Origin of the sequence: Cronobacter sp. JZ38 (genome assembly GCF_008932145.1) — a bacterium.
GTDB lineage: Bacteria > Pseudomonadota > Gammaproteobacteria > Enterobacterales > Enterobacteriaceae > Cronobacter > Cronobacter muytjensii.
In genome coordinates this window covers 4,123,886-4,239,228 of record NZ_CP017662.1, presented here as the reverse complement: position 1 = coordinate 4,239,228, position 115,343 = coordinate 4,123,886, and the positions used below count along the sequence as shown (strand labels likewise).

Sequence of the window (115,343 nt, the reverse complement as noted above, 5' to 3'; positions counted from 1 at the left end):
GAGTGTGGAGTTGATGTTAATGAAATGCAAATTACTGTTTAAATATTTGCAAACACGATCACGGATGGTGGAAAACGCTCGGGTGACAGACCGGTGTGCTAAGATGCCTGGGTTGAGAGCTCAAACTTTAAAGGTAAAGTATGGATTCGCTGACCACCCTCTATAAAAATCATCTCGATACGCTCCAGGAGCGTACCCGCAACGTTCTCGCCCGTTTTAATCTGGACGCGCTGCTTATCCACTCCGGGGAGTTGTTTAATGTCTTTCTGGACGATCACGCTTATCCGTTTAAGGTGAACCCGCAGTTTAAGGCGTGGGTGCCGGTGACTCAGGTGCCGAACTGCTGGCTGCTGGTGGACGGCGTTAATAAGCCGAAGCTGTGGTTTTATCTGCCGGTGGATTACTGGCATAACGTGGAGCCGCTGCCGAACGCGTTCTGGACAGAAGAGATTGATATTATCGCGCTGCCGAAAGCCGATGAGATTGGCGGTCAGCTGCCAGCCGCACGCGGTAATATCGCCTATATCGGTCCGGTGCCGGAGCGTGCGCTGAAGCTCGATATCCCGGCAGATAAAGTGAACCCGAAAGGCGTTATCGACTACCTGCATTTCTGGCGTGCGTATAAGACGGACTATGAACTGGCCTGCATGCGTGAAGCGCAGAAAACGGCAGTTAACGGTCATCGCGCCGCGCATGAAGCGTTTCTTTCGGGGATGAGCGAGTTTGATATCAATCTGGCGTACCTGACCGCGACCGGCCATCGTGATACCGACGTGCCTTACAGTAATATCGTGGCGCTGAATGAACACGCCGCCGTGCTGCATTACACCCGTCTCGATCACCGCGCGCCGTCTGAAATGCGCAGCTTCCTGCTGGATGCGGGCGCGGAATATAACGGCTACGCGGCAGATTTAACCCGCACCTGGGCTGCTGACAGCGACAACGATTTCGCTGCCCTCATTAAAGACGTGAATGAAGAGCAACTGGCGCTGATTGGCACCATGAAAGCGGGCGTCAGCTACATTGATTACCATATCCAGTTCCATCAGCGCATCGCGAAGCTGCTGCGCCGCCATCAGATTGTTACCGACATCAGCGAAGAGGCGATGGTGGAGGCAGACATTACGGGGCCGTTTATGCCACACGGCATCGGGCATCCGCTGGGCTTACAGGTGCATGACGTCGCGGGCTTTATGCAGGACGATACCGGCACGCATCTGGCGGCGCCGGGGAAATATCCGTATCTGCGATGCACGCGCGTGTTGCAGCCGCGTATGGTGCTGACGATTGAGCCGGGGATTTACTTTATCGAATCGCTGCTGGCGCCGTGGCGCGAAGGCGAGTTCAGCAAACACTTCAACTGGCAGAAAATTGAAGCGCTGAAACCGTTTGGCGGCATTCGCATCGAAGACAATGTGATTATCCACGAGCATGGCGTGGAAAACATGACCCGGGACCTGAAGCTGGCCTGATGGAGAGCTGGCTGGTTCCGGCCGCGCCGGTGATCTTTACAGAAGAGATCAAAAAGAGCCGCTTTATCACGCTGCTCGGGCATACCGAGGGCGTGGAGGCGGCAAAGGCGTTTGTCGCGCAGGCGCGCGTCGACTATCCGGACGCCCGGCATTATTGTCAGGCCTGGGTTGCGGGCGCGCCCGATGATTCTCAGCAACTGGGGTTCTCGGACGACGGCGAACCGGCGGGTACCGCCGGGAAACCGATGCTGGCGCAGCTGATGGGTGGCGGCGTCGGGGAAGTGACCGCCGTGGTGGTGCGCTATTTCGGCGGCGTTAAGCTTGGCACCGGCGGGCTGGTAAAAGCCTATGGCGGCGGTGTACAACAGGCGCTGTCGCAGCTTACGACCACGCTCAAAGTGCCGATGAGGGAATATACTTTGCTGTGTGATTACGCGCAGCTCGCGGGCGTGGAAACGCTGCTCGCTCAGTTTAATGGCCGGATCGTGCAGAGTGATTTCCAGGCGAACGTGGCGCTCAGGGTGGCGCTGGCGCCGTCGCAGGTGACGGCTTTTTCAGCAAAGCTCGCCGACTTTAGCCGTGGCGCATTGCATTTGTTGTCGGTTGAATAATAATCCTCCCCTTCATTTTTGATTCCAAAGGAAACGGCAGATGCATTTTCGCGCCATTACCCGAATCGTTGGTCTGTTGGTTATCCTGTTTTCCGGGACGATGATTATTCCCGGCCTGGTGGCCCTGTTATACCGCGACGGTGCGGGACGCGCTTTTACGCAAACTTTTTTTGTCGCTCTGGCGATTGGCGCGGCGCTCTGGTGGCCGAATCGTCATCAGAAGCGCGAGCTGAAATCGCGCGAAGGCTTTCTTATCGTGGTGCTGTTCTGGACGGTGCTGGGCAGCGTCGGGGCATTACCGTTTATTTTCTCCGAACGGCCTAATCTCACCATTACCGACGCCTTTTTCGAATCCTTCTCCGGGCTGACGACGACCGGTGCTACGACGCTGGTGGGCCTTGATTCGCTGCCGCATGCCATTCTGTTCTATCGTCAGATGCTACAGTGGTTCGGCGGTATGGGGATCATCGTGCTGGCAGTGGCGATTCTGCCGATTCTGGGTGTGGGCGGGATGCAGCTCTATCGCGCTGAAATGCCCGGCCCGCTGAAAGACAATAAGATGCGCCCGCGTATCGCCGAAACGGCCAAGACGCTGTGGCTGATTTATGTGTTGCTGACGGTCGCGTGCGCGCTGGCGCTGTGGTTTGCCGGTATGCCCGCGTTTGACGCCATCGGCCATAGCTTCGCCACCATCGCCATCGGCGGGTTTTCCACCCATGACGCGAGCGTGGGGTATTTCAACAGCCCCACCATCAACACCATTATTGCTATCTTTCTGCTTATCTCCGGCTGTAACTACGGGCTGCACTTTTCTCTGCTTAGCGGGCGTAGCCTTAAGGTTTATTCACGCGACCCGGAGTTTCGCATGTTTATCGGCGTACAACTGACGCTGGTATTTATCTGTACGCTGGTCCTCTGGTTTCATGATACGTACGACTCGGCGGTGACGACGCTCAACCAGGCATTTTTTCAGGTGGTATCGATGGCGACGACGGCGGGCTTTACCACCGACAGCATCGCGAAGTGGCCGCTGTTCCTGCCTGTGCTGCTGCTCTGTTCGGCATTCATTGGCGGGTGTGCCGGCTCTACCGGCGGCGGGCTAAAGGTCATTCGCATTCTGTTGCTCTTTAAGCAGGGCAACCGCGAGCTGAAAAGGCTGGTACACCCGAACGCTGTCTACAGCATTAAGCTTGGCAACCGCGCGCTGCCGGAGCGTATCCTCGAAGCGGTGTGGGGATTCTTCTCGGCCTATGCGCTGGTGTTTCTGGTCAGTATGCTGGCGATTATCGCCACCGGTGTGGATGACTTCTCCGCTTTCGCCTCTGTCGTGGCGACGCTTAATAACCTTGGCCCAGGGCTTGGTGTGGTGGCAGATAACTTCGCCAGTATGAATCCGGTCGCTAAATGGATACTTATCGCCAATATGCTTTTCGGGCGCCTGGAAGTGTTCACGCTTCTGGTGCTGTTTACCCCGACCTTCTGGCGCGAATAACAGGGAGATGCTTGTGAAAACCTTAATTCTGTTTTCCACCCGCGACGGACAAACGCGCGAAATCGCTTTTTATATCGCATCACAATTACAGGAGCTGGGCGAGGCGACGGATGTCGTGAACCTGCACCGCGCCGAAGAGATAGACTGGGCGCAATATAAGAAGGTGGTGATTGGCGCTTCGATCCGCTACGGGCATTTTCATCCGACGCTGGACGCGTTTGTGAAAAAGCATCAGCAGGCGCTTAACGCGGTGCCGGGCGCATTCTTCTCGGTCAACCTCGTTGCGCGTAAACCGGAAAAGCGTACCCCCCAGACCAACAACTACACCCGCAAGTTTCTGCTGAGCTCGCCGTGGCACCCCGACCAGTGCGCCGTGTTCGCGGGCGCGCTGCGCTACCCTCGTTACCGCTGGTTTGACCGCTTTATGATTCGCCTGATTATGAAAATGACCGGCGGCGAAACGGATACGTCAAAAGAAGTGGTTTACACGGACTGGCCGCAGGTGGCCCTTTTTGCGCAAGAAATCGCCCGCCTGACCCGCGAGTAGTATCATTTTCAGGCGCGTTGCCTGGAAATTAAGCGAACGAAAAGTTTTTTGAATTTAGGGGTTGTCAGGGGAAAAGAACTCCCTATAATGCGCCTCCACTGACACGGCACAACGGCAAGCGAGCCGGCCCGTCAGGCAGACGAAAGCGAAAATAAACGCTTGACTCTGAAAGAGGAAAGCGTAATATACGCCACCTCGCGACAGCAGGCTGAAAGCCGCGTCGCACCGCTCTTTAACAATTTATCAGACAATCTGTGTGGGCACTCGGGGCACTGATATCTTAACGTCTTCGGACGATAAACGAATATCAAGTCTCAAGTGAACAACAGTTAATTCATTACGAACTAACAGTTTAATTCTTTGAGCATCAAACTTTAATTGAAGAGTTTGATCATGGCTCAGATTGAACGCTGGCGGCAGGCCTAACACATGCAAGTCGAACGGTAACAGAAAGCAGCTTGCTGCTTTGCTGACGAGTGGCGGACGGGTGAGTAATGTCTGGGAAACTGCCTGATGGAGGGGGATAACTACTGGAAACGGTAGCTAATACCGCATAACGTCGCAAGACCAAAGTGGGGGACCTTCGGGCCTCATGCCATCAGATGTGCCCAGATGGGATTAGCTAGTAGGTGGGGTAACGGCTCACCTAGGCGACGATCCCTAGCTGGTCTGAGAGGATGACCAGCCACACTGGAACTGAGACACGGTCCAGACTCCTACGGGAGGCAGCAGTGGGGAATATTGCACAATGGGCGCAAGCCTGATGCAGCCATGCCGCGTGTATGAAGAAGGCCTTCGGGTTGTAAAGTACTTTCAGCGAGGAGGAAGGGGTTAAGGTTAATAACCTTAATCATTGACGTTACTCGCAGAAGAAGCACCGGCTAACTCCGTGCCAGCAGCCGCGGTAATACGGAGGGTGCAAGCGTTAATCGGAATTACTGGGCGTAAAGCGCACGCAGGCGGTCTGTCAAGTCGGATGTGAAATCCCCGGGCTCAACCTGGGAACTGCATCCGAAACTGGCAGGCTTGAGTCTCGTAGAGGGGGGTAGAATTCCAGGTGTAGCGGTGAAATGCGTAGAGATCTGGAGGAATACCGGTGGCGAAGGCGGCCCCCTGGACGAAGACTGACGCTCAGGTGCGAAAGCGTGGGGAGCAAACAGGATTAGATACCCTGGTAGTCCACGCCGTAAACGATGTCGACTTGGAGGTTGTGCCCTTGAGGCGTGGCTTCCGGAGCTAACGCGTTAAGTCGACCGCCTGGGGAGTACGGCCGCAAGGTTAAAACTCAAATGAATTGACGGGGGCCCGCACAAGCGGTGGAGCATGTGGTTTAATTCGATGCAACGCGAAGAACCTTACCTGGTCTTGACATCCAGAGAATCCTGCAGAGATGCGGGAGTGCCTTCGGGAACTCTGAGACAGGTGCTGCATGGCTGTCGTCAGCTCGTGTTGTGAAATGTTGGGTTAAGTCCCGCAACGAGCGCAACCCTTATCCTTTGTTGCCAGCACGTGATGGTGGGAACTCAAAGGAGACTGCCGGTGATAAACCGGAGGAAGGTGGGGATGACGTCAAGTCATCATGGCCCTTACGACCAGGGCTACACACGTGCTACAATGGCGCATACAAAGAGAAGCGACCTCGCGAGAGCAAGCGGACCTCATAAAGTGCGTCGTAGTCCGGATTGGAGTCTGCAACTCGACTCCATGAAGTCGGAATCGCTAGTAATCGTGGATCAGAATGCCACGGTGAATACGTTCCCGGGCCTTGTACACACCGCCCGTCACACCATGGGAGTGGGTTGCAAAAGAAGTAGGTAGCTTAACCTTCGGGAGGGCGCTTACCACTTTGTGATTCATGACTGGGGTGAAGTCGTAACAAGGTAACCGTAGGGGAACCTGCGGTTGGATCACCTCCTTACCTGCAAGATACAACCTCGCGTGCTCACACAGATTGTCTGATAGAAAGTAAAGAAGCAAGACGGCTGCGAAGTCGTGACACGCTGTGTCCCCTTCGTCTAGCGGTTAGGACTCCGCCCTTTCACGGCGGCAACAGGGGTTCGAATCCCCTAGGGGACGCCACTTGCTGGGTGTGGGTGAAAGACACAACCAACCGATATCTCAAAACTGACTGTTAAGTCACGTTTGAGATATTTGCTCTTTAACAATCCGGAACAAGCTGAAAATTGAAACAGACATGCTGCTGCATTCTTCCGTAAACAGGGAATGCGCGGTGTGTCAGAGTCTCTCAAACTCGCAGCACGAAGACTTCTTCGGGTTGTGAGGTTAAGCGAACAAGCGTACACGGTGGATGCCCTGGCAGTCAGAGGCGATGAAGGACGTGCTAATCTGCGAAAAGCGCCGGTAAGGTGATATGAACCGTTATAACCGGCGATGTCCGAATGGGGAAACCCAGTGCAATTCGTTGCACTATCTCAGCATGAATACATAGTGCTGTGAGGCGAACCGGGGGAACTGAAACATCTAAGTACCCCGAGGAAAAGAAATCAACCGAGATTCCCCCAGTAGCGGCGAGCGAACGGGGAACAGCCCAGAGCCTGAATCAGCTTGTGTGTCAGTGGAACGGTCTGGAAAGGCCGGCGATACAGGGTGACAGCCCCGTACACGAAGGCACACAGGCTGTGAGCTCGATGAGTAGGGCGGGACACGTGATATCCTGTCTGAAGATGGGGGGACCATCCTCCAAGGCTAAATACTCCTGACTGACCGATAGTGAACCAGTACCGTGAGGGAAAGGCGAAAAGAACCCCGGCGAGGGGAGTGAAACAGAACCTGAAACCGTGTACGTACAAGCAGTGGGAGCCTTCGTAAGAGGGTGACTGCGTACCTTTTGTATAATGGGTCAGCGACTTATATTCTGTAGCAAGGTTAACCGCATAGGGGAGCCGAAGGGAAACCGAGTCTTAATTGGGCGTTAAGTTGCAGGGTATAGACCCGAAACCCGGTGATCTAGCCATGGGCAGGTTGAAGGTTGGGTAACACTAACTGGAGGACCGAACCGACTAATGTTGAAAAATTAGCGGATGACCTGTGGCTGGGGGTGAAAGGCCAATCAAACCGGGAGATAGCTGGTTCTCCCCGAAAGCTATTTAGGTAGCGCCTCGTGAACTCATCTTCGGGGGTAGAGCACTGTTTCGGCTAGGGGGCCATCCCGGCTTACCAACCCGATGCAAACTGCGAATACCGAAGAATGTTATCACGGGAGACACACGGCGGGTGCTAACGTCCGTCGTGAAGAGGGAAACAACCCAGACCGCCAGCTAAGGTCCCAAAGTCATGGTTAAGTGGGAAACGATGTGGGAAGGCCCAGACAGCCAGGATGTTGGCTTAGAAGCAGCCATCATTTAAAGAAAGCGTAATAGCTCACTGGTCGAGTCGGCCTGCGCGGAAGATGTAACGGGGCTAAACCATGCACCGAAGCTGCGGCAGCGACACTATGTGTTGTTGGGTAGGGGAGCGTTCTGTAAGCCTGCGAAGGTGTGCTGTGAGGCATGCTGGAGGTATCAGAAGTGCGAATGCTGACATAAGTAACGATAAAGCGGGTGAAAAGCCCGCTCGCCGGAAGACCAAGGGTTCCTGTCCAACGTTAATCGGGGCAGGGTGAGTCGACCCCTAAGGCGAGGCCGAAAGGCGTAGTCGATGGGAAACAGGTTAATATTCCTGTACTTGGTGTTACTGCGAAGGGGGGACGGAGAAGGCTATGTTGGCCGGGCGACGGTTGTCCCGGTTTAAGCGTGTAGGTGTGATGACCAGGCAAATCCGGTTATCTTTAACACTGAGGCGTGATGACGAGGCACTACGGTGCTGAAGCAATAAATGCCCTGCTTCCAGGAAAAGCCTCTAAGCATCAGGTAACACGAAATCGTACCCCAAACCGACACAGGTGGTCAGGTAGAGAATACCAAGGCGCTTGAGAGAACTCGGGTGAAGGAACTAGGCAAAATGGTGCCGTAACTTCGGGAGAAGGCACGCTGACATGTAGGTGAAGCCCCTGCGGGTGGAGCTGAAGTCAGTCGAAGATACCAGCTGGCTGCAACTGTTTATTAAAAACACAGCACTGTGCAAACACGAAAGTGGACGTATACGGTGTGACGCCTGCCCGGTGCCGGAAGGTTAATTGATGGGGTTATCGCAAGAGAAGCTCCTGATCGAAGCCCCGGTAAACGGCGGCCGTAACTATAACGGTCCTAAGGTAGCGAAATTCCTTGTCGGGTAAGTTCCGACCTGCACGAATGGCGTAATGATGGCCAGGCTGTCTCCACCCGAGACTCAGTGAAATTGAACTCGCTGTGAAGATGCAGTGTACCCGCGGCAAGACGGAAAGACCCCGTGAACCTTTACTACAGCTTGACACTGAACATTGAGCCTTGATGTGTAGGATAGGTGGGAGGCTTTGAAGCGTGGACGCCAGTCTGCGTGGAGCCAACCTTGAAATACCACCCTTTAATGTTTGATGTTCTAACCTGGCGCCATAATCTGGCGTGGGGACAGTGTCTGGTGGGTAGTTTGACTGGGGCGGTCTCCTCCCAAAGTGTAACGGAGGAGCACGAAGGTCAGCTAATCCTGGTCGGACATCAGGAGGTTAGTGCAATGGCATAAGCTGGCTTGACTGCGAGAGTGACGGCTCGAGCAGGTGCGAAAGCAGGTCATAGTGATCCGGTGGTTCTGTATGGAAGGGCCATCGCTCAACGGATAAAAGGTACTCCGGGGATAACAGGCTGATACCGCCCAAGAGTTCATATCGACGGCGGTGTTTGGCACCTCGATGTCGGCTCATCACATCCTGGGGCTGAAGTAGGTCCCAAGGGTATGGCTGTTCGCCATTTAAAGTGGTACGCGAGCTGGGTTTAGAACGTCGTGAGACAGTTCGGTCCCTATCTGCCGTGGGCGCTGGAGAATTGAGGGGGGCTGCTCCCAGTACGAGAGGACCGGAGTGGACGCATCACTGGTGTTCGGGTTGTCATGCCAATGGCACTGCCCGGTAGCTAAATGCGGAAGAGATAAGTGCTGAAAGCATCTAAGCACGAAACTTGCCCCGAGATGAGTTCTCCCTGAGACTTTAAGTCTCCTGAAGGAACGTTGAAGACGACGACGTTGATAGGCCGGGTGTGTAAGCGCAGCGATGCGTTGAGCTAACCGGTACTAATGAACCGTGAGGCTTAACCTTACAACGCCAAAGAAGTCTGGCGTGTTGAGAGATGATATTCAGCTTGTGACGGATAAACGTTCATGGCGGTACGCGGTGAACGACAGAATTTGCCTGGCGGCTGTAGCGCGGTGGTCCCACCTGACCCCATGCCGAACTCAGAAGTGAAACGCCGTAGCGCCGATGGTAGTGTGGGGCCTCCCCATGCGAGAGTAGGGAACTGCCAGGCATCAAATAAAGAACCCCTCAGCCGTGCTGAGGGTTTTTGCTTTTTGTAGCCCGGATTTTATTATCCGGCGCTTTTGCTTTCATACGCATCACCGCTCTTATCAATGACCTACCACTTCGCTTCTCTTTTGTCTGTCTGCTTATGCGGCAGACAAGCTATCACCTGACTAATCGGTTAAACTGTCCCTGTTTTGATATCAGGATTACTGGCATGAATAACTCCCTTAAACCCTACAATACCTTCGGGATTGATAAACGCGCGCAGAATATCGTCACGGCGCACTCTGACAAAGAGCTGGCTGAAGCATGGCAGCAGGCTCAAGCCGCTTCTTTGCCTGTATTGATTCTGGGCGAAGGGAGTAACGTACTGTTTCTGGATAATTTCAATGGTACCGTTATTCTGAATCGTATTATGGGCATCCAGGTTGAAGAACAACACGATGCCTGGTTAGTGCATGCGGGCGCGGGTGAGAACTGGCACCATCTCGTAGAATTTACCCTTGATCATAATATGGCTGGGCTGGAGAATCTGGCGCTGATTCCCGGCTGTGCAGGATCATCGCCCATTCAGAATATCGGTGCGTATGGCGTAGAGTTCAAACAATTTTGTCTGTATGTCGATTGTATCGATCTGGTCTCTGGTGAACATGTCCGGCTCGGAAACGCCGATTGCCGGTTTGGTTATCGCGACAGCGTATTCAAACATGATTACCAGCATCAATATGCGATTACAGGTATTGGTCTTCGCCTTCCGAAGCAGTGGACGCCCGTCCTTACTTATGGTGATTTGACTCGTCTGTCATCTGAAACCGTTACGCCCCGTCAGGTGTTTGAGACGGTGTGCAATATGCGCCGCACGAAGCTTCCTGATCCAAAAGAATATGGTAATGCCGGCAGTTTCTTTAAAAACCCGGTCATATCGGCAGAAGAAGCCAGCGCGCTCTTTGTTCATTATCCCGATGCGCCGCGCTACCCGCAAAATGACGGTCAGGTAAAACTGGCGGCAGGCTGGCTTATCGATCGCTGCGAAATGAAAGGCCATCGTATCGGCGGCGCAGCCGTTCATCGTCAACAGGCTTTGGTGCTGATTAATGAACAGAGCGCGACCAGTCAGGACGTGGTGAAACTTGCGCATGAAGTCCGCCAGCGCGTTGGTGAAAAATTTAATGTCTGGCTTGAGCCGGAAGTTCGTTTTATTGGCGCTATGGGTGAAGTGGATGCCGTGGAGACAATCGCTTGAAAGACAATACTATTCCTTTAACGTTGATTTCCCTTCTTGCCGATGGCGACTTCCACTCCGGCGAACAGCTGGGTGAAAAGCTGGGTATGAGCCGGGCGGCTATTAATAAGCATATTCAGACGGTGCGCGACTGGGGCATTGACGTATTTACAGTGCCGGGTAAGGGTTACAGCTTACCTGGGCCAATACAGTTGCTTGATGAGTCTTTTATTCATTCCCACATTAAATCCGGCTCGGTAACGGTATTGCCAGTTATCGACTCGACAAACCAGTATTTACTGGATCGACTATCAGAGCTTGAGTCTGGCGATGCATGTATTGCGGAGTATCAGCAGGCAGGTCGCGGGCGTCGCGGGCGTAAATGGTTCTCGCCATTTGGCGCGAACCTTTATTTGTCAATGTACTGGCGGCTTGAACAAGGGCCTGCAGCGGCGATTGGCCTGAGTCTGGTTATCGGTATTGTAATGGCGGAAGTGCTCCATGAGCTGGGTGCCGGGCAGGTTCGGGTAAAATGGCCGAACGATCTCTATCTGAACGACCGTAAGCTGGCGGGCATTCTCGTCGAGCTGACGGGCAAAACAGGCGACGCGGCGCAAATCGTGATTGGCGCCGGTATTAACCTGGCGATGCGGCAGGTTGAGAGCGAGATCGTCAATCAGGGCTGGATCAATCTGCAGGAAGCGGGCATTAAGGTCGACCGAAATGAACTTGCAGTAAGGTTGATCGAAAAGTTACGTTCTTCACTGCGTGAATTTGAGCAGGAAGGTCTGACTCCGTTCCTCGCCCGTTGGGAAAAACTGGATAATTTTATTCACCGTCAGGTTAAGCTTATTATCGGTGAGCGTGAAATATACGGTATTTCTCGTGGTATCGATAATCAAGGCGCTTTATTGCTGGAGCAAAATGGCATAATTAAGCCCTGGGTTGGCGGTGAAATCTCATTACGAGGCGCAGAATAAAAAAGGGAGCTTGGCTCCCTTTTTTATATCTCAATCATTTTCGCAACCGTACACACTCGACAGCATGATTAGCACTCTTTGTCATAATCAGACTGGCGCGTTCACGTGTGGGCAATATATTCTCTTTTAGATTCAACCAGTTAATCTCTTTCCATAGTTGCGTAGCTATGTTGACCGCTTCGTCTTCGGAAAGCTGCGCATAATGATGGAAATAAGAGTCCGGATCGGTAAACGCGCCTTCACGAAATTTCAGGAAGCGATTAATATACCAGCGCTGAAGTAAGTCTTCAGGCGCATCCACATAAATCGAGAAATCCACAAAGTCAGAAACAAATACATGATGTGGGTCATGCGGATAATCCATACCGCTTTGCAGGACATTTAACCCTTCGAGAATAAGGATATCGGGTTGGTGGACGACCTTATCTCCATCGGGTATCACATCATAAATTAAATGCGAGTAGACCGGCGCGGTGACGTCCGGTACACCTGATTTAATATCAGAAACAAACTTAACCAGCCGATGCATATCATATGACTGCGGAAAGCCTTTTTTCTTCATCAGATTACGTTCTTTCAGCACCGCATTGGGATGAAGAAATCCATCAGTGGTTATCAGTTCAACGCGACGGTGCTCAGGCCATCGGCTTAACAGTGCCTGTAATACACGCGCCGTGGTGCTTTTACCCACCGCCACGCTGCCGGCAATACTGATGATATAAGGGATACGCTGGCCATTCGTTCCCAGGAACTGCTCAAGTACTGCCTGGCGACGTAAGTTAGAACTGATATAAAAATTGAGCAAGCGCGACAGCGGCAGATAAATTTCGGCCACTTCTTCCAGAGAAAGGTCTTCGTTAATACCCTTTAAACGCGCTATTTCGCCTTCGGTAAGCGTCATTGGCACAGAGTCGCGCAGGGCTGCCCACTGGCTCCGGTTAAACTGGAGATAAGGGGACGTTAATGTTTGATCTTTATTACTCATAAGCATGCTTCTGCCTGTCATTCAGGACAAAATGAAAACCCTTTGCTCAGCGCTGTGATGCTTTCATCTTAGACCGCTTAATGGCACGCCGGGTAAGCGAGAATTTCACAATGGGCAGGAGGGTAACATCAGATTAAAAGGAATAATAAGAAAAAATCTTCCGTACATTCCTTTCTCCGGAAAGCGTCACGGTTCTTTCTCATGATTGTATAAACCTTATCCGCATCTTAACGTTCTCTCTCAAAATCGCGGGTAGAGGAAAGAGGTGAAGCGTATCGCGGGTGAATTTTAACCGCATCCCCCGCATCCTTTTTCTTCAATGGCGATAAATCGCAACGCCAAACTGTGGAATATTTCAGCATGAGTGGCTGAAAAGGCATCAGAAATGCGCAGTGGTGCGCAAAATGTGAGCGATAAAGCGGAATAAGCAATTTTTTTGTTGCATGCGCGCCCCGCTATTCCTAGAATGCGCGCTACTTGATGCCGGCTTAGCTCAGTAGGTAGAGCAACTGACTTGTAATCAGTAGGTCACCAGTTCGATTCCGGTAGCCGGCACCATCAAGTTCAGGTGGGGTTCCCGAGCGGCCAAAGGGAGCAGACTGTAAATCTGCCGTCACAGACTTCGAAGGTTCGAATCCTTCCCCCACCACCACTTTCGGCTTCGCGATTGCGTTGCCAGAGTTGGTCGGTAAGCCTGCCAGCTCAAGCAAAAAAGGTTTTCTTTTTTGTACAGAAAGAACTGGGTAGCCGAGTTTCAGGATGCGGGCATCGTATAATGGCTATTACCTCAGCCTTCCAAGCTGATGATGCGGGTTCGATTCCCGCTGCCCGCTCCAGGATGTGCTGATATAGCTCAGTTGGTAGAGCGCACCCTTGGTAAGGGTGAGGTCGGCAGTTCGAATCTGCCTATCAGCACCACTTCTCAATCTCCTCCCTGTTTCTCTTCTGTAGATCTATTCAACAAATTCAGGCTGTTGCCTGGTTGATGTGGTGATACCACCGATTTATCCGTGTCTTAGAGGGACAATCGATGTCTAAAGAAAAGTTTGAACGTACAAAACCGCACGTTAACGTCGGTACTATCGGCCACGTTGACCATGGTAAAACAACGCTGACCGCTGCCATCACTACCGTTCTGGCTAAAACCTACGGTGGTTCTGCTCGTGCATTCGATCAGATCGATAACGCGCCGGAAGAAAAAGCTCGTGGTATCACCATCAACACCTCTCACGTTGAATATGACACCCCGACTCGCCACTACGCGCACGTTGACTGCCCGGGCCACGCCGACTACGTGAAAAACATGATCACCGGTGCTGCTCAGATGGACGGCGCTATCCTGGTTGTTGCTGCGACTGACGGCCCGATGCCGCAGACCCGTGAGCACATCCTGCTGGGCCGTCAGGTAGGTGTTCCGTACATCATCGTGTTCCTGAACAAATGCGACATGGTTGATGACGAAGAGCTGCTGGAACTGGTTGAGATGGAAGTGCGTGAGCTGCTGTCTCAGTACGACTTCCCGGGCGATGACACCCCGATCGTTCGCGGTTCCGCGCTGAAAGCGCTGGAAGGCGAAGCTGAGTGGGAAGAGAAAATCATCGAGCTGGCAGGTCACCTGGATTCTTACATCCCGGAACCGGAGCGCGCGATTGACAAGCCGTTCCTGCTGCCGATCGAAGACGTATTCTCCATCTCCGGTCGTGGTACCGTTGTTACCGGTCGTGTAGAGCGCGGTATCATCAAAGTTGGTGAAGAAGTGGAAATCGTTGGTATCAAAGACACCGCGAAATCTACCTGTACCGGCGTTGAAATGTTCCGCAAACTGCTGGACGAAGGCCGCGCGGGCGAGAACGTAGGTGTTCTGCTGCGTGGTATCAAACGTGAAGAAATCGAACGTGGTCAGGTACTGGCTAAGCCGGGCTCCATCAAGCCGCACACCAAGTTCGAATCTGAAGTGTACATTCTGTCCAAAGACGAAGGCGGCCGTCACACTCCGTTCTTCAAAGGCTACCGTCCGCAGTTCTACTTCCGTACCACTGACGTGACCGGTACCATCGAACTGCCGGAAGGCGTTGAGATGGTAATGCCGGGCGACAACATCAAAATGGTTGTCACCCTGATCCACCCGATCGCAATGGACGACGGTCTGCGTTTCGCAATCCGCGAAGGCGGCCGTACCGTAGGCGCGGGCGTGGTTGCTAAAGTTCTCGGCTAATCGCTGATAACATTTGACGCAATGCGCAATAAAAGGGCATCATTTGATGCCCTTTTTGCACGCTCTCGAACCAGAACCTGGCTCATCAGTGATTTATTCCACATAATCATTGCTGAGACAGGCTCTGCAGATAGCGTAACTCCGAAGCGCAATGTAAAAAGAGCAATTCGGTCTGGCTTGCCTCGCACGTGCGGGGCAAAAATGTTTGTCTGATTTACTATGACAGGTTGGTTTATGAGTGCGAATACCGAAGCTCAAGGAAGCGGGCGCGGCCTGGAAGTGATGAAGTGGCTGGTTGTCGCTGCGCTGCTGATTGTAGCTATCGTAGGCAACTTTCTTTACCGTGAGATTACCCTGCCGCTGCGTGCTCTTGCGGTAGTTATTCTGATTGCTGCAGCGGGTGGTGTCGCGCTGTTAACGACAAAAGGTAAAGCTACCGTCGCCTTTGCCCGTGAAGCGAGAACCGAAGTCCGTAAGGTTATTTGGCCGACTCGCCAGGAAACGTTGCACACCACATTAATCGTGGCTGCAGTGACTGCTGTAATGTCACTGATCCTGTGGGGGCTGGATGGTATTCTGGTCCGCCTGGTATCCTTTATCACTGGCCTGAGGTTCTGAGATGTCTGAAGCACCTAAAAAGCGCTGGTACGTCGTTCAGGCGTTTTCCGGTTTTGAAGGCCGCGTAGCGACGTCGCTGCGTGAGCATATCAAATTACACAACATGGAAGAGTTGTTTGGCGAAGTCATGGTTCCTACCGAAGAGGTTGTGGAGATCCGTGGCGGCCAGCGTCGCAAGAGCGAGCGCAAATTCTTCCCCGGTTATGTGTTAGTTCAGATGGTCATGAACGATGCAAGCTGGCACCTGGTACGTAGCGTGCCGCGTGTGATGGGCTTTATCGGCGGTACTTCTGACCGTCCGGCACCGATCAGCGACAAAGAAGTCGATGCGATTATGAACCGCCTGCAGCAGGTGGGTGACAAACCGCGTCCGAAAACGCTGTTTGAACCGGGTGAAATGGTTCGCGTTAACGATGGTCCGTTTGCTGACTTCAACGGCGTGGTTGAAGAAGTTGACTACGAGAAGAGCCGCCTGAAAGTATCTGTATCTATTTTTGGTCGTGCTACGCCGGTTGAGCTTGATTTCAGTCAGGTCGAAAAGGCGTAAGTCGAGCTCGAAAAAGCAGCGGTTAACCGTTGCACAAGGCGCGAGATTGGAATACAATTTCGCGCCTTTTGTTTTTATGGGCCCAGCCCATAAAACGTTTTAATCACGGGGAGCCTCTCTGAGGCGCTAGACCCAACTGAGGAAATTTTCATGGCCAAGAAAGTACAAGCCTACGTTAAGCTGCAGGTTGCAGCTGGTATGGCTAACCCGAGCCCGCCGGTCGGTCCGGCTCTGGGTCAGCAGGGTGTTAACATCATGGAATTCTGTAAAGCGTTCAACGCCAAAACGGATTCCATGGAAAAAGGTCTGCCGATTCCGGTTGTTATCACCGTTTACGCTGACCGCTCTTTCACCTTCGTTACCAAAACCCCGCCGGCAGCTGTACTGCTGAAAAAAGCGGCTGGTATCAAGTCTGGTTCCGGTAAGCCGAACAAAGACAAAGTGGGTACCATTACCCGCGCTCAGCTGCAAGAAATCGCACAGACCAAAGCTGCTGACATGACTGGCGCCGACATTGAAGCGATGACTCGCTCCATCGAAGGTACCGCACGTTCCATGGGCCTGGTAGTGGAGGACTAAGAAATGGCTAAACTGACCAAGCGCATGCGTGTGATCCGTGACAAGGTTGATGCTACCAAACAGTACGACATCAACGAAGCCATCACTCTGCTGAAAGAACTGGCTACCGCTAAGTTCGTAGAAAGCGTTGACGTTGCTGTGAATCTCGGCATCGACGCTCGTAAATCTGACCAGAACGTACGTGGTGCAACTGTACTGCCGCACGGTACTGGCCGTTCTGTTCGCGTAGCCGTATTTACCCAGGGTCCGAACGCTGAAGCTGCTAAAGCAGCTGGCGCAGAGCTGGTAGGTATGGAAGATCTGGCTGAGCAGATCAAAAAAGGCGAAATGAACTTTGACGTTGTTATTGCTTCTCCGGATGCAATGCGCGTTGTTGGCCAGCTGGGCCAGGTTCTGGGCCCGCGTGGCCTGATGCCAAACCCGAAAGTTGGTACTGTAACGCCGAACGTTGCTGAAGCGGTTAAAAACGCTAAAGCCGGTCAGGTTCGTTATCGTAACGACAAAAACGGCATCATCCACACCACCATCGGTAAAGTGGATTTCGACGCTGACAAACTGAAAGAAAACCTGGAAGCGCTGCTGGTTGCTCTGAAAAAAGCAAAACCGTCTTCTGCTAAAGGCGTGTACATCAAGAAAGTTAGCCTCTCCACCACCATGGGTGCAGGTGTTGCGGTAGACCAGTCTGGTCTGAGCGCAGCGGCGAACTAATTCGCCTCTTTACGTGGGCGTCGGATTTGTCTACAATCTTACGCCCATTGTTCTGCTAAGCAGAGCATAAAAGATTTTCGGTTGGAGCCTGGCCTTATCCAGGCCTCCGTCCAAGACCGCAGGTGTTTCGAAAGAGGCTTAATTCCCTGCGTAGACGGTGACAGAACCTGAAGAATATTTTTTAAGTAGTCTTTGGCTTGTTTCTGCTCACCGTATTTCGACGCTCTTTCGTATGATTGAGTGAAGTGAGTTCCGGGACTTGTCCCGGCTAAAATCCAGGAGCAAAAGCTAATGGCTTTAAATCTTCAAGACAAACAAGCGATTGTTGCTGAAGTCAGCGAAGTAGCCAAAGGCGCGCTGTCTGCGGTTGTTGCGGATTCCCGTGGCGTTACCGTAGATAAAATGACCGAACTGCGTAAAGCAGGTCGCGAAGCTGGCGTATACATGCGTGTTGTTCGTAACACCCTGCTGCGCCGTGCTGTTGAAGGTACTGCTTTTGAGTGCCTGAAAGACGCGTTTGTTGGTCCGACCCTGATTGCATACTCTATGGAACACCCGGGCGCTGCTGCTCGTCTGTTCAAAGAGTTCGCGAAAGCGAATGCAAAATTTGAGGTCAAAGCCGCTGCCTTTGAAGGTGAGCTGATCCCGGCGTCCCAGATCGATCGCCTGGCAACTCTGCCGACTTACGAAGAAGCAATTGCACGCCTGATGGCAACCATGAAAGAAGCCTCTGCAGGCAAACTGGTTCGCACTCTGGCCGCTGTTCGCGACGCAAAAGAAGCTGCTTAATAGCGCTTACTCTCGCAACGCATTTGCTTACGTATAAAACTTATTCTGATATTCAGGAACAATTAAATGTCTATCACTAAAGATCAAATCATTGAAGCAGTATCCGCTATGTCCGTAATGGACGTTGTTGAGCTGATCTCTGCAATGGAAGAAAAATTCGGTGTTTCCGCTGCTGCTGCTGTAGCTGTTGCTGCTGGCCCGGCTGCTGAAGCTGCTGAAGAGAAAACTGAATTCGACGTTATTCTGAAAGCCGCTGGCGCTAACAAAGTTGCTGTTATCAAAGCAGTACGTGGCGCAACTGGCCTGGGTCTGAAAGAAGCTAAAGACCTGGTAGAATCTGCTCCGGCCGCTCTGAAAGAAGGCGTGAGCAAAGATGACGCTGAAGCTCTGAAAAAATCTCTGGAAGAAGCTGGCGCTGAAGTTGAAGTTAAATAAGCCAACCCTTCTGGTGGCAGCCTGAGAAGTCAGGCTGATGGCTGGTGACTTTTTGGTCACCAGCCTTTTTGCGCTAGGGGACCAGTAGCGTTTCACACTGTTTTACTGCTGGTTACCCGTCAATGCTTGTTTCTATCGACGACTTAATATACTGCGACAGCGTTTCGGCACTGTGTAAATCGCAATGAAATGGTTTAAGCGTGATAGCAACAGGTATTGCGAAAAGTGTTCCACTTTTCGGTCAACAAAATGGTGTTGCATAAACTGTCCCTTCGATGGACAGAGTGGGTCGACTTGTCAGCGAGCTGAGGAACCCTATGGTTTACTCCTATACCGAGAAAAAACGTATTCGTAAGGATTTTGGTAAACGTCCACAAGTTCTGGATGTTCCCTATCTCCTTTCTATCCAGCTTGACTCGTTCCAGAAATTTATCGAGCAAGATCCTGAGGGTCAGTACGGTCTGGAAGCAGCTTTCCGCTCCGTATTCCCGATTCAGAGCTACAGCGGCAATTCGGAACTGCAATACGTCAGCTACCGTCTTGGCGAACCGGTGTTTGATGTTAAAGAATGCCAAATCCGTGGCGTGACCTATTCGGCACCGCTGCGCGTTAAGCTGCGTCTGGTGATCTACGAGCGCGAAGCGCCGGAAGGCACCGTTAAAGACATCAAAGAGCAAGAAGTTTACATGGGCGAAATCCCGCTCATGACCGATAACGGTACCTTTGTCATCAACGGTACTGAGCGTGTTATCGTTTCTCAGCTGCACCGCAGTCCGGGCGTCTTCTTTGACAGCGACAAGGGTAAAACCCACTCCTCTGGTAAGGTGTTGTATAACGCACGCATCATTCCTTACCGTGGTTCATGGCTGGACTTCGAATTCGATCCGAAAGACAACCTGTTTGTCCGTATCGACCGTCGTCGTAAACTGCCGGCAACCATTATCCTGCGCGCGCTGGATTACACCACTGAGCAGATCCTTGACCTGTTCTTCGAAAAAGTGGTCTTTGAAATCCGCGACAACAAGCTGCAGATGGAGTTGATTCCGGAGCGTCTGCGTGGCGAAACCGCATCCTTTGATATCGAAGCAAACGGCAAAATCTACGTAGAAAAAGGCCGTCGTATCACTGCGCGTCACATTCGCCAGCTCGAAAAAGACGAAATCAAACACATCGAAGTTCCGGTTGAATACATCGCCGGTAAAGTTGCAGCGAAAGATTATGTCGACGCTTCCACTGGCGAGCTGATTTGCCCGGCCAACATGGAGCTGTCCCTGGATCTGCTGGCAAAACTGAGCCAGTCCGGTCACAAACGTATCGAGACGCTGTTTACTAACGACCTCGACCACGGCCCGTACATGTCTGAGACAGTACGCGTCGACCCAACTACCGATCGCCTGAGCGCACTGGTTGAAATCTACCGCATGATGCGTCCTGGCGAGCCGCCGACGCGTGAAGCGGCGGAAAGCCTGTTTGAGAACCTGTTCTTCTCCGAAGATCGTTACGATCTTTCTGCGGTCGGCCGCATGAAGTTCAACCGTTCTCTGCTGCGTGACGAGATCGAAGGTTCCGGTATCCTGAGCAAAGCTGACATCATCGACGTGATGAAGAAGCTCATCGATATTCGTAATGGTAAAGGCGAAGTGGACGATATCGACCACCTCGGCAACCGTCGTATCCGTTCCGTGGGCGAAATGGCGGAAAACCAGTTCCGCGTTGGCCTGGTGCGTGTAGAGCGTGCAGTGAAGGAGCGTCTGTCTCTGGGCGATCTCGATACCCTGATGCCTCAGGATATGATCAACGCCAAGCCGATTTCTGCCGCGGTTAAAGAGTTCTTTGGTTCCAGCCAGCTGTCTCAGTTTATGGACCAGAACAACCCGCTGTCCGAGATCACGCACAAGCGTCGTATCTCAGCACTCGGCCCGGGCGGTCTGACCCGTGAACGCGCAGGCTTCGAAGTTCGAGACGTACATCCGACCCACTACGGTCGCGTATGCCCTATCGAAACGCCTGAAGGTCCGAACATCGGTCTGATCAACTCCCTGTCCGTGTATGCGCAGACCAACGAATATGGCTTCCTTGAGACCCCGTACCGTAAAGTCACCGACGGTGTTGTGACCGATGAAATTCATTACCTCTCCGCTATCGAAGAAGGTAACTACGTCATCGCTCAGGCGAACACCAACCTGACCGAAGAAGGCCGCTTCGCCGACGATCTGGTCACCTGCCGCAGCAAAGGCGAATCCAGCCTCTTCAGCGCAGACCAGGTTGACTATATGGACGTTTCCACCCAGCAGGTGGTTTCCGTCGGTGCGTCCCTGATCCCGTTCCTGGAACACGATGACGCCAACCGCGCATTGATGGGTGCGAACATGCAACGTCAGGCGGTTCCGACCCTGCGCGCTGATAAGCCGCTGGTAGGTACCGGTATGGAACGTGCTGTTGCCGTTGACTCCGGCGTAACAGCCGTTGCCAAACGTGGCGGTACTGTTCAATACGTGGATGCGTCCCGTATCGTTATTAAAGTTAACGAAGACGAGATGTACCCGGGCGAAGCAGGTATCGACATCTATAACCTGACTAAATACACCCGTTCTAACCAGAACACCTGTATTAATCAGATGCCGTGCGTGTCTCTGAATGAGCCGGTTGAACGCGGCGACGTGCTGGCAGACGGCCCTTCCACCGACCTTGGTGAACTGGCGCTCGGTCAGAACATGCGCGTAGCGTTCATGCCGTGGAACGGTTACAACTTCGAAGACTCCATTCTCGTTTCCGAGCGTGTGGTTCAGGAAGATCGTTTCACCACAATTCACATTCAGGAACTGGCGTGCGTATCTCGTGATACCAAGCTGGGGCCGGAAGAGATCACTGCCGACATCCCGAACGTGGGTGAAGCTGCGCTCTCCAAACTGGATGAATCCGGTATCGTTTATATCGGTGCGGAAGTCACCGGTGGCGATATCCTGGTAGGTAAAGTAACGCCGAAAGGTGAAACCCAGCTGACGCCGGAAGAGAAACTGCTGCGCGCCATCTTCGGTGAGAAAGCGTCTGACGTTAAAGACTCTTCTCTGCGTGTGCCGAACGGCGTTTCCGGTACGGTTATCGACGTTCAGGTCTTTACCCGCGATGGCGTGGAAAAAGACAAACGTGCGCTGGAAATCGAAGAAATGCAGCTCAAGCAGGCCAAAAAAGACCTGTCTGAAGAACTGCAGATCCTCGAAGCGGGCCTGTTCAGCCGTATTCGTGCTGTACTGATCGCAGGCGGCGTTGAAGCTGAGAAGCTCGACAAACTGCCGCGCGACCGCTGGCTGGAACTCGGCCTGACCGATGAAGAGAAACAGAACCAGCTGGAACAGCTGGCTGAACAGTACGACGAGCTGAAGCACGAGTTTGAGAAGAAACTCGAAGCGAAACGCCGCAAGATCACCCAGGGCGACGATCTGGCGCCGGGCGTACTGAAAATCGTTAAGGTCTATCTGGCCGTTAAACGTCAGATCCAGCCGGGCGATAAGATGGCAGGCCGCCACGGTAACAAAGGTGTTATCTCCAAGATCAACCCGATCGAAGATATGCCTTACGATGAAAACGGCACGCCGGTAGACATCGTACTGAACCCGCTGGGCGTACCGTCTCGTATGAACATCGGTCAGATCCTGGAAACCCACCTGGGTATGGCGGCGAAAGGTATCGGCGATAAGATCAACGCCATGCTGAAGCGTCAGGAAGAAGTCGCGAAACTGCGCGAATTCATCCAGAAAGCCTACGACCTCGGCCAGGACGTGCGTCAGAAAGTCGACCTGAACACCTTCAGCGATGATGAAGTTCTGCGTCTGGCTGAAAACCTGCGTAAAGGTATGCCGCTCGCCACGCCGGTATTCGACGGCGCGAAAGAAGCTGAAATTAAAGAGCTGCTGCAGCTGGGCGACCTGCCGACATCCGGTCAGATCACCCTGTTCGATGGCCGTACTGGTGAACAGTTCGAGCGTCCGGTAACCGTAGGTTACATGTACATGCTGAAACTGAACCACCTGGTTGACGACAAGATGCACGCTCGTTCCACCGGTTCTTACAGCCTGGTTACTCAGCAGCCGCTGGGTGGTAAGGCGCAGTTCGGTGGCCAGCGCTTCGGTGAGATGGAAGTGTGGGCGCTTGAAGCATACGGCGCCGCCTATACCCTGCAGGAAATGCTGACCGTTAAGTCTGATGACGTAAACGGCCGTACCAAGATGTATAAGAACATCGTGGATGGCAACCATCAGATGGAACCGGGCATGCCGGAATCCTTCAACGTACTGTTGAAAGAGATTCGCTCGCTGGGCATCAACATCGAACTGGAAGACGAGTAATTCTCGCTCAAACAGGTCACTGGCGTCGGGGTAACACCCGGCGCCGGAATGTGCTAACTCCGACGGGAGCCAATCCGTGAAAGACTTATTAAAGTTTCTGAAAGCGCAAACTAAAACCGAAGAGTTTGATGCGATCAAAATTGCTCTGGCGTCGCCAGACATGATCCGTTCCTGGTCTTTCGGTGAAGTTAAGAAGCCGGAAACCATTAACTACCGTACCTTTAAGCCGGAGCGCGACGGTCTGTTCTGCGCGCGTATCTTTGGGCCGGTAAAAGACTACGAGTGCCTGTGCGGTAAGTACAAGCGCCTGAAACACCGCGGTGTGATTTGTGAGAAGTGCGGCGTTGAAGTGACCCAGACTAAAGTGCGTCGTGAGCGCATGGGCCACATTGAACTGGCTTCCCCGACCGCGCACATCTGGTTCCTGAAATCTCTGCCGTCCCGTATCGGTCTGCTGCTGGATATGCCGCTGCGCGATATCGAACGTGTTCTGTATTTCGAATCTTATGTTGTTATCGAGGGCGGTATGACCAACCTCGAGCGCAGCCAGATCCTGACTGAAGAGCAGTACCTGGACGCGCTGGAAGAGTTCGGTGATGAATTCGACGCGAAAATGGGCGCCGAAGCTATTCAGGCCCTGCTGAAGAGCATGGATCTGGAAGCGGAGTGCGAGCAGTTGCGCGAAGAGCTGAACGAAACCAACTCCGAAACCAAGCGTAAGAAGCTGACCAAGCGTATCAAGCTGCTGGAAGCGTTCGTACAGTCTGGCAACAAGCCAGAGTGGATGATCCTGACCGTGCTGCCGGTACTGCCGCCGGATCTGCGTCCGCTGGTTCCGCTGGATGGCGGTCGTTTCGCTACCTCGGATCTGAACGATCTGTATCGTCGCGTGATCAACCGTAACAACCGTCTGAAACGTCTGCTGGATCTGGCGGCGCCGGACATCATCGTACGCAACGAAAAACGTATGCTGCAGGAAGCGGTAGACGCCCTGCTGGATAACGGCCGTCGCGGTCGTGCGATCACCGGTTCTAACAAGCGTCCGCTGAAATCTTTGGCCGATATGATCAAAGGTAAGCAGGGTCGTTTCCGTCAGAACCTGCTCGGTAAACGCGTGGACTACTCCGGTCGTTCCGTAATTACCGTAGGCCCGTACCTGCGTTTGCACCAGTGCGGCCTGCCGAAGAAAATGGCGCTGGAACTGTTTAAACCGTTCATCTACGGCAAGCTGGAACTGCGTGGCCTCGCGACCACCATCAAAGCCGCCAAGAAAATGGTTGAGCGTGAAGAAGCGGTCGTTTGGGATATCCTGGACGAAGTTATCCGTGAGCACCCGGTACTGCTGAACCGTGCGCCGACCCTGCACCGTCTGGGTATTCAGGCGTTCGAACCGGTACTGATCGAAGGTAAAGCTATTCAGCTGCACCCGCTGGTATGTGCGGCATACAACGCCGACTTCGATGGTGACCAGATGGCTGTTCACGTACCGCTGACGCTGGAAGCCCAGCTCGAAGCGCGTGCGCTGATGATGTCTACCAACAACATCCTGTCTCCGGCGAACGGCGAGCCAATCATCGTTCCGTCTCAGGACGTTGTACTGGGTCTGTACTACATGACCCGCGACAAGATTAACGCCAAAGGCGAAGGCATGGTGCTGACTGGCCCGAAAGAAGCGGAACGTCTGTACCGCTCTGGCCAGGCTGAACTGCATGCTCGCGTAAAAGTTCGTATCACTGAATACGAAAAAGACGCGAACGGCGAGTTCGTTTCCAAAACCAGCCTGATCGACACCACGGTTGGCCGTGCCATCCTGTGGATGATCGTACCGAAAGGTCTGCCGTTCTCTATCGTGAACCAGCCGCTCGGTAAGAAAGCGATCTCCAAAATGCTGAACACCTGTTACCGCATTCTGGGTCTGAAACCGACCGTTATCTTCGCTGACCAGACCATGTATACCGGTTTTGCGTATGCAGCGCGTTCTGGTGCGTCCGTTGGTATCGACGATATGGTTATCCCGGCGAAAAAAGCCGAAATCATCGCCGAAGCCGAAGCGGAAGTGGCTGAAATCCAGGAGCAGTTCCAGTCTGGTCTGGTTACCGCTGGTGAACGTTATAACAAAGTCATCGATATCTGGGCCGCGGCGAACGATCGCGTATCCAAAGCGATGATGGACAACCTGCAGACCGAAACCGTTATCAACCGTAACGGCGAAGAAGAGCAGCAGGTTTCCTTTAACAGCATCTACATGATGGCCGACTCCGGTGCGCGTGGTTCTGCGGCACAGATTCGTCAGCTGGCAGGTATGCGTGGTCTGATGGCGAAGCCGGATGGCTCCATCATCGAAACCCCGATCACCGCGAACTTCCGTGAAGGTCTGAACGTACTCCAGTACTTCATCTCAACCCACGGTGCTCGTAAAGGTCTGGCGGATACCGCACTGAAAACGGCGAACTCCGGTTACCTGACCCGTCGTCTGGTTGACGTGGCGCAGGATCTGGTTGTCACCGAAGATGATTGTGGCACGCTGGAAGGCATCACCATGACGCCGGTTATCGAGGGTGGCGATGTTAAAGAGCCGCTGCGCGATCGCGTTCTGGGCCGTGTAACGGCGGAAGATGTGCTGAAGCCTGGCACCGCGGACATCCTGGTGGCGCGCAACACGCTCCTCAACGAGCAGTGGTGTGACATCCTGGAAGCCAACTCGGTTGACAGCGTTAAAGTTCGCTCCGTAGTAACCTGTGACACTGACTTCGGCGTTTGTGCGCACTGCTATGGCCGAGATCTCGCACGTGGTCACATCATCAACAAAGGTGAGGCCATCGGCGTTATCGCAGCACAGTCCATCGGTGAGCCGGGTACTCAGCTGACGATGCGTACGTTCCACATCGGTGGTGCGGCATCTCGTGCGGCTGCTGAATCCAGCATCCAGGTGAAAAACAAAGGTAGCATCCGTCTGAGCAACGCCAAGTCGGTTGTGAACTCCAGCGGTAAGCTGGTTGTTACTTCGCGTAACACTGAGCTGAAACTGATCGACGAATTCGGCCGAACCAAAGAAAGCTATAAAGTGCCTTACGGTGCTGTTATGGCGAAAGGTGACGGCGAACAGGTCGCAGGCGGCGAAACCGTCGCGAACTGGGATCCGCATACCATGCCGGTTATCACCGAAGTGGCGGGTTACATTCGTTTCACCGACATGATCGACGGCCAGACCATTACTCGTCAGACTGACGAGCTGACCGGTCTGTCTTCGCTGGTGGTTCTGGATTCTTCAGAACGTACCGCGGGCGGTAAAGATCTGCGTCCGGCGCTGAAAATCGTTGATGCTAACGGCAACGACGTTCTGATCCCGGGCACCGACATGCCGGCTCAGTACTTCCTGCCGGGTAAAGCGATTGTTCAGCTGGAAGATGGCGTTCAGATCAGCTCTGGTGACACCCTGGCGCGTATTCCGCAGGAATCTGGCGGTACCAAGGATATCACCGGTGGTCTGCCGCGCGTTGCAGACCTGTTCGAAGCACGTCGTCCGAAAGAGCCGGCAATCCTTGCTGAAGTGGCGGGTATCGTCTCCTTCGGTAAAGAGACCAAAGGCAAGCGTCGTCTGGTAATCACCCCGGTTGATGGCGGTGATGCATACGAAGAGATGATCCCGAAATGGCGTCAGCTTAACGTGTTCGAAGGCGAACGTGTGGAGCGTGGTGACGTTATCTCCGATGGCCCGGAAGCGCCGCATGACATTCTGCGTCTGCGTGGCGTTCAGGCAGTGACCCGTTACATCGTTAACGAAGTGCAGGACGTTTACCGTCTGCAGGGCGTTAAGATTAACGATAAGCACATCGAAGTTATCGTTCGTCAGATGCTGCGTAAAGCCACCATCATGAACGCGGGCAGCTCCGAGTTCCTCGAAGGTGAGCAGGTTGAATACTCTCGCGTCAAGATTGCTAACCGCGATCTGGAAGCGAACGGCAAAGTCAGCGCGACTTACATGCGCGACCTGCTGGGTATCACCAAAGCGTCTCTGGCGACCGAGTCCTTCATCTCCGCGGCATCGTTCCAGGAGACCACTCGCGTGCTTACCGAAGCAGCCGTTGCGGGTAAACGCGACGAACTGCGCGGTCTGAAAGAGAACGTTATCGTCGGTCGACTGATCCCGGCCGGTACCGGTTACGCGTACCACCAGGATCGTATGCGCCGTCGCGCTGCGGGTGAACTCCCGGCAGCCCCGCAGGTGACTGCGGAAGATGCGTCTGCAAGCCTGGCAGAACTGCTGAACGCAGGTCTGGGTGGCAACGACAACGAGTAATCGTTCTTCGCCTGATTAAAAACCCGCTTCGGCGGGTTTTTTTATGTCTGAAAGAGACCAAAACGACCTCGATCGCGTTTCAGGACGCCCATTCTCCGCCCCGATGTTACAAATCCGCCACTGTAAACGGAGGGCATTCCCATGTATCGACTCATCACCTTTATCACTTTTGCATTGTTAAGCGCTGCCGCATCGGCGGGGATCGGTTTTCATCAGTTCACACTCAATGAACCAGCCACTCGTTCGCTGGACGTTGCGGTCTGGTATCCGACGTTTGATAACCGCGCTCTGGAGACGGTGGGCGAGAACGTTGTCTTTTCGGGGGTTAAGGTCCAGCGTGATGCGGCACCCGCGCCGGGCGCGCACCCGCTGCTATTGCTCTCGCATGGCTTTGGCGGCAACTGGCGCAACCTGGACTGGCTCGCGCAACATATGGCGGAGCAGGGGTATATTGTTGCGGCAATGGATCACCCGGGCACCACGACCCGTAATAAACAGCCCGCGCAGGCGCAGGCGCTTGGGGAGCGTCCGCACGACGTGACGCGCGTGCTGGAGGCGCTTATCGGCAACCCGAAAACAGCCGGAAAAATAGATGAACAGCGCATCGCCGCCGCAGGGCATTCCTTAGGCGGGTGGACGGTCATGGCGCTGGCAGGTGCGCGATTTTCTGCGCCGCGTTTTGTGGCCGACTGTGAAAATCACCCGCAGCTTGGCGGCTGTAAGGTGGCACGTACGCTTGGCATCGGCTTACCCGGAACGGAAAACCAGCTGGTAAAAAGCGTGCGTGATACACGAATAAAAGCCGTGGTGTCGCTGGATTTGGGCCTGGCGCGCGGCTTTACGGCGGAAAGCCTGTCGCAGGTTGCCATCCCGGTGCTGGTGATGAGTGCGGGCGTTGACAGTGATGACGTACCCGCTGCGCTGGAGTCGGGCTATCTGGCCCACGGGCTGCCTGCCTCGCTCACTCGTACGGTGAGCGTACCGGGTGCAACCCATTTCAGTTTTATGCAGCGGTGCAAACCAGGCGCGGCAGCCATTATCGAAGCGGAAGAGCCGGGCGAAGGGATCGTGTGCCGCGATGGTGCAGGCTTCAGTCGGGCGGCGATCCACCAGCAACTGGCGGCACAGATAAGCGAGTTTCTGAGTCAGGCGCTGCATTATTCGCCGCCGCGCGGCGATACGCCACAGGGCTCATCCCCACAAGTCGCGCAAACTCACGATTGAAATTTGATTTGGTATTAAAGCCTGACTCAAGCATCACGGTGGTAACGGGCAGGTCAGTCTCGCGTAACAGCTGTTGCGCGTGAGCAATGCGAAAGCTGTTAATCCACTGTGAGACATTACAGCCGCGCGTTGCGTTGACCGCCCGGGAAATATGGCGCGCGGGCGTGCCGGTTTTTCTCGCCAGCAGATCCAGCGTGAGGTCAGGGTTGAGGTGCAGCGCCTGTATTCGTAAGGTTTTTTCCAGTTGCACGCAGCGTTCTGTCTCTTCTTCAGCTTCACTTTCGTGATGGTTCACGGGCGGCACCGGCACGGCGACAGGCACAGGCACCGCCGGTTTTTTAGCGGGCAGCAGAATAGCGAGCCCCAGGAACGGTAATAATATCGCCTGCGAGGCGGCCACCAGCAGCGGTGCCTGGCGCCCGTGAAAAAAGCCAAAATCAACGGCGATGGCGATATCGGTCATCCCGCAAAAACAGAGAAACGCACCGGCGATAAACGCGAGTTTCACCGCTGTCGGCGCATCGCTCAGACGACTCAGTAAAAAGGCATCCGAACCCTGACGGGCGGTACGCAGCAGGGCAGCGCCATAGCCGAGGTAGAGCGCTACCAGCGTCACATCTGTGGCGACGGGCAACGTAAGATTAATCATCAGCGCGGCAAGCGGCGGCGCAAGCATAAACGCGTTGCGACGAGATGGCTGAGATGACGTCAATTCGCTAAAGCAACGCCAGGCCAGCGGCGGCAGCGCGATGGCCATCAGGGATTGCAACTGACGCAGCAAAGGCAGATCGAACGACCAGCGCAACGCGGAAAGAAATACCAGCAGCGCGCAGCCTGCGAGAAAACCAATCACCCGACGATAGCGGCTGGCGTCAACCAGAGAAACTTTCGCCAGTAGCATCACCAGCACAGCAAGCGTAAAAAACGGAACGGGAACGGAAGGCATGCGTAACCTGCATCATCGGTAAGGCGCATTAAGGGCGCTTAAGAATACCGTTGTGCCATAAAGTGAGCGCAAAAGACACCGCCTGCTTTAGCGGCTTGCAAACCGGGCTGGGCTGTAGAGATAAAAATGCCCGGCGAAACCGGGCAAGGGCGATGGGGTGACTGCACGTTATTTTATCAGCGGCAGGCGGCGATAAAGTTCAATCAGATCGCCTGCCAGATCCTGAATCACCATCGCGTTCATCAGATGATCCTGGGAATGAACGGTAATCAGGTTTACCGGCAGCTTACCGCTGCCTTCGTCAAGCCCGATAAGCTGCGTCTGGATTTTATGCGCATGCTTAACAAACTCATGGGATTCTTCCATCGCTTTTTCGGCGGCCTCGAAGTCGCCTTTGCGGGCCAGTTGAAGAGCCGTCAGCGCCTGGCTGCGCGCGCTACCGGCATTCACCAGCAGCTCCATGATAATTGACTCTAAATCTTCCATTTATTGCTCCAGCATTTTCAGGGCTTTATCCAGCACCACATCGCCTTTCATCATGCCGTAATCCATCATGTCGATAACGGCGACTTTTTTACCCAGCGGATCGGCGATTTCCTGGAACTTCGGCTGCTCGTATTTGACCTGCGGGCCAAGCAGAACGATGTCGGCGGTGCCGATAATATCTTTAAACTCCGCGACCGGAACGGCCTTGATCTCCACCTCGACGCCTTTTTTCTGGGCGGCGTCTTTCATCCGTTGAACCAGCATGCTGGTGGACATACCTGCGGCACAGCATAAAACGATATTTTTCATAATCCGCTCTCTGTGACTGTTGTTTAGTTGATATTTATCCCCCGCCTCCTGTCCCAACAACCGCTTTGATGTGATTGTGTGTTACCCATCACAAAGAAAGGCGCAAAAACGGAAACCGGTTACCAAAGCCGTTTCCTTTTGCCATTTGGTACAGGGAAAGAGGCGGGGCGGCAGAGAGAGAGCATCAGGAGCCGCCCCGGCCGGTCATCCCCGGCCGGCGGACGCAGAGTAAAACGGCGGCAGTTTTCACTCAAACGGCAAACGCGCACTTTGCGTGACATGCCGAAAGATATCGCGCAGTTTGCGTTTGGTTTCAGGGATTTTGCGCATGTCTTCCCAGAAAACCGTCCCAGTCTTTCCAGACGGGCTGCAGACCGCGCTGCGTCAAACTCGTCGCCACCTCTTCCGGGCGTCGCCCGTCATGTGGCGTGAACTGTTCAAGCTCGGCGTGGCCGTCAGCATAGCCGCCAGGCTGCGTGCGCGAGAACGCGCTCACGGTGTTTATGGCAATCGGGATGACGTTATCGCGAAAATGTGGCGATTCACGGGTGGAAAGCGACAGTTCCGCCTCCGGCGCCAGCAGCCGAAACGCGCAAATAAGCTGCACCAGCTGCCGTTCGTTCATAAGCGACGCAGGCTGAATGCCGCCCGCGCAGGGCCGCAGGCGCGGAAACGATACCGAGTAGCGGCTCTGCCAGTAGCGCTGTTGCAGCCAGAGTAGGTGTTCCGCCACCATATAGTTATCGGTGCGCCAGCAGTCGGAGAGCCCCGTCAGCGCGCCAAGACCAATGCGATCGATACCGGCGCGCCCGAGCCGGTCCGGCGTCTCCAGTCGCCAGAAGAAATCCTGTTTATTGCCACGCAGATGATGCCTTGCATAGACCGCCTCGTGGTATGTCTCCTGGTAGACCAGCACGCCGTCAAGCCCGAGTGATTTCAGCTCGACATACTCCGCCTCTGACAGCGGCTGCACTTCCATTTGCAGCGAGGCAAACTGGCGGCGAATGGCCGGAAAGTGGCGGCGAAAATAGTCCATTCCCACTTTCGTTTGGTGTTCTCCTGTGACCAGCAACAGATGTTCAAATCCCATCGCTTTAATAGCCGCGCACTCGCGCGCGATCTCTTCTTCATCGAGCGTCTTGCGCTTAATGCGGTTGCTCATAGAAAAGCCGCAATAAGTGCACTCATTGGCGCAGAGATTAGAGAGATAGAGCGGGAGATAAAAGCTCACGGTGTTGCCAAAGCGCTGGCGGGTGAGCTGTTGCGCGCGCTGTGCCAGCGGTTCGAGATATTCCAGCGCGGCAGGGGAGAGCAACGCCATCATATCGTCCCTGTCGGGGCGCGTGGCAGCGAGGGCGCGCTCCACATCGCGCCCGGTTTTGCTGTGAATGCGCAGCCGGATGTCATCCCAGTGGAGCGTGCGCCAGCGTTCGGTAAATGTCTTCATGCCTGCGCCTCCAGAAAGCCGGTCAACGGGCTGGTGGCCTGCGCCTGCGTGGTGCGCGCGCCGAGCCCGGCTTCATATCCTGTACGTCCCGCCCCGACCGCCTGACGGAACGCCCGCGCCATGGCTACCGGATCGCGCGCCACCGCGATCGCCGTGTTAACCAGCACCGCGTCGGCGCCCATCTCCAGCGCCTCGGCGGCGTGGCTTGGCGCGCCGATGCCCGCATCCACCACGACCGGCACCGTCGCCTGCGCGATGATGATTTCGAGCAGCGCTCGCGTCTGGAGACCCTGATTGGAGCCGATTGGCGCGCCCAGCGGCATTACCGCCGCGCAGCCCGCCTCCTCAAGCCGCTTGCAGAGCACCGGATCGGCGCCGCAGTAGGGCAGTACGACAAATCCCTGCGCCACCAGCTTCTCCGCCGCCCGCAGCGTCTCTATCGGGTCCGGCAGTAGCCAGCGGGCGTCAGGATGGATCTCCAGTTTGACCCAGCGTGTGCCCAGCGCTTCGCGGGCGAGCTGCGCGGCGAAAATCGCTTCTTCGGCGGTTTTGGCGCCGGAGGTATTGGGCAGCAGCGTCACGCCCGCTGCCTGTAACGGCGCCAGCAGGGCATCATCACGACGCGTCAGATCCACGCGCTTCATGGCGAGCGTCGCCAGTTCGCTGCCGCTTTCGCGCAGCGCCGCCAGCATGAGCGCGGGCGAGGCGAATTTACCGGTGCCGGTAAACAGGCGCGATTGAAAGGTTTTATCCGCAATACGTAACATCTCAGCCTCCTGCGATAACCTGAAACAATGTCAGGCTGTCGCCTTCCTGCAATGCATAATCGGGCCACTGACTGCGCGGCAGAATGGTCTGGTTGATGGCGAGCGCCGTACCGGGCCTGTCGAGTTTTAGCTGTTCCAGCAGTTGCGCCGCGCTAAGCCCCTCGACGCACTGCATCGCCTCATCGTTCAGTTCAATGCGCATGCTTGCCTCCGCACACCGGACAGTCTGCGGCGCGCTGTAGCGTCAGGGTGCGCCAGTGGCTGGCGCGCGCGTCGAAGAGGCGCAACTCGCCGCGGTCTGGCGTCACGTCGCACAGCAGCTTGATGGCTTCCAGCGCCTGCAGCGTGCCCATCAGCCCGACCACCGGCCCGAGCACGCCCGCGGTGCGGCAGTTACGCTCCGGTTCGCTGTCATCAGGCCACAGGCATCGGTAGCAACCGTATTCGAAAGGCGGCGCGAATGTGGCGATTTGCCCGCCCATACCGACCGCACTGGCGGTGATAAGCGGCGTACCGTGCGCCACACAGGCCGCGTTAATGGCCTGCCGCGTCGACATGTTGTCGCTGCAGTCGAGCACCAGATCGGCGTCGGAAACCGCCGCATGCAGCGCGTCGCCCTCAAGTCGCTGGTTCAGCGCCACGGTCTCGATTGCCGGGTTAAGCGCCTTCAGGCGTCGTAGCGCGGCAAGTGATTTCGGCTGTTCGATATCCCCGACGCCAAACAGGATCTGGCGCTGAAGATTGCTAAGGTGCACCGCGTCGTCATCCGCGAGCCACAGCGTGCCGACGCCTGCGGCTGCGAGATAAAGCGCGGCGGGAGAGCCCAGCCCGCCGAGGCCGACGATCAGCACGCGGCTTTCCAGCAGCTTTTGCTGGCCGTCAATCGCGATATCTTCGAGCAGCAGCTGGCGGCTGTAGCGCATAAAATCCGCGTCATTCATCGCCCACCCCCGCGAGTTCGAGCAACTGTTGCGTCGCGGCGCGCCAGTCCGCCGCCTGCGTAATGGCGCTTACCACCGCGATGCTGCCGACGCCGGTTTCCAGTACCCCAAGGGCGCGCGCAAGACTGATGCCGCCGATGGCCACGGTCGGGTAGTCGCCGAGCCGTTTCACATGCGCGGCCAGCTGCGCCAGCCCCTGCGGGGCAGAAGGCATCTGTTTGGTCTGCGTGGGAAAAACGTGGCCGAGCGCGATATAAGACGGGCGCGCCGCCAGCGCCACGTCGATTTCCATATCGTCGTGAGTAGAAACGCCAAGCCGCAGTCCGGCGGCGCGGATGGCGTTGAGATCGGCGGTTTCCAGATCTTCCTGGCCAAGATGGACGCCATAGGCCTGATGTTTTATCGCCAGCCGCCAGTAGTCATTAATAAACAGCCGGGCGTGATAGCGTTCCCCCAGCGCAATGGCGGCGCGGACATCCGCTTCGACGTCGGCATCGGTTTTATCCTTGATACGCAGCTGTAGCGTGCGCACGCCCGCCTCCAGCAGACGCGCTATCCACTCAACGCTGTCTACCACCGGGTAAAGCCCCAGGCGGCGCGGTACGGGGGCGAAAAGCGGCGCCATCATTCCACCTCCTCCTGACGCAGATAGATGTCGCCGCCGCGGGCGCGAAAGCTGCTGGACATATCCGCCATACCGGCGTCGATGGCCTGTTTCGCGGCGTAATCGCGCACCTCCTGGGTGATTTTCATCGAACAGAATTTCGGACCGCACATGGAGCAGAAGTGCGCCACTTTGCCGGATTCCTGCGGCAGTGTTTCGTCGTGGTAGGCGCGGGCGGTGAACGGATCGAGCGCCAGATTGAACTGATCTTCCCAGCGGAATTCGAAGCGCGCTTTCGACATCGCGTTATCACGGATCTGCGCGCCCGGATGCCCTTTGGCAAGATCGGCGGCGTGGGCGGCGATTTTGTAGGTGATAAGCCCCTGCTTCACATCCTCTTTATTGGGCAGACCAAGATGCTCTTTGGGCGTCACATAACAGAGCATGGCGCAGCCGAACCAGCCAATCATCGCCGCGCCAATGCCAGACGTGAAGTGATCGTAGCCCGGCGCGATGTCGGTGGTGAGCGGCCCGAGCGTGTAAAAGGGCGCTTCATGGCAGTGCTCCAGCTCTTCGGTCATGTTGCGGCGGATCATCTGCATCGGTACGTGGCCTGGGCCTTCAATCATCACCTGCACATCATATTCCCAGGCGATTTTCGTCAGCTCGCCAAGCGTGCGCAGTTCCGCGAACTGCGCCTCGTCGTTGGCGTCCTGGATGGAGCCTGGGCGCAAACCGTCGCCGAGCGAGAGCGAGACATCATATGCGGCGCAGATTTCGCAGATTTCACGGAAATGTTCATAGAGGAAGTTCTCTTTATGATGCGAAAGGCACCATTTAGCCATGATAGAGCCGCCGCGCGAGACGATGCCCGTCAGGCGTTTTGCGGTCATCGGCACGTAGCGCAGCAGCACGCCTGCGTGGATGGTGAAGTAATCCACGCCCTGTTCGGCCTGCTCCAGCAGCGTGTCGCGAAACATCTCCCAGCTGAGATCTTCGGCGATCCCATTGGCCTTCTCCAGCGCCTGGTAGATCGGCACCGTGCCGATCGGCACCGGGCTGTTGCGCAGGATCCATTCGCGGGTTTCGTGAATATAGCGTCCGGTAGAGAGATCCATGACCGTATCGGCGCCCCAGCGGGTGGCCCAGACCAGCTTTTCCACTTCTTCTTCAATCGATGACGTCACCGCCGAGTTGCCGATATTGGCGTTCACCTTCACCAGAAAGTTGCGCCCAATGATCATCGGCTCCGATTCGGGGTGGTTGATATTGGCGGGGATAATGGCGCGCCCGGCGGCCACTTCATCACGCACAAATTCCGGCGTGATGTTGTCTGGCAGACGCGCGCCGAAGCCTTCGCCCGGATGCTGCTGACGTAGCACCGCGCCGCGAATGCGCTCGCGCCCCATGTTTTCGCGAATGGCGATGAACTCCATTTCCGGCGTCACGATGCCCTGACGGGCGTAGTGCAGCTGCGTCACGCGCTTCCCGGCCTGCGCGCGCTTCGGTGTCAGCAGGCCGCGAAAGCGCAGGTCGTCGAGCCCGTCGTCGGCGAGACGCTCGCGGGTGTAGGCGGAGCTGCGCGCGTTCAGGGTTTCCGTGTCGTTACGTGCGTCTATCCAGCGGCTGCGCAGCTTTTCCAGCCCTTCGCGCACGTCGATGCGCACGGCCGGATCGCCATACGGGCCGGAGGTGTCATAAACCGGCACCGGCTCGTTGGGTTCAACGCGCGGGTTTTCTTTCGTACCGCCCGCAAGCGTCGGGCTCAGGCGGATTTCGCGCATCGGCACGCGAATATCGTCGCGTGAGCCAGTGAGGTAGATACGGTGGGAATTGGGAAAGGCGGTGCCTTCCAGCGTGTCGATAAAGTGTTGTGCGGCGGCGCGCTGTTCGCGGCGGCCAGGTTTGTTTGATACAGACATAGCGCATTCCAGTTAACGGTCAGGAAGTGGCTTGTCAGAACAACGGAGGAGTAATGGCGATGCGCCCGCGCCGCGTTTACCGATCTTCAGGAGCGGCAGACGGCTCCCTGAGCGGGGCATAATGGAATTACTCTTGTTCCCTTCGCAGGTATTAACCTGATCAGGTTCCGCGGATCCCGAATTAACGGTCTCAGCCCGTGCTTGCGCACTGGGCACTCCGACAAGATAAACCCCGCAACAGGTGCGGGGACGTGATTAAACTACTCGCGAATCATTGCAAACTCAAGCCGGACGGGCAAAACCGGCTTCATCATTGGCGCTTTCGCTCAGGTTGTTGTCAAAGGCCAGCAGGATGAGCTGGTCTTCCAGCGCGAAGCGGGCGGCGAGCGCCTCGCCGATGCCGGAAAGCGCCTCCTGGAACTCCAGGCAATTATCGTGATCGATAGCGCTTTCCAGATGGGTGTCGTAGAAATCCATGAGGTGCTGGGTGTTGGCCTCCAGCTGCGGGTAGATCTGCGTGGCGGCGACCAGCGGGCTGGTGCCTTCCATTTCGCTGATGACACGTTCGTAGATATTGAAGTGACCGGCGGAGAGATAATCCACCAGACAGTGACAAAAATCGTCCAGCGCCTTTTCATCCAGCGCGGTGAGCGGCTCCTTGCCGGGCTTGATGCCGACCATTTTGTAATAGGTGACTAACAGATGGTTGCGGGCGCCAAGCCAACGATCAACTAACTCATTACTCCCACCAACGCGTTCCGTCAGACTTTTTAGCTGGTTTAGCATGATCGACTCCATGAGATATAAGATGTAAAAACGCAAATGACCCAAAATATGTAAAAACAATGTTAATAACGTGCCAGTGAAGCAGAGGTAGCGCAATCAATTATGGAACGTACATTAGAAAATTTAGACCATGGCTGGTGGATAGTCAGCCATGAACAGAAATTATGGCTGCCAAAAGCAGAATTACCTTACGGTCGGGCCACGGATTTTGGTCTTACGGGCGAAAAGGCGCTGCAAATCGGCACCTGGGAAGACGCGCCGGTATGGCTGGTGCTTCAGAAGCGCGATGACGAGATGGCCTCGGTGCGCCAGCTTATCGATCAGGACGCCGGGCTGTTTCAACTGGCGGGGCGCGGTGTGCAACTCGCCGAGTTTTACCGCTCGCATAAATATTGCGGCTACTGCGGTCATGAGATGCACCCGAGTAAAACCGAATGGGCGATGCTTTGCGGACACTGCCGCGAGCGCTACTACCCCCAGATCGCGCCGTGCATCATTGTGGCGATTCGGCGTGAAGATAAGATTCTGCTGGCGCAGCACACCCGTCACCGCAATGGCGTCTATACCGTGCTGGCCGGGTTTGTCGAAGTGGGCGAAACGCTTGAGCAGGCGGTGGCGCGCGAGGTGATGGAAGAGAGCAGTATCCGTGTAAAAAACCTGCGCTACGTGACGTCCCAGCCCTGGCCGTTCCCGCAATCGCTGATGACCGCCTTTACTGCGGACTACGACAGCGGCGAAATCAAAATCGATCCTAAAGAACTCATCGACGCAGGCTGGTATCGCTACGACCAGTTGCCGTTGTTGCCAGCGCCGGGCACCGTCGCGCGCCGCCTGATAGAAGATACCGTGGCGCGCTGCCGGGCAGACTACGAATGACGTGGTACAATGGCGCCCTGTCGCTTGAGGAATAAGAAAAATGACCGAACTGAAAAACGATCGTTACCTGCGCGCCCTGCAACGCCAGCCTGTCGACGTCACCCCGGTGTGGATGATGCGTCAGGCGGGACGTTATCTGCCGGAATATAAGGCCACCCGCGCGCAGGCGGGCGATTTTATGTCGCTTTGCAAAAACGCCGAGCTGGCGTGCGAAGTGACGCTACAGCCGCTGCGCCGCTATCCGCTTGATGCGGCGATCCTCTTTTCGGACATTCTGACGATCCCGGATGCGATGGGGCTGGGGCTCTATTTTGAAGCGGGCGAAGGCCCACGCTTTGCCTCGCCGATCACAGGCAAAGCGGATGTCGAGAAGCTGCCGGTGCCGGACCCGGAACAGGAGCTCGGCTATGTGATGAATGCGGTACGCACCATTCGCCGCGAACTGAAAGGCGAAGTGCCGCTGATTGGCTTCTCCGGCAGCCCCTGGACGCTCGCTACCTACATGGTGGAAGGCGGTAGCAGCAAAGCGTTTACCGTTATCAAGAAGATGATGTACGCCGAGCCGCAAACCCTGCATTTGCTGCTCGATAAGCTCGCGAAAAGCGTCACGCTCTACCTGAACGCCCAAATCCGCGCGGGCGCGCAGTCGGTGATGATTTTCGATACCTGGGGCGGTGTACTGACCGGGCGCGACTATCAGCAGTTCTCACTTTATTACATGCATAAAATCGTCGACGGGCTGCTGCGGGAAAACGAAGGCCGCCGCGTGCCGGTGACGCTGTTTACCAAAGGCGGCGGTCAGTGGCTGGAGGCGATTGCAGACACCGGCTGCGACGCGCTGGGGCTGGACTGGACGACCGATATCGCTGATGCGCGCCGTCGCGTCGGGCATAAGGTCGCGCTGCAGGGCAACATGGATCCTTCCATGCTTTACGCGGCGCCCGCCCGCATCGAAGAGGAAGTGGCGTCTATACTTGCTGGTTTCGGCAAGGGTGAAGGTCATGTGTTCAACCTGGGACATGGCATTCATCAGGATGTGCCTCCGGAACATGCGGGGGCCTTCGTCGAAGCGGTTCACCGCTTATCGGCGCCTTATCACCTGTAAGGAGAAACTATGGATCTCGCGACGCTTCGCGCACAACAAATCGAACTGGCATCCAATGTGGTCCGTGAGGACCGGTTAAATGTCGATCCGCCGACGTTTATCGGCGGGGCGGATGTCGGGTTTGAGCAGGGCGGCGAAGTGACGCGGGCGGCGATGGTGCTGCTGAAATACCCCTCGCTGGAGCTGGTGGAGTATCAGGTGGCGCGTATCCCAACCACGATGCCTTATATTCCCGGCTTTCTGTCGTTTCGCGAATACCCGGCGCTGCTTGCCGCCTGGGAGATGCTCTCCAGAAAGCCGGATTTATTGTTTGTCGATGGCCACGGGATTTCGCATCCGCGCCGTCTCGGCGTCGCCAGCCACTTCGGCATGCTGGTGGATGTGCCGACGATAGGCGTTGCGAAAAAGCGGCTCTGCGGCAAATTTGAACCGCTCTCCGACGAGCCGGGCGCGGTCGCGCCGCTGATGGACAAAGGCGAGCAGCTGGCGTGGGTGTGGCGCAGCAAAGCGCGCTGCAATCCGCTGTTTGTCTCGACGGGGCATCGCGTCAGCATCGATACGGCGCTTGGCTGGGTGCAGCGCTGCACCAAAGGCTACCGGCTGCCGGAGCCGACGCGCTGGGCAGACGCCGTCGCATCGGGCCGCCCCGCCTTTCTACGATGGCAGGAAATTCAGGGGTGATTCAGGTACACTGCCGCTAATTTTCGGTTTGTGAGACGCCACTATGTTACAAAACCCTATTCACCTGCGGCTGGAAAAGCTCGAAGCCTGGCAGCACGAGACCTTTATGGCCTCGCTGTGCGAGCGGATGTACCCGAATTACGCCATGTTCTGCCAGCAGACCGGCTTCGGCGATGCGCAGCTCTACCGCCGTATTCTCGATCTGGTCTGGGAAACGCTGACGGTTAAAGACGCTAAAGTCAATTTCGACAACCAGCTCGAAAAGCTTGAAGAGGCGATTCCGGCGGCAGAGGATTATGACCTGTACGGCGTCTATCCGGCCATTGACGCCTGCGTGGCATTGAGCGAACTGATCCACTCGCGCCTGAGTGGCGAGACGCTGGAGCACGCGATTGAAGTCAGCGAGACATCTGTCACGACCGTGGCCATGCTGGAGATGACGCAGGCGGGCCGCGAAATGACTGATGAAGAGCTGAAAGCGAACCCGGCCGTCGAGCAGGAATGGGACATCCAGTGGGAAATTTTCCGTTTGCTGGCCGCCTGCGAAGAACGCGATATTGAGCTGATAAAAGGCTTACGCGCAGACCTGCGCGAGGATGGAACCAGTAATATCGGTATAAATTTGCAGCAATGAGACAATAAAACGTGATTTACAGCCTGTTTTGTCTCACCTGAAGGCTTCCAATTAGCCCCCCGTCTGGTCTACATTTGGGAGGCGAAAAAAAGTGGCTATCGGTGCGTGTATGCAGGAGAGTGCTTTCAAGGCATTTCCGTCGCACTCGATGCTTAGCAAGCGATAAACACATTGTAAGGATAACTTATGAACAAGACTCAACTGATTGATGTAATTGCAGACAAGGCTGACCTGTCTAAAGCGCAAGCGAAAGCTGCTCTGGAATCCACTCTGGCTGCGATTACTGAGTCTCTGAAAGAAGGCGATGCTGTACAGCTGGTTGGTTTCGGTACCTTCAAAGTGAACCACCGCGCTGAGCGTACTGGCCGCAACCCGCAGACCGGTAAAGAAATCAAAATCGCTGCAGCTAACGTGCCGGCATTCGTTTCTGGCAAAGCACTGAAAGACGCTGTTAAGTAAACCGCGTGGCAGTGAAAGGTTTTAACGAAGGGGCGACATCGCCCCTTTTGTTTAGCTGGCGTTTGCTGGCGCTTGCAGGCGCGCTGTTCCTTTCGGCCTGTCGTTCCACTCCGGAAATTCCCTCCTTTACCGCCAGCGGCTATCTCGCCGATGACGGCGTCGTGCGCCTGTGGCGTAAAGACAATAACGACGGTTCCGTGCACCTGCTGGCGGCGTTCAGCCCCTGGTCGGGCGATAACACCTCGATCAGCGATTATCGCTGGCAAAACGACACGCTCGCTTCGGTGGATTACCGCCTGCAAGGCAAACAGCCGGAACAGGTAAAAGTGCGCTTTGACGATCGCGGCGGCTTAAGCTTTATGCAGCGCGAAGTGAACGGGCAGAAGCAGCAGCTCTCAAGCGATCAGATTGCCTTGTGGCAGTACCGCGCCACCCGAATGCGCAATACCAGCGACGCGCTGCGCGCAGGCCGCGTGGTGCTGCGCCAGGGACGCTGGAACCCTGACGGCACGATGACGACCTGCGAAGGGCAAACCGTGCTCCCTGAACTGGACAGAAGGGCGCAGGCGCGGCTTGCCGAACGTCAGCGTCACGCTACCGCGCGCGTTAGCGCCGCCTGGCTGGAGGCACCGGAAGGCACCCAGTTGTTGCTGGTGGCGAACGAAGACTTTTGCGCATGGCAACCGAAGCCTGACGGCTTCTGAGGCAATAAAAAAGCGACGGGTTGAGCCGTCGCTTTTGCGGGAGCCTGTCAACGGCGTGGCGGGTTATTGCGCCTGTTCACGCGCGATAGCGCGATAGCCGATATCTTTACGACAGAAGCAGTCATCCCAGTGAATATCTTCCGCTAAGCGATACGCCCGCGCCTGCGCATCGGCAACAGTATCGCCGAGTGCCGTCACGCACAGTACACGACCGCCGCTGGTTACAACGCGCTCATCGTCACGCAATGTGGTACCGGCGTGGAAGACTTTGCCGTCGCCACTGGCAATCTCTTCAATCGGCAGGCCGTGGATCACATCGCCGGTGCGATAATCGCCCGGATAGCCGCCGGCGGCCATCACCACACCAAGCGACGGGCGCGAGTCCCACTGCGATTTTACGGTGTCGAGTTTGCCGTCGCAGGCAGCGAGACAGAGCGCCACCAGATCGGACTGCAGGCGCATCATAATCGGCTGGGTTTCCGGGTCGCCGAAGCGGCAGTTAAACTCAATGACTTTCGGGTTGCCCTGTTTGTCGATCATCAGGCCCGCATAAAGAAAACCGGTATAGGTGTTGCCTTCCGCCGCCATGCCGCGCACGGTAGGCCATATGATGCGCTCCATGGTGCGCTGGAAGACTTCATCGGTCACGACCGGCGCCGGAGAGTAAGCGCCCATCCCGCCCGTATTCAGACCGGTATCGCCGTCGCCGACGCGCTTGTGATCCTGGCTGGTGGCCATCGGTTCAACATGCTTGCCATCCACCATCACGATAAAACTGGCTTCTTCGCCATCAAGAAACTCTTCAACCACGATGCGGTGACCGGCATCGCCAAACGCGTTGCCCGCCAGCATATCGTGAACGGCCGCTTCGGCTTCATCCAGCGTCATCGCGACGATAACGCCTTTGCCCGCCGCCAGACCGTCAGCTTTGATAACAATTGGCGCGCCTTTTTCTCGGATATACGCGAGCGCAGGTTCCGTCTCGGTAAAGTTCTGGTATTCCGCCGTCGGAATACGATGGCGCGCCAGGAAATCTTTGGTAAACGCTTTGGAGCCTTCCAACTGTGCGGCGCCTTTGGTCGGCCCGAATATTTTCAGACCGGCGGCGCGGAATGCATCCACCACGCCGATAACCAGCGGCGCTTCCGGCCCGACGATGGTCAGATCGATATTTTCACGCTGCGCAAAACGGAGCAGCGCTGGAATATCCGTCGGGTTGATAGCGACGTTTTGCAGTGCAGGCTCCAGCGCGGTGCCTGCGTTACCTGGCGCGACATAGACGGTTTCAACCAGCGGCGACTGGACGGCTTTCCAGGCCAGCGCATGTTCGCGCCCGCCGTTGCCAATAACTAATACTTTCATCGTTGCTCCGTTATTAATGGCGGAAGTGGCGCATGTCGGTGAAGATCATAGCGATGCCGTGCTCATCGGCGGCGGCGATAACTTCATCGTCACGAATCGAACCCCCCGGCTGGATCACGCAGGTGATACCCACGGCGGCTGCGGCGTCGATACCGTCACGGAAGGGGAAGAACGCGTCGGAGGCCATCGCCGAGCCTTTGACTTCCAGGCCTTCGTCGCCAGCTTTAATGCCTGCGATTTTAGCGGAATAGACGCGGCTCATCTGGCCGGCGCCAATACCGATGGTCATGTTATTGCGGGCGTAAACAATCGCATTCGATTTTACAAACTTCGCCACTTTCCAGCAGAAGAGCGCGTCGCGCAGTTCCTGTTCGGTCGGCTGGCGTTTAGTCACAACGCGCAGATCGCTTTCCGTCACCATGCCAAGATCGCGGTCCTGAACCAGCAGGCCGCCGTTGACGCGTTTGAAATCCAGGCCCGCTGCGCGAGCCTGCCATTCACCGCAAACCAGCACGCGCACGTTTTGCTTCGCTGCGGTTATCTTCAGCGCTTCTTCGCTGGCGGAGGGCGCAATGATGACTTCAACGAACTGGCGAGAGATGATCGTCTGCGCGGTTTCGGCGTCCAGCTCGCGGTTAAACGCGATAATGCCGCCAAAGGCGGAGGTTGGATCCGTTTTATACGCGCGATTGTAAGCTTCAAGAATCGAGTCACTAACGGCAACGCCGCACGGGTTAGCGTGCTTGACAATAACGCAGGCCGGTTCACTGAAGGCTTTTACGCACTCCAGCGCCGCGTCGGTGTCGGCGATGTTGTTATAAGAGAGCGCTTTGCCCTGAACCTGCTGTGCGGTCGCGACGGAGGCTTCCTTAATTTCTTCTTCTATATAGAAGGCAGCGTGCTGATGGCTGTTTTCGCCGTAGCGCATATCCTGCTTTTTAATGAAGTTCAGATTAAGCGTACGCGGGAAGCGGCCGGAAGGCGCTGATGTTTCACCGTGATAAGCCGGAACCAGGCTGCCGAAGTAGTTGGCTATCATGCTGTCATAGGCGGCGGTGTGTTCGAAAGCTTTGATGGCGAGATCGAAGCGGGTATCGAAGGTCAGCGAGCCGTTATTGGCGTCCAGCTCTTCAATGATGGCGCTGTAGTCGCTGCTCTTCACTACGATAGCCACATCTTTATGGTTCTTGGCGGCGGAGCGGACCATGGTCGGGCCGCCGATGTCGATATTCTCAACCGCATCTTCCAGCGTGCAGCCGTCACGCGCGACGGTCTGTGCGAACGGGTAAAGGTTGACTACGACCATATCAATCGGGGAGATAGCGTGCTGCGCCATGATATCGTCATCCTGGCCGCGGCGTCCCAGAATACCGCCATGCACTTTCGGGTGCAGCGTTTTGACGCGACCGTCCATCATCTCCGGAAAACCGGTGTAGTCGGAGACTTCCGTCACCGGCAGGCCAGCCTGCGCCAGGAGGCCTGCCGTACCGCCAGTAGAGAGGAGTTCAACGCCGCGGTCAGAGAGCGCGCGGGCGAAGTCGACGATACCGGCTTTGTCAGAAACGCTGAGCAGAGCGCGGCGTACAGGACGAGGTTGTTGCATGTATAAATCCCCTGGATTTGATCATTACAGAAGAGCGTTAGCTGAATCTCAGCTTTTTTACTGAAATTCAGCTGACGCTCCTTAAAAAAATAGCGCTTCAGTAGCAGGGCTGCATTGTAGCGAAAACGTTTGCGTGGCGCTCGCAAAATTTAGGTAGTGGAGTGCTTTGTGGATAACTCTGTGTGCAAATGCGTATAAACCGGGGTTTTGCTGGGGAATGCAGCAGTCAGTCATTTTTATGTCATTTTCCTGTTGCGGCGAAAAGAGAACTCCCTATAATGCGCCTCCATCGACACGGCGCTGATGAAGAACATCACACAGCGACGGTGAGTCAGAAAGAGAAAAATCCTGAAATTAAGGGTTGACTCTGAAAGAGGAAAGCGTAATATACGCCACCTCGCGACAGCAGGCTGAAAGCCGCGTCGCACCGCTCTTTAACAATTTATCAGACAATCTGTGTGGGCACTCGGGGCGCTGATATCTTAACGTCTTCGGACGATAAACGAATATCAAGTCTCAAGTGAACAACAGTTAATTCATTACGAACTAACAGTTTAATTCTTTGAGCATCAAACTTTAATTGAAGAGTTTGATCATGGCTCAGATTGAACGCTGGCGGCAGGCCTAACACATGCAAGTCGAACGGTAACAGAAAGCAGCTTGCTGCTTTGCTGACGAGTGGCGGACGGGTGAGTAATGTCTGGGAAACTGCCTGATGGAGGGGGATAACTACTGGAAACGGTAGCTAATACCGCATAACGTCGCAAGACCAAAGTGGGGGACCTTCGGGCCTCATGCCATCAGATGTGCCCAGATGGGATTAGCTAGTAGGTGGGGTAACGGCTCACCTAGGCGACGATCCCTAGCTGGTCTGAGAGGATGACCAGCCACACTGGAACTGAGACACGGTCCAGACTCCTACGGGAGGCAGCAGTGGGGAATATTGCACAATGGGCGCAAGCCTGATGCAGCCATGCCGCGTGTATGAAGAAGGCCTTCGGGTTGTAAAGTACTTTCAGCGAGGAGGAAGGGGTTAAGGTTAATAACCTTGGCCATTGACGTTACTCGCAGAAGAAGCACCGGCTAACTCCGTGCCAGCAGCCGCGGTAATACGGAGGGTGCAAGCGTTAATCGGAATTACTGGGCGTAAAGCGCACGCAGGCGGTCTGTCAAGTCGGATGTGAAATCCCCGGGCTCAACCTGGGAACTGCATCCGAAACTGGCAGGCTTGAGTCTCGTAGAGGGGGGTAGAATTCCAGGTGTAGCGGTGAAATGCGTAGAGATCTGGAGGAATACCGGTGGCGAAGGCGGCCCCCTGGACGAAGACTGACGCTCAGGTGCGAAAGCGTGGGGAGCAAACAGGATTAGATACCCTGGTAGTCCACGCCGTAAACGATGTCGACTTGGAGGTTGTGCCCTTGAGGCGTGGCTTCCGGAGCTAACGCGTTAAGTCGACCGCCTGGGGAGTACGGCCGCAAGGTTAAAACTCAAATGAATTGACGGGGGCCCGCACAAGCGGTGGAGCATGTGGTTTAATTCGATGCAACGCGAAGAACCTTACCTGGTCTTGACATCCAGAGAATCCTGCAGAGATGCGGGAGTGCCTTCGGGAGCTCTGAGACAGGTGCTGCATGGCTGTCGTCAGCTCGTGTTGTGAAATGTTGGGTTAAGTCCCGCAACGAGCGCAACCCTTATCCTTTGTTGCCAGCACGTGATGGTGGGAACTCAAAGGAGACTGCCGGTGATAAACCGGAGGAAGGTGGGGATGACGTCAAGTCATCATGGCCCTTACGACCAGGGCTACACACGTGCTACAATGGCGCATACAAAGAGAAGCGACCTCGCGAGAGCAAGCGGACCTCATAAAGTGCGTCGTAGTCCGGATTGGAGTCTGCAACTCGACTCCATGAAGTCGGAATCGCTAGTAATCGTGGATCAGAATGCCACGGTGAATACGTTCCCGGGCCTTGTACACACCGCCCGTCACACCATGGGAGTGGGTTGCAAAAGAAGTAGGTAGCTTAACCTTCGGGAGGGCGCTTACCACTTTGTGATTCATGACTGGGGTGAAGTCGTAACAAGGTAACCGTAGGGGAACCTGCGGTTGGATCACCTCCTTACCTGCAAGATACAACCTCGCGTGCTCACACAGATTGTCTGATAGAAAGTAAAGAAGCAAAACCTCTACAGGCTTGTAGCTCAGGTGGTTAGAGCGCACCCCTGATAAGGGTGAGGTCGGTGGTTCAAGTCCACTCAGGCCTACCAACTCCTCAGGAGTTGAAGAGGTTTAACTACGATGGGGCTATAGCTCAGCTGGGAGAGCGCCTGCTTTGCACGCAGGAGGTCTGCGGTTCGATCCCGCATAGCTCCACCATCACTTCAGAGTGTACTCACTGAGTATACTGCGAAGTATTTGCTCTTTAACAATCCGGAACAAGCTGAAAATTGAAACAGACATGCTGCTGCATTCTTCCGTAAACAGGGAATGCGCGGTGTGTCAGAGTCTCTCAAACTCGCAGCACGAAGACTTCTTCGGGTTGTGAGGTTAAGCGAACAAGCGTACACGGTGGATGCCCTGGCAGTCAGAGGCGATGAAGGACGTGCTAATCTGCGAAAAGCGCCGGTAAGGTGATATGAACCGTTATAACCGGCGATGTCCGAATGGGGAAACCCAGTGCAATTCGTTGCACTATCTCAGCATGAATACATAGTGCTGTGAGGCGAACCGGGGGAACTGAAACATCTAAGTACCCCGAGGAAAAGAAATCAACCGAGATTCCCCCAGTAGCGGCGAGCGAACGGGGAACAGCCCAGAGCCTGAATCAGCTTGTGTGTCAGTGGAACGGTCTGGAAAGGCCGGCGATACAGGGTGACAGCCCCGTACACGAAGGCACACAGGCTGTGAGCTCGATGAGTAGGGCGGGACACGTGATATCCTGTCTGAATATGGGGGGACCATCCTCCAAGGCTAAATACTCCTGACTGACCGATAGTGAACCAGTACCGTGAGGGAAAGGCGAAAAGAACCCCGGCGAGGGGAGTGAAACAGAACCTGAAACCGTGTACGTACAAGCAGTGGGAGCCTTCGTAAGAGGGTGACTGCGTACCTTTTGTATAATGGGTCAGCGACTTATATTCTGTAGCAAGGTTAACCGTATAGGGGAGCCGAAGGGAAACCGAGTCTTAATTGGGCGTTAAGTTGCAGGGTATAGACCCGAAACCCGGTGATCTAGCCATGGGCAGGTTGAAGGTTGGGTAACACTAACTGGAGGACCGAACCGACTAATGTTGAAAAATTAGCGGATGACCTGTGGCTGGGGGTGAAAGGCCAATCAAACCGGGAGATAGCTGGTTCTCCCCGAAAGCTATTTAGGTAGCGCCTCGTGAATTCATCTTCGGGGGTAGAGCACTGTTTCGGCTAGGGGGCCATCCCGGCTTACCAACCCGATGCAAACTGCGAATACCGAAGAATGTTATCACGGGAGACACACGGCGGGTGCTAACGTCCGTCGTGAAGAGGGAAACAACCCAGACCGCCAGCTAAGGTCCCAAAGTCATGGTTAAGTGGGAAACGATGTGGGAAGGCCCAGACAGCCAGGATGTTGGCTTAGAAGCAGCCATCATTTAAAGAAAGCGTAATAGCTCACTGGTCGAGTCGGCCTGCGCGGAAGATGTAACGGGGCTAAACCATGCACCGAAGCTGCGGCAGCGACACTGTGTGTTGTTGGGTAGGGGAGCGTTCTGTAAGCCTGCGAAGGTGTGCTGTGAGGCATGCTGGAGGTATCAGAAGTGCGAATGCTGACATAAGTAACGATAAAGCGGGTGAAAAGCCCGCTCGCCGGAAGACCAAGGGTTCCTGTCCAACGTTAATCGGGGCAGGGTGAGTCGACCCCTAAGGCGAGGCCGAAAGGCGTAGTCGATGGGAAACAGGTTAATATTCCTGTACTTGGTGTTACTGCGAAGGGGGGACGGAGAAGGCTATGTTGGCCGGGCGACGGTTGTCCCGGTTTAAGCGTGTAGGTGTGATGACCAGGCAAATCCGGTTGTCTTTAACACTGAGGCGTGATGACGAGGCACTACGGTGCTGAAGCAATAAATGCCCTGCTTCCAGGAAAAGCCTCTAAGCATCAGGTAACACGAAATCGTACCCCAAACCGACACAGGTGGTCAGGTAGAGAATACCAAGGCGCTTGAGAGAACTCGGGTGAAGGAACTAGGCAAAATGGTGCCGTAACTTCGGGAGAAGGCACGCTGACATGTAGGTGAAGCCCCTGCGGGTGGAGCTGAAGTCAGTCGAAGATACCAGCTGGCTGCAACTGTTTATTAAAAACACAGCACTGTGCAAACACGAAAGTGGACGTATACGGTGTGACGCCTGCCCGGTGCCGGAAGGTTAATTGATGGGGTTATCGCAAGAGAAGCTCCTGATCGAAGCCCCGGTAAACGGCGGCCGTAACTATAACGGTCCTAAGGTAGCGAAATTCCTTGTCGGGTAAGTTCCGACCTGCACGAATGGCGTAATGATGGCCAGGCTGTCTCCACCCGAGACTCAGTGAAATTGAACTCGCTGTGAAGATGCAGTGTACCCGCGGCAAGACGGAAAGACCCCGTGAACCTTTACTACAGCTTGACACTGAACATTGAGCCTTGATGTGTAGGATAGGTGGGAGGCTTTGAAGCGTGGACGCCAGTCTGCGTGGAGCCAACCTTGAAATACCACCCTTTAATGTTTGATGTTCTAACCTGGCGCCATAATCTGGCGTGGGGACAGTGTCTGGTGGGTAGTTTGACTGGGGCGGTCTCCTCCCAAAGTGTAACGGAGGAGCACGAAGGTCAGCTAATCCTGGTCGGACATCAGGAGGTTAGTGCAATGGCATAAGCTGGCTTGACTGCGAGAGTGACGGCTCGAGCAGGTGCGAAAGCAGGTCATAGTGATCCGGTGGTTCTGTATGGAAGGGCCATCGCTCAACGGATAAAAGGTACTCCGGGGATAACAGGCTGATACCGCCCAAGAGTTCATATCGACGGCGGTGTTTGGCACCTCGATGTCGGCTCATCACATCCTGGGGCTGAAGTAGGTCCCAAGGGTATGGCTGTTCGCCATTTAAAGTGGTACGCGAGCTGGGTTTAGAACGTCGTGAGACAGTTCGGTCCCTATCTGCCGTGGGCGCTGGAGAATTGAGGGGGGCTGCTCCCAGTACGAGAGGACCGGAGTGGACGCATCACTGGTGTTCGGGTTGTCATGCCAATGGCACTGCCCGGTAGCTAAATGCGGAAGAGATAAGTGCTGAAAGCATCTAAGCACGAAACTTGCCCCGAGATGAGTTCTCCCTGAGACTTTAAGTCTCCTGAAGGAACGTTGAAGACGACGACGTTGATAGGCCGGGTGTGTAAGCGCAGCGATGCGTTGAGCTAACCGGTACTAATGAACCGTGAGGCTTAACCTTACAACGCCAAAGAAGTCTGGCGTGTTGAGAGATGATATTCAGCTTGTGACGGATAAACGTTCATGGCGGTACGCGGTGGACGGACAGAATTTGCCTGGCGGCTGTAGCGCGGTGGTCCCACCTGACCCCATGCCGAACTCAGAAGTGAAACGCCGTAGCGCCGATGGTAGTGTGGGGCCTCCCCATGCGAGAGTAGGGAACTGCCAGGCATCAAATTTAGTGTGCTGATATGGCTCAGTTGGTAGAGCGCACCCTTGGTAAGGGTGAGGTCCCCAGTTCGACTCTGGGTATCAGCACCAGTTTTTCGGTTAAAGTTCGGCATTTAAAAAGAATTTGCCTGGCGGCTGTAGCGCGGTGGTCCCACCTGACCCCATGCCGAACTCAGAAGTGAAACGCCGTAGCGCCGATGGTAGTGTGGGGCCTCCCCATGCGAGAGTAGGGAACTGCCAGGCATTAAACAAACGGAAAAGCCTCATGCGAAAGCATGGGGCTTTTTTGTTTTTTCCCGCCAGCCCTCCGCACCACTTCCCTCACCGGCGCTTTCTTTCATGCTGCCGCGCCCTGCTTTTCGTACGTAGCTGATTATTAAAAAACCCCGCTCAGACGAGCGGGGTGAATCAGTGAAAGGGTTATCTCAGTGAATAACCTGAGAGAGAAACGCACGGGTACGTTCTGAACGCGGGCTGGAAAAGAACTCCTGCGGCGGCGCCTCTTCCACAATCTCACCGCGATCCATAAAGATAACCCGGTCGGCAACCGTTCGCGCAAACCCCATTTCGTGCGTCACGCACAGCATAGTCATGCCGGATTCTGCCAGGCTAATCATCGTATCCAGCACTTCTTTTACCATCTCAGGATCAAGTGCTGAAGTCGGCTCATCAAACAGCATGATTTTAGGCTTCATACACAGAGAGCGGGCTATGGCTACGCGCTGCTGCTGCCCCCCCGAGATCTGCCCCGGAAATTTATGCGCATGTTCCGCAATGCGCACCCTTTCCAGATAATGCATCGCCAGCGCTTCGGCCTCTTTTTTAGGCAGCTTACGTACCCAGATTGGTGCCAGCGTACAGTTCTGCAACACAGTCAAATGCGGGAACAAATTGAAATGTTGAAATACCATGCCCACTTCAGTACGTACTTTCTCAATATTGCGCAGATCGTCATTAAGCTCAATGCCATCCACGATGATGCGGCCCTGCTGATGCTCTTCCAGATGATTAATACAGCGGATCGTCGTTGATTTCCCGGAGCCCGATGGTCCGCAAAGTACAATGCGCTCCCCCTGTTTTACCTTCAGATTGATATCTTTCAGCACATGAAACTGGCCGTACCATTTATTGACGTTTTCCAGCGTAATCATCGCGTCGGCAGGCTGCAGTGTTATTTGACTCATGGTTATCCTCAGTGCGGTGTACGCCCGGTGTGAAAGCGCTTTTCCAGATGCTGGCTGTAGCGCGACATGCTAAAGCAGAAGATCCAGTAGATCAGCGCGGCGAAAACGTAGCCTTCCGTCGACATCCCGAGCCAGGCGGGATCGACCGTTGCCTGCTGCACGCTGCTGAACAGATCGAAAAGGCCGATAATAATGACCAGACTGGTGTCCTTAAAAAGGGCAATGATCGTATTCACGAGGCCCGGGATCACCAGTTTTAACGCCTGTGGCAGAATAACCAGCCCCTGCGTTTTCCAGTAACCCAGCGCCAGCGATTCCGCCGCTTCGTATTGCCCTTTAGGCAGCGCCTGTAACCCGCCGCGTACCACTTCCGCCACATAGGCGGACTGGAACAAAATCACCCCGACCAGGGCGCGGATGAGTTTGTCGATGCTGGTTCCTTCCGCCATAAACAGCGGCAGCATTACCGATGACATAAACAGCACCGTGATAAGCGGCACGCCGCGCCAGAACTCAATAAAGATAACCGACAGCACCCGCACGACCGGCATCCGGGAACGCCGCCCCAGCGCCAGCAAAATGCCGAGCGGCAGCGCACCGGCGATCCCCACAGAGGCGATAATCAGCGTCAGCGTCAGGCCGCCCCACTGGCGGGTTTCCACACGCTCAAGCCCAAGAAAACCGCCATACATCAACCACCACACCACTATGGGATACGCCACCGCCCAGCAGGCGATATAGCGACCGCGTCGCGGCAGCGCATTCCAGAACATCGGCACGATGGAAAGCAAACCGATAACCAGCGCGAGATTAATGCGCCAGCGCTCGTCATGCGGATACAGCCCATACATAAACTGGCCGAAGCGGGCGTGGATGAACACCCAACAGGCACCGTCTTTCGTGCAGTCCGCGCGCGTGCTTCCCACCCAGTTAGCCTGCAAAAGCGCCCAGTTAAGCAGCGGCGGAATCAGCTCCCACATCAGCCAGAGACAGAACAGCGTCAGCAGGCTGTTTCCCCAACTGGAGAACAGGTTTTTACGCATCCATCCCAGCGCGCCGCGATTGACCGGGCGCGCTATTGCTGGCGATATCGCTTTTGTCGTCATGGTTTAGCGCTCCACCAGGGCTATACGCCGGTTATACAGGTTCATCAGCAGCGAGATCGTCAGACTGATAATGAGGTAAACGGACATGGTGATCGCGATCGTTTCAATAGCCTGGCCGGTCTGGTTCAGTACGGTGCCCGCAAACAGCGACACCATATCCGGGTAACCTATGGCGGCGGCAAGCGACGAGTTTTTCACGATATTCAGGTACTGGCTGGTCAGCGGTGGAATGATGACGCGCATCGCCTGCGGAATAATCACCTGGCGCAGCGTCACCGGGTTCGGCAGGCCCAGGGAACGTGCCGCCTCATGCTGTCCATGTGGGACCGATAAAATCCCGGCGCGAATAATCTCGGCGATAAAGGCCGAGGTGTAAACGGAAAGCGCCAGCGTCAGGGCTGCCAGCTCCGGGATAAGCGCCAGCCCGCCGCGGAAGTTAAATCCGCGCAGCGCAGGCACATCCCAGTGCAGCGCCGGGCCAAATGCCAGATGCGCCAGCAACGGCAGCACGACGATAAGCAACAGCAGTGTCGGCCAGGTACGCCGTAGCTGTCCGGTCTTCATCTGGTGCTTTTTATTAAAGCGATAAAGCCCGGTGGAAAGCGCCAGCGCGATGATCACTGCGCCGACAAAGGCCAGCGCACCTTCACCCGCCTGCGGCGAGGGTAGATAGAGCCCGCGGTTGCTCAGAAACGCCAGTTCGAATGCGCTGACGGCCTGCCGTGGGCCTGGCAAATTGCGCAGCACCGCGAAATACCAGAAGAAGATCTGCAACAGTGGCGGAATATTGCGGAACGTTTCGATATAAATCGTGGAAAGCTTACGCAGTAGCCAGTTGTCGGACAGGCGTGCGAGCCCGACAAAAAAGCCGAGGAACGAGGCGAAAACGATACAGAGCGCGGAAACCAGCAGCGTATTCATCAGGCCGACCAGGAAAACGCGGCCATAGGTGTCGCCTTCCTGATAATCGATCAGATGCTGAACGATACCAAACCCGGCGCTGCGCTCGAGAAACGCAAACCCCGATGTGATACCCCGGTTATTCAGATTGGTAATGGTGTTGTGAATTAAATAGGCGGCGATACTAAGAACGACCACAATCGCCACAATCTGGTACAGCCATGCACGAACCGCAGGGCTGGAAAGGGAGAGAGGTCCTTTCACGCCAGGGCGTCGATGGAACATAAGTAAACCTCAGGCAACCATAACTCTGGGCTGGGCGCCGCCGAAGCGACGCCCGTAACGGCATAATGCTTAACGCACCGGCGGCGCGTACTGGATCCCGCCTTTATTCCAGAGATTGTTCTGGCCGCGTTTGATCTTCAACGGGCTCTCCTGGCCGACGTTACGCTCGAAGATCTCGGCATAGTTGCCAACCTGCTTGATGATGTTATAAGCCCATTTGTTGTCGAGCTTCAGATCCTTGCCGTAGTCGCCTTCTTTACCTAACAGGTGCGCCATATCCGGTGTAGAGGGGTTAGCGGCTTTGGCATCCACATTTTTGGAATCGACGCCCATCTCTTCGGCGTTCAGCATGGCGAACAGCGTCCAGCGCACGATGGAGAACCATTCGTCATCGCCGCGGCGAACGACCGGGCCGAGCGGCTCTTTGGAAATCACTTCAGGCAGGACAATCCACTCTGCCGGATTGCTGAGCTTAATGCGCAGCGCGTAAAGCTGGGACTGGTCGGAAGCGAGGGTATCGCAGCGGCCCGATTCCAGGGCTTTTGCCGATTCATCAGAGCGGTCAAAGGTCACTGGCGTATATTTCATGTTGTTAGCTTTGAAGTAATCCGCCACGTTCAGCTCGGTATCTGTGCCCGCCTGGATGCACACCGTCGCGCCGTCCAGTTCTTTAGCGCTTTTCAGGCCCGCTTTGTTATGGGTCAGGAAACCGATACCGTCGTAATAGGTTACGCCGGTGAAAGACATGCCCATGCCCGCATCGCGTGATGAGGTCCAGGTGGTATTACGGGAAAGAACATCCACCTCCCCGGATTGAAGCGCGGTGAAACGTTCTTTCGCAGTCAGCGGGGTATATTTCACTTTAGACGCATCGCCAAAAACGGCGGCGGCTACGCCGCGACAGACATCAACGTCAATACCGGTAAATTTGCCGCTGGCGTCCGCATAGGAAAAGCCCGGCAAACCGTCACTGATGCCGCACTGTACAAAACCCTTCTTTTTCACACTGTCCAGCGTGGCGCCGGCATGGGCCTGATTAGCAACGGCGAACAGCGCGCCAGCGGCGGCCAGAGTGGCGATCATCATCTTCTTCATAATGCATCCTGTGTGGCGAGAATTATCGTTATAGATATAAGGCGACCGGGAGGCGCCAGTTTGCTGTCTGTGGCATAAGCCATAGTGGGTAAAGCAAAGGGAGTGCCAGGTTTACAACAGGCGCAAAACGCAGTGCGCGGATGTATTAAGCGAAGTGTATACATAAAAGAAAAAAATAAGCGCACTGAAAAAGTGCAAAAAGACAATGCGCGCCACATTTTGGAGCAAAATAAGCCGGGTTTTATTCACAAAGCAGGCGAGTGATTTCCTGCGTTAATATTGCAGCGACAAGCAACGGTAAGCCCTGTGAGATAACTCACAAGGAGAAATAAAACAGAATGGCGCAGGCGTTATAGAAAGGGAGGCGGCCCAGATGACTTTTTTATTATGCGCTAAAGCAATGCCAAAATTTTACCTTATGATGAAAAGCTGCACTATTTTAATGCAGCTTTAGTTTAATGCAGAGTAGTGCAGCGAGGCGGGCGCAGACACGGCCCGCCAGGCAATGCATTATTTGCTCAGCGCGATAATCCCCATCGTCAACCCGGCAAGCGCAGCGGCCCCTCCGGCGACGGCACCTGCGGTTTCCCAGTTATCCTGCGTCGTACCTTTCATACAGGTATTGGTATGCACCAGGCGGCCCTGATCGTCATACACCGGAACGCAGGGAGAATCATGCGCGCAACCAGCCAGTAAGGTACACAACAGCGCGGCGGGAATTAATTTTTTCATCGTTCACCTCTACAGAATAAATCACCTTCCCGAAACGATATGAACTGTTATATAAGTTATCGGGCGCGGACAATAAAAGAAGGTTATCACGTGTAAAGGCAGGCGTTGACTGGGCAATAATTGCAATTCATGTGGAATGTAAAAATGATGGAAGCGCACGCTGTAATTCAGGGGTAATGTGAAGGAATTATGGAGAATGAAGATTATCTACATCATGACAGGATCAAACGATGCGGAATAAGAATCTAATGTCCGTAATGGGTTACGTGAATTGTTATGATTACGACGCATGGCGAATGAGATAAATGCTGTAAAATAAAGGCGCCATAAAGGCGCCTTTTTTATCAGGATTTACGCATTGCCGTCTGGCTTTATAAAGCGTCGCCGGATCACCACGAAAAAGACCGGCACGAAGAAAATGGCGAGCAGCGTGGCACTCAGCATTCCTCCCATAACGCCGGTGCCAACCGCGTTCTGCGCGCCGCTACCCGCGCCGTTATTCAGCACCAGTGGCAGCACGCCGAGAATAAACGCCAGCGACGTCATCAGGATAGGGCGCAGGCGTAAGCGCACCGCCTCAAGCGTCGCTTCCGTCAGGCCCCGTCCTTCTTTTTCCATCAGGTCCTTCGCAAACTCCACAATCAAAATGGCGTTTTTCGCCGACAGGCCAATCGTCGTCAGCAGACCTACCTGGAAATAGACGTCATTGTTCAGTCCGCGCAGCGACGCCGCCAGCAGCGCGCCGATAATCCCCAGCGGCACCACCAGCATGACTGAAAATGGAATTGACCAGCTTTCATAAAGCGCCGCGAGGCACAGGAACACCACAATCAGCGAAATGGCATACAAGGCGGGCGCCTGGTTTCCGGAAAGCCGCTCCTGATAAGAGAGCCCCGTCCAGTCGTAGCCGATGCCCGCAGGCAGCTTACTGGCCAGGCTCTCCATCAGCGCCATCGCTTCACCGGTGCTTCGGCCTGGCGCCGCCTCGCCCAGGATCTCCATTGATGGCATCCCGTTATAGCGCTCCAGACGCGGCGAGCCGTAAATCCAGTGCGATGTCGTGAACGTAGAAAGCGGCACCATATCGCCGCCGCTGCCGCGCACATACAGAGTATTAATATCCGACGGCAGCATACGGAATGGCGCGTCGGCCTGAACGTAGACCTTCTTCACGCGGCCCCGGTCGATAAAATCGTTCACGTACGTGCCGCCCAGCGCCGTCATGATCGTCTGGTTAATATCGGGGATAGCGACGCCTAATGCCTGCGCTTTCTCCTGATCGACATCGAGTTTGAACTGCGGCGTATCCTCAAGGCCATTCGGGCGCACGCGCGTCAGCAGTTCCGGATGCTCGCGGACCATGCCCAGCAGCTGATTACGCGCCTGCGTCAGCGCGTTGTGCCCGAGGTTCGCCTGATCTTTAAGCTCAAAGTCAAAACCCGTCGCGGTGCCCAGCTCAAGAATGGCGGGCAGGTTAAACGGGAACACCAGCCCGTCCTGAATCTTACTGAACGCCTTACCGGAGCGGGCGACAATCGCGCCGACGCTGTTTTCGTGTCCGGGACGGGCCTCCCACGGTTTCAGGCTGATAAACGCAATCCCGGCGTTCTGACCCTGGCCGCTGAAGCTAAAGCCGCTGACGGTAAATACCGAGTCGACATTCGCTTTCTCGTCATTGAGATAATAATGACTTACCTGGTCAAGCACCTGCTGCGTGCGCGCCTGCGTCGCGCCGGACGGCAACTGCACCATCGTCATAAACACGCCCTGGTCTTCTTCCGGCAGGAACGAGGTCGGCAGGCGGACAAACAGCACCGTCATTCCGGCAACAATCAGCAGATACAGCAGAAGATAGCGCCCGGTTTTGTGCAGAATGCCGCCCACGCTCTGTGTGTAGTGGTTAACGCTCAGATCGAAACGCGCATTAAACCAGACAAAAAATTTCGCTTTTTGGGCATGGTGATCGTCGCTTACCGGCTTCAGTAGCGTAGCGCACAGGGCAGGGGTGAGGATCAGCGCCACCAGCACGGACAGCGCCATTGAGGAGACGATAGTCACGGAAAACTGCCGGTAGATAGCGCCTGTCGAGCCGCCAAAGAATGCCATCGACACGAAGACCGCGGAAAGTACCATCGCAATCCCCACCAGCGCGCCCTGGATCTGCGACATGGAGAGCTGCGTTGCCTCTTTGGGCGGCAGCTTCTCTTCCACCATGACGCGCTCGACGTTTTCCACCACCACGATCGCGTCGTCCACCAGCAGCCCTATCGCCAGCACCATCCCGAACATCGTCAGGGTATTGATGGAATAGCCGAACGCCGCCAGAACCGCGAAGGTGCCTAACAGCACTACCGGCACGGCGATGGTCGGAATCAGCGTCGCACGCAGGTTCTGAAGGAACAGGTACATCACCAGGAAAACCAGAATGATGGCCTCAAACAGGGTTTTTACCACCTCGTGAATGGAAATTTTCACAAACGGTGTGGTGTCGTAGGGGTAAACCACCTTCATGCCCTGCGGGAAATAGCGCTGCAAATCGGCGAGCGTGGTTTTGATAGCATTGGCGGTATCCAGCGCATTCGCGCCAGTGGCGAGCTTGATCCCAAGCCCCGTGGCGGGCTGACCGTTGATTTTGGTCAGCATATTGTAGTTTTCACCGCCAAGCTCAATGCGCGCCACATCGCGCAGGCGCACCTGCGAGCCGTCCGGATTCACCTTCAGCATCACACGGCCAAACTCCTGAGGATCTTTAAGGCGCGTCTGGGCAATGATCGAGGCGTTCAACTGCTGTCCAGGCAGGGCGGGCGTGCCGCCAAGCTGGCCCGCGGCTATCTGGTTATTCTGCGCTTTTAGCTGATTGATAACGTCCAGCGGCGTGAGCTGGTAGTTATTCATCGCGTGCGAATCGAGCCAGATACGCATAGCGTATTGCGCGCCAAACAGCTGCACGTCGCCCACGCCGTTGGTGCGGCTGATGGTATCTTTCACATCAGAAGAGACGTAGTCGGCGATATCCTCCTGCGTCAGCAGTGGATTATCGCTGATAAAACCGGCGACCAGCAGGAAACTGCTACTGGCTTTCTCAACGCTCACACCCTGTTGCTGTACCTCCTGCGGCAGCAGCGGCATCGCCAGCTGCAGTTTATTCTGCACTTGCACCTGTGCGATATCTGGATCGGTACCGGAGGTAAACGTCAGCGTGACGGTCACGCCGCCCGCTGAATCGCTGGTGGAGGACATATACATCAGGTTATCGATGCCGTTCATATTCTGCTCGATAACCTGCGTCACGGTGTCCTGCACCGTCTGAGCGTCAGCGCCTGGATAGGTCGCCGAGACCGCGATAGCGGGCGGCGCGATAGTCGGATACTGCGCGATGGGAAGCTGCAGGATCGCCAGCGCGCCCGCCATCATCATGATTATCGCCAGAACCCAGGCGAAAATAGGACGTTGAATAAAAAAGTTAGCCATGGCGTCACCTTATTTCGCAGGCGCGGTAACGGGCGTGACGACGGCGCCCGGATGCGCTTTCTGCAATCCGCTGACGATAACTTTCTCGCCGGTTTTCAGCCCCTGAGTGACCAGCCAGTTCGTTTTGATGGCCTGGCTGGTAGTGACGCTGCGGTTTTCCACCTGGTTTTTCTCATTCACCACCATCACCATCGCCTCGCCGCGCGGCGTGCGCGTGACGCCCTGCTGCGGCACGAGGATCGCGTCAGGCTGCATACCCTCATGAATGCGGGCGCGAACAAACATTCCTGGCAGCAGGAAATGTTGCGGATTAGGGAAAATCGCGCGCAGCGTGATTGAGCCGGTGCTCTCATCCACGGTGACATCGGAGAATTGCAGTTTGCCTTTCAGCGGATAGGTGTCGCCGTTCTCCATCACCAGTTCGACGTTGCCGGCGCCGCTCTCTTTTTCAACCTGCCCTTGCGCCATCGCGTGTTTCAGATGCAGAAAATCGGTGCTGGACTGGGTAACATCCACATAGATAGGATCGAGCTGCTGCACTGTCGCCAGTTCATTCGTCTGGCTGCTGGTGACCAGCGCGCCTTCGGTAACGCTGGATTTTCCGATGCGTCCGCTAATCGGCGAAGTGACTTTCGTCCATGCGAGGTTAATGCGGGCGCTCTCCAGTGCGGCCTTTGCCGCCGCGACGCTCGCGTCGGCCTGATGGGCATTCGCTACCGCTTCGTCATATTCTTGCTTACTGATGTACTGCGTTCCTGTAAGCGCCGCGTAGCGACGCACCGTCAGCCGCGCCATCTCGGCTGCGGCCTGCGCTTTGGCGAGGCTGCCCTGGGCGTTCTGCCACGCAGCCTGGTACATCGCCGGATCTATCTGGTAGAGCGACTCGCCAGCCTGCACGTCTGCGCCCTCGGTGAAGTTTCGCTTAAGGATGATGCCGCTGACTTGCGGGCGCACCTGGGCGATGCGAAAAGCGCGGGTGCGGCCCGGCAGTTCGGTGACCACCTCAACAGACGTAGGCTGCACGACATGTACCGTCACCTGCGGCGCTGAGGCAGCAGGGACATTAGCGGTTTGATTATCACAACCTGTCATCCCTGACGCACAGAGGTACAGGCCAAGGGGCATAAGCAGAAGCCTGGCATAATTGGTCATTGCTGTTCCTTTATTAGCAGTAATACGATATCCACCGTCAGGCCGGTAGCAGGAATAAGGATGAGATGAAAATAACAGAGCGCTATCGTACAAATAATTGAGCGCCTGTGTCAGCAAACCTTATTTATTCGGACATTGTAAAAGCACCAGAAAGCAAAGGAAGGCCTTCTTTTGTTTTTAAATTTATGATTTCTGGAATTAAATTGTTTCTGGTTGCGTAAAAACTTTTCGTTAAGGAAATACATTTCCCGAATGTATTTTATTTATTAAATCATTCCTTGAATCTATATATAAAAATCACAGGCCAACAAAAATAAGCTGTGATAAAAACGCCGGAGAATAATATTAATTGAATCCCGCCAGGAAAAGGCAAGGTGAATTATGGCCCGGAAAACCAAACAGGAGGCGCTGAAAACGCGCCAGCAGTTAATCGACGCCGCTATCTATACATTTGCCGAGCGTGGCGTGGCGCATACCACGCTCTCTGATATCGCGCGCGCCGCGCAAGTGACTCGTGGCGCTGTCTACTGGCATTTCGCCAGTAAAGCGGAGCTGTTTAATGAAATCTGGCAGCAGCAATTGCCGGTGAGAGATATCATTCGCCCGCAGCTGCCGGCGCAGGCGTGGAGCGACCCGTTACTTTTATTACGGGAAACGTTTATCGCCGTGCTGCAATATATCGCCAGCACGCCGCGCCAGCGGGCGCTATTACAGATTCTGTATCGTAAATGCGAATTTGATGAGGAGATGATGTCAGAGGCTGAGATTCGTGAGCGAATTGGATTTAGCCGGCATTATGTGGGGGATTTACTGCGACAGGGCATCGCGGAAAATGCGATTTCGGGATCGCTTGATGTCGATATTATGTTAACGATTTTACACGGCTGCCTGAGTGGTATTCTTAAAAACTGGTTATTTCAGCCAGAGGCATGCGATCTTTTCAGATTAGCGCCTGTACTGGTGGACAATATGCTTCGGATGCTGCCACGCCCGGATAATAAAAACGAGTCGGTATTACTGGCGCAATAAACGTGAGTGTCGCCAGCGGCGTGGGAGCGCTGCTGGCGTAACGGTCAGACCGGCTCGCGTTTTTCCGCTACGGGCGTCGTCTGCGGGTGTTCCAGATTATTGCCTTCGCGGGTGATAACGTCCGGTGCCAGCGGTCTGCCAAGCAGATAACCCTGTAGCGTATTGCAGCCCAGTTCGGTCAGGAACTGCTGCTGTTCTACCGTTTCCACGCCTTCGGCGACGACGCGCAGATTAAGGGTTTTCGCCAGCGCGACGATAGCTGATACGATGGTCGCGTCTTCGCCCTCGGCACGTAGTTCATTCACAAACGCGCGGTCGATTTTCAGCTCGCTGGCGGGCAACCGCTTCAGATAAAGCAGGCTCGAATAACCGGTGCCGAAATCATCAATCGAGGCCTTCACTCCCAGCTCAGTGAGGCGGGTAAGCAGGCGCACGCTCTCATCCGGGTTGCTCATGGCCGTGGTTTCAGTCACTTCCAGAATCAGCTTATCAGGCGCTATCTGGTGGCGTTCGAGACATCCCATCACCATTTCCACCAGATCCGGCTGTTCGAATTGCATGGTGGAAAGATTCACCGCGACCGACCAGTGGCGATGGCCCGCCTGGTGCCATTCGTTTAACTGGCGGCAGGCTTCGTCCAGCACCCATTCGCCGATGCTGATAATCATCCCGGTTTTTTCCGCGAGCGGCAGGAAGGCGTCAGGGGAAAGCAGCCCGTACTGCGGGTGCTGCCAGCGCAGTAGCGCCTCGAAACCGACCACCGGCCCGGAAGGCGCCTGGAATTTTGGCTGATACATCAGGCGGAGTTCTTTGCGCTCGCGCGCCATCCATAGATCGTTCATCAGCTGAAGCTGGGTCTGCGCCTGGGTATTCATCGACGGCTGGAAAAAGCTGTAGCCGTTACGGCCAATATGCTTGGTGTGGTACATCGCGGCATCAGCATTGAACATCAGCTCGCGACCGTTTTTGCCGTCGTGGGGATAGAAGGCGATCCCGACGCTGAGCGTCACCACCAGTTCATAAGGCTCAATAGCAAACGGGCTGTCGATCGCGCGCACCAGCGCGTTAGCAAGCGCCGCCGCGTCGTTAGGCTGGTCGGTTTCTGCCAGCAGCACGAACTCATCCCCACCGATGCGCGCCAGCGTAAACTGCCCTTTCAGCAGTTCTTTGAGGCGCTCGGTGACGGCAACCAGCAGCCGGTCGCCAGTGTTATGCCCGTAGGCGTCATTCACCGCTTTGAAGCCGTCAAGATCCATAAACATCAGTGCGAAACGGCTCCCTTCGCGATCGGCTTTGTGAATCGCCTGATCGAGACGATCTTCCAGCAAAATGCGGTTTGGCAGGCGGGTCAGGGTATCCTGTAGCGCCAGCTGGGCCAGCTCTTTGTTCGCTTCGGCAAGTGAGGAGGCAAGCAGCGAGGTGCGCGCCTGCAGGCGTGCGTCAAACATCGAGACCAGCAGCGTAATGCCAAGAATGGCGAGCGTCACCAGCGTCACGACCAGCGCCAGCCAGCGGGTATTCACACCCATGTGTGTGGCGTGCGTATGCCCCGGAAAATTCGCTGCCAGCATGCCGGTATAGTGCATACCTGCGATGGCTATCCCCATAATGATGGCGGCGCCGGCGCGCATCAACGCCACGCGCCCGACATCCTGGCGCAGCCGAAAGGTAAGCCACAGCGCAGCGGCGGAGGCCAGCAGGGCAATAATGACTGACAGCGCCACCCATCCCCAGGACCAGACGATACCGGGCTCTACCAGCAGTGCGGCCATACCGGTGTAGTGCATAGCTGCAATCCCGCAGCCCAGCACCAGCGAGCCGGGAATAAGGCGCGAGATGTTTAAATCCGCGCCGCAGACCAGTTGCAGAGCAAACAGCGACGAGCCGATGGCGATTAACAGCGATACCGCTGTGATGAGAGGATCATAGCTCAGCGTCACCGGCAGGCTCATCGCCAGCATGCCGATAAAATGCATGGCCCAGATGCCAATCCCCATTGCGACGCTGCCGCCAACCAGCCAGACGCGCGCCACATAGCCGCTGCTGGTGGTTACGCGACCGGCCATATTCAGCGCGGTGCTTGAAGCCAGAATGGCCACAATAAACGAGGTCACAACAAGGATATTGTCGTAATGACTAACCAGCATGGCGTCTCATCCAAAAAGGTCGCTGCATCCGCAGGCCTTGCCTGGCGGGCCTGTGGGGAAAAAGGGAGCTGAACATTATCACCGCCGAAAACCAGGCGAAAGTGATTTAAGACCCCTGAATGACAATGGATTTGACAGGTATAACCGTGTTCAGCAATGTCGCTACGGCGCCGATATTTCTGGCACGATACTGTCATTAGTGTAGCGCGAGGGCGCTATTTGTCAGGCCAGGCGGGAGAACAACGGCGGGCTGAAGGCTAAAAACAAAAAAGGCGCTTTCCCATGCCGGTTAGCGCCTTTTTAATCAGCAAGTTAGCTAAGCGAACTTAGTTCATGCCGTATTTTTTCAGTTTCTTACGCAGCGTACCGCGGTTGATACCCATCATCAGCGCAGCGCGGGTCTGGTTGCCGCGGGTGTATTGCATCACCATGTCCAACAGGGGCTGTTCTACTTCAGCCAGTACCAGCTCATACAGGTCATTCACATCCTGACCGTTCAGTTGAGCAAAATAGTTCTTCAGTGCCTGTTTCACCGAGTCACGCAGGGGCTTTTGAGTCACCTGATCCTGAGAGTTAACGGTAGAAACGGTCAGTACGTCAGAATTTACGCGTTGTTCGAACATAGTTCTGTCAGCTCTTTATTTCTGTTTACGCAAAATTTTCGAAGTATGCCTCCAACGCCTCCAGCTGTTCGCTGGCATCCTCAATGGCGTTGAATGTGCGCCGAAACTGGTCATCTGGAGCATGTTCCTGGAGATACCAGGCCACATGTTTGCGCGCGATTCGGTACCCCTTTGCCTGGCCGTAAAAGTCATGCAATTCCCGAACGTGCGCGCATAGCAAGCGCTTAACCTCTGCCAGAGGCAGAGGAGGCAGCAGCTCCCCAGTGTCCAGATAGTGCTGGATTTCCCGGAAGATCCAGGGTCTTCCCTGAGCCGCGCGACCTATCATCAGAGCATCCGCCCCTGTATAGTCGAGCACAGCTCTGGCTTTATGCGGGGAAGTAATGTCGCCATTCGCAATAACCGGAATGGAGACCTTCTGCTTAACTGTCCGAATGCTGTCGTATTCTGCGTTGCCCTGAAACAAACAGGCGCGGGTGCGGCCATGAATCGTCAGCGCCTGAATACCACATTCTTCAGCCAATTGGGCAATTTCTACACAGTTACGGTTAGCCGGATCCCAGCCGGTGCGAATCTTCAACGTAACGGGAACGTCCACTGCGTTAACAACCGCGGTCAGGATAGACTTCACCAGTTCCGGGTATTGCAGAAGGGCTGAACCTGCCAGCTTGCGATTCACTTTTTTAGCCGGGCACCCCATATTGATATCAATAATCTGGGCGCCGTTTTCCACATTAATACGTGCGGCTTCCGCCATCTCTTCGGGCACGCTGCCGGCGATTTGCACGGTGCGAATACCGGGCTCATCCACATGCACCATCCGCAACCGGGATTTGTCGCTCGCCCAGACTTCCGGGTTAGAGGACATCATCTCAGAAACGGTTAATCCTGCCCCCATCTCGTAGCACAGCGTCCGAAAAGGTCTGTCTGTAATGCCAGCCATCGGTGCTGCGATCAGGCGATTTCTGAGCTGGTAGTGTCCGATACGCATGAGTGAAGAAATGACCATACTGTGCCTGCAAGGCGGCGTATATTACGCATTTTTTGCACGAGATGAAAGGCCAAACTTTGAACAATCCGATGCGACAGATCAATGAATCGGCGCCTGTACGGATTCCCCTAATAAATTAGGCTTAACAATCATTACGTTAAATGAAAGCGATGAAAAATCGCGCGTTAAAAAAATCCCGGAAATCGTTCTTTTTTTAACGAAACGACCGGGCAGTAAGCGGGATAAACGGCGATAAAACAGGCAAAATTAGCGATAAAATGCGATCTGGCTCTCGTTATGCGGCCGGGGAATCTCCGGCTGAAGGGCGTAAATGCTGGAGAAAAGACGGGCGGAGTTTTCCGCCCGTAGTGGATTATTCTACGACTACGCGCCCGTGGAGAGGCTGTACGGGCCGGTTGTTATCGTGATGCATAAGTTGTTTGAATTTGTTGAGCTGCCCGGCGGAGAGCGTCAGAGGCTGCTTAATGACAAGCCAGGCGATCCCTTCGCTGCACGGCGGCGTGGTCAGCGAACCACTGAAGCGGTAATAGGTTTTGTCCTGCGGCAACAGCTTATTGATATCAATCACGGTATTGAGCGGCTGGCTGGCATCGGCGTGATCCGGAAGCGCCTGCCAGAGCTTCTCAAGCTCGGCGTTCGCCGCGCCGGTCTTAAACATTACCGCCACCACCGCGATGTCGCCCGCGGCATTTTTATGAACCAGATGCATTTCCAGATCGTAGTGCTTGCCGTGCAGGGTGTTTTCGCTTGGCGCGTGAAAGTGGAACTGTTGCAGACGATATGCAACGCCGTCGATCGTGACGCTATCCTGCGTGTTTTCAGGCAGTGTCGCTTGTACGGTGTGACCATTATTCAGGAGAGAGAACGGGCCATCCACATAGTGGGTTTTCAGCGGAACGACATGGGCTTTTAAAGTATTGTCGATATCAATAGGTGACTGGTTCATGCCTTTCTGACACAGGCTGAAATCCGGATCCAGCTCCCCCCAGTGCTCGGGTGAACCTTCGCCTTCATAGCTCCAGTGCGAGGCCATCGCCAGAGCAGGGAGCAGGCTCAGCGTGAGCAAAACCGAACGAGCAATTTTCGTAGCCATAAACAAATTCTCTGTGTGAATAATTAACGGTATTCTCATTCGTGAAATGAATTATTTCACACAGTTATTATACGGTTATGGCGGCGAGTCCAGAAATTAAAAGGCTGTATAAAAAAATAAAAAGCGCGGTCAATTCCGCGCTTTTTTATCATGCTGGCGCTCCCAAAGGAGAAGACGAAGCCTTAACGCTTAACGCCGGTGATACGGCACCACTCTTCTTTTTCCACTACCGGGTCGAGCGTAAATAGCGGGTCATACGCTTCGCACACGCTTTGCGCCTGGCTTGCCAGAATGCCCGACAGCCCCAGCAGGCCACCCTGTACCGGCAGCACGCTAATCAGCGGCGCCAGCTCACGCAGCGGGCCCGCGAGAATATTAGCGACGACCACATCTGCCTGCATATCCGACGGCTGGTTTTCCGGCAGATACAGCTCCAGTCGGTCGGAGACGCCGTTACGCTGCGCGTTATCACGGCTCGCCTGAATCGCCTGCGGGTCGATATCAATACCAATCGCTTTAGCCGCGCCCAGTTTCAGCGCGGCGATGGCGAGGATGCCGGAGCCGCAACCGAAGTCGATTACGGTTTTACCCGCCAGATCCAGGCCATCCAGCCACTGCAGGCAAAGCGAAGTCGTCGGGTGCGTGCCGGTACCGAAGGCGAGGCCCGGATCGAGCATCACGTTAACGGCATTTTCATCCGGCACGTCGCGCCAGCTCGGACAGATCCACAGACGCTCGCCAAAGCGCATCGGGTGGAAATTATCCATCCATTCGCGCTCCCAGTCTTTGTCTTCCAGCTGTTCGATTTTATGGGCGAAGCCCACGCCGAGCCGCGGGACGTTTTCCAGCATGGCGACCACGTCCTGCATATCAGTTTCCGCATCGAACAGGCCGATAACGTCGGTATCGCCCCACAGGCGGGTTTCGCCTGGCAGCGGCTCGAACACCGGCGTGTCGTGGGTGTCCTGGAAGGTGACGGAGACCGCGCCGCTTTCCATCAGCGCATCGCTAATCTCTTCGGCGTGAGCGCCGGTGGTGTTGATTTTCAGTTGTATCCAGGGCATGGCATTACTCATTCATTAACAGAAGAAACAGGCGCGGCCTGCGCAGCCGGGCGACCGAAACAGTTACCCACTACAAAAGCCAGCAAACTTAACAGCAGGGACGGCACAATCGGATGAAAGCCGAACAGCTGTATTTTAAACGTGGCCAGCAGCGCGTAAAGCACGCCGCCGACAATCATCGAAGAAAGCGCGCCTGCGGCGTTGGCGCGCTCCCAGTACAGCCCCAGCACCAGCGGCCAGAGGAATACGGCTTCCAGCCCGCCGAACGCCAGCAGGTTGAGCCAGATAATCATCTCAGGCGGCCGCCAGGCGGCGAGCAGCAGCAGTACGCTTAAGATTAACGTAATCAGCGACGACATCCGCTTCAGACGTTTTTCGTTGTGGATCTCCGCCGGACGCAGGTTCAACCACAGATCTTTGACGATCGTCGCGGAAGACTGTAACAGTTGCGCGTTAATGGTCGACATAATGGCCGCCATTGGTGCGGCGAGAAAAATTCCGGCGGCGAAAGGCGGCAGTACGGTCACCATTAACGTCGGGATAACCAGATCCGGCACGTGTAAATCTGGCAGCACCGCGCGGCCCAGGGCGCCGGCAAGATGCATGCCGAGCATCAGGATGGCCACCACAACTGTGCCGAGAATAATCCCGCGATGCACCGCTTTGCTGTCTTTATAAGAGATGCAGCGCACCGCCGTATGCGGCAGGCCGATCACGCCAAAACAGACCAGCACCCAGAACGAGGTCATAAAAGATGGCGATAAAATATCTTCCGCGCCCTGCGGCGCGACCAGTTGCGGATCGATATGCTGAAGTTTATCCACCGCGCTGTGCAGCCCGCCCGCGGCGTGCACCACGCCGACCAGCAGCACAATCGTGCCGATCAGCATCACCAGGCCTTGCAGCGTGTCATTAAGCACGCTGGCCCGAAAGCCGCCGAATGCCGTGTAAAGCGCAATGCTGACACCGAAAATCAGCAGGCCGGTTTCATAAGGGATGCCCGCTGCGGTTTCCAGCAGACGCGCGCCGCCGATAAACTGCACCGTCATGGCGCCGATAAACGCCACCAGCAGGCTCAGGCTCGCGAGCCAGACCAGCAGGCGGCTCTGAAAGCGCGCGTAGAGCATATCGTTGAGCGTGACGGCGTTATAACGTCGCGCCAGGATGGCGAACTTCTTGCCGAGCACGCCGAGCGACAGCCAGACGGCAGGAAGCTGAATCATCGCCAGCAGCACCCAGCCGAGACCATATTTATATGCCGCCCCCGGTCCGCCGATAAATGAACTGGCGCTGATATAGGTGGCGGTTAACGTCATCGCCAGCACCACACCGCCCATCGAGCGGCTGCCGAGGAAATATTCATTCAGGAAATTACCGCTGCTGCGCCGCCGCATCGCGTACAGCGACAGGCCGAACACCACCAGCAGATAGGCTACGAGCGGCAAAATGACATCACGCTGCATCGTTATCCTCCAGAGGAATGTCGCGGAAAATCACGCGCACCATGAGCCAGCAAAGCAGGATAAACAGCAGCGGCACCAGCAGACAGGCCATTTCAAACCAGTGCGGAAGGCCGGTGATGCCTTGCTGCGAATCAGGTAAGTAAGCAGCGACTAACCAGGCTGCGAGATAGAGGAGGGTCAGCCACAGCGCCCATCGCGCTTCTTTATGGGCCTGAACAAAACGTTTGTCCATTGTCATACCCTGTCAGTGAAGAAAGCGGCGATTGTACCCTGGCCTTTCAGGGGAGCCACAAAAAATAAAGGCCAGCGACGCTGGCCTTGAGCAGGGAAACGGGGCTTATTTCTCTTGCAGGCCCAGTTTCTTCTCCAGGTAGTGGATGTTCGTTCCACCATGCTGGAAGTTTTCGTCGTTCATGATGCGGGTCTGCAGATCAACGTTGGTCTTGATGCCGTCGATGATAAGCTCCTGCAGGGCGTTACGCATACGGGCCAGCGCCACATCGCGGTTTTCACCGTAGCAGATGAGCTTGCCTATCATGGAATCGTAATACGGCGGTACGGTATAACCGGCGTAAATATGCGATTCCCAGCGAACGCCAAAGCCGCCCGGCGCGTGGAAGCGCGTGATTTTACCCGGGCTTGGCAGGAACGTATTCGGGTCTTCGGCGTTGATACGGCATTCCACCGCATGGCCTTTGACCACGACTTCTTCCTGTTTGATGGAGAGCGGCTGACCGGCAGCGATACGCAGCTGCTCTTTAATCAGGTCAACGCCGGTAATCATCTCGGTAACCGGATGCTCTACCTGAATACGGGTGTTCATTTCGATGAAGTAGAACTCGCCGTTTTCAAACAGGAACTCAAACGTACCTGCGCCGCGATAGCCGATGTCCACACAGGCTTTCGCGCAGCGCTCGCCGATATAGCGGCGCAGTTCCGGAGTAATGCCCGGCGCCGGCGCTTCTTCGACGACTTTCTGGTGACGACGCTGCATAGAACAGTCGCGCTCTGCCAGATAGATAGCGTTGCCCTGACCGTCCGCCAGCACCTGAATTTCGATGTGGCGTGGGTTTTCCAGGTATTTCTCCATGTAGACCATGTCGTTGTTGAAAGCGGCTTTCGCTTCCGCACGGGTCATGGAGATGGACTGCGCGAGATCGGCGTCGCTACGCACAACGCGCATACCGCGACCGCCGCCGCCGCCGGACGCTTTGATAATGACCGGATAGCCGATGCGTTTAGCATGGGCGCGGTTCTTATCCATATCGTCGCCCAGCGGGCCGTCGGAGCCTGGTACGGTCGGTACGCCAGCTTTCTTCATCGCAGTGATCGCGGAGACTTTATCGCCCATCAGACGAATGGTGTCGGCTTTCGGGCCGATGAAGATAAAGCCGGAGCGCTCAACCTGCTCGGCAAAGTTGGCGTTCTCGGACAGGAAGCCGTAACCCGGGTGGATGGCGACCGCGCCAGTAATTTCAGCGGCGGCGATAATCGCCGGGATGTTCAGATAGCTTTTGACTGACGGCGCCGGACCGATGCACACGGTCTCGTCTGCCAGCAGTACGTGTTTCAGATCGCGGTCCGCGGTCGAATGCACCGCGACGGTCTTGATGCCCAGCTCTTTACAGGCACGAAGAATACGCAGTGCGATTTCGCCACGGTTAGCGATGACAATTTTATCCAGCATGTTCGCCTCGTTATTCGATGACAACCAGCGGCTCGTCAAATTCTACTGGCTGACCGCTTTCGACCAGGATCGCTTTCACAACGCCGGCTTTATCGGCTTCGATCTGGTTCATCATTTTCATCGCTTCAACGATGCACAGGGTGTCGCCCACGTTGACTTTCTGGCCCACTTCCACAAACGCTTTCGCGTCCGGGCTCGGGGTACGATAGAAGGTACCAACCATCGGGGAACGTACGATGTGACCACTGACTTCTGCGGCGGCCGGAGCTTCCATTGCCGGAGCGGCAGCCGGAGCAACAGCGTTAGACAGGGCCGGCTGCGGCTGCATCATCGGCGCGGCATAGGCCTGCTGCATCATCGGGAAGCCCGAATTAGCCGGTGCGCGGCTGATACGTACAGACTCTTCGCCTTCAGAAATTTCCAGTTCAGCGATGCCTGATTCTTCAACCAGCTCGATCAGTTTTTTAATCTTACGAATATCCATGAGTGGGTTCCGTACTCTTTGTTTAGTGTGATTGTGACAGGCGTTTGACCGCCGTCTGTAAAGCATAGGTATAGCCGTCGGCGCCTAAACCGCAGATGACGCCGGCTGCGATATCAGAAAGGTATGAATGATGCCGGAAGGGCTCGCGGGCATGCACGTTGCTCAGGTGGATCTCGATAAACGGGATGCTCACCGACAGCAGCGCGTCGCGCAGCGCCACGCTGGTATGCGTAAACGCGGCCGGATTGATCAGGATATAGTCAATCTGGTCTTTAGCCTGATGAATTCGGTCGATAAGCGCATATTCGGCGTTAGATTGCTGGTGATCGAGCGACACATTCAGCCGTTGCGCTTCGGCGGCAAGTTCGTTAACGATTTGTTCCAGCGTTTGCGTGCCGTATTTCTCCGGCTCGCGGGTGCCGAGCATGTTAAGGTTCGGGCCGTTCAAAAGCAAAATGTGAAATTTCTCGGTCATCCTGGCGCTATCTCCTGCCATTTTCCGGTAAATGTCAAAATATACCTTCATCGTCTGGTTGTCACCCGCCGACGTGTAAAAAGCGGCGGCTGAAAAACCAAAGTCGCACATTATAACGATTTCGTAGCATTTGGCAGCTAAATACTGGTCTTATCAGGGAAGATTATCAACCACCCTCAGGAAAACGTTATCGGGGAATAACAGAAGTGCGGGAAAACGCACATAAACGCATCATGTTCGCCACCATTGGCGTAGCTTTTTATAACGCCATGCCAGCAGGACAATTGCGCCCAGCGCGTAAAAGAGCGGTTGCGGCGACAGGATCTTCACCGACCAGAGATAGTGTATCGGTGCGAGTATCGCGACAAGATAGACGAAGTTATGTAACGTTTGCCAGCGACGCCCCAGTTTACGCTGCGCCGCCTGGAAAGAGGTGAGCGCCAGCGCCAGCAGAATAAGCCAGCTTATCACCCCGAGCGTCAGATAAGGACGCGACACCAGTTCACTGCCAAGCAGCGACAGGTTACTCAGCCCGAGTTCCAGGAGGGAATAGCTCACCAGATGCAGCGTCGCCCACGCAAAACACCACAGTCCCAGCAAGCGGCGGGTGCGAATCAACAAGGGCTGTTTCAGCAACCGGGTCAGCGGCGTGACGAGCAGAGTAGCGAGCAGCAATTTAAGCGCCATTCTGCCGGTAAAATGCTGGATATCTTTCGCCGGATCGGCGCTGAACAAACCCTGACTGGCGGCATAGAAAAGCCACAGCAGCGGCAAAAAAGCGGCGAGATGCAGCGCCACTTTCAGCCAGACAATCTGTTTTGCCGTTAAACGCACTCAGAAATTCTCCCGAAGATCGAGCCCTTTATAGAGCGACGCCACTTCATCGGCGTAGCCATTAAACAGCAGCGTCGGCTGGCGCTTAACATCCAGCACGCCGCCTGCGCCAATCACGCGCTCGCTGGCCTGCGACCAGCGGGGGTGGTCGACATGCGGATTCACATTGGCGTAAAAACCGTATTCATCCGGTGCGGCCTGGTTCCAGGTCGTCGGCGGACGCTCGCGGGTCAATTTGATGCTGACGATCGATTTAATGCCTTTAAAGCCATATTTCCACGGTACCGTCAGGCGCACCGGCGCGCCATTTTGCGGCGGCAGCGCTTTGCCGTAGACGCCGGTTGTCAGCATGGTGAGCGGATGCATCGCCTCATCAAGACGCAACGCTTCAACATACGGATACTCCAGCCCGCCGCCGATAAAGCGGTCTTTCTGGCCAGGCATGATATCGGGCGCATACAGCGTTTCGAAGGCGACATATTTCGCGTTGCTGGTGGGCTCCACCAGAGCGAGCAGCTTATGAAGCGGGAACCCTATCCACGGCACTACCATCGACCACGCTTCGACGCAGCGCATCCGATAAATGCGCTCTTCCAGCGGAAATTTTTTGGTGAGGTCATCGTGATCGAGCGTCAGCGGCTTTGCCACTTCGCCGCTGATTTTCAACGTCCACGGTGATGTTTTCAGAATGCCGGCGTTAGCGGCAGGATCGGCCTTATCCAGACCAAACTCATAGAAATTGTTATAACCGGTGACTTTATCTTCCGGCGTCAGATCAAGCTTCGCCTGATATTGCGCAGGTCGCGTAAAATCAAGCGGCGCACCGGCCGGCGCTTTAGGCCGATCGTGGCCTTTGAACCAGGAGAGCACATCGGCCTGCGCGACGCCTGACAGGGAGAACGCCGCCGTGGTAATGCCCAGGGCTTTGAGCACCTGGCGACGCTTCATGAAGAAAGCCGACTCGGCAGTGACATCGGCTTCGGTTAAACGACTGACTTTTTTCATGACCCGCTCCGGAATAACGATACGTAACGCTACGCCTTAATCATGACAGGGCACAAGTCAGCCTGCGAGTGAAGAGGTTAATTATCTGTAAATAAATTTAAGCATTAGCGAATTTTTACCAGCGTACGCCCCTGCGCTCGGTTGCTGATGATGGCCTCGGCGAAAGCGGGGGCCTGATCCAGCGTTATCTCAGTCGCGCTCTGCTGATAAAACGACGCGGGCAGGTCACGCACCAGACGCTGCCAGGCTTCAAGACGACGCGGCGCAGGCGTCATCACCGAATCCACGCCCTGTAAACGTACGTTGCGCAGAATAAAAGGCATGACCGTGGTTGGCAGTGCGAAACCGCCCGCCAGACCGCAGGCCGCCACGCAGCCGCCGTAGTTGATCTGCGCCAGCACTTTGGCCAGCACGTTATTGCCGACGGTGTCCACGGCGCCCGCCCACAGCTGTTTTTCCAGCGGGCGGCTTTCGGCGAACTCGTCACGGCTGAGAATACGGCTCGCGCCGAGGCTTTTCAGGTATTCATGCGTGCTTTCACGGCCGCTCACCGCCGCGACCTGGTAACCCAGATGATGCAGCAGCGCCACCGCCGTGCTGCCCACGCCGCCGCTTGCGCCGGTCACCAGCACTTCGCCGCTCTCAGGGCGCACGCCCGCCTCTTCCAGCGCCATCACGCACAGCATCGCGGTAAAACCCGCCGTGCCGATGATCATCGCCTGACGCCCGTCCAACCCTTGCGGCAGCGGCACCAGCCAGTCGCCTTTCACGCGTGCCGTTTCGGCAAGCCCGCCCCAGTGGTTTTCGCCGACGCCCCAGCCGGTCAGCAGTACCGGTTGGCCCGGCTGAAAGCGCGCGTCAGCGCTTTCACGCACCACGCCCGCGAAATCAATGCCTGGCACCATCGGAAACTCGCGAATGATTTTGCCTTTGCCGGTGATCGCCAGCGCGTCTTTGTAGTTAAGGCTCGACCAGTCGATATCGACCGTCACCTCCGCCTGCGGCAGCAGCGTCTCCTCAACCGGTTTTACCGAGGCCAGGGTTTTGCCGTCCTGCTGTTCGAGAAGTAAAGCCTGCATGTTAATGCTCCTTAAAAACGACTTAAGTTGGAAAATCACTTCTGAGGACTATACTCGCATAATGAAACGTTATGCCGATTTGCCGCAATAAAACTGCATAGCCGCGCCCCCATTTCTGGTAGTATGCGCGGTTCGATATTTAAAGTTAGCACTCACTTCCACCCGTTCATTAGCGTGAAGAACCGAAAGGCGGTTCCCCCGCGTGACGCCCAACTACGGAGTTAACACAAGGATGCGCTTAACGACGAAATTCTCCGCCTTTGTCACGCTGCTGGTCGGTCTGGCGATGCTGGTGACATTACTGGGCTGTTCGCTAAGCTTCTTCAACGCTATTCAGCATAAAGTGACGCAGCGCGTCGCGTCGGTCGCCGCCGTGGTGGATAACGAACTGGTTTTTCAGTCACCGCAAGCGATGCAGCACCGGCTTGATGAGATCATGGTGCCGCTGGATATCGTGCTGGTTGAGTTCGAACTGGGCGGCAAAGTGGTGTTCAGCCACGCGAGACCCGAGAGCTACCGGGAATCGACGATTCAGACCCGCGATCGCAAACTCGCCGTACCGCTTATCAAACACCCCGGCATGACGCTGCGTTTAACGTGGCAGGATCCGCTGGTGACCTATTATCGCTCTCTGCTGACTACGGCGCCGCTCACGCTGGCTTTCGGGCTGATGGTCGTGATGATTTATCTCTCGGTGCGCTGGATCAAGCGCCAGTTGGCGGGGCAGGAGCTGCTGGAAGGCCGGGCGGTGCGCATTCTTAATGGCGAACGCGGCGCCAACGCGCGCGGCAATATTCATGAATGGCCAACCCATGCCAGCAGCGCGCTGGATGTGTTGCTCTATGAACTTCAGCTTGCCGGCGAACAGCGCAGCCGGATGGATACGCTCATTCGCGCCTATGCCGCTCAGGACGCCAAAACCGGGCTCAGCAACCGCATTTTCTTTGACAACCAGCTGGCGACGCTGCTTGAAGACCAGGAGAAAGTGGGCACTCACGGCGTGGTGATGATGATCCGCCTGCCGGATTTCGACATGCTGCGCGACAGCTGGGGAAAAACCACCGTTGAAGAGTACCTTTTCACGCTTATCAACATGCTTTCTACTTTTATCATGCGTTATCCCGGCGCGCTGCTGGCCCGCTATTTTCGCAGCGATTTCGCCGTCCTGTTGCCGCACCGTACGCTCAAAGAAGCTGACAGCATCGCCAGCCAGTTACTGAAAGCCGTGGGCGCTCTGCCACCCACCCGGATGCTCGACAGCAGCGATATGCTGCATATCGGTATTTGCGCCTGGCGCAGCGGGCAGACCACCGAGCAGGTGATGGAACATGCCGAAGTGGCGGCGCGCAACGCGGTGTTGCAGGGCGGCAACGGCTGGGCGGTTTACGACAGTTCGCTGCCGGATAAAGGGCGCGGCAACGTGCGCTGGCGCACGCTGATTGAAAATGCGCTACAGCGCGGCGGCCCGCGTTTCTACCAGAAACCGGCGGTACTGCGCGACGGCTATGTCCATCATCGTGAACTGATGTGCCGTATCTTTGACGGCGATGAAGAAGTGCTGGCGGCGGAGTATATGCCGATGGTGCAGCAGTTTGGCCTCGCCGAACAATACGATCGCCAGTTAATTGGCCGGGTCCTGCCTTTTCTGCGCTTCTGGCCTGACGAAACCCTGGCGCTGCCAGTCACGGTGGAGTCGCTGATCCGCCCGCCGTTTCAGCGCTGGCTGCGCGATACGCTGATGCAATGCGAAAAATCGCATCGGAAACGCATTCTTTTTGAACTTGCCGAGGCAGATGTTTGTCAACATCTCAGCCGTTTACAACCGGTTGTGCGTTTAATCAGGGCGCTTGGGCTTCGCATCGCGGTAGTTCAGGCGGGATTAACGGTGGTCAGCACAGCCTGGATAAAAGCGCTGGATGTCGAAATCATCAAGCTGCATCCGGGACTGGTGCGGGATATCAACAAGCGCACCGAAAACCAGCTTTTTGTACAGAGTCTGGTGGAGGCGTGCAACGGAGGGCAGACGCGGGTTTTTGCCGCCGGCGTCAGGACCAAAAGTGAATGGCAGACGCTGGTCGAGCGTGGCGTGACGGGAGGTCAGGGCGATTTTTTTGCCGCCTCGCAACCTCTCGATACTAATGTGAAAAAATATTCGCAAAGATATTCGGTTTGACCTGCCGTTTAACTTGTTTTCACGTAGAATAACGCGCGCTGCATCTTAAGGGGGCGCACGCCTGCCGGCCAGAGTGTCGCAGCATATTGAAGCAGGCTTTTACTCTTAGCGCATAAGGCGTCGTCGGGTCAGCAACGCTCGCGACATCGCCAGCCGGAAAGGCCGGGGCGACGACGGTTTAGCAGGAGAAAAAGCCGCACTATTTTTCACCGATGCAGAACATTTTTTGCGCCTTGTCGCTGCTTCGTGTGGTTGGTAAAGTAAGCGGATTTTGTTTTCCGCCCCAGCTTTCAGGATTATCCCTTAGTATGTTTAAAAAATTTCGTGGCATGTTTTCCAATGACCTGTCCATTGACCTGGGTACCGCGAATACCCTTATCTATGTAAAAGGGCAAGGCATCGTACTAAATGAGCCTTCCGTGGTCGCCATTCGCCAGGATCGTGCCGGCTCGCCAAAGAGCGTTGCGGCCGTAGGTCATGAAGCGAAGCAGATGCTGGGCCGTACGCCGGGCAATATCGCTGCTATCCGCCCGATGAAAGATGGCGTGATCGCCGACTTCTTTGTCACGGAAAAAATGCTCCAGCACTTCATCAAGCAAGTGCACAGCAACAGCTTTATGCGTCCGAGCCCGCGAGTGCTGGTGTGCGTGCCGGTCGGCGCGACCCAGGTTGAACGCCGCGCGATTCGCGAATCCGCACAGGGCGCAGGCGCCCGCGAAGTTTTCCTGATTGAAGAGCCGATGGCGGCCGCGATTGGCGCGGGTCTGCCGGTGTCTGAAGCGACCGGCTCCATGGTGGTGGATATCGGTGGCGGTACTACCGAAGTGGCGGTTATCTCCCTGAACGGCGTAGTGTACTCCTCCTCCGTGCGTATCGGCGGCGACCGCTTTGACGAAGCCATCATTAATTATGTGCGCCGTAACTACGGCTCGCTTATCGGTGAAGCCACCGCTGAGCGCATCAAACATGAAATCGGCTCCGCCTACCCAGGCGACGAAGTCCGCGAAATCGAAGTACGCGGCCGCAACCTGGCAGAGGGCGTACCACGCGGTTTCACCCTGAACTCCAACGAAATTCTCGAAGCGCTGCAGGAACCGCTGACCGGCATCGTGAGCGCGGTTATGGTCGCACTGGAACAGTGCCCGCCGGAACTGGCTTCCGACATCTCCGAGCGCGGTATGGTACTGACCGGCGGCGGCGCGCTGCTGCGTAACCTTGACCGTTTGCTGATGGAAGAGACCGGCATTCCGGTCGTGGTGGCGGAAGATCCGCTCACTTGCGTAGCCCGAGGCGGCGGCAAGGCGCTGGAAATGATCGACATGCACGGCGGCGACCTGTTCAGCGAAGAGTAACAGCCGCAGGAAAGGGCAACTCAGGTTGCCCTTCTTGTTGGTTTGGGAATACGCATAGCCTATGAAGCCAATTTTTAGCCGTGGCCCGTCGCTACAGATTCGCCTTATTCTGGCGGTGCTGGTGGCGCTTGGTGTCATCATCGCCGACAGCCGCCTCGGTACGTTCAGTCAGATCCGAACGTACATGGATACCGCCGTCAGTCCTTTCTACTTTATCTCCAACGGTCCACGTGAATTACTCGACAGCGTCTCGCAAACGCTGGCGTCCCGCGATCAGCTTGAGCTGGAAAACCGGGCGCTGCGCCAGGAGCTGCTGCTGAAGAACAGCGAAATTCTGATGCTTGGCCAGTACAAGCAGGAAAACGCGCGTCTGCGCGAACTGCTCGGCTCGCCGCTGCGTCAGGATGAACAGAAAATGGTCACGCAGGTGATCTCGACGGTAAACGATCCCTACAGCGATCAGGTCGTGATTGATAAAGGCAGCGTTAACGGCGTTTATGAAGGCCAGCCGGTGATCAGCGATAAAGGCGTGGTCGGTCAGGTCGTCGCCGTGGCGAAACTCACCAGCCGCGTGCTGCTGATTTGCGACGCCACCCATGCGCTGCCCATCCAGGTGCTGCGTAACGATATCCGCGTGATTGCGGCCGGTAGCGGCTGCACCGACGATCTGCAGCTGGAGCACCTGCCCGCCAACACCGATATTCGCGTAGGCGACGTGCTGGTCACCTCCGGCCTCGGCGGCCGCTTCCCGGAAGGGTATCCGGTGGGCGTAGTCTCGTCCGTGAAGCTCGACACCCAGCGCGCGTATACCGTTATCCAGGCGCGCCCGACGGCGGGCCTGCAACGTCTGCGCTATCTGCTGCTGCTCTGGGGCGCCGATCGCGAAGGCGCCAACCCGATGACGCCGGAAGAAGTGCATCGCGTGGCGAATGAGCGACTGATGCAGATGATGCCGCAGGTGCTGCCTTCGCCGGATGCCATGGGGCCGCCTGCGCCAACTAACGCCGCGCCGAACGCCGCGTCAACGACCGCGCCGCCGTCTGGCGGCACGCCTCCCGCACAGGGAGGGCAGTAGTGGCGAGCTATCGTAGTCAGGGGCGCTGGGTTATCTGGCTCTCCTTTTTAATCGCGCTGCTGTTGCAGATCATGCCCTGGCCGGATGCGATTATTGTGTTCCGGCCTAACTGGGTACTGCTGATTTTGCTGTACTGGATCCTCGCCCTGCCGCATCGCGTAAATGTCGGCACGGGTTTTGTGATGGGGGCCATACTGGATCTTATCAGCGGCTCCACGCTGGGGGTTCGCGCCCTTTCACTGAGTATCATCGCCTATCTGGTCGCGCTGAAATTTCAGCTATTCCGCAACCTGGCGCTCTGGCAACAGGCGCTGGTCGTGATGCTGTTGTCGCTGGCTGCGGATATTATCGTCTTCTGGGCGGAATTCCTGGTTATCGACGTCGCTTTCCGGCCGGAAGTGTTCTGGAGCAGCGTGGTGAACGGTGTGCTCTGGCCGTGGATATTCCTGCTGATGCGCAAAGTGCGTCAGCAGTTTGCTGTACAATAAAGGACAGTTATGACAGATCTTTATCTCGCCTCGGGCTCGCCGCGACGTCAGGAGCTGCTGGGCATGCTGGGCGTCACCTTTGAACGTCTGGTGCCGGGTGTGGAAGAGCAGCGCGCCGAAGAGGAAGCGCCGCAGGATTATGTCACCCGTCTGGCCCGCGACAAAGCCCGCGCTGGCGTGGCGCTGGCCGCGCGCGATCTCCCTGTGCTCGGCGCGGACACCATTGTGGTGCTGGACGGCGACGTGCTGGAAAAACCGCGCGATGCCGCCCATGCCGCAGAGATGCTGGGCAGGCTTTCCGGGCAAACGCATCAGGTGATGACCGCCGTGGCGCTTGCGGACAGACAGCGCGTGCGCGAGCGGCTGGTCATTACCCGCGTGACGTTCAGGACGCTGACGGCGCAGGATATCGCGGCGTATGTCGGCAGCGGCGAGCCGATGGATAAAGCGGGCGCCTACGGCATACAGGGGCTGGGCGGCTGTTTTGTCAGAAGCATTGAAGGAAGCTACCACGCGGTGGTGGGCCTTCCGCTGGTAGAAACCTGGGAATTGCTGAGCGAATTCAACTCACTGCGTGAGGGATAAACAACATGACGGCTGAATTGTTGGTTAACGTTACCCCGTCGGAAACCCGGGTGGCGTATATAGATGGCGGTATTTTGCAGGAAATCCATATTGAGCGCGAAGCCCGCCGCGGGATAGTAGGCAATATCTACAAAGGTCGGGTCAGTCGCGTCCTTCCTGGAATGCAGGCGGCATTTGTAGATATTGGCCTCGATAAAGCCGCGTTTCTTCACGCCTCCGACATCATGCCGCACACTGAATGCGTGGCGGGCGATGAACAAAAGAATTTCACCGTCCGCGATATCTCCGAACTGGTGCGTCAGGGGCAAGACCTCATGGTGCAGGTGGTAAAAGATCCGCTCGGCACTAAAGGCGCGCGTCTTACGACCGACATCACGCTGCCGTCGCGCTATCTGGTGTTTATGCCGGGCGCGTCGCACGTGGGCGTTTCTCAGCGCATTGAGAGCGAAACCGAGCGCGAGCGCCTGAAACGTATTGTGGCGGATTACTGCGACGAGCAGGGCGGATTTATCATCCGTACCGCCGCTGAAGGCGTATGCGAGGCGGATTTATCGTCCGACGCCGCCTACCTTAAACGCGTCTGGACCAAAGTGATGGAGCGTAAAAAACGCCATCAGACGCGCTATCAACTCTACGGCGAGCTGGCGCTGGCCCAGCGCGTGCTGCGCGATTTCGCCGTCGCCCAGCTTGATCGCATCCGCGTCGATTCCCGTCTTACCTATGAAATGCTGCTGGAGTTTACGGCGGAGTATATGCCGGAGATGAACAGCAAGCTGGAGCATTACAGCGGTCGTCAGCCGATTTTCGATCTCTATGACGTCGAAAATGAAATCCAGCGGGCGCTGGAGCGCAAAGTCGAGCTGAAATCCGGCGGGTATCTGATTATCGATCAGACCGAGGCGATGACGACTATCGACATTAACACCGGCGCGTTTGTCGGCCATCGCAATCTCGACGACACCATCTTCAACACCAATATCGAAGCGACGCAGGCAATCGCCCGCCAGCTACGGCTGCGTAACCTCGGCGGCATTATCATCATCGACTTTATCGATATGAGTAATGAAGATCACCGCCGCCGCGTGCTGCACTCGCTGGAGCAGGCGCTGAGTAAAGATCGCGTGAAGACCAGCATCAACGGTTTTTCGCAGCTCGGCCTGGTGGAGATGACCCGTAAGCGGACCCGCGAAAGCATTGAACATGTGCTGTGTAACGACTGTCCCACCTGTCATGGCCGCGGCACCGTGAAAACGGTCGAAACCGTCTGCTATGAAATCATGCGCGAGATCGTACGCGTGCATCATGCTTATGACTCTGACCGATTCCTGGTCTATGCCTCGCCTGCCGTAGCGGAAGCGCTGAAAAGCGATGAATCCCATGCGCTGGCCGAAGTAGAGATTTTTGTCGGTAAGCAGGTTAAGGTGCAAATCGAACCGCTCTATAACCAGGAGCAGTTCGACGTGGTCATGATGTAGCGCACAGCGGTCAACTGTGTGAGTGAAGGTACCGCCGCGGCGGCTGACAAGGAGAGAAGGGTGAGGCGACTGCCGGGCATTTTGCTACTCACAGGCGCAACGTTGATTGTTATCGTCGCACTGATGGTGAGTGGATTGCGGCTCGTGCTGCCTCATCTCAACACCTGGCGCCCGGCTCTGCTGGAAAAAATCTCATCAGCCACCGGCGTGCCGGTACAGGCGAGCCGTGTCGAAGCCTCCTGGCAAACGTTCGGGCCGACGCTCGACGTACGCGATATCCATGCGCAGCTCAGCGACGGTGGCCACTTCTCGGTCAGGCGCGTCACCGTCGCGCTGGACGTCTGGCAGAGCCTGCTGCATGCGCGCTGGCAGTTTCGCGATCTCACCTTTTATCAGCTTCAGGTGCGTACCAACACGCCTATCAGGCAGAGCGAAGGCGGCAATCCGCTCGAAGGCAACAAACTTAGCGATCTGTTCTTCCGCCAGTTCGATCACTTCGATCTGCGCGACAGTACGCTCAGCTTTATTACCCTCTCCGGCCAGCGCGCCGAACTCGCCGTTCCTCAATTAACCTGGCTTAACGGGAAAAACCGTCACCGCGCCGAGGGCCAGGTGAGCCTTTCCAGTCTGACGGGTCAGCACGGCGTGATGCAGGTGCGCATGGATCTGCGTGACGACAACGGCCTGCTGAATCGCGGTACGGTCTGGATGCAGGCCGACGATGTGGACGTCAAACCCTGGCTGGGCCAGTGGATGAAAGACAATGTTGACCTCACCAGCGCGCAGTTCAGCCTTGAAGCCTGGATGACGCTGCGCGACGGCGAAATCGCAGGCGGGGATATCTGGCTGAAACAGGGCGGTACGACATGGCGCGGCGACGAGCGCAGCCACCGGCTCTCTGTGGATAATCTCACCGCGCATATCAGCCGCGCCGACGATGCCTGGCAGGTCACTATTCCGCAAACGCGGATCACCGTCGACGATAAGCCCTGGCCCGCAGGCTCGCTGAATCTGGCCTGGCTTGCCAACCAGCCGGTAGCGGGCGACAAAGTGCGGCGCAGCAGCGAACTGCGCGTGCGCGCCAGCAATCTTGAGCTGAGCGGGCTGGAAGGTTTTCTGCCGCTGGCGACCCGGCTGGCGCCTTCGCTTGGCGACGTCTGGGGCAGCACGCGCCCGCAGGGGAAAATCGACGCGCTGGCGCTCGATATTCCGTTACAGGCCACTGACAAAACCCGCTTCATGGCCAAATGGCACGACCTCTCCTGGCAGCAGTGGAAACTTCTGCCGGGGGCCGAGCATTTTTCCGGCACGGTCGTCGGTAGCCTTGAGCATGGCCGTTCAACGATCAGCATGAACGACGCCCGGATGCCGTATAAGAGTGTTTTCCGCGCGCCGCTTGAGATAGTCCGAGGCGCGGCGACCTTCGACTGGCGTAAAAATGTTGATGGTTTCACGCTGGACGGTAAAAACCTGGACGTGCAGGCCAACGCGCTGTGGGCGCGGGGCGATTTCCGCTATCAGCAGCCGAAGCACGGGCAGCCCTGGCTTGAGATCCTGGCGGGTATTCAGACGAGTGACGCGAAGCAGGCCTGGCGCTATTTCCCGGAGAATCTGATGGGCAAGGATCTGGTGGATTACCTGAGCGGTGCCATTCAGGGCGGACAGGTGGACAACGCCACGCTGGTGTATGTCGGCAATCCGCAACATTTTCCCTATAAGCAAAACGACGGGCAGTTTGAGGTTTATGTGCCGCTGCGTAACGCCACCTACGCGTTTCAGCCGGACTGGCCTGCGCTGAAAGATGTCGCTATCGATCTCGATTTCCGCAACGACGGCCTGTGGATGGCGGCGCCGCAGGTGCAGCTTGGCGGCGTCACCGGGAAAAACCTGACGGCTGTTATCCCTGATTACTCCCAGGAAAAGCTGTTCATCGATGCGGATATCGCAGGGCCCGGCAAGGCGGTCGGACCATACTTCAATGATACGCCGCTTGCGGATTCGCTGGGAACGACCCTCGAAGAACTCCAGCTCGACGGCGATGTGAATGCTCGCTTACATCTCGATATTCCACTCGACGGCACTATGACGACCGCCGAGGGCGACGTGTGGCTGCGTAACAACGCGCTGTACGTGAAACCGCTGAACAGTACGCTGCATAATCTGAACGGCAAATTCAGCTTCGTGAATGGCAATCTCAAAAGCGAACCCTTACAGGCCACCTGGTTTAATCAGCCGCTGAATATCGACTTCTCCACCCGAGAGGAAGAAAAAGCCTACCAGGTCGAGGTGAATATGAACGGCGACTGGCAGCCCACCCGAACCGGGCTGCTGCCGAAACCGCTTAATGACGCGCTCAGCGGCTCGATTCCCTGGAACGGCAAAGTGGCGATTTCGCTGCCGTACCACGCTGGTGTTAATTATCAGGTCGATATCACCGGCGATCTGAAGAATGTAAGCAGTCACTTACCGGAGCCGGTAGACAAAGCGGCGGGTAAAGCGTTGCCGTTCAGGGTGCGCGCTAAAGGCGATGTGAAAAGCTTCGATGTGACCGGCAACGCCGGGTCTGAAAACCATTTCAACAGCCGCTGGCTGCTGGGCCGCAAACTGACGCTTGATCGCGCCATCTGGGCGACCGACAGCCGCACCACGCCGCCGCTGCCGGAAAACCGCGGAGTAGAGCTGAACCTGCCCGCAATGGACGGCGCGCAGTGGCTGGCGCTCTTTAACCAGGGCGCGGCGCAGAAAGTAAGCAGTACGACACTGTTCCCGGAAGAAGTGACGCTGCGCACCCCCGCGCTCACCTTTGGCGGCCAGCGCTGGAATAATTTAAGCGTGATGGCGAAACCGCAGGCTGGCGGCACGGAAGTTTCCGCGCAGGGGCGTGAAATCAACGGACGTCTGGTGATGCGCGACGGCGCGCCGTGGCAGGCGATTATCGATTATCTCTATTACAACCCGGCGCATGAAAACGAAGCGGCCTCGGTGTTTAGCGGCGGGGCCGGGCAAAAAACGCAGGCCGTTGATTTCAGCGGCTGGCCGAACCTGGCGCTGCGCTGCGCGGAGTGCTGGCTGTGGGGCCAGAAATATGGCCGCATCAACGGCGATTTCACGATTAATGGCGATACGCTGTCGCTCGCGAACGGTCTGCTGGATACCGGCTTTGCGCGTCTCACCATGCAGGGCGAATGGGTTAACCGCGCCGATGCGATGCGCACGTCGCTTAAAGGCGTGCTCAAGGGCAAACAGCTCGATGCGGCGACCAGTTTCTTTGGCGTGAAAACGCCGCTGCAGGGGTCGTCCTTTAATGTCGATTACGATCTTCACTGGCGCGACGCGCCGTGGAAACCGGACGACGCCTCGCTCAACGGCGTGCTGCATACCCGGCTCGGTAAAGGGCAAATCGCCGACCTCGGCACCGGTCATGCCGGGCAGCTTCTGCGTCTGCTGAGCTTCGACGCGCTGCTGCGCAAGCTGCGCTTTGACTTCAGCGATACCTTCGGCGAAGGTTTTTATTACGATTCGATTCGCAGCACCGCGTGGATCAAAGACGGCGTGTTGCATACTGACGACACGCTGGTGGATGGCCTTGAAGCCGATATCGCCATGAAAGGCTCCGTTAACCTGCCGGCGCGGACGCTGGATATGGAAGCGGTCGTCGCGCCGGAAATTTCGGCGACGGTCGGCGTGGCGGCGGCCTTCGCCGTGAACCCTATCGTCGGCGCGGCGGTATTCGCGGCCAGTAAAGTACTCGGCCCGCTGTGGAATAAAATCTCGGTGCTGCGCTATCACCTCACCGGGCCTGTCGATAAGCCGCAAATCAACGAAGTGATGCGCCAGCCGCGCGCGGAAGTGGCGCAATGATTTGACGCCGCGGCTGAATTACCGCAAGCTCGCCTGATAACCTATTTCATTGCCCGTGCGGGCAGGACCATGAGAGTAGCAAACAATGAGTCTGAACCTGGTAAGTGAGCAGCTACTGTCTGCAAATGGCCTGAGCCATCAGGATCTCTTCTCCATTCTGGGCCAGCTTTATGAGCGTCGCCTGGATTACGGCGATCTCTATTTTCAGTCCAGTTATCACGAATCCTGGGTTTTAGAAGACCGCATCATTAAAGACGGTTCTTACAATATTGACCAGGGTGTGGGCGTGCGCGCCGTCAGCGGCGAGAAAACCGGCTTCGCTTATGCCGACCAGATTAGCCTTGCCTCGCTGACGCAAAGCGCGCAGGCCGCGCGCAGCATCGTGCGTGAGCAGGGCGAAGGGCGCGTCAAGACCCTGAGCGCGGTGGAATATTCTCCGCTCTACACCACGCTCGATCCGCTGCAAAGCCTGAGCCGCGAAGAAAAGCTCGATATTTTACGCCGCGTCGATAACGCCGCGCGCGCGGCGGATAAGCGCGTGCAGGAAGTGAGCGCGAGCCTGACCGGCGTCTATGAACTGATCCTGGTCGCCGCGACCGACGGGACGCTGGCGGCGGATGTCCGTCCGCTGGTGCGCCTCTCCGTGAGCGTGCAGGTGGAAGAAGACGGCAAGCGCGAGCGCGGATCCAGCGGCGGCGGCGGACGTTTCGGCTACGAGTGGTTTATGGAAAATACCGACGGCGAGGTGCGTGCCGAGGCCTGGGCGCGTGAGGCGGTGCGGATGGCGCTGGTGAACCTGAGCGCCGTCGCGGCGCCCGCCGGTACGCTGCCGGTGGTGCTGGGCGCAGGCTGGCCTGGCGTGCTGCTGCACGAGGCGGTCGGTCACGGTCTTGAGGGCGATTTTAATCGCCGCGGTACGTCGGTGTTCAGCGGCCAGATGGGCAAGCTGGTCGCTTCCGAGCTCTGCACCGTCGTGGATGACGGCACGCTTGCCAACCGTCGCGGCTCGCTGGCGATTGATGACGAAGGCGTTCCGGGCCAGTACAACGTGCTTATCGAGAACGGCATCCTGAAAGGCTACATGCAGGATAAACTCAACGCGCGCCTGATGGGCGTCGCGCCGACCGGTAATGGCCGCCGCGAATCTTACGCGCACCTGCCGATGCCGCGTATGACCAACACCTATATGCTCGCCGGGAAATCGACGCCGCAGGAAATTATCGAGTCGGTAGACTACGGAATTTTCGCGCCGAATTTCGGCGGCGGCCAGGTGGATATCACCTCCGGCAAGTTCGTGTTTTCGACCTCTGAAGCTTACCTGATTGAAAAAGGGAAAGTGACGAAGCCGGTGAAAGGCGCGACGCTTATCGGCTCCGGTATTGAGGCGATGCAGCAGATCTCAATGGTCGGCAACGACGTGAAGCTGGATAACGGCGTCGGCGTCTGCGGCAAAGAGGGCCAGAGCCTGCCGGTGGGCGTCGGTCAGCCAACGCTGAAAGTGGATAACCTGACGGTCGGCGGCACCGCATAATCGTCTGTGTCGCCCCTCCGCTGCGAGGGGCGACATTATGCGCGGCTCTCTTTCCCTTTCACATTTCTCCCCCGCATCTCCTGATAGACCTGCGCCACCTTCACGAAATAATCAGTCAGCGCGTTAATGCAGACCTGCACCTTGAGCGGCAGCTTGTCCTTTTCGGTATAGAGTGCATAGACCGGCCGCGGGTCGGACTGATAGCGCGGAAAGAGGATCTCCAGCTCGCCGCTGTTGATCTCGTCGATCACCCACATCAACGGCACATAGGCGATGCCCGCGCCCGCTTTTAACCAGCGGGAGAGCGTCATTGGATCATTGGTGACAAAGCGGCCCTGCGGCAGCAGGCGCGTCGAAATGCCTTCCGGGGCGATAAGCTCGAATTCGTTGTCAGGGCGCACGCTATATTCAAGCCATGAATGGTTGGCGAGATCGGCTGGTTTTTCCGGCGTGCCCGCCTGGGCGAGATAGCTCTTCGCCGCGCAGACCACCATCGGCATAGAGCCGAGGCGTTTTGAGAACAGGCTGGAGTCCTGGAGCGCGCCGACCCGAATAACGACATCCAGCCCGTCGGCAATAAGATCCGGCGCGGGAATGCCGGTGACAAGGTTGACCGACAGGCCTGGATAATCGCGCAGCATGTTTGCCGTCAGGCTGGCCAGTACATTTTGCGCCATAGTTGAAGAACAGCCGATACGCAGCGTGCCGATGGGACTGTTGTTAAAAGCGTACAATTGCTCATGGACTTCCTGTACTTCATGCAGCATGCGTCGGCAGCCCTGATAGTAGATCCGGCCAGCTTCGGTTAAGCCAATACTGCGGGTACTGCGGTTTAACAGCTTGACCTGTAACTCGTCTTCCAGTTTCGAGACCGTCTGACTGATAGAAGAGACGCTCATCTCAAGCTGCCTTGCGGCGCTGGTAAATGAGCCCAGCTCTACCACTTTGGCAAACACCGACATTCTTTTTAGTCGTTCCATTATTCACTCTGGCTTAAAAGTGATTTAGATCACATATCATAGATAACTTACTATCAGTTACGCTAATATATTATTTCCAACATAACTAACACCGCACTCTCGCCCGGCCATTCAAGGCCACTCGTTGCGGAATATAGTTTAAAAATCAATAGCCTGCACGAAAATCAAGGTCAAAATGAGTCTTTTTCCGGTCATAGTGATATTCGGTCTTTCGTTTCCGCCGATCTTTTTTGAGCTTCTGCTGTCGCTGGCGATTTTCTGGCTGGTGCGCCGTGCGCTGATCCCGACCGGGATCTACGATTTTGTCTGGCATCCGGCGTTATTTAATACGGCGCTCTATTGCTGTCTGTTCTATCTGCTGTCGCGCTTGTTTGTCTGAGGTTGATGTGAAATTACTAACAACAAAAATAACCCGCACAGCCATCACCGTGGTGCTGGTCGTGCTCGCCTTCATCGCCATTTTTCGCGCCTGGAGTTTTTATACTGAGTCGCCCTGGACGCGTGACGCGCGCTTTAGCGCCGATGTCGTCGCCATTGCGCCCGACGTCGCCGGGCTTATCACGTCAGTCGACGTGCATGACAACCAGCTGGTGAAGAAAGATCAGGTGCTCTTCACTATAGACCAGCCGCGTTACCAGAAGGCGCTGGAAGAGGCGGAAGCTGATGTCGCTTACTATCAGGCGCTGGCGAACGAGAAACGCCGCGAGGCGGGACGCCGCAATAAGCTCGGCATCCAGGCGATGTCGCGTGAAGAGATTGACCAGGCGAATAACGTCCTGCAAACCGTGCTGCACCAGCTGGCGAAAGCCGAGGCGACGCGCGACCTGGCGAAACTCGATCTCCAGCGCACTGTTATCCGCGCCCCCGCGGATGGCTGGGTCACCAACCTTAACGTATATGCCGGCGAATTTATTACGCGCGGCTCTACCGCTGTGGCGCTGGTGAAACAGAACAGTTTCTACGTTCAGGCTTATATGGAAGAGACCAAGCTTGAAGGCGTGCGCCCTGGCTTTCGCGTCGAGATAACGCCGCTTGGCAGCAATAATGTGCTGCACGGCACCGTGGATAGCGTCTCGGCGGGCGTCACCAACGCCAGCAGCACCCGTGATGATAAAGGCATGGCGACGGTCGACTCCAACCTCGAATGGGTGCGCCTGGCCCAGCGCGTGCCGGTGCGCATTCGCCTCGATAAACAGCCTGGCAACCTGTACCCGTCCGGCACTACGGCGACCGTGGTGGTGACCGGCGAGCGCGACCGCGACCGTAGCCACGAATCGGCCTTTAACAAGCTGATGCACCGCCTGCGCGAATTCGGTTAAACGCTATGGGATTCCTGTCTATCGATCCCCGGCATCTGCGCTTTGCGATAAAACTCGCCACCGCGATTGTGCTGGCGCTGTTTGTCGGGTTTCACTTTCAGCTTGAAACGCCGCGCTGGGCGGTGCTGACCGCCGCTATCGTGGCGGCGGGCCCGGCTTTCGCGGCGGGCGGCGAGCCCTGGTCCGGCGCTATCCGTTATCGCGGTATGCTGCGCATTATCGGCACCTTTATCGGCTGTCTCGCTGCGCTGGTGATTATCATCGGCACGATACGCGCGCCGGTAGTGATGCTGACCGTCTGCTGCATCTGGGCCGGTTTCTGCACCTGGGTCTCCTCGCTGGTGAAAGTGGAGAACTCCTACGCCTGGGGACTCGCGGGTTACACGGCGCTGATTATCGTCATCACCATTCAGACCGAGCCGCTGCTGGCGCCGCAGTTCGCGCTGGAGCGCTGCAGTGAAATCGTGCTCGGGATTTTCTGCGCCATTATCGCCGACCTGTTATTTTCGCCGCGCTCGATTAAAAAAGAGATCGACCGCGAGCTCGACGCGCTGCTGGTGGAGCAGTTTCGCCTGATGCAGCTCTGCATGGCTCACGGCGACAGCGAAGAGATGGATAAAGCCTGGGGCGCGCTGGTGCGGCGCACCGCGGCGCTCGACGGCATGCGCGTGAACCTTAATATGGAATCGTCGCGCTGGGGGCGCGCAAACCGGCGACTGAAAGCGCTGAATACGCTTTCGCTAACGCTGATTACCCAGGCCTGCGAAACGTATCTCATCCAGAATACCCGGCCGGAGTCGATTGCCCCGGAATATCGCGAACTGTTTGTCGAGCCGGTGGAAACCGCCGCTGATGTACACCGCCGCCTGAAGTTTATCCGTCGCGTCCTCTCCTGGACCGGCGAGCACGACACCCCGGTGACGATTTACACGTGGGTCGGCGCCGCCACGCGCTATCTGCTGCTGAAACGCGGCGTCATCACTAACGCGAAAATCAGCGCGGTGGAAGAAGACGTATTGACCGATGAGGTGGTGGTCAAAGCCCCCTCGGCGGAGCGCCATCACGCGATGATTAACTTCTGGCGCACCACCGTCTCCTGCCTGCTGGGCACGCTGTTCTGGCTCTGGACCGGCTGGACCTCCGGCAGCGGGGCGATGATCATGATAGCCGTGGTGACGGCGCTCGCGATGCGTCTGCCGAACCCGCGCATGGTATCGCTCGATTTCCTCTACGGCATGCTGACGGCGCTGCCACTCGGGGCGTTCTATTTCCTGGTCGTGTTGCCATCGACCCAGCAGAGTATGTTGTTGCTCTGTATCAGCCTGGCGCTGCTCGGCTTTTTTATCGGTATCGAGGTACAGAAGCGGCGGCTTGGCTCGATGGGCGCGCTGGCGGGCACCATTAATATTCTGGTGCTGGATAACCCGATGACGTTTCATTTCAGCCAGTTTCTCGACAGCGCGCTGGGGCAACTGGTGGGCTGTGTGCTGGCGACGATGGTGATTGTCGTCATTCGCGATAATTCGCAGGCGCAGACCGGACGCATGCTGCTGAATCAGTTTGTTTCGGCGGCGGTGTCATCGCTCACCACGAACAAGGCGCGGCGCAAAGAGAACCATCTGCCCGCGCTCTATCAACAACTCTTTCTGTTGCTGAGCAAATTCCCAGGCGACGTGGCGAAGTTCCGGCTGGCGCTGAACCTGATTATTGCGCATCAGCGGCTGCGCGAAGCGCCGGTACCGGTGAATGACGATCTTTCGGCGTTTCATCGCCAGCTGCGGCGTACGGCGGATCGGGTAATTTCCGCGTCCAGCGACGAAAAGCGGCGCGCCACATTCCGCCAGCTGCTGGATGAGCTGGCGATTTATCAGGAGAAGCTGCATGTCTGGGCGGCGCCGCAATCGGTTATCGATTCCGTGAAGCGGCTGACCGATATGCTGCATAAATATCAGCATGCCCTGACCAACAGTTAAGCCTCAAACCGACGCCCAAAGCGTCGGTTTTTTTCTGACTATACTTACCTCCATCCACGGAATTTCACGTGCAGGAGGGGACAATGACCGCACAACCATTTGCAGGACATGCGTTTTTTAAGACCGGCTACTTTGTTGACGGGAAATGGCATAACGCGCAGGAAACCTTTGATGTACTGAATCCGGCAACGGGCGAGGTGATAGCCCAGGTGGCGAAAGCCGGAAAAAAAGAGACCGAGGCCGCCATCGCCGCGGCCAGCCGTGCCTTCCCTGCCTGGCGCTCAAAAACTGCGAAAGAACGTTCTGAAATCCTCTATCGCTGGTATCAGCTGATGATCGAAAACAAGCGCTGGCTTGGCGAGCTGATGACGAGCGAACAAGGCAAACCGCTGAAAGAAGCCGAAGGCGAAGTCGAATACGCGGCGAGTTTTATTCAGTGGTTCGCTGAACAGGCCAAACGCGCCAACGGTGAAATCATTCCGCCCGCGAAGCCTGGCTCACGCATTCTGGCGACCCGCGAACCGGTCGGCGTGGTGGCGGCGATCACCCCCTGGAACTTCCCGATGGCGATGCTGACCCGCAAACTCGGCCCGGCGCTCGCCGCGGGCTGCACTGGCGTCATTAAACCGGCGAACAACACGCCGCTCAGCGCCTTCGCGCTGCTGGCGCTGGCGCAGGAAGCCGGCGTGCCAGACGGCGTGCTTAATGCGGTCGCGGGCAATACGTCAGAGATAAGCGATGCCATTATGGCAAGTTCTGAAGTGCGTAAAATTTCGTTTACCGGCTCCACGGCTGTGGGTAAGACGCTGATGCGCAATGCCGCCGAAACGATGAAAAAAGTCTCGATGGAGCTTGGCGGCAACGCGCCGTATATCGTCTTTGACGACGCTGACATTGACGCGGCGGTGAAAGGCGCCATCGCCAATAAATTCCGTAACGCAGGCCAGGTGTGCGTCAGCGTTAACCGCTTCTACATCCAGGAAGGCGCCTATGACCGTTTCGTTAACCAGCTGGCGGAGGCGGTAAAAGCGCTGAAAGTGGGTAACGGCATGGAAGAGGGCGTGGTTGTCGGGCCGCTGATTGAACAATCAGCAGTCGCGAAAGTGCGCGAGCATGTCGAAGACGCGGTGGCGAAGGGCGCGAAAGTGCTGACAGGCGGTAAACCGCACGCGGCTGGCGGCAATTTCTGGCAACCAACGGTGCTGATTGACGCGAACGACGACATGAAGCTCGCTCAGGAAGAGACGTTCGGCCCGCTCGCTGCCTGTTTCAGCTTCAAAACGGAAGAAGAAGTTATCGCGCGTGCGAACAATACGCCTTACGGGCTGGCAGCGTACTTCTATACGCAGAATTTACAGCGCGTATTCCGCGTCTCGCAGGCGCTGGAAAGCGGCATGATAGGCGTTAACGAATGTGCGGTCTCGACCGAGCTTGCGCCGTTTGGCGGCGTGAAAGAGTCTGGCCTTGGGCGCGAGGGTTCTGTGCTGGGGCTGGAAGAGTTTATGGAAGTGAAAACGCTGCATCTTGGCGGGTTATAAGCGTGAGGGCGGCGCCATGGCCGCCCGATGAACGTGGTGGCGACAATGAAAAGCTATAGTTTCGATTTCAGTACCATTGCCGATCAGAATGATTTCTGTCAGGCGTTTGCCGCGACGTTTGGCGTTACGCCAGAGCGTGTCGGGGATCTGGATAGTCTCTGGAAAGTCGTGACGGAAGGTGAGTTGCCGTTGCCGCTGGAGATCGTCTTCCTGCACGTGACGGCGGAGATCAAGCGGCGCTTCGGCGCGCTGATTTTGCTGTTTGATGAAGCAGAAGAGGAGCTGGAAGGTCAGCTCCTCTTCAATATCCGGCAATAACCATACTTCAAACCCTTAAAAAGGCCCCGCGAAGCAGGGGCAAAAGTCGTCGGAGAAGACGACGAGGGTTTATTTGTACAGTTCTGCCGTGGCGTGCCAGTGATCGCCCTGAGTCAGTTCAGTGATGCGATAGCTGCTGGCGCCTTCTTTTTCGGCTTTCTCAGCCAGCTGCTGGCGAACATCCATCGGCGAGCCGGTCAACTGCGTCACAGAGACGGAGCCCATCGGCTGGAGATTTTGCGCCTGCTGCGCGTTAACTTGTTGTACTGCGGCACTCGCGCCGAAAGAGAGTACGGATGCAAGGCCCAGAGCAGCGATGGTAAAAGTCGTTTTCATTATTTATTCCTCATGCAGGTGTGTTCAGCGGCCTTAATGGTTAGCGTACGGTTTTTATCGGGCCGCTGAGAGGTATTACGGGATTCGGCGCGTTAGCGCGTCTGACGGTAATAACGCTTATTTATAAAGCTCGGCAGTCGCGTGCCAGTGATCGCCGGTACGGGCTTCGATAACGCGGTAAGCCGTCGCGCCTTTCGCTTCTGCTTTTTCATTCAGCATCTGACGCAGATCCATCGGCGCGCCGCTAATAGCGTCAACGGAGACGGTACCGATAGACTGGCGGTTCTGCGCTTGCTCTGCGTTGATGGAGTCGGCTGCGAAAGCACCGAAGGAGAGCATCGAGAGAAGTGTCAGGGCTGTTACAGTAGATTTGGTTTTCATGTTCTTTTCCTCGTCGTAATTGTTATCGGTGGGGTCTTATTGTGTGACCCTCATCACAAAAACAAGTATACACTAATCACCCAAAAAATTAATGCGATCCTAATGATTTCCTATGAAACTTTGTGCGTTCACGGCGTTTTTTTATTACCGATCATTATAAAAATAGTCATTAAAAGACCAGTTTCCGATTAATTTGTTTAGAAATCATTCGGTTAATTGAATTTGATAATTTGTGCGGTTTTTAAGCCGAACCACGAGCGGCATCGTAAAAAGACAGACGGATTACGCTGCAGGCGTAATAAAAGGAAGAAGAAAAGCGGGGTCAAACAAGCAACCGCCGGGAGAACCGGCGGTATCTCAGGCGTTACAATTCCTGCTCGAACAGCACCAGAATGGCTTCGTAAAGATCTTTCACCGTAAAGCCGCGCGCGGGCGTGGTAAAAATAGTGTCATCACCGGCGATAGTGCCGAGGATCCCTTCAGCTTTACCGAGAGAATCCAGCAGACGCGCGATGAGCTGCGCGGCGCCGGGGCTGGTATGAATGACCACGACGGCGTCGTTGTAGTCGATATCGAGCACCAGGTTTTTCAGCGGGCTGGAGGTGGTCGGTACGCCAAGCTCAACCGGCAGGCAATACACCATTTCCATTTTGGCGTTGCGCGTACGCACGGCGCCAAACTTCGTTAACATGCGGGAGACTTTGGACTGGTTGATGTTTTCGAAACCCTGGTCCTGGAGCGCCTGGACGATTTCGCCCTGGGAGCTGAACTTCTCTTCTTTTAGTAACGCTTTGAAGGCTTTGACTAATTCTTCTTGTTTTGCGGAGCTACGCATATATCACCCGTATACAGGCCAATAAACAACATTATTATGCATTGTAATGAATTTTTATGCAAATTATCTGCCTTGCGGCGGGCTGAAATAATGTTATGAAAGAGACGAATTTTATCAAATTACGTTATCAAGGAACATGCCTGCGTCACGACTCGCAAATAAGCCTTTAAGTAAACCAAATGTTATCAAAATGATGTTGTTTTGATGCTTAAAGAGGGTGTAATGTAACCGCCTGTTGAGATGTTGCTTCGGTAGTGACCCGGCGGCAACCGCGTCGTCTGCACCCGGCGAGAAGGCCGCATCGCTTTCAGTTAAACGCGCTACGATCGCAAACTGCGAGCGAAAACAGTGCTATAACTTCCTCCCAGGATGATTATGGTCGCCACCTCATGGAGTAACGGCACACAATTGCTAACCATAATAAGGAGTTTAGGATGAAAGTTGCAGTCCTCGGCGCGGCGGGCGGTATCGGCCAGGCGCTTGCCCTTCTACTCAAGACCCAACTGCCTTCAGGTTCAGAACTCTCTCTGTATGACATCGCACCGGTGACCCCAGGGGTAGCGGTAGATTTAAGTCATATCCCGACCGACGTGAAAATCAAAGGTTTCTCCGGCGAAGACGCCACCCCGGCGCTGGAAGGCGCAGACGTGGTGCTGATCTCCGCAGGCGTTGCCCGTAAACCAGGTATGGACCGTTCCGATCTGTTCAACGTGAACGCCGGGATCGTGAAAAACCTGATCCAGCAGGTCGCCACGACCTGCCCGAAAGCGTGCATCGGCATCATCACTAACCCGGTCAACACCACCGTGGCTATCGCGGCGGAAGTGCTGAAAAAAGCGGGCGTGTACGATAAGAACAAACTGTTCGGCGTGACCACGCTGGATATCATCCGCTCCAACACCTTTGTGGCGGAACTGAAAGGTAAAAAACCAGCTGAGCTGGACGTGCCGGTTATCGGCGGCCACTCTGGCGTGACTATTCTGCCGCTGCTCTCCCAGATCCCGGGCGTGAGCTTTACCGAGCAGGAAGTGGCCGATCTGACCAAACGCATCCAGAACGCGGGCACCGAAGTGGTGGAAGCGAAAGCGGGCGGAGGCTCTGCGACCCTGTCTATGGGCCAGGCGGCCGCGCGTTTCGGTCTCTCGCTGGTGCGTGCGTTGCAGGGCGAGCAGGGCGTGGTGGAATGCGCCTATGTGGAAGGCGACGGCGAATATGCGCGTTTCTTCTCACAGCCGCTGCTGCTGGGTAAAAACGGTATCGAAGAGCGTAAATCTATTGGCACCCTGAGCGCTTATGAACAGCAGTCGCTGGAAGGCATGCTGGATACGCTGAAAAAAGATATCGCCCTGGGCGAAGAGTTCGTTAACAAGTAAGCGCTGGCGAACAAAAAAAACCGGAACTCAGGTTCCGGTTTTTTTATGCCTGCGCTTGCGCTATTCCGGCGTCGCCGGATATTCCTGAATCGTCACCTGGATGGTGAGCTTGCGATCGTTACGCATCACTTCTACCGGGATCACCGACCCTGGACGGATTTCTGCCACCTGGTCCATGGTTTCCAGCGCAGAGATAGCCGGCTTTTTGTTTACCGACACAATGACATCGTTCACCTGAATGCCTGCGCGCGCGGCCGGACCATCCTGCGCCACATCATTGACCACAATTCCCTGAATCTGATCGATACCCGCCGCAGGCGTGTGCATAGGCGTGATTTCACGGCCGCTGATGCCGATGTAGCCGCGAATGACGCGCCCGTCGCGGATCAATTTTTCCATAATGCGCGTGGCGAGTTGGGTCGGGATGGCGAATCCGATGCCTTCCGGCGTTTCGCCGTCGTTGCTCTTATCAAAAGAGAGCGTGTTAATGCCCATCAGTTCGCCCAGCGAATTCACCAGCGCGCCGCCGGAGTTGCCGTGATTGATAGAGGCGTCGGTTTGCAGAAAGTTCTGACGCCCCGAGGGGTTGAGACCAATGCGCCCGGTGGCGCTGATAATCCCCTGCGTGATGGTCTGCCCGAGGTTATAGGGGTTGCCTATTGCCATCACCACATCGCCGATGTGCGGCATACGCTGCGGATTGATAGGGATAACCGGCAGGGCGGTGGCGTTGATTTTCAGCACCGCGAGATCGGTCAGGCTGTCGGAGCCGACCAGCAGCGCCTCGAACACGCGGCCATCCTGCAACGCCACGATTATCTGGTCGGCGTCGTTGATCACATGTTTGTTGGTCAGAATATAGCCGCGCTGGTCCATGATAACGCCGGAGCCGAGCGTGCGGATTTCGAGCTGGCTGCGATTGCTGCCGCCAAGGCTGCGATTATAGACATTCACTACCGCAGGCGCAGCGCGACGCACCGCCCGGTTATAGCTCACGGGGGTCTCATCGTTACTGTCGAGTCGCGGCTGCAACAGCGGATTGTACGGACGCAGGGAAGGCACGAGCGTCAGCAGCAGCGCTGCTACGATCAACCCCGCAATCACCGAGCGTAAAAGCTTCAGAAACATGTGTATGAGATAAGTAGTCAGGGGACGGGCGCAGCATATCATGAGTTAAACGGACATCACACGCGGCGTGATGTCCGTTATCTCAGTTTATTAACGCAGCAGTAAATAGAGGCTGTCGTTGCCGCGCACGATGTGCAGGGCGATGATCGCAGGCTTGCTAGCCAGCAGCTTGCGCATTTCCGCAATCGTACTAACGCGCTCGCGGTTGACGCCGACAATCACGTCATCTTTATGCAGGCCCGCCTGCGCGGCCGCGCTGCCTTTTTCGACGTTATCAATCGTGATGCCTTTGGTGCCGTCTTTAAGCTGACCGTCGCTCAGCGTCGCGCCTTGCAGGGCCGGGGCGATGATATCGGCGCTGGCGGAAGACGACGTGCTCTTATCAAGCGTCACTTCGACTTCCTGCGCTTTGCCATTACGCAGCAGGCCAAGCTTCACTTTGGTGCCCGGCTCGGTGGTGGCGATGCGCGAGCGCAACTCCGCGAAGCTGTTCAGTGGACGGCCATTCAGGCTGACAATGACATCGCCGGCTTTAATGCCCGCTTTGGCGGAGCCGGAGTTTGGCAGCACTTCACTGACAAACGCGCCGCGCTGCGTGTTCAGATTGAACGCTTTGGCGATATCGGCGCTCATCTCGGTGCCTTTAATGCCGAGGAGGCCGCGTTTCACTTCGCCGGACTGCATCAGCTGTTTCGCAAGCGTCTGGGCCATATTCGCGGGGATCGCGAAGCCGATACCCACGCTGCCGCCGCCCGGCGCGAGAATGGCGGTGTTAATGCCGATAAGTTCGCCGTTGAGGTTTAACAGCGCGCCGCCGGAGTTGCCGCGGTTGATGGAGGCGTCGGTCTGGATGAAGTTTTCAAAGCCCTCAAGATTCAGTCCGCTGCGCCCGAGCGCCGACACAATGCCAGAGGTGGCAGTCTGGCCGAGCCCGAACGGGTTACCGACGGCGACCACGAAATCACCGACGCGCAGTTTGTCGGAATCCGCTACCTGGATTTGCGTCAGGTTGCTGGCGTTTTGCAACTGGAGTAGTGCGATATCGCTCTGGTCGTCACCGCCGATGAGTCTGGCGTCGAATTCGCGTCCATCATTAAGCTGTACGCTGATTTTCTCGGCGTGGTTAATCACATGGTTGTTGGTGAGCACATAGCCTTTCGCGGCGTCGATAATGACGCCGGAGCCGAGCCCCTCAAACGGCTGTGCCTGCTGGTCAGGCATGGATTCGCCGAAAAACTTTTTCAGCTCTTCCGGTACGCGCTGCTCCTGCACGGCGGTGCCTTCTACCTGGACGCTGACCACGGCAGGCAGCACTTTTTCCAGCATCGGCGCAAGGCTTGGGGTCGCAGGCTGGCCCGGCACCTGCGAGGGCAGGGCGGCGAACACCGGAGCGGGTGCCGAGAAAGAGAGACCGAGACTTAACGCTAACGCACTCAACAGCAGGGTTTGTTTTTTCATGAACGCAGCTCTCGCAACCTGGTTATAAACCGTAACCTGAAAAGACGGATATTATTGAATTCTCAATGTCGTAACAATGCTGTCATCGGGACGGCAGCGCTCAGAATAAGCATAGTCAGCGCCCAAAGAAAAGCGGGCGCAATATGCGCCCGACGGTAAGGATAGTCAGCTGAATCAGTTGCGCTTCGCGCCGGTGCGAAGCAGGCCGGACGCGCCGTCAGAGTAGTCGCGCGGCATCTGTACCGGCGCCTGATCGTTGCTGGCTTCCGATTCCGCAAGGCGATTGCGGAACGGATTGGTCTCAGCGGACATTTCCGGCAGCAGGCTGCTTGAGCTTTTCGCCATGTGCTGATAAAGCTGACGATAGTCATGCGCCATGTTATCCAGCAGTTCGGCGCTGCGGGCGAAGTGGCTGACCAGTTCTTCGCGGTAGTCGTCAAGCTCCGCCTTGTTTTTCTCAAGCTCATATTGCAGAGCCTGCTGTTGACGTAATTTGCGGTTACCGAAACGCATAGCGACGGCGCCGATAATGATGCCGACGACTAACCCAATAAGCGCATATTCCCAGGTCATGAACATCTCCCGTTGTCTTGTGATTCCGTAGGGTGGTAACGGCGAGGCTTGGTTTCTCGTCTGCGTGCCGTCGACCGGTAAACCCACTATAACCGCTAATTCAGGAGAAGTGGAATCCTGGAGCGGCATGGCGTAGTGTAGAGCGGCCTTTTTTTGGCCAAATCACGCTGCGGCGAACCGTTTTCAGGAAGTAAGAATAATATATGCAGAGCATCTCTCCGACATCGCGCTACCAACAGGCCCTGAACGAGGGCACCCATCAGCCGGACGACGTCCAGCAAGAAGCGGTAAATCGTCTGAATCTTATCTGGCAGGCGCTTTCACAGAAATCCGCCGAACCTGCGCCTGCCCGCGGCGGTCTGCTGACCAAAGTCGGCAAGCTGTTCGGTAAACGCGACGAAAGCCCCCAGGAAGCGCCGGTACGCGGCTTATATATGTGGGGCGGCGTCGGGCGCGGCAAAACCTGGCTGATGGACCTTTTTTTTCACAGCCTGCCGGGCGAGCGTAAGCTCAGGCTGCACTTTCACCGCTTTATGTTACGCGTGCATGAAGAACTCGCCGCGCTGCAGGGGCAAACCGATCCGCTGGAGGTCGTCGCCGACGGCTTTAAAGCGCAGGCCGACGTTATCTGCTTCGATGAGTTTTTTGTTTCCGACATTACCGACGCCATGCTGCTGGGCGGCCTGATGCAGGCGCTGTTCGCGCGCGGCATTACGCTGGTAGCGACCTCCAACATTCCGCCGGATGAGCTTTACCGTAACGGCTTGCAACGTACGCGCTTTCTGCCTGCTATTGACGCGATTAAGACGCATTGCGACGTCATGAACGTCGATGCGGGAATTGATTACCGTCTGCGCACGCTAACGCAGGCGCACCTGTGGCTGTCGCCTCGCGATGAAGCGACGGCGCGCCAGATGGATAAACTCTGGCAGGCGTTGGCTGGCGCGCCGCGTCGTGAGGCACCGTCGCTTGAGATTAACCATCGCCCGCTGCCTACGCTTGGCGTGGAAAACCAGACGCTCGCGGCATCGTTCGCTACCCTGTGCGTGGATGCTCGTAGCCAGCACGATTACATCGCGCTGTCGCGCCAGTTCCACACGGTATTGCTGTTTGATGTGCCGGTGATGACCACATCCACCGAGAACGCGGCGCGGCGTTTTATCGCGCTGGTGGATGAGTTTTATGAACGCCAGGTGAAGCTGGTGGTATCGGCGGATGCGCCGCCAGAACGCATCTATCAGGGCGAACAGCTGACGTTTGAATTTCAGCGTTGCCTGTCGCGTTTGCAGGAGATGCAGAGCGAGGAATACCTCAAGCGTCCCCACCTGGCCTGAGGCCTGGCCGCTCCTCTGCGCGCAGGGGAGCAAATCCTGTGACTTTACGCATAAAAGGGGTCGATCTTTGTACTCGACTTCTCTATAATCTTGCGACCCCACGTTACAAGAAAGTTTTTTTCCCGAAACTTTTGTGTGCCGAAAACATATCCGAGGGGGTAGGTTTGCGGACTTTGTCGTGTGAACCTCAACTCAATTTAAGCGTTTGGGTGTTCGCCAACGTGTAACTCTATATTTGGGTAAGCTTTTAATGAAAACTTTTACAGCTAAACCAGAAACCGTAAAACGCGACTGGTATGTTGTTGACGCGACCGGTAAAACTCTGGGCCGTCTGGCTACCGAACTGGCTCGTCGCCTGCGCGGTAAGCACAAAGCGGAATACACTCCGCACGTTGATACCGGTGATTACATCATCGTTCTGAACGCAGAAAAAGTTGCTGTAACCGGCAACAAGCGTTCTGACAAAATGTACTACCACCACACTGGCCACATCGGTGGTATCAAAGAAGCGACCTTTGAAGAGATGATTGCCCGCCGTCCTGAGCGCGTAATTGAAATCGCGGTTAAAGGCATGCTGCCGAAAGGCCCTCTGGGCCGTGCTATGTACCGTAAACTGAAAGTTTACGCGGGCAACGAGCACAACCACGCGGCGCAGCAACCGCAAGTTCTGGACATCTAATCGGGATTATGGCAATGGCTGAAAATCAATACTACGGCACTGGTCGCCGCAAAAGCTCCGCCGCTCGTGTGTTTATCAAACCGGGCAACGGTAAAATCGTTATCAACCAGCGTTCTCTGGAACAGTACTTCGGTCGCGAAACTGCCCGCATGGTAGTTCGCCAGCCGCTGGAACTGGTCGACATGGTTGAGAAACTGGATCTGTACATCACTGTTAAAGGTGGTGGTATCTCTGGTCAGGCTGGTGCGATCCGTCACGGTATCACCCGCGCTCTGATGGAGTACGATGAGTCTCTGCGTTCTGAACTGCGTAAAGCTGGCTTCGTTACTCGTGACGCTCGTCAGGTTGAACGTAAGAAAGTCGGTCTGCGTAAAGCACGTCGTCGTCCGCAGTTCTCCAAACGTTAATATTTTCTGCTCTTGCAGAATCGTATTGGCGAAAAACCCGGCATACAGCCGGGTTTTTTTATGCCCGGAATTTTTATCTGTCCCTAATCTACTGAAATCCCGTCCATTTACGGCAATCGGATAAAACCTCTCACCACAAGCTGCGCAAAATCTGGTAAACTATCATCCAATTTTGTGCCCAAATGCTGGTAACTGTTCACGTTTTGTTCGTTTTGCAGACGGAAGTAAGTTCGGCACGGAAGGGTAATCGATAAGGCCAGTCGTGTTTGCGGCTGGTAGCAGTAACTTTCTGAATATACCTGGAGGTTTTCATGGCTGTCGCTGCCAACAAACGTTCGGTAATGACGCTGTTTTCTGGTCCTACTGATATCTACAGCCATCAGGTCCGCATTGTGCTGGCTGAAAAGGGTGTCAGCTTTGAAATTGAGCATGTGGAAACGGATAACCTGCCGCAGGATCTGATTGACCTCAACCCAAATCAAAGCGTGCCGACGCTGGTAGACCGTGAACTGACTCTGTGGGAGTCGCGCATCATTATGGAATATCTCGATGAGCGTTTCCCGCACCCGCCGTTAATGCCGGTTTATCCGGTCGCTCGCGGTGAAAGCCGCCTGTATATGCACCGTATCGAGAAAGACTGGTACTCACTGATGAACGTGATCGTCAGTGGTTCCGCACAGGAAGCTGATGCGGCACGTAAACAGCTGCGCGAAGAGCTGCTGGCTATCGCGCCGGTATTTGGTCAGAAGCCGTACTTCCTGAGCGACGAATTCAGCCTGGTAGACTGCTACCTGGCGCCGTTGCTGTGGCGTTTGCCTCTGCTGGGCGTTGAGTTCAGCGGCGCGGGCGCTAAAGAGCTTAAAGGCTACATGACTCGCGTGTTTGAACGTGATTCGTTCCTGGCGTCGCTGACCGAAGCCGAGCGCGAAATCCGTTTGCAAACCCGGGGTTAAACCTTATGGATATGTCTCAGCTCTCTCCACGTCGTCCTTATCTGCTGCGTGCCTTTTATGAATGGCTGCTGGATAACCAGCTGACGCCGCACCTGGTCGTGGATGTGACGCTGCCGGGCGTGCTGGTGCCGCTGGAGTATGCGCGTGATGGTCAAATCGTTCTGAACATCGCGCCGCGTGCGGTGGGCAATCTCGAACTGGCGAATGACGAAGTGCGCTTTAATGCCCGTTTCGGCGGCGTACCGCGTCAGGTCACCGTACCGCTGGCTGCTGTGCTGGCTATCTACGCCCGCGAAAACGGCGCCGGTACGATGTTCGAGCCAGAAGCCGCTTATGATGAAGAGATGGCGAGCCTGAATGACGAGAACAGCGCTGAAGAGCCGGAAACGGTGATGTCCGTGATTGATGGCGACAAGCCTGATGACGCGGATGGTAACGATCCGGATGACGAGCCGCCGCCGCGTGGCGGACGTCCTGCGTTGCGCGTTGTAAAGTAATCACGTCTCCACATAATGAAAAGCCGGTATGTTTGCGCATACCGGCTTTTTTATTGTTAAACCGCCCCGAGAGGCGGTTGTGCTTTTATGCGCGCCCGATTACCAGCGGTAGTTCACCAGCATATGGCCGGAGTACGCATTGTAGGAGTTGTCGCCCCATTCGCTGCTAACGCGGAAGGATACGGTTGTTGCGTCGTTCATTTTGCCGCTCACGCCGGTTTCCAGCTGGAAGCGATTAGACGGCACGTTTGAATCGAGCGTCTCGTCATTAAAGTTCAGATCGCTCATGCCGTTACCGATGAGCCAGTTCACCGCGCCGTAAGGCTGCCAGGCTTCCACCGATTTCTGATCGACATAGCTCGCTTTAAGACCGACACGGCCCAGCACAGCATCATCATCCGGCGTACCGACGCGGGTGCCGTTATATTCGACGTGATAATCCTGATCCAGATGGCTGTAAATCACCTGACCCTGCGGTTCAAATTTCATGGTGCGCGCCTTTTCGGACGGTACCAGCCAGGCGTGGCCCAGCTCCAGCGAGGCGGCATAGCCCTGGCTGTCATACTTCTCGCCCGGCATGTCATCGCCGTTCACCTGGCTGTTATACCAGCTGTAAGACGCCCAGCTGTCGATATAGCTGCCGAGGCGCAGTTTTTCGTCTTCCTGCCAGGTGGCATAGAGACCAAGGTTGTAGCCGTTAACGCGGCCATCAGCCGAGCGCGTGTTGTGGCGCGCATCGGCCGTTGTGTCGCTATAGCCTGCGCCGAGCATGAAGCCGCTGTGCAGTGTACCGGTTGAGAGATTTTTGCTCAGCACGTCGCTACCCAGTTGCACCACGGCGGAGCGAATTTTGTATTTGAGGTTGCTGTCGGCGAAGTGGCCGTCGTTATACTCGCCTTTGACATACATCCAGGTGTTCAGATCGTCGGCGTCGCGCAGCATCAGCTGATCGCGGTCATCGCGTTTATGCATAAACATCTGCTGCGCCGCCAGGTAGTTGGCCATGTAGACACCAGCTTCCGGACGGTAGACTTCCGGCGCCGGAGGCGTATTGCCGCCATCGTCCCCGCCGTTATCGTTGCCGCCATTATCGTCCGGATCAGGTGTCGGATCGGGCGTTGGTTCCGGGGTATCGCTGGCTTTTGATTCCAGATACCAGTTGCCGTCATCGTGCTGATAGAGGTCATATTCCCACATCCCTGCGACAACCGGTTTATCCAGCGTGAAGGACGCATCAGAAGCGCCGCCGACGCTAATAAGCTCAATGCCGTTGATGGTCTGCGCGCCCTGACCGCCGATATTAGTGACTTCCAGCGAAGAACTGCCCGCGCTGTTGCCGGTAATAGCCAGATGATCGGTCGGGGAGTCGTCTGCTCCCGCCTCGGTGTTCATCACGATAAGGCTGCCGGTGTCGCCAGTGTAATTGCCATCAATAGTAAACGCGTTACCAACGCTGTCGTCGCCCGCAATTTGCAGCGTGCCCTGGTTGGTGACATCGCCGGTGATCGTGTTACCGGACGCAGGCGTCGTGGCGTTTTCATTGCCGCTTACCGCATTCCAGGACGCCAGCACGCCGCCTGCGGCGATAACCACGTTACTGTTTACCGTGCCCGCAGAAGCAAATGTGGCGCCATCGTTGATATTGATATTCCCTGTGCCTCCGTTCGGCCCTATCGTGCCGTTTTCGGCAAGCAGCGTCGTGCCGCCGTTGAGCGTGGTATCGCCGCTATAAATGTTATTGCCGCTCAGCGTCAGGGTGCTGGCATTTTCTTTCACCAGATTACCGGTTCCGGAGATATCGCCCGCGAAACTATAGTCCGCCGCCTGGTCGAAAATCAGCGTCCCGTTATTGGTGACGTTGCCCTGGAGCGCCGCGTTATCGCCGCTGCCGGTACCGATTTGCAGCGTGGCGTCAGCGTCGATAAGCGATGCGCCGGTATTTTTTACCTCGCCGCCAAGCGTCAGCTTGCCGGTTTTTACGATAAGGCTGTCGCCGTCGCCAGTCAGATCGATATCACCGGTCAGCGTCCAGTCGCTGCCGTCCATCGTCAGCGATGTAAATCCTTCACCGGTATTTGCGCCAGTAAAATTGCTGTCTTCGTTGCCGCTGTCGTTGAGGGTAATTGTACTGTTCGCTGAGCCTGTCGTGATCACATCGCCTTGCAGCACCGAGCCTTCTTTCAGGATTAGCGCATTATTGCCGTCGTTTTCAAAAGAGATCGCATAATCACTGCCGGAGATTGTACCGGTATTAATGATGGTGACGTTATCGCCGTTCAGAACGTCAATGGCGGTCCCGGTGCTGGTGATGGCGCCTTTATTTTCCAGCGTCATCATGGTTGATGACTGACTGGAAATATCAATCACCATCGCGTTACCGTTAACGTTTTTAATGGTGCCGTTATTAATAATCGAGGTAACGCTTTTGCCTTTAACCAGCGCGCTTGGGTCGCTGGTGGTAGACGACATCGTTACGCCATCGGCAATCACATACTCTTTGTCACCGCTGAAGATATAGGTGTCTTCGGTATCTTCATCGATATTGGTGACGGCATATGAGAGCGAAGGGGTGAAGAGCACCATGGCAGGAAAGATGCCTGCCATGAGGTTTGCAATTCTGTTTTTCCTGAATAATTTAGAATCATTCATAATTACGTCCAATATAATAATGTGTTGAATAAGAGTCGGCGTCGCCGCAGATTATTTCATTGCTCACGTAAATAACATGCCTTCCGAAAAGATGCAGAATTTATAAATATAAAATATGAATGTATTTAGCAGTCTGATTTCAGGCAGGCCGTTTATTTATTGATTCTGTAAATGAACGGCGTCAGGTCAGGGGAGCGGCAAAGCGGCTAAAATAAAGGTTATCCGGTAAAGAGTGAAAAATAGTACGAGGAGAGAAATATTTTGTCTGGTGAATAGTCTCTTTTCGGAAACAAAAAAAGATTGATTTATTAATAGTGGAAATAAAAAAGGGAAGCGCGAGGCTTCCCTTTGAGAGCGTGTGAACGGCGAGGCTCAGACCTCGAGATAGTTCATGATGCCGTCCGCCGCTTTACGTCCCTCAGCGATAGCCGTCACCACCAGATCCGAGCCGCGCACGATATCGCCGCCAGCAAAGATTTTCGGGTTGCTGGTCTGGAAGGCATTGTCGTGGCCTTCCGGCGCAATCACCCGGCCCTGTGAATCAAGCTCAACGCTGTGCTGCGCCAGCCACTCCATGCTATGCGGACGGAAACCGAACGCCATGACCACGGCATCAGCGGGCAGTACATGTTCAGAGCCCGGCACGATTTCCGCGCGACGACGGCCTTTCTCATCCGGTTCGCCCATCTGTGTGCGCGCCATCTTCACGCCGCATACTTTGCCATTAGCGTTGATCTCAACGCCGAGCGGCTGCACGTTGAACTGGAACTCCACGCCTTCTTCTCGCGCGTTTTTCACTTCACGACGCGAGCCCGGCATGTTCTCTTCATCACGACGGTACGCGCAGATAACGTGGGTCGCGCCCTGGCGCACCGAGGTACGCACGCAGTCCATCGCGGTATCGCCACCGCCCAGTACCACTACGCGCTTGCCTTCCATGCTGATGAAAGGCTGCTGCGCGTCTTCCTCAAAGCCCATAATCTGGCGGGTGTTGGCGATGAGGAACGGCAGCGCTTCATACACGCCCGGCGCGTCTTCGTTCTCAAGCCCGCCGCGCATCGACTGATAGGTGCCGACGCCGAGGAACACCGCGTCATACTCCTGTAGCAGCGCGTCCATCTGAATGTCGCGGCCCACTTCAGTGTTGAGCTGGAACTCAATGCCCATGCCGGTGAAAATTTCGCGGCGGCGGGTCATCACCTCTTTTTCCAGCTTGAACGCGGGAATGCCGAAGGTCAGCAGGCCGCCGATTTCCGGGTTGCGATCGAATACGACGGCTTTCACGCCGTTGCGCGTCAGCACATCGGCGCACGCAAGGCCCGCCGGGCCCGCGCCGATGATCGCAACGCGTTTGCCGGTCGGTTTCACGCCGGAGAGATCGGGCCGCCAGCCCATTTCGAACGCCTTATCGTTGATATAGCGCTCAATATTGCCGATGGTCACTGCGCCGAATTCATCATTCAGCGTGCAGGAGCCTTCGCACAGCCTGTCCTGCGGGCAGACGCGACCGCAGACTTCCGGCAGCGTGTTGGTCTGGTGAGAAAGCTCGGCGGCTTCGAAAATGCGCCCCTCGTTGGCAAGCTTCAGCCAGTTGGGGATATAGTTATGGACCGGACATTTCCATTCGCAGTAAGGGTTGCCGCACGACAGGCAGCGGTCTGCCTGTGCTTTGGCCTGGCCTTCTGAGAAGGGCTCATAAATTTCCACAAACTCAATTTTACGGATCTTAAGCGGCTTTTTTGGCGGATCAACGCGCTGTAAGTCGATAAATTGGTAAACGTTCTGACTCATCAATCGTGACCTCTTACTGCGCCTGCACCCGCAGCTCGGCTGCGGAACGACTACGGTGACCCAACAATGCTTTGACATCACTGGACTTCGGTTTAACGAGCGCGAACTTCGAGGAGAACGCCGGCCAGTTTGCCAGAATCTCTTCGCCGCGATGCGAACCGGTCTGCTGAACATGCTCGGTGATAAGCCCGCGCAGATGTTCTTCGTGAATCGCGAGATCGTCTACATTCAGCACTTCAACCAGCTCCGGGTTCACGCGCTTGCGGAATTCACCATCTTCATCCAGGACATAGGCGAAACCGCCCGTCATGCCCGCGCCAAAGTTGACGCCGGTTTTGCCAAGAATGCAGACAATGCCGCCGGTCATGTATTCACAACCGTTATCGCCGATGCCTTCCACGACCGTAATAGCGCCGGAGTTACGCACCGCGAAGCGCTCGCCCGCGCGGCCTGCGGCGTAAAGACGGCCACCCGTCGCGCCATACAGGCAGGTATTGCCAATTATGCTCGCTTCATAGCTTTTGAACGACGACCCTACCGGCGGACGAATCGCGAGCAGACCGCCCGCCATGCCTTTACCGACGTAGTCGTTGGCATCGCCGGTCAGGTGCAGCTCCACGCCGCCTGCGTTCCAGACGCCGAAGCTCTGGCCTGCGGTGCCGGTGAAATACGCTTTAATCGGGTCGGACGCGAGGCCCTGATCGCCGTGCGACTGCGCGATATACCCCGACAGCAGCGCGCCTACAGAGCGGTCAGTATTGCGGATATCAAACCAGAACGTTTTGCTCTGGCGACTTTCCACATACGGTTTCGCCTGCGCCAGCAGTTGCGCGTTCAGGTCGCCTTTATCAAACGGCGGATTACTCTCGGTGCAGTAGACCGCTTTGCCTGGATGCGGCTCGGCGGTTTCCAGCAGTTTCGCCAGATCCAGCTTCTGCTGCTTCGCCGTAAAGCCTTCCAGCTCTTTCAGCAGGTCGGTGCGGCCAATCAGATCCACGAGGCGCGTCACGCCAAGCTGCGCCATGAGTTCGCGCGTTTCACGGGCAATGAATTCAAAGTAGTTGGTCACTTTGAACGGCAGACCGTGATAGTGGTTTTTACGCAGTTTGTCATCCTGGGTCGCGACGCCGGTGGCGCAGTTGTTCAGGTGGCAAATACGCAGGTATTTACAGCCGAGCGCCACCATCGGGCCGGTGCCGAAACCGAAGCTTTCCGCGCCGAGGATGGCTGCTTTAATGATATCGAGGCCGGTTTTCAGACCACCGTCCACCTGGAGACGAATCTTATGACGCAGACCGTTCGCCACCAGCGCCTGCTGGGTTTCCACCAGGCCGAGCTCCCACGGACAACCCGCATATTTCACGGAAGAGAGCGGGCTGGCGCCCGTGCCGCCGTCATAACCGGCAATGGTAATGAGATCCGCATAGGCCTTCGCCACGCCGGTCGCGATGGTGCCAACGCCCGGCTCGGAGACCAGCTTCACGGAGATCATCGCCTTCGGGTTGACCTGTTTTAAGTCGAAAATCAGCTGCGCCAGATCTTCAATCGAGTAGATGTCATGGTGCGGCGGTGGGGAGATAAGCGTCACGCCCGGCACCGAGTAACGCAGTTTAGCGATGTACGGCGTCACTTTATCGCCAGGCAACTGACCGCCTTCGCCAGGTTTTGCGCCCTGCGCCACTTTAATCTGAATCACATCGGCGTTGACCAGATATGCTGGCGTCACGCCGAAGCGCCCGGAAGCCACCTGTTTGATACGCGATACTTTGTTGGTGCCGTAGCGTGCCGGGTCTTCGCCGCCTTCGCCGGAGTTAGAGAAGCCGCCGAGGCTGTTCATCGCCTCCGCCAGCGACTCATGCGCTTCGGGGCTCAGCGCGCCGATAGACATCGCTGCGGTGTCAAAACGTTTAAACAGCTCGCTTGCCGGTTCGACATTCTCCACGCGGACGGCTTCGCCCTGCGGGTTCAGCGCCAGCAGATCGCGCAGCGTTGCCGCCGGGCGTTCGTTCACCAGCGAGGCATATTGCTGATAATCACTGTACTCGCCGCTCTGCACCGCCTGTTGCAGCGTGCGCACCACGTCCGGGTTATAGGCGTGGTATTCGCCGCCGTGCACATATTTCAGCAGCCCGCCCTGGGTAAGCGGTTTGCGGGCAAGCCAGGCGCGTTTTGACAGGTTTTGCAGATCCTGTTCGAAATCCGCAAAGCCCGCGCCGCCGATGCGGCTGACCACGCCCTGGAAGCAGAGCTCAGAGACATCACGATGCAGACCGACGGCTTCAAACAGTTTGGAGCAGCGGTACGAGGCAATGGTCGAAATGCCCATTTTGGACATGATCTTGTACAGCCCTTTGTTGATGCCGTTGCGGTAGTTCAGCATCACGCTGCGGTAATCTTTTTCGATAGCGCCGGTATCGACCAGTTTCGCCAGCGTTTCGTAGGCGAGGTACGGATAGATGGCGGTCGCGCCGAAGCCGAGCAGCACGGCGAAGTGGTGCGGGTCGCGAGCGCTGGCGGTTTCCACAATGATATTTGCGTCGCAACGCAGGCTCTGTTCCACCAGACGCGTCTGGATAGCGCCGACGGCCATCGGCGCCGGAACCGGCAGACGGTCTTTGGCGATATTACGATCCGACAGCACCAGCAGCACAGTGCCGTTGCGCACCATCTGTTCCGCTTTATCGCACAGCGCTTTGACGGTCTCTTCGAGCGTCGTCTGCGCCGGTTCGAAGGTGATATCGAGCGTATCCGCGCGATAGTGCTCTTCTTCAAGCGTGGTGAGCTGTTTAAAGTCAGAGTAAAGCAGGATCGGTGATTTAAAGCTCAGACGATGCGCCTGACCTTCGGCTTCGCAGAAGACATTCATCTCGCGGCCAATGCTGGTGGCAAGCGACATCACGTGCGCTTCGCGCAGCGGATCGATAGGCGGGTTAGTCACCTGCGCGAACTGCTGGCGGAAGTAGTCATAGATAATGCGCGGCTGGCTGGAGAGCACGGCGAACGGCGTATCGTCGCCCATCGAGCCTACGGCTTCCTGGCCGTTTTCGCCCAGCACGCGGATGACGGCGTCCAGCTCTTCATTACTGTAGAAGAACTGTTTCTGATAGCTTTCCAGCAGCGCGTCGTCCATCTCACGCTGACCCACCTGATCGTCAGGCAGATCTTCAAACGGCACCAGACGGCGGACGTTTTTCTCCATCCATTCTTTATACGGATGGCGGCTTTTCAAATCGTTGTCCGTTTCCGCCGAGTGCAGAATGCGCCCGCCGCGGGTGTCGATAACCATCAGCTCGCCAGGCCCGACGCGGCCTTTTTCCACCACTTCGTCAGGCTGGTAATCCCAGATGCCCACTTCAGAGGCGCAGGTGATGAGCTTGTCTTTGGTGATGACATAGCGCGCCGGGCGCAGGCCGTTGCGGTCGAGGTTACAGGCGGCGAAACGGCCATCGGACATCACGATGCCCGCCGGGCCATCCCACGGCTCCATGTGCATGGAGTTAAAGTCGAAGAACGCACGCAGCTCCGGGTCCATATCCGGGTTGTTTTGCCAGGCCGGCGGCACCAGCAGACGCATGGCGCGCACGATATCCATCCCGCCCGCCAGCAGCAGCTCAAGCATGTTATCCATGGAGCTGGAGTCGGAGCCGGTTTCGTTAACAAACGGCGCGGCGTCGTGCAAATCAGGAATAAGCGGGGTCTGGAATTTATAAGTACGCGCGCGCGCCCACTGGCGGTTACCCGTGATGGTGTTGATTTCACCGTTATGCGCCAGATAGCGGAACGGTTGCGCCAGCGGCCAGCGCGGCACGGTGTTGGTGGAGAAGCGCTGGTGGAACAGGCAGATGGCCGATTCCAGACGCAGATCCGCCAGGTCCAGGTAGAAGCGCGGCAGATCCGCCGGCATACAGAGACCTTTATAGATGTTCACCAGATTCGAGAGGCTACAGACGTAGAACTCTTTGTCATCAACCAGACGTTTTTCAATGCGACGGCGAGCGATAAAAAGGCGGCGCTCCATATCGCGTGGACGCCAGCCTGCCGGGGCGTTCACAAAAATCTGTTCAATGCGCGGCATGGAAGAAAGCGCAATTTCACCCAGCACGCCTTCGTTGGTCGGCACGACGCGCCAGCCCACAATAGACAGGGTTTCCCGCTGTAACTCTTCTTCCACGATACGGCGCGCGGCGCTGGCTTTCTCAGGATCCTGATTCAGGAACAGCATGCCAACGGCATAATTCTTGGCTAAACGCCAGCCGAGCTCCTCGGCGACCATGCGGAAAAAGCGATCCGGTTTTTGCAGCAGCAGGCCGCAACCGTCGCCGGTTTTACCATCGGCGAGAATAGCGCCGCGGTGTTGCATGCGCGCCAGCGCATGGATCGCGGTACGCACTACCTTGTGGCTAGGTTCGCCTTCTATGTGGGCGATCAGGCCGAAACCACAGTTATCCCTCTCAAGGGATTTATCGTACAACATATCAGTGAACCTCCCCAGGCTCTGCGGGACTCCCTCCTGTACCGATGGCGCGCGGGCGCAAAAAGGGTGTGGCGACAGGGTATTGCGCGTCATTCGCATACCTTGCGTGTCGCCCTCCGGATATCCTTTTTCATCGGTACATCGTCGTTGAGGACTTACTTAAGAGGGAATCTCATTTACTGCATAAATATGATGAGCAGAACGCTCATCGAGAAAGCTTCCAGCGAATTTCCAACTTATCGGGAATCCGCACACAGGTCAAATGTCATTCTTATTTATTCAAAACTGTGCTAAAGCGAAGTTATCGCTTTGAAAAACAAATACATTTAACCTTTTTTACATTGCCTTTTCCGGGTGATAAGCGGCGGTGATGTGTGATCTGACTCACTATAAGAAAGCGGCTATATGTGGATAGCACGCTGTTATTGCGTTTTAAAGCAGCACGATCTGTTGCTGAATGCCCGCGAGCCGCATAAACGCTCTGTTTTTTACGGTCCGTCATAATCCTTAAATAATCGCCGCGATCATAAGGAAAAGTAATTAGCATTTAGGTGACTAAATCGTCGGTTATGCTGAATGGTTATTCAACAGATAAAGGCAGGGCGGGGCGCTTGATCCATGTCATCGCCGGAAAGATATAAAAATGGCAGGCTGACGCCCTTTCGCTGGGCGGCTTTTCAGATTATGCAGTTACAAAAATTAGTCAATATGTTTGGCGGCGACCTGACGCGTCGTTACGGCCAAAAAGTTCATAAACTCTCTTTGCATGGCGGCTTCAGTTGTCCTAACCGCGACGGTACGCTCGGGCGCGGCGGCTGCACCTTCTGCAATGTCGCCTCGTTCGCCGATGAAACCCAGCAGCATCTCTCTATTGCCCAACAGCTGGCTCAGCAGGCCGTGCGGGTGGATCGCGCGCGCCGCTATCTCGCTTATTTTCAGGCCTATACCAGCACGTTCGCCGAGGTTAACGTACTGCGGGAGATGTATCAGCAGGCGATAAGCCAGGCGGATATCGTCGGGCTGTGCGTCGGCACCCGTCCCGACTGCGTGCCGGAAAGCGTGCTGGATCTGCTGGCGGGCTATTGTGAGCAGGGGTATGAAGTCTGGCTGGAGCTGGGGCTGCAAAGCGCACAGGATAAAACTCTGCACCGAATCAACCGCGGGCATGACTTCGCCTGTTATCAGCATACCGCACGCCGGGCGCGGGCGCGGGGGCTGAAAGTTTGCACGCATCTGATTGTTGGCCTGCCGGGCGAAACCGGCGCCGACGCGCTGGCGTCGCTTGAACGCGTCGTGGAGACCGGCGTGGACGGCATTAAATTGCATCCGCTGCATATCGTCGAAGGCAGCATCATGGCGAAAGCCTGGCGGGCCGGGCGACTGGCCGGGATCGCGCTGGAGGAGTACGCCGTCACGGCCGGGGAGATGATTCGCCACACGCCGCCTGAAATCATCTACCATCGTATCTCGGCCAGCGCTCGCCGTCCGACATTGCTGGCGCCGCTGTGGTGCGAGAACCGCTGGACCGGAATGGTGGAGATCGATCGTTACCTTAATCAGCATGGCGTTCAGGGCTCGGCGCTCGGACGACCCTGGCGCGGCGCGCCTGACGCGCCTTAAGCGCTGCTTTTTCCGCCACTCGCCATTTTACCCCGCACTTTTTTGCCTGAATTGCCGCCTCAGGGGCGGATTTAGGTATTATTGAACGGAATATCAGTACAGGAATCCTTTATGAAACAGATCCGCATGCTGGCGCAGTATTACGTTGATTTACTGGTAAAGCTTGGCCTGGTGCGCTTTTCGCTGCTGCTGGCTCTCGCGCTGGTGGTGCTGGCGATGGCGGTGCAAATGGCCGTGACGATGGTGCTGCATGGTCAGGTTGAGAGCATCGATGTTATCCGCTCAATTTTCTTCGGTCTGTTGATTACGCCCTGGGCGGTCTATTTCCTGTCGGTGGTCGTGGAACAGCTGGAGGAGTCGCGTCAGCGGCTCGCGAAACTGGTCGATAAGCTTGAAGAGATGCGCGAACGCGACCTGAAGCTTAATGTGCAGCTCAAGGACAATATCGCCCAGCTCAATCAGGAGATTGCCGATCGCGAAAAAGCGGAAGCCGAGCGTCAGCATATGCTGGAGCAGTTAAAAGTGGAGATGAAAGAGCGCGAAGTAACGCAAATTCAGCTGGAGCAGCAATCTTCCTTCCTGCGTTCGTTTCTCGACGCCTCGCCGGATCTGGTGTTCTACCGCAACGAAGATAAAGAGTTTTCCGGCTGCAACCGCGCGATGGAGTTGCTCACCGGTAAAAGCGAGAAACAGCTCATTGGCCTGAAGCCGCATGAGGTCTATGCGCAGGAAGCGGCGGAAAAAGTGCTGGAGACCGACGAAAAAGTCTTCCGCCATAACGTCTCGCTGACCTACGAGCAGTGGCTCGATTACCCGGACGGGCGCAAAGCCTGCTTTGAGATCCGTAAAGTGCCGTATTACGACCGCGTGGGCAAGCGTCACGGGTTGATGGGCTTCGGGCGCGACATTACCGAGCGTAAGCGCTACCAGGACGCGCTGGAGCGCGCCAGCCGGGATAAAACCACGTTTATCTCTACCATCAGCCATGAACTGCGCACGCCGCTCAACGGCATAGTGGGCTTAAGCCGCATTCTGCTGGATACCGACCTCAGCGCCGAGCAGGAAAAATACCTGAAAACAATCCACGTCTCCGCGGTGACGCTCGGCAATATTTTCAACGATATTATCGATATGGATAAAATCGAACGGCGTAAAGTGCAGCTCGACAACCAGCCTGTCGATTTCACCAGCTTCCTGGCGGATCTGGAAAACCTCTCTGGCCTGCAGGCGCAGCAGAAAGGGTTGCGCTTTGTGATGGAACCTGTCCGGCCAGTGCCGCATAAGGTACTGACTGACGGCACGCGTCTGCGTCAGATCCTCTGGAACCTCATCAGCAACGCGGTGAAATTCACCCAGCAGGGCCAGGTGACAGTACGCGTCAGCTATAACGAAAACGAACAGCTACGCTTTGAGGTGGAAGATTCCGGCATCGGTATTCCGCAGGAGGAGCAGGACAAGATCTTCGCCATGTATTATCAGGTGAAAGACAGTCAGGGCGGCAAACCGGCCACCGGAACCGGGATTGGTCTTGCGGTATCGCGTCGCCTTGCGAAAAGCATGGGCGGCGATATCACCGTATCCAGCAAGCCAGGCCAGGGGTCAACATTTATCCTGACAGTGCAGGCGCCGCGCGTGGCGGAAGAAGTGGAAGACACGCTGACCGATGACGAAATGCCGCTGCCGGCGCTGCATGTGCTGCTGGTGGAAGACATCGAACTTAATGTGATCGTCGCAAGTTCGGTGCTGGAAAAACTCGGCTGTAGCGTCGAGGTGGCGATGACCGGCAAAGCGGCGCTGGAGATGTTCAGCCCCGGCGAGTTCGACCTGGTGCTGCTGGATATTCAGCTGCCGGACATGACTGGCCTTGATATCTCGCGCGAGCTGCATCGCCGCTACGCCCGCGAGGCGCTGCCGCCGCTGGTGGCGCTGACGGCCAACGTGCTGAAAGATAAAAAAGAGTATCTGGAGGCCGGCATGGACGACGTGCTGAGCAAACCGCTGGCGGTGCCGGCGCTCACGGCGACGATTAAAAAGTTCTGGGATACGCAACCTGACGATGAGGAGCATGACGTGACGACAAGCGATGACGGCAAGCAGGAGGCGCTGCTGGATCTCCCGATGCTGGAACAATATCTGCAGCTGGTTGGCCCGAAACTCATCACCGATGGTCTGGCGATGTTCGAAAAAATGATGCCGGGTTACCTGAGCGTGCTGGAATCTAACCTCACCGCGCGCGATCAAAAGGGCATTGTGGAAGAGGGGCATAAAATCAAAGGCGCTGCCGGCGCGGTAGGGTTGCGTCATTTGCAGCAGCTGGCGCAGAAAATCCAGTCGCCCGATCTGCCGGCATGGTGGGATAACGTTGGTGAATGGATCGAAGAGCTGAAGCAGGAGTGGCCGCACGACGTAGAAGCGCTGAAAGCGTGGGTTGCCAGTGCCGGAAAAAAATGACCCCGGCTATACCGGGGTGCGCGAATACTGCGCCAACACCAGGGAAATCGTGGCCTCGCCATTGATTAG

General features: G+C 56.1%; 87 protein-coding genes, 8 tRNA genes, 7 rRNA genes, 1 pseudogene and 1 riboswitch. Of the genes and pseudogenes, 60 read left to right on the top strand and 43 right to left on the bottom strand.

The features are described from left to right. Positions 1 to 140 precede the first annotated feature (140 nt). The 10 genes from pepQ to birA all read left to right on the top strand — a co-directional run bounded on the left by pepQ (position 141) and on the right by birA (position 11,713). A complete protein-coding gene (gene pepQ, locus BJP61_RS20005; protein WP_038865741.1) occupies positions 141 to 1,472 on the top strand; it encodes a Xaa-Pro dipeptidase in 1,332 nt (443 codons plus the stop codon). Next, positions 1,472 to 2,083 (top strand): IMPACT family protein, encoded by a 612-nt coding sequence (locus BJP61_RS20000; protein WP_171999186.1) that lies wholly within the window; start codon positions 1,472 to 1,474, stop codon positions 2,081 to 2,083. The genes pepQ and BJP61_RS20000 overlap by 1 nt, the downstream gene beginning before the upstream one ends. Positions 2,084 to 2,123: 40 nt before the next feature. Beyond that, on the top strand, positions 2,124 to 3,575 hold the full coding sequence (gene trkH / locus BJP61_RS19995) for a Trk system potassium transporter TrkH (RefSeq protein ID WP_038865737.1): 1,452 nt from the start codon (positions 2,124 to 2,126) through the stop codon (positions 3,573 to 3,575). 13 nt (positions 3,576 to 3,588) lie between these two features. Further along, positions 3,589 to 4,122 (top strand): menaquinone-dependent protoporphyrinogen IX dehydrogenase, encoded by a 534-nt coding sequence (hemG, locus tag BJP61_RS19990; RefSeq protein WP_038865735.1) that lies wholly within the window; start codon positions 3,589 to 3,591, stop codon positions 4,120 to 4,122. Positions 4,123 to 4,497: 375 nt separating this feature from the next. Next, positions 4,498 to 6,040: ribosomal RNA gene (locus BJP61_RS19985) — 16S ribosomal RNA — on the top strand. 86 nt (positions 6,041 to 6,126) lie between these two features. Then, positions 6,127 to 6,201: transfer RNA gene (locus tag BJP61_RS19980), tRNA-Glu, on the top strand. 202 nt (positions 6,202 to 6,403) lie between these two features. After that, a 23S ribosomal RNA gene (locus tag BJP61_RS19975) occupies positions 6,404 to 9,307 on the top strand. A 92-nt stretch (positions 9,308 to 9,399) separates the two neighbouring features. Next, positions 9,400 to 9,515 (top strand): 5S ribosomal RNA (rrf, locus tag BJP61_RS19970). The 16S, 23S and 5S rRNA genes sit together here with 1 tRNA gene alongside, the layout of an rRNA operon. Before the next feature lie 210 nt (positions 9,516 to 9,725). Further along, a complete protein-coding gene (gene murB / locus BJP61_RS19965; RefSeq protein WP_038865725.1) occupies positions 9,726 to 10,754 on the top strand; it encodes a UDP-N-acetylmuramate dehydrogenase in 1,029 nt (342 codons plus the stop codon). Next, entirely contained in the window at positions 10,751 to 11,713 is a 963-nt protein-coding gene (gene birA, locus BJP61_RS19960; protein ID WP_161580538.1) for a bifunctional biotin--[acetyl-CoA-carboxylase] ligase/biotin operon repressor BirA, read from the top strand. Before murB ends, birA begins: the two co-directional genes overlap by 4 nt. Positions 11,714 to 11,747: 34 nt before the next feature. On the opposite strand, the gene coaA is transcribed toward birA, so the two are convergent. Next, positions 11,748 to 12,698 (bottom strand): type I pantothenate kinase, encoded by a 951-nt coding sequence (gene coaA, locus BJP61_RS19955; RefSeq protein ID WP_202624483.1) that lies wholly within the window; start codon positions 12,696 to 12,698, stop codon positions 11,748 to 11,750. Between the two features lie 482 nt (positions 12,699 to 13,180). On the opposite strand from coaA, the gene BJP61_RS19950 reads away from it, so the two are divergent. The 14 genes from BJP61_RS19950 to BJP61_RS19885 all read left to right on the top strand — a co-directional run bounded on the left by BJP61_RS19950 (position 13,181) and on the right by BJP61_RS19885 (position 28,459). Then, positions 13,181 to 13,256, top strand: a tRNA-Thr gene (locus BJP61_RS19950). 9 nt (positions 13,257 to 13,265) lie between these two features. Further along, positions 13,266 to 13,350, top strand: a tRNA-Tyr gene (locus BJP61_RS19945). 109 nt (positions 13,351 to 13,459) lie between these two features. Beyond that, positions 13,460 to 13,534 (top strand) — tRNA-Gly (locus BJP61_RS19940). 6 nt (positions 13,535 to 13,540) lie between these two features. Next, positions 13,541 to 13,616 (top strand) — tRNA-Thr (locus BJP61_RS19935). A gap of 112 nt (positions 13,617 to 13,728) precedes the next feature. After that, a complete protein-coding gene (tuf, locus tag BJP61_RS19930; RefSeq protein ID WP_038869252.1) occupies positions 13,729 to 14,913 on the top strand; it encodes an elongation factor Tu in 1,185 nt (394 codons plus the stop codon). A 234-nt stretch (positions 14,914 to 15,147) separates the two neighbouring features. After that, the gene (gene secE / locus BJP61_RS19925) at positions 15,148 to 15,531 is read left to right on the top strand and encodes a preprotein translocase subunit SecE (protein WP_007727302.1); all 384 of its coding nucleotides are present in this window, start codon (positions 15,148 to 15,150) and stop codon (positions 15,529 to 15,531) included. 1 nt (position 15,532) lies between these two features. Further along, a complete protein-coding gene (gene nusG, locus BJP61_RS19920; protein WP_001287521.1) occupies positions 15,533 to 16,078 on the top strand; it encodes a transcription termination/antitermination protein NusG in 546 nt (181 codons plus the stop codon). 150 nt (positions 16,079 to 16,228) lie between these two features. Then, positions 16,229 to 16,657 (top strand): 50S ribosomal protein L11, encoded by a 429-nt coding sequence (gene rplK / locus BJP61_RS19915; RefSeq protein WP_004387082.1) that lies wholly within the window; start codon positions 16,229 to 16,231, stop codon positions 16,655 to 16,657. A 3-nt stretch (positions 16,658 to 16,660) separates the two neighbouring features. After that, positions 16,661 to 17,365 carry a 50S ribosomal protein L1 gene (rplA, locus tag BJP61_RS19910; RefSeq protein ID WP_004387081.1) on the top strand — a complete coding sequence of 235 codons (705 nt, stop codon included), beginning with the start codon at positions 16,661 to 16,663 and terminating at the stop codon, positions 17,363 to 17,365. A gap of 291 nt (positions 17,366 to 17,656) precedes the next feature. Next, the gene (gene rplJ, locus BJP61_RS19905) at positions 17,657 to 18,154 is read left to right on the top strand and encodes a 50S ribosomal protein L10 (RefSeq protein ID WP_038865708.1); all 498 of its coding nucleotides are present in this window, start codon (positions 17,657 to 17,659) and stop codon (positions 18,152 to 18,154) included. A 66-nt stretch (positions 18,155 to 18,220) separates the two neighbouring features. Next, entirely contained in the window at positions 18,221 to 18,589 is a 369-nt protein-coding gene (rplL, locus tag BJP61_RS19900; RefSeq protein ID WP_007727297.1) for a 50S ribosomal protein L7/L12, read from the top strand. A 317-nt stretch (positions 18,590 to 18,906) separates the two neighbouring features. Then, positions 18,907 to 22,935, top strand: a complete 4,029-nt coding sequence (rpoB, locus tag BJP61_RS19895) for a DNA-directed RNA polymerase subunit beta (protein ID WP_038865706.1) — start codon at positions 18,907 to 18,909, stop codon at positions 22,933 to 22,935. A 76-nt stretch (positions 22,936 to 23,011) separates the two neighbouring features. Continuing rightward, positions 23,012 to 27,235 (top strand): DNA-directed RNA polymerase subunit beta', encoded by a 4,224-nt coding sequence (gene rpoC / locus BJP61_RS19890; RefSeq protein WP_038865704.1) that lies wholly within the window; start codon positions 23,012 to 23,014, stop codon positions 27,233 to 27,235. A 141-nt stretch (positions 27,236 to 27,376) separates the two neighbouring features. Further along, a complete protein-coding gene (locus BJP61_RS19885) occupies positions 27,377 to 28,459 on the top strand; it encodes an alpha/beta fold hydrolase (RefSeq protein WP_171999184.1) in 1,083 nt (360 codons plus the stop codon). A 7-nt stretch (positions 28,460 to 28,466) separates the two neighbouring features. Here BJP61_RS19885 and BJP61_RS21835 read toward each other — a convergent pair. The 10 genes and pseudogenes from BJP61_RS21835 to rsd form a co-directional block, all read right to left on the bottom strand. Further along, a pseudogene (locus BJP61_RS21835) lies at positions 28,467 to 28,922 on the bottom strand (AraC family transcriptional regulator); the annotation flags it as partial. 651 nt (positions 28,923 to 29,573) lie between these two features. Beyond that, positions 29,574 to 29,891: a PTS lactose/cellobiose transporter subunit IIA gene (locus BJP61_RS19875; RefSeq protein ID WP_075193619.1), complete on the bottom strand. Its 318-nt coding sequence runs from the start codon at positions 29,889 to 29,891 to the stop codon at positions 29,574 to 29,576. Beyond that, positions 29,892 to 30,200 carry a PTS sugar transporter subunit IIB gene (locus BJP61_RS19870; protein ID WP_038865699.1) on the bottom strand — a complete coding sequence of 103 codons (309 nt, stop codon included), beginning with the start codon at positions 30,198 to 30,200 and terminating at the stop codon, positions 29,892 to 29,894. 313 nt (positions 30,201 to 30,513) lie between these two features. Next, entirely contained in the window at positions 30,514 to 31,647 is a 1,134-nt protein-coding gene (gene thiH / locus BJP61_RS19865) for a 2-iminoacetate synthase ThiH (RefSeq protein WP_171999182.1), read from the bottom strand. After that, complete coding sequence (gene thiG / locus BJP61_RS19860) at positions 31,644 to 32,414, bottom strand: thiazole synthase (protein ID WP_038865693.1); 771 nt, start codon at positions 32,412 to 32,414, stop codon at positions 31,644 to 31,646. Before thiG ends, thiH begins: the two co-directional genes overlap by 4 nt. Before the next feature lies 1 nt (position 32,415). Further along, the gene (thiS, locus tag BJP61_RS19855) at positions 32,416 to 32,616 is read right to left on the bottom strand and encodes a sulfur carrier protein ThiS (protein WP_038865691.1); all 201 of its coding nucleotides are present in this window, start codon (positions 32,614 to 32,616) and stop codon (positions 32,416 to 32,418) included. Then, the gene (locus BJP61_RS19850) at positions 32,606 to 33,355 is read right to left on the bottom strand and encodes a HesA/MoeB/ThiF family protein (protein WP_171999180.1); all 750 of its coding nucleotides are present in this window, start codon (positions 33,353 to 33,355) and stop codon (positions 32,606 to 32,608) included. Before BJP61_RS19850 ends, thiS begins: the two co-directional genes overlap by 11 nt. Continuing rightward, positions 33,348 to 33,983, bottom strand: coding sequence for a thiamine phosphate synthase (gene thiE / locus BJP61_RS19845; protein ID WP_171999178.1), 636 nt, complete (start codon positions 33,981 to 33,983; stop codon positions 33,348 to 33,350). The genes BJP61_RS19850 and thiE overlap by 8 nt, the downstream gene beginning before the upstream one ends. After that, complete coding sequence (gene thiC, locus BJP61_RS19840; RefSeq protein ID WP_161578864.1) at positions 33,980 to 35,881, bottom strand: phosphomethylpyrimidine synthase ThiC; 1,902 nt, start codon at positions 35,879 to 35,881, stop codon at positions 33,980 to 33,982. The genes thiE and thiC overlap by 4 nt, the downstream gene beginning before the upstream one ends. Positions 35,882 to 36,001: 120 nt before the next feature. After that, a riboswitch (TPP riboswitch) is annotated at positions 36,002 to 36,111 on the bottom strand. Between the two features lie 52 nt (positions 36,112 to 36,163). Continuing rightward, positions 36,164 to 36,667, bottom strand: coding sequence for a sigma D regulator (gene rsd / locus BJP61_RS19835; protein ID WP_161580694.1), 504 nt, complete (start codon positions 36,665 to 36,667; stop codon positions 36,164 to 36,166). A gap of 102 nt (positions 36,668 to 36,769) precedes the next feature. On the opposite strand from rsd, the gene nudC reads away from it, so the two are divergent. From nudC to BJP61_RS19805, 6 genes are all read left to right on the top strand, one after another. Then, positions 36,770 to 37,543 (top strand): NAD(+) diphosphatase, encoded by a 774-nt coding sequence (nudC, locus tag BJP61_RS19830; protein WP_171999176.1) that lies wholly within the window; start codon positions 36,770 to 36,772, stop codon positions 37,541 to 37,543. 40 nt (positions 37,544 to 37,583) lie between these two features. Further along, a complete protein-coding gene (hemE, locus tag BJP61_RS19825; RefSeq protein WP_075193624.1) occupies positions 37,584 to 38,648 on the top strand; it encodes a uroporphyrinogen decarboxylase in 1,065 nt (354 codons plus the stop codon). A gap of 9 nt (positions 38,649 to 38,657) precedes the next feature. Then, positions 38,658 to 39,329 (top strand): deoxyribonuclease V, encoded by a 672-nt coding sequence (nfi, locus tag BJP61_RS19820; protein ID WP_038865675.1) that lies wholly within the window; start codon positions 38,658 to 38,660, stop codon positions 39,327 to 39,329. 43 nt (positions 39,330 to 39,372) lie between these two features. Next, a complete protein-coding gene (locus tag BJP61_RS19815; protein WP_171999174.1) occupies positions 39,373 to 39,963 on the top strand; it encodes a YjaG family protein in 591 nt (196 codons plus the stop codon). Between the two features lie 186 nt (positions 39,964 to 40,149). Further along, positions 40,150 to 40,422: a nucleoid-associated protein HU-alpha gene (gene hupA, locus BJP61_RS19810; RefSeq protein ID WP_002884342.1), complete on the top strand. Its 273-nt coding sequence runs from the start codon at positions 40,150 to 40,152 to the stop codon at positions 40,420 to 40,422. A 5-nt stretch (positions 40,423 to 40,427) separates the two neighbouring features. Then, entirely contained in the window at positions 40,428 to 41,126 is a 699-nt protein-coding gene (locus BJP61_RS19805; RefSeq protein WP_161578863.1) for a DUF1481 domain-containing protein, read from the top strand. A 63-nt stretch (positions 41,127 to 41,189) separates the two neighbouring features. Here BJP61_RS19805 and purD read toward each other — a convergent pair whose 3' ends face one another. After that, positions 41,190 to 42,488 carry a phosphoribosylamine--glycine ligase gene (purD, locus tag BJP61_RS19800; protein ID WP_075193627.1) on the bottom strand — a complete coding sequence of 433 codons (1,299 nt, stop codon included), beginning with the start codon at positions 42,486 to 42,488 and terminating at the stop codon, positions 41,190 to 41,192. A gap of 13 nt (positions 42,489 to 42,501) precedes the next feature. Then, positions 42,502 to 44,091, bottom strand: a complete 1,590-nt coding sequence (purH, locus tag BJP61_RS19795; protein WP_171999172.1) for a bifunctional phosphoribosylaminoimidazolecarboxamide formyltransferase/IMP cyclohydrolase — start codon at positions 44,089 to 44,091, stop codon at positions 42,502 to 42,504. A gap of 577 nt (positions 44,092 to 44,668) precedes the next feature. Here purH and BJP61_RS19790 point away from each other — a divergent pair. The 7 genes from BJP61_RS19790 (at position 44,669) to rrf (BJP61_RS19760) (ending at position 49,990) form a co-directional block, all read left to right on the top strand. Further along, positions 44,669 to 46,211, top strand: a 16S ribosomal RNA gene (locus tag BJP61_RS19790). A 68-nt stretch (positions 46,212 to 46,279) separates the two neighbouring features. Continuing rightward, positions 46,280 to 46,356 (top strand) — tRNA-Ile (locus BJP61_RS19785). A gap of 33 nt (positions 46,357 to 46,389) precedes the next feature. Next, positions 46,390 to 46,465: transfer RNA gene (locus BJP61_RS19780), tRNA-Ala, on the top strand. A 169-nt stretch (positions 46,466 to 46,634) separates the two neighbouring features. Beyond that, positions 46,635 to 49,538: ribosomal RNA gene (locus BJP61_RS19775) — 23S ribosomal RNA — on the top strand. 93 nt (positions 49,539 to 49,631) lie between these two features. Continuing rightward, positions 49,632 to 49,747, top strand: a 5S ribosomal RNA gene (rrf, locus tag BJP61_RS19770). A 14-nt stretch (positions 49,748 to 49,761) separates the two neighbouring features. After that, positions 49,762 to 49,837, top strand: a tRNA-Thr gene (locus BJP61_RS19765). A 37-nt stretch (positions 49,838 to 49,874) separates the two neighbouring features. Then, a 5S ribosomal RNA gene (gene rrf / locus BJP61_RS19760) occupies positions 49,875 to 49,990 on the top strand. 182 nt (positions 49,991 to 50,172) lie between these two features. Here the strand turns inward: rrf (BJP61_RS19760) and BJP61_RS19755 are convergent. From BJP61_RS19755 to BJP61_RS19740, 4 genes are all read right to left on the bottom strand, one after another. Then, positions 50,173 to 50,931 (bottom strand): amino acid ABC transporter ATP-binding protein, encoded by a 759-nt coding sequence (locus BJP61_RS19755; RefSeq protein WP_171999170.1) that lies wholly within the window; start codon positions 50,929 to 50,931, stop codon positions 50,173 to 50,175. Positions 50,932 to 50,939: 8 nt separating this feature from the next. Then, positions 50,940 to 52,037 (bottom strand): amino acid ABC transporter permease, encoded by a 1,098-nt coding sequence (locus BJP61_RS19750; RefSeq protein ID WP_171999168.1) that lies wholly within the window; start codon positions 52,035 to 52,037, stop codon positions 50,940 to 50,942. A 3-nt stretch (positions 52,038 to 52,040) separates the two neighbouring features. Further along, positions 52,041 to 53,222 (bottom strand): amino acid ABC transporter permease, encoded by a 1,182-nt coding sequence (locus tag BJP61_RS19745; RefSeq protein WP_171999166.1) that lies wholly within the window; start codon positions 53,220 to 53,222, stop codon positions 52,041 to 52,043. Between the two features lie 69 nt (positions 53,223 to 53,291). Further along, complete coding sequence (locus tag BJP61_RS19740; RefSeq protein ID WP_075193243.1) at positions 53,292 to 54,317, bottom strand: amino acid ABC transporter substrate-binding protein; 1,026 nt, start codon at positions 54,315 to 54,317, stop codon at positions 53,292 to 53,294. Between the two features lie 84 nt (positions 54,318 to 54,401). On the opposite strand from BJP61_RS19740, the gene BJP61_RS19735 reads away from it, so the two are divergent. After that, complete coding sequence (locus BJP61_RS19735) at positions 54,402 to 54,581, top strand: hypothetical protein (RefSeq protein ID WP_171999164.1); 180 nt, start codon at positions 54,402 to 54,404, stop codon at positions 54,579 to 54,581. Positions 54,582 to 54,827: 246 nt separating this feature from the next. Here the strand turns inward: BJP61_RS19735 and BJP61_RS19730 are convergent, their stop codons facing one another. The 3 genes from BJP61_RS19730 to BJP61_RS19720 all read right to left on the bottom strand — a co-directional run bounded on the left by BJP61_RS19730 (position 54,828) and on the right by BJP61_RS19720 (position 59,672). Next, positions 54,828 to 55,049, bottom strand: a complete 222-nt coding sequence (locus BJP61_RS19730) for a hypothetical protein (protein WP_007704760.1) — start codon at positions 55,047 to 55,049, stop codon at positions 54,828 to 54,830. A 351-nt stretch (positions 55,050 to 55,400) separates the two neighbouring features. Continuing rightward, positions 55,401 to 58,520, bottom strand: a complete 3,120-nt coding sequence (locus BJP61_RS19725) for an efflux RND transporter permease subunit (protein ID WP_171999162.1) — start codon at positions 58,518 to 58,520, stop codon at positions 55,401 to 55,403. A 9-nt stretch (positions 58,521 to 58,529) separates the two neighbouring features. Next, the gene (locus tag BJP61_RS19720; protein WP_171999161.1) at positions 58,530 to 59,672 is read right to left on the bottom strand and encodes an efflux RND transporter periplasmic adaptor subunit; all 1,143 of its coding nucleotides are present in this window, start codon (positions 59,670 to 59,672) and stop codon (positions 58,530 to 58,532) included. A gap of 381 nt (positions 59,673 to 60,053) precedes the next feature. Here BJP61_RS19720 and envR point away from each other — a divergent pair, with 381 nt between their 5' ends. Continuing rightward, complete coding sequence (gene envR, locus BJP61_RS19715; RefSeq protein ID WP_171999158.1) at positions 60,054 to 60,701, top strand: acrEF/envCD operon transcriptional regulator; 648 nt, start codon at positions 60,054 to 60,056, stop codon at positions 60,699 to 60,701. A 44-nt stretch (positions 60,702 to 60,745) separates the two neighbouring features. Here envR and BJP61_RS19710 read toward each other — a convergent pair whose 3' ends face one another. From BJP61_RS19710 to BJP61_RS19650, 13 genes are all read right to left on the bottom strand, one after another. Beyond that, entirely contained in the window at positions 60,746 to 62,848 is a 2,103-nt protein-coding gene (locus BJP61_RS19710; protein ID WP_038865622.1) for an EAL domain-containing protein, read from the bottom strand. A 326-nt stretch (positions 62,849 to 63,174) separates the two neighbouring features. Further along, the gene (gene fis, locus BJP61_RS19705; RefSeq protein WP_000462905.1) at positions 63,175 to 63,471 is read right to left on the bottom strand and encodes a DNA-binding transcriptional regulator Fis; all 297 of its coding nucleotides are present in this window, start codon (positions 63,469 to 63,471) and stop codon (positions 63,175 to 63,177) included. Positions 63,472 to 63,496: 25 nt separating this feature from the next. After that, positions 63,497 to 64,462: a tRNA dihydrouridine synthase DusB gene (gene dusB / locus BJP61_RS19700; RefSeq protein WP_038865651.1), complete on the bottom strand. Its 966-nt coding sequence runs from the start codon at positions 64,460 to 64,462 to the stop codon at positions 63,497 to 63,499. 373 nt (positions 64,463 to 64,835) lie between these two features. Then, on the bottom strand, positions 64,836 to 65,576 hold the full coding sequence (locus BJP61_RS19695) for a carbonic anhydrase family protein (RefSeq protein WP_171999157.1): 741 nt from the start codon (positions 65,574 to 65,576) through the stop codon (positions 64,836 to 64,838). A 182-nt stretch (positions 65,577 to 65,758) separates the two neighbouring features. Beyond that, positions 65,759 to 66,640: a 50S ribosomal protein L11 methyltransferase gene (gene prmA, locus BJP61_RS19690; RefSeq protein ID WP_171999154.1), complete on the bottom strand. Its 882-nt coding sequence runs from the start codon at positions 66,638 to 66,640 to the stop codon at positions 65,759 to 65,761. Between the two features lie 8 nt (positions 66,641 to 66,648). Beyond that, a complete protein-coding gene (gene panF / locus BJP61_RS19685) occupies positions 66,649 to 68,103 on the bottom strand; it encodes a sodium/pantothenate symporter (RefSeq protein WP_075193248.1) in 1,455 nt (484 codons plus the stop codon). Continuing rightward, positions 68,093 to 68,335, bottom strand: coding sequence for a YhdT family protein (locus BJP61_RS19680; RefSeq protein ID WP_007766620.1), 243 nt, complete (start codon positions 68,333 to 68,335; stop codon positions 68,093 to 68,095). The genes panF and BJP61_RS19680 overlap by 11 nt, the downstream gene beginning before the upstream one ends. Before the next feature lie 105 nt (positions 68,336 to 68,440). Then, entirely contained in the window at positions 68,441 to 69,790 is a 1,350-nt protein-coding gene (gene accC, locus BJP61_RS19675) for an acetyl-CoA carboxylase biotin carboxylase subunit (RefSeq protein WP_038865614.1), read from the bottom strand. A gap of 10 nt (positions 69,791 to 69,800) precedes the next feature. Beyond that, positions 69,801 to 70,274, bottom strand: a complete 474-nt coding sequence (gene accB / locus BJP61_RS19670; RefSeq protein ID WP_038865612.1) for an acetyl-CoA carboxylase biotin carboxyl carrier protein — start codon at positions 70,272 to 70,274, stop codon at positions 69,801 to 69,803. Positions 70,275 to 70,296: 22 nt separating this feature from the next. Next, positions 70,297 to 70,749 carry a type II 3-dehydroquinate dehydratase gene (gene aroQ, locus BJP61_RS19665; RefSeq protein WP_171999152.1) on the bottom strand — a complete coding sequence of 151 codons (453 nt, stop codon included), beginning with the start codon at positions 70,747 to 70,749 and terminating at the stop codon, positions 70,297 to 70,299. Between the two features lie 231 nt (positions 70,750 to 70,980). After that, complete coding sequence (gene msrQ / locus BJP61_RS19660; RefSeq protein WP_038865608.1) at positions 70,981 to 71,583, bottom strand: protein-methionine-sulfoxide reductase heme-binding subunit MsrQ; 603 nt, start codon at positions 71,581 to 71,583, stop codon at positions 70,981 to 70,983. Continuing rightward, positions 71,584 to 72,588, bottom strand: coding sequence for a protein-methionine-sulfoxide reductase catalytic subunit MsrP (msrP, locus tag BJP61_RS19655; RefSeq protein ID WP_075193250.1), 1,005 nt, complete (start codon positions 72,586 to 72,588; stop codon positions 71,584 to 71,586). Between the two features lie 104 nt (positions 72,589 to 72,692). Beyond that, positions 72,693 to 73,667, bottom strand: coding sequence for an MDR family oxidoreductase (locus tag BJP61_RS19650; RefSeq protein WP_075193251.1), 975 nt, complete (start codon positions 73,665 to 73,667; stop codon positions 72,693 to 72,695). Positions 73,668 to 73,899: 232 nt separating this feature from the next. On the opposite strand from BJP61_RS19650, the gene csrD reads away from it, so the two are divergent. From csrD to tldD, 8 genes are all read left to right on the top strand, one after another. Then, the gene (gene csrD, locus BJP61_RS19645; RefSeq protein WP_171999150.1) at positions 73,900 to 75,840 is read left to right on the top strand and encodes an RNase E specificity factor CsrD; all 1,941 of its coding nucleotides are present in this window, start codon (positions 73,900 to 73,902) and stop codon (positions 75,838 to 75,840) included. A 308-nt stretch (positions 75,841 to 76,148) separates the two neighbouring features. After that, positions 76,149 to 77,192 (top strand): rod shape-determining protein MreB, encoded by a 1,044-nt coding sequence (gene mreB, locus BJP61_RS19640; RefSeq protein WP_004385136.1) that lies wholly within the window; start codon positions 76,149 to 76,151, stop codon positions 77,190 to 77,192. A 61-nt stretch (positions 77,193 to 77,253) separates the two neighbouring features. After that, a complete protein-coding gene (gene mreC / locus BJP61_RS19635; protein ID WP_038865598.1) occupies positions 77,254 to 78,267 on the top strand; it encodes a rod shape-determining protein MreC in 1,014 nt (337 codons plus the stop codon). Continuing rightward, on the top strand, positions 78,267 to 78,755 hold the full coding sequence (mreD, locus tag BJP61_RS19630; protein ID WP_004385134.1) for a rod shape-determining protein MreD: 489 nt from the start codon (positions 78,267 to 78,269) through the stop codon (positions 78,753 to 78,755). The genes mreC and mreD overlap by 1 nt, the downstream gene beginning before the upstream one ends. 9 nt (positions 78,756 to 78,764) lie before the next feature. Continuing rightward, a complete protein-coding gene (locus BJP61_RS19625) occupies positions 78,765 to 79,340 on the top strand; it encodes a nucleoside triphosphate pyrophosphatase (protein WP_075193252.1) in 576 nt (191 codons plus the stop codon). 5 nt (positions 79,341 to 79,345) lie between these two features. Beyond that, a complete protein-coding gene (rng, locus tag BJP61_RS19620) occupies positions 79,346 to 80,815 on the top strand; it encodes a ribonuclease G (RefSeq protein ID WP_038865594.1) in 1,470 nt (489 codons plus the stop codon). Positions 80,816 to 80,875: 60 nt separating this feature from the next. After that, positions 80,876 to 84,676 carry an AsmA2 domain-containing protein YhdP gene (yhdP, locus tag BJP61_RS19615; RefSeq protein ID WP_171999148.1) on the top strand — a complete coding sequence of 1,267 codons (3,801 nt, stop codon included), beginning with the start codon at positions 80,876 to 80,878 and terminating at the stop codon, positions 84,674 to 84,676. Between the two features lie 85 nt (positions 84,677 to 84,761). Then, positions 84,762 to 86,207, top strand: coding sequence for a metalloprotease TldD (gene tldD / locus BJP61_RS19610; RefSeq protein ID WP_075193254.1), 1,446 nt, complete (start codon positions 84,762 to 84,764; stop codon positions 86,205 to 86,207). A gap of 35 nt (positions 86,208 to 86,242) precedes the next feature. Here the strand turns inward: tldD and aaeR are convergent, their stop codons facing one another. Next, positions 86,243 to 87,187, bottom strand: a complete 945-nt coding sequence (gene aaeR, locus BJP61_RS19605) for an HTH-type transcriptional activator AaeR (protein WP_038865589.1) — start codon at positions 87,185 to 87,187, stop codon at positions 86,243 to 86,245. 175 nt (positions 87,188 to 87,362) lie between these two features. Between aaeR and aaeX the strand changes: the two genes are divergently transcribed. The 5 genes from aaeX (at position 87,363) to BJP61_RS19580 (ending at position 92,335) form a co-directional block, all read left to right on the top strand. Continuing rightward, complete coding sequence (aaeX, locus tag BJP61_RS19600; RefSeq protein WP_004385128.1) at positions 87,363 to 87,566, top strand: p-hydroxybenzoic acid efflux pump operon protein AaeX; 204 nt, start codon at positions 87,363 to 87,365, stop codon at positions 87,564 to 87,566. Positions 87,567 to 87,573: 7 nt separating this feature from the next. After that, the gene (gene aaeA, locus BJP61_RS19595; protein ID WP_038865587.1) at positions 87,574 to 88,506 is read left to right on the top strand and encodes a p-hydroxybenzoic acid efflux pump subunit AaeA; all 933 of its coding nucleotides are present in this window, start codon (positions 87,574 to 87,576) and stop codon (positions 88,504 to 88,506) included. A gap of 5 nt (positions 88,507 to 88,511) precedes the next feature. Beyond that, the gene (gene aaeB / locus BJP61_RS19590; protein WP_038865585.1) at positions 88,512 to 90,479 is read left to right on the top strand and encodes a p-hydroxybenzoic acid efflux pump subunit AaeB; all 1,968 of its coding nucleotides are present in this window, start codon (positions 88,512 to 88,514) and stop codon (positions 90,477 to 90,479) included. An 83-nt stretch (positions 90,480 to 90,562) separates the two neighbouring features. Beyond that, positions 90,563 to 92,017, top strand: a complete 1,455-nt coding sequence (locus tag BJP61_RS19585; RefSeq protein ID WP_171999146.1) for an NAD-dependent succinate-semialdehyde dehydrogenase — start codon at positions 90,563 to 90,565, stop codon at positions 92,015 to 92,017. A 45-nt stretch (positions 92,018 to 92,062) separates the two neighbouring features. Next, complete coding sequence (locus BJP61_RS19580) at positions 92,063 to 92,335, top strand: hypothetical protein (protein ID WP_038865649.1); 273 nt, start codon at positions 92,063 to 92,065, stop codon at positions 92,333 to 92,335. A 69-nt stretch (positions 92,336 to 92,404) separates the two neighbouring features. On the opposite strand, the gene yhcN (BJP61_RS19575) is transcribed toward BJP61_RS19580, so the two are convergent. The 3 genes from yhcN (BJP61_RS19575) to argR all read right to left on the bottom strand — a co-directional run bounded on the left by yhcN (BJP61_RS19575) (position 92,405) and on the right by argR (position 93,887). Next, a complete protein-coding gene (gene yhcN / locus BJP61_RS19575) occupies positions 92,405 to 92,671 on the bottom strand; it encodes a peroxide/acid stress response protein YhcN (RefSeq protein ID WP_038865581.1) in 267 nt (88 codons plus the stop codon). 117 nt (positions 92,672 to 92,788) lie between these two features. After that, entirely contained in the window at positions 92,789 to 93,052 is a 264-nt protein-coding gene (gene yhcN / locus BJP61_RS19570) for a peroxide/acid stress response protein YhcN (RefSeq protein WP_038865571.1), read from the bottom strand. Between the two features lie 364 nt (positions 93,053 to 93,416). Further along, positions 93,417 to 93,887, bottom strand: coding sequence for a transcriptional regulator ArgR (argR, locus tag BJP61_RS19565; protein WP_004385120.1), 471 nt, complete (start codon positions 93,885 to 93,887; stop codon positions 93,417 to 93,419). 434 nt (positions 93,888 to 94,321) lie between these two features. On the opposite strand from argR, the gene mdh reads away from it, so the two are divergent. Then, a complete protein-coding gene (gene mdh, locus BJP61_RS19560; RefSeq protein WP_038865569.1) occupies positions 94,322 to 95,260 on the top strand; it encodes a malate dehydrogenase in 939 nt (312 codons plus the stop codon). A gap of 60 nt (positions 95,261 to 95,320) precedes the next feature. On the opposite strand, the gene degS is transcribed toward mdh, so the two are convergent. From degS to zapG, 3 genes are all read right to left on the bottom strand, one after another. Next, positions 95,321 to 96,388 carry an outer membrane-stress sensor serine endopeptidase DegS gene (gene degS / locus BJP61_RS19555; protein WP_038865568.1) on the bottom strand — a complete coding sequence of 356 codons (1,068 nt, stop codon included), beginning with the start codon at positions 96,386 to 96,388 and terminating at the stop codon, positions 95,321 to 95,323. A gap of 90 nt (positions 96,389 to 96,478) precedes the next feature. Further along, entirely contained in the window at positions 96,479 to 97,846 is a 1,368-nt protein-coding gene (degQ, locus tag BJP61_RS19550) for a serine endoprotease DegQ (protein WP_075193256.1), read from the bottom strand. Positions 97,847 to 98,020: 174 nt separating this feature from the next. After that, positions 98,021 to 98,419 (bottom strand): Z-ring associated protein ZapG, encoded by a 399-nt coding sequence (zapG, locus tag BJP61_RS19545; protein WP_007753372.1) that lies wholly within the window; start codon positions 98,417 to 98,419, stop codon positions 98,021 to 98,023. Positions 98,420 to 98,622: 203 nt separating this feature from the next. On the opposite strand from zapG, the gene zapE reads away from it, so the two are divergent. The 5 genes from zapE to sspB all read left to right on the top strand — a co-directional run bounded on the left by zapE (position 98,623) and on the right by sspB (position 102,289). Next, positions 98,623 to 99,753: a cell division protein ZapE gene (gene zapE, locus BJP61_RS19540; protein WP_171999144.1), complete on the top strand. Its 1,131-nt coding sequence runs from the start codon at positions 98,623 to 98,625 to the stop codon at positions 99,751 to 99,753. 250 nt (positions 99,754 to 100,003) lie between these two features. Continuing rightward, positions 100,004 to 100,432: a 50S ribosomal protein L13 gene (gene rplM / locus BJP61_RS19535; RefSeq protein WP_002437467.1), complete on the top strand. Its 429-nt coding sequence runs from the start codon at positions 100,004 to 100,006 to the stop codon at positions 100,430 to 100,432. A gap of 14 nt (positions 100,433 to 100,446) precedes the next feature. Beyond that, the gene (gene rpsI, locus BJP61_RS19530; protein ID WP_000829818.1) at positions 100,447 to 100,839 is read left to right on the top strand and encodes a 30S ribosomal protein S9; all 393 of its coding nucleotides are present in this window, start codon (positions 100,447 to 100,449) and stop codon (positions 100,837 to 100,839) included. 311 nt (positions 100,840 to 101,150) lie between these two features. After that, positions 101,151 to 101,792 carry a stringent starvation protein SspA gene (gene sspA / locus BJP61_RS19525; RefSeq protein WP_038865561.1) on the top strand — a complete coding sequence of 214 codons (642 nt, stop codon included), beginning with the start codon at positions 101,151 to 101,153 and terminating at the stop codon, positions 101,790 to 101,792. A 5-nt stretch (positions 101,793 to 101,797) separates the two neighbouring features. Next, positions 101,798 to 102,289, top strand: a complete 492-nt coding sequence (sspB, locus tag BJP61_RS19520) for a ClpXP protease specificity-enhancing factor (RefSeq protein WP_038865560.1) — start codon at positions 101,798 to 101,800, stop codon at positions 102,287 to 102,289. 99 nt (positions 102,290 to 102,388) lie between these two features. Here sspB and BJP61_RS19515 read toward each other — a convergent pair whose 3' ends face one another. From BJP61_RS19515 to gltB, 3 genes are all read right to left on the bottom strand, one after another. After that, positions 102,389 to 104,893: an autotransporter outer membrane beta-barrel domain-containing protein gene (locus BJP61_RS19515; RefSeq protein WP_255485408.1), complete on the bottom strand. Its 2,505-nt coding sequence runs from the start codon at positions 104,891 to 104,893 to the stop codon at positions 102,389 to 102,391. A 417-nt stretch (positions 104,894 to 105,310) separates the two neighbouring features. Beyond that, positions 105,311 to 106,729 carry a glutamate synthase small subunit gene (locus tag BJP61_RS19510; protein WP_171999141.1) on the bottom strand — a complete coding sequence of 473 codons (1,419 nt, stop codon included), beginning with the start codon at positions 106,727 to 106,729 and terminating at the stop codon, positions 105,311 to 105,313. A gap of 13 nt (positions 106,730 to 106,742) precedes the next feature. Continuing rightward, positions 106,743 to 111,203, bottom strand: a complete 4,461-nt coding sequence (gene gltB / locus BJP61_RS19505) for a glutamate synthase large subunit (RefSeq protein ID WP_171999139.1) — start codon at positions 111,201 to 111,203, stop codon at positions 106,743 to 106,745. A 684-nt stretch (positions 111,204 to 111,887) separates the two neighbouring features. On the opposite strand from gltB, the gene BJP61_RS19500 reads away from it, so the two are divergent. Together BJP61_RS19500 and arcB are read left to right on the top strand one after the other, a co-directional pair. Next, positions 111,888 to 112,823 (top strand): TIGR01212 family radical SAM protein, encoded by a 936-nt coding sequence (locus BJP61_RS19500; RefSeq protein WP_161579932.1) that lies wholly within the window; start codon positions 111,888 to 111,890, stop codon positions 112,821 to 112,823. A 111-nt stretch (positions 112,824 to 112,934) separates the two neighbouring features. Next, positions 112,935 to 115,274, top strand: coding sequence for an aerobic respiration two-component sensor histidine kinase ArcB (arcB, locus tag BJP61_RS19495; protein WP_075193260.1), 2,340 nt, complete (start codon positions 112,935 to 112,937; stop codon positions 115,272 to 115,274). Positions 115,275 to 115,343 lie beyond the last annotated feature (69 nt).

Bases quoted from the DNA above. Each gene is read 5' to 3' on its own strand.
- pepQ (WP_038865741.1), top strand. From the start codon at position 141: ATGGATTCGCTGACCACCCTCTATAAAAATCATCTCGATACGCTCCAG.
- BJP61_RS20000 (WP_171999186.1), top strand. From the start codon at position 1,472: ATGGAGAGCTGGCTGGTTCCGGCCGCGCCGGTGATCTTTACAGAAGAG.
- trkH (WP_038865737.1), top strand. From the start codon at position 2,124: ATGCATTTTCGCGCCATTACCCGAATCGTTGGTCTGTTGGTTATCCTG.
- murB (WP_038865725.1), top strand. From the start codon at position 9,726: ATGAATAACTCCCTTAAACCCTACAATACCTTCGGGATTGATAAACGC.
- coaA (WP_202624483.1), bottom strand. From the start codon at position 12,698: ATGAGTAATAAAGATCAAACATTAACGTCCCCTTATCTCCAGTTTAAC.
- tuf (WP_038869252.1), top strand. From the start codon at position 13,729: ATGTCTAAAGAAAAGTTTGAACGTACAAAACCGCACGTTAACGTCGGT.
- secE (WP_007727302.1), top strand. From the start codon at position 15,148: ATGAGTGCGAATACCGAAGCTCAAGGAAGCGGGCGCGGCCTGGAAGTG.
- nusG (WP_001287521.1), top strand. From the start codon at position 15,533: ATGTCTGAAGCACCTAAAAAGCGCTGGTACGTCGTTCAGGCGTTTTCC.
- rplK (WP_004387082.1), top strand. From the start codon at position 16,229: ATGGCCAAGAAAGTACAAGCCTACGTTAAGCTGCAGGTTGCAGCTGGT.
- rplA (WP_004387081.1), top strand. From the start codon at position 16,661: ATGGCTAAACTGACCAAGCGCATGCGTGTGATCCGTGACAAGGTTGAT.
- rplJ (WP_038865708.1), top strand. From the start codon at position 17,657: ATGGCTTTAAATCTTCAAGACAAACAAGCGATTGTTGCTGAAGTCAGC.
- rplL (WP_007727297.1), top strand. From the start codon at position 18,221: ATGTCTATCACTAAAGATCAAATCATTGAAGCAGTATCCGCTATGTCC.
- rpoB (WP_038865706.1), top strand. From the start codon at position 18,907: ATGGTTTACTCCTATACCGAGAAAAAACGTATTCGTAAGGATTTTGGT.
- BJP61_RS19885 (WP_171999184.1), top strand. From the start codon at position 27,377: ATGTATCGACTCATCACCTTTATCACTTTTGCATTGTTAAGCGCTGCC.
- BJP61_RS19875 (WP_075193619.1), bottom strand. From the start codon at position 29,891: ATGGAAGATTTAGAGTCAATTATCATGGAGCTGCTGGTGAATGCCGGT.
- BJP61_RS19870 (WP_038865699.1), bottom strand. From the start codon at position 30,200: ATGAAAAATATCGTTTTATGCTGTGCCGCAGGTATGTCCACCAGCATG.
- thiH (WP_171999182.1), bottom strand. From the start codon at position 31,647: ATGAAGACATTTACCGAACGCTGGCGCACGCTCCACTGGGATGACATC.
- thiG (WP_038865693.1), bottom strand. From the start codon at position 32,414: ATGTTACGTATTGCGGATAAAACCTTTCAATCGCGCCTGTTTACCGGC.
- thiS (WP_038865691.1), bottom strand. From the start codon at position 32,616: ATGCGCATTGAACTGAACGATGAGGCGATGCAGTGCGTCGAGGGGCTT.
- BJP61_RS19850 (WP_171999180.1), bottom strand. From the start codon at position 33,355: ATGAATGACGCGGATTTTATGCGCTACAGCCGCCAGCTGCTGCTCGAA.
- thiE (WP_171999178.1), bottom strand. From the start codon at position 33,983: ATGATGGCGCCGCTTTTCGCCCCCGTACCGCGCCGCCTGGGGCTTTAC.
- thiC (WP_161578864.1), bottom strand. From the start codon at position 35,881: ATGTCTGTATCAAACAAACCTGGCCGCCGCGAACAGCGCGCCGCCGCA.
- rsd (WP_161580694.1), bottom strand. From the start codon at position 36,667: ATGCTAAACCAGCTAAAAAGTCTGACGGAACGCGTTGGTGGGAGTAAT.
- nudC (WP_171999176.1), top strand. From the start codon at position 36,770: ATGGAACGTACATTAGAAAATTTAGACCATGGCTGGTGGATAGTCAGC.
- hemE (WP_075193624.1), top strand. From the start codon at position 37,584: ATGACCGAACTGAAAAACGATCGTTACCTGCGCGCCCTGCAACGCCAG.
- nfi (WP_038865675.1), top strand. From the start codon at position 38,658: ATGGATCTCGCGACGCTTCGCGCACAACAAATCGAACTGGCATCCAAT.
- BJP61_RS19815 (WP_171999174.1), top strand. From the start codon at position 39,373: ATGTTACAAAACCCTATTCACCTGCGGCTGGAAAAGCTCGAAGCCTGG.
- hupA (WP_002884342.1), top strand. From the start codon at position 40,150: ATGAACAAGACTCAACTGATTGATGTAATTGCAGACAAGGCTGACCTG.
- purD (WP_075193627.1), bottom strand. From the start codon at position 42,488: ATGAAAGTATTAGTTATTGGCAACGGCGGGCGCGAACATGCGCTGGCC.
- purH (WP_171999172.1), bottom strand. From the start codon at position 44,091: ATGCAACAACCTCGTCCTGTACGCCGCGCTCTGCTCAGCGTTTCTGAC.
- BJP61_RS19755 (WP_171999170.1), bottom strand. From the start codon at position 50,931: ATGAGTCAAATAACACTGCAGCCTGCCGACGCGATGATTACGCTGGAA.
- BJP61_RS19750 (WP_171999168.1), bottom strand. From the start codon at position 52,037: ATGACGACAAAAGCGATATCGCCAGCAATAGCGCGCCCGGTCAATCGC.
- BJP61_RS19745 (WP_171999166.1), bottom strand. From the start codon at position 53,222: ATGTTCCATCGACGCCCTGGCGTGAAAGGACCTCTCTCCCTTTCCAGC.
- BJP61_RS19740 (WP_075193243.1), bottom strand. From the start codon at position 54,317: ATGAAGAAGATGATGATCGCCACTCTGGCCGCCGCTGGCGCGCTGTTC.
- BJP61_RS19730 (WP_007704760.1), bottom strand. From the start codon at position 55,049: ATGAAAAAATTAATTCCCGCCGCGCTGTTGTGTACCTTACTGGCTGGT.
- BJP61_RS19725 (WP_171999162.1), bottom strand. From the start codon at position 58,520: ATGGCTAACTTTTTTATTCAACGTCCTATTTTCGCCTGGGTTCTGGCG.
- BJP61_RS19720 (WP_171999161.1), bottom strand. From the start codon at position 59,672: ATGACCAATTATGCCAGGCTTCTGCTTATGCCCCTTGGCCTGTACCTC.
- envR (WP_171999158.1), top strand. From the start codon at position 60,054: ATGGCCCGGAAAACCAAACAGGAGGCGCTGAAAACGCGCCAGCAGTTA.
- BJP61_RS19710 (WP_038865622.1), bottom strand. From the start codon at position 62,848: ATGCTGGTTAGTCATTACGACAATATCCTTGTTGTGACCTCGTTTATT.
- fis (WP_000462905.1), bottom strand. From the start codon at position 63,471: ATGTTCGAACAACGCGTAAATTCTGACGTACTGACCGTTTCTACCGTT.
- dusB (WP_038865651.1), bottom strand. From the start codon at position 64,462: ATGCGTATCGGACACTACCAGCTCAGAAATCGCCTGATCGCAGCACCG.
- BJP61_RS19695 (WP_171999157.1), bottom strand. From the start codon at position 65,576: ATGGCTACGAAAATTGCTCGTTCGGTTTTGCTCACGCTGAGCCTGCTC.
- prmA (WP_171999154.1), bottom strand. From the start codon at position 66,640: ATGCCCTGGATACAACTGAAAATCAACACCACCGGCGCTCACGCCGAA.
- panF (WP_075193248.1), bottom strand. From the start codon at position 68,103: ATGCAGCGTGATGTCATTTTGCCGCTCGTAGCCTATCTGCTGGTGGTG.
- BJP61_RS19680 (WP_007766620.1), bottom strand. From the start codon at position 68,335: ATGGACAAACGTTTTGTTCAGGCCCATAAAGAAGCGCGATGGGCGCTG.
- accC (WP_038865614.1), bottom strand. From the start codon at position 69,790: ATGCTGGATAAAATTGTCATCGCTAACCGTGGCGAAATCGCACTGCGT.
- accB (WP_038865612.1), bottom strand. From the start codon at position 70,274: ATGGATATTCGTAAGATTAAAAAACTGATCGAGCTGGTTGAAGAATCA.
- aroQ (WP_171999152.1), bottom strand. From the start codon at position 70,749: ATGACCGAGAAATTTCACATTTTGCTTTTGAACGGCCCGAACCTTAAC.
- msrP (WP_075193250.1), bottom strand. From the start codon at position 72,588: ATGAAAAAAGTCAGTCGTTTAACCGAAGCCGATGTCACTGCCGAGTCG.
- BJP61_RS19650 (WP_075193251.1), bottom strand. From the start codon at position 73,667: ATGCAGGCTTTACTTCTCGAACAGCAGGACGGCAAAACCCTGGCCTCG.
- csrD (WP_171999150.1), top strand. From the start codon at position 73,900: ATGCGCTTAACGACGAAATTCTCCGCCTTTGTCACGCTGCTGGTCGGT.
- mreB (WP_004385136.1), top strand. From the start codon at position 76,149: ATGTTTAAAAAATTTCGTGGCATGTTTTCCAATGACCTGTCCATTGAC.
- mreC (WP_038865598.1), top strand. From the start codon at position 77,254: ATGAAGCCAATTTTTAGCCGTGGCCCGTCGCTACAGATTCGCCTTATT.
- BJP61_RS19625 (WP_075193252.1), top strand. From the start codon at position 78,765: ATGACAGATCTTTATCTCGCCTCGGGCTCGCCGCGACGTCAGGAGCTG.
- rng (WP_038865594.1), top strand. From the start codon at position 79,346: ATGACGGCTGAATTGTTGGTTAACGTTACCCCGTCGGAAACCCGGGTG.
- tldD (WP_075193254.1), top strand. From the start codon at position 84,762: ATGAGTCTGAACCTGGTAAGTGAGCAGCTACTGTCTGCAAATGGCCTG.
- aaeR (WP_038865589.1), bottom strand. From the start codon at position 87,187: ATGGAACGACTAAAAAGAATGTCGGTGTTTGCCAAAGTGGTAGAGCTG.
- aaeX (WP_004385128.1), top strand. From the start codon at position 87,363: ATGAGTCTTTTTCCGGTCATAGTGATATTCGGTCTTTCGTTTCCGCCG.
- aaeB (WP_038865585.1), top strand. From the start codon at position 88,512: ATGGGATTCCTGTCTATCGATCCCCGGCATCTGCGCTTTGCGATAAAA.
- BJP61_RS19585 (WP_171999146.1), top strand. From the start codon at position 90,563: ATGACCGCACAACCATTTGCAGGACATGCGTTTTTTAAGACCGGCTAC.
- BJP61_RS19580 (WP_038865649.1), top strand. From the start codon at position 92,063: ATGAAAAGCTATAGTTTCGATTTCAGTACCATTGCCGATCAGAATGAT.
- yhcN (WP_038865581.1), bottom strand. From the start codon at position 92,671: ATGAAAACGACTTTTACCATCGCTGCTCTGGGCCTTGCATCCGTACTC.
- yhcN (WP_038865571.1), bottom strand. From the start codon at position 93,052: ATGAAAACCAAATCTACTGTAACAGCCCTGACACTTCTCTCGATGCTC.
- argR (WP_004385120.1), bottom strand. From the start codon at position 93,887: ATGCGTAGCTCCGCAAAACAAGAAGAATTAGTCAAAGCCTTCAAAGCG.
- mdh (WP_038865569.1), top strand. From the start codon at position 94,322: ATGAAAGTTGCAGTCCTCGGCGCGGCGGGCGGTATCGGCCAGGCGCTT.
- degS (WP_038865568.1), bottom strand. From the start codon at position 96,388: ATGTTTCTGAAGCTTTTACGCTCGGTGATTGCGGGGTTGATCGTAGCA.
- degQ (WP_075193256.1), bottom strand. From the start codon at position 97,846: ATGAAAAAACAAACCCTGCTGTTGAGTGCGTTAGCGTTAAGTCTCGGT.
- zapG (WP_007753372.1), bottom strand. From the start codon at position 98,419: ATGACCTGGGAATATGCGCTTATTGGGTTAGTCGTCGGCATCATTATC.
- zapE (WP_171999144.1), top strand. From the start codon at position 98,623: ATGCAGAGCATCTCTCCGACATCGCGCTACCAACAGGCCCTGAACGAG.
- rplM (WP_002437467.1), top strand. From the start codon at position 100,004: ATGAAAACTTTTACAGCTAAACCAGAAACCGTAAAACGCGACTGGTAT.
- rpsI (WP_000829818.1), top strand. From the start codon at position 100,447: ATGGCTGAAAATCAATACTACGGCACTGGTCGCCGCAAAAGCTCCGCC.
- sspA (WP_038865561.1), top strand. From the start codon at position 101,151: ATGGCTGTCGCTGCCAACAAACGTTCGGTAATGACGCTGTTTTCTGGT.
- sspB (WP_038865560.1), top strand. From the start codon at position 101,798: ATGGATATGTCTCAGCTCTCTCCACGTCGTCCTTATCTGCTGCGTGCC.
- BJP61_RS19515 (WP_255485408.1), bottom strand. From the start codon at position 104,893: ATGGCAGGCATCTTTCCTGCCATGGTGCTCTTCACCCCTTCGCTCTCA.
- BJP61_RS19510 (WP_171999141.1), bottom strand. From the start codon at position 106,729: ATGAGTCAGAACGTTTACCAATTTATCGACTTACAGCGCGTTGATCCG.
- gltB (WP_171999139.1), bottom strand. From the start codon at position 111,203: ATGTTGTACGATAAATCCCTTGAGAGGGATAACTGTGGTTTCGGCCTG.
- BJP61_RS19500 (WP_161579932.1), top strand. From the start codon at position 111,888: ATGCAGTTACAAAAATTAGTCAATATGTTTGGCGGCGACCTGACGCGT.
- arcB (WP_075193260.1), top strand. From the start codon at position 112,935: ATGAAACAGATCCGCATGCTGGCGCAGTATTACGTTGATTTACTGGTA.